The sequence below is a fragment of the Ensifer sp. Root127 genome (assembly GCF_001425225.1).
Lineage (GTDB): Bacteria > Pseudomonadota > Alphaproteobacteria > Rhizobiales > Rhizobiaceae > Ensifer > Ensifer canadensis.
Genome location: NZ_LMDX01000018.1, coordinates 57,672 through 169,876 on the forward strand (window position 1 = coordinate 57,672; position 112,205 = coordinate 169,876).

Annotated in this window: 103 protein-coding genes and 8 pseudogenes (1 of these 111 only partly in view); 33 read left to right on the forward strand and 78 right to left on the reverse strand. The window is 57.5% G+C overall.

Annotated features, from left to right (window positions below; translation table 11 throughout):
- The 9 genes from ASD03_RS19880 to ASD03_RS19920 all read right to left on the reverse strand — a co-directional run.
- Positions 1-891, reverse strand: the 5' portion of a protein-coding gene (locus ASD03_RS19880; RefSeq protein ID WP_057215479.1) for an ROK family protein. 90 nt of this gene lie to the left of the window's left edge; the window shows 891 of its 981 coding nt (coding positions 1-891); the start codon lies at positions 889-891; its stop codon lies beyond the left edge, outside the window.
- 14 nt (positions 892-905) lie between these two features.
- Complete coding sequence (locus ASD03_RS19885) at positions 906-1,607, reverse strand: ribulose-phosphate 3-epimerase (protein WP_057215482.1); 702 nt, start codon at positions 1,605-1,607, stop codon at positions 906-908.
- A complete protein-coding gene (locus tag ASD03_RS19890) occupies positions 1,600-2,421 on the reverse strand; it encodes an alpha/beta hydrolase (protein WP_057215485.1) in 822 nt (273 codons plus the stop codon). Before ASD03_RS19890 ends, ASD03_RS19885 begins: the two co-directional genes overlap by 8 nt.
- The gene (locus tag ASD03_RS19895; RefSeq protein WP_057215488.1) at positions 2,421-3,254 is read right to left on the reverse strand and encodes a sugar phosphate isomerase/epimerase; all 834 of its coding nucleotides are present in this window, start codon (positions 3,252-3,254) and stop codon (positions 2,421-2,423) included. The genes ASD03_RS19890 and ASD03_RS19895 overlap by 1 nt, the downstream gene beginning before the upstream one ends.
- Positions 3,254-4,330: a Gfo/Idh/MocA family oxidoreductase gene (locus tag ASD03_RS39130; RefSeq protein WP_057215491.1), complete on the reverse strand. Its 1,077-nt coding sequence runs from the start codon at positions 4,328-4,330 to the stop codon at positions 3,254-3,256. The genes ASD03_RS19895 and ASD03_RS39130 overlap by 1 nt, the downstream gene beginning before the upstream one ends.
- A gap of 24 nt (positions 4,331-4,354) precedes the next feature.
- Positions 4,355-5,446, reverse strand: coding sequence for a sn-glycerol-3-phosphate ABC transporter ATP-binding protein UgpC (gene ugpC, locus ASD03_RS39135; RefSeq protein ID WP_057215494.1), 1,092 nt, complete (start codon positions 5,444-5,446; stop codon positions 4,355-4,357).
- Positions 5,447-5,451: 5 nt separating this feature from the next.
- Positions 5,452-6,333, reverse strand: a complete 882-nt coding sequence (locus ASD03_RS19910) for a carbohydrate ABC transporter permease (RefSeq protein WP_057215758.1) — start codon at positions 6,331-6,333, stop codon at positions 5,452-5,454.
- A 13-nt stretch (positions 6,334-6,346) separates the two neighbouring features.
- On the reverse strand, positions 6,347-7,228 hold the full coding sequence (locus ASD03_RS19915) for a sugar ABC transporter permease (protein ID WP_057215497.1): 882 nt from the start codon (positions 7,226-7,228) through the stop codon (positions 6,347-6,349).
- A 98-nt stretch (positions 7,229-7,326) separates the two neighbouring features.
- Positions 7,327-8,580: an ABC transporter substrate-binding protein gene (locus ASD03_RS19920; RefSeq protein WP_057215500.1), complete on the reverse strand. Its 1,254-nt coding sequence runs from the start codon at positions 8,578-8,580 to the stop codon at positions 7,327-7,329.
- A 291-nt stretch (positions 8,581-8,871) separates the two neighbouring features.
- On the opposite strand from ASD03_RS19920, the gene ASD03_RS19925 reads away from it, so the two are divergent.
- On the forward strand, positions 8,872-10,074 hold the full coding sequence (locus tag ASD03_RS19925) for an ROK family transcriptional regulator (RefSeq protein ID WP_057215503.1): 1,203 nt from the start codon (positions 8,872-8,874) through the stop codon (positions 10,072-10,074).
- Between the two features lie 6 nt (positions 10,075-10,080).
- Here the strand turns inward: ASD03_RS19925 and ASD03_RS19930 are convergent, their stop codons facing one another.
- From ASD03_RS19930 to ASD03_RS19960, 7 genes are all read right to left on the reverse strand, one after another.
- On the reverse strand, positions 10,081-10,740 hold the full coding sequence (locus ASD03_RS19930; RefSeq protein ID WP_057215506.1) for an HAD-IA family hydrolase: 660 nt from the start codon (positions 10,738-10,740) through the stop codon (positions 10,081-10,083).
- A 40-nt stretch (positions 10,741-10,780) separates the two neighbouring features.
- Positions 10,781-11,215, reverse strand: coding sequence for an RbsD/FucU domain-containing protein (locus tag ASD03_RS19935; protein ID WP_057215509.1), 435 nt, complete (start codon positions 11,213-11,215; stop codon positions 10,781-10,783).
- Between the two features lie 82 nt (positions 11,216-11,297).
- A complete protein-coding gene (locus ASD03_RS19940; protein WP_162250523.1) occupies positions 11,298-12,455 on the reverse strand; it encodes an ROK family transcriptional regulator in 1,158 nt (385 codons plus the stop codon).
- 140 nt (positions 12,456-12,595) lie between these two features.
- A complete protein-coding gene (locus ASD03_RS19945) occupies positions 12,596-13,366 on the reverse strand; it encodes a glucose 1-dehydrogenase (RefSeq protein ID WP_057215515.1) in 771 nt (256 codons plus the stop codon).
- Positions 13,367-13,399: 33 nt separating this feature from the next.
- Complete coding sequence (locus ASD03_RS19950; protein WP_057215518.1) at positions 13,400-14,161, reverse strand: ATP-binding cassette domain-containing protein; 762 nt, start codon at positions 14,159-14,161, stop codon at positions 13,400-13,402.
- On the reverse strand, positions 14,158-15,303 hold the full coding sequence (locus tag ASD03_RS19955; RefSeq protein WP_057215521.1) for a hypothetical protein: 1,146 nt from the start codon (positions 15,301-15,303) through the stop codon (positions 14,158-14,160). Before ASD03_RS19955 ends, ASD03_RS19950 begins: the two co-directional genes overlap by 4 nt.
- A 117-nt stretch (positions 15,304-15,420) precedes the next feature.
- Positions 15,421-16,458, reverse strand: a complete 1,038-nt coding sequence (locus tag ASD03_RS19960) for a substrate-binding domain-containing protein (RefSeq protein WP_057215523.1) — start codon at positions 16,456-16,458, stop codon at positions 15,421-15,423.
- A gap of 152 nt (positions 16,459-16,610) precedes the next feature.
- On the opposite strand from ASD03_RS19960, the pseudogene ASD03_RS19965 reads away from it, so the two are divergent.
- Positions 16,611-17,135, forward strand: a pseudogene (locus tag ASD03_RS19965) (IS630 family transposase); the annotation flags it as partial.
- A 1,016-nt stretch (positions 17,136-18,151) separates the two neighbouring features.
- Here the strand turns inward: ASD03_RS19965 and ASD03_RS19970 are convergent.
- Together ASD03_RS19970 and ASD03_RS19975 are read right to left on the reverse strand one after the other, a co-directional pair.
- Positions 18,152-18,694: a transposase gene (locus tag ASD03_RS19970; RefSeq protein ID WP_057215529.1), complete on the reverse strand. Its 543-nt coding sequence runs from the start codon at positions 18,692-18,694 to the stop codon at positions 18,152-18,154.
- 145 nt (positions 18,695-18,839) lie between these two features.
- Positions 18,840-19,133 (reverse strand): hypothetical protein, encoded by a 294-nt coding sequence (locus ASD03_RS19975; protein WP_057215532.1) that lies wholly within the window; start codon positions 19,131-19,133, stop codon positions 18,840-18,842.
- 225 nt (positions 19,134-19,358) lie between these two features.
- Between ASD03_RS19975 and ASD03_RS19980 the strand changes: the two genes are divergently transcribed.
- Positions 19,359-20,834: a transcriptional regulator gene (locus tag ASD03_RS19980; protein ID WP_057215535.1), complete on the forward strand. Its 1,476-nt coding sequence runs from the start codon at positions 19,359-19,361 to the stop codon at positions 20,832-20,834.
- A gap of 208 nt (positions 20,835-21,042) precedes the next feature.
- Here the strand turns inward: ASD03_RS19980 and ASD03_RS19985 are convergent.
- Positions 21,043-22,340: pseudogene (locus ASD03_RS19985) on the reverse strand (DNA-binding protein); the annotation flags it as partial.
- Between ASD03_RS19985 and ASD03_RS19990 the strand changes: the two are divergent.
- Positions 22,301-22,648 carry a hypothetical protein gene (locus ASD03_RS19990; RefSeq protein WP_057215541.1) on the forward strand — a complete coding sequence of 116 codons (348 nt, stop codon included), beginning with the start codon at positions 22,301-22,303 and terminating at the stop codon, positions 22,646-22,648. The pseudogene ASD03_RS19985 and the gene ASD03_RS19990 sit on opposite strands and share 40 nt — an antisense overlap.
- Before the next feature lie 1,485 nt (positions 22,649-24,133).
- On the opposite strand, the gene ASD03_RS20000 is transcribed toward ASD03_RS19990, so the two are convergent.
- The 12 genes and pseudogenes from ASD03_RS20000 to ASD03_RS20055 form a co-directional block, all read right to left on the reverse strand.
- A complete protein-coding gene (locus ASD03_RS20000; protein WP_057215547.1) occupies positions 24,134-24,853 on the reverse strand; it encodes an alpha/beta fold hydrolase in 720 nt (239 codons plus the stop codon).
- Between the two features lie 17 nt (positions 24,854-24,870).
- Positions 24,871-25,305: a 4Fe-4S dicluster domain-containing protein gene (locus ASD03_RS40655; RefSeq protein WP_244494669.1), complete on the reverse strand. Its 435-nt coding sequence runs from the start codon at positions 25,303-25,305 to the stop codon at positions 24,871-24,873.
- A gap of 284 nt (positions 25,306-25,589) precedes the next feature.
- A pseudogene (locus tag ASD03_RS20010) lies at positions 25,590-26,612 on the reverse strand (NAD(P)/FAD-dependent oxidoreductase); the annotation flags it as partial.
- 122 nt (positions 26,613-26,734) lie between these two features.
- Positions 26,735-27,775 carry a biotin-dependent carboxyltransferase family protein gene (locus ASD03_RS20015; RefSeq protein WP_082557356.1) on the reverse strand — a complete coding sequence of 347 codons (1,041 nt, stop codon included), beginning with the start codon at positions 27,773-27,775 and terminating at the stop codon, positions 26,735-26,737.
- A complete protein-coding gene (locus ASD03_RS20020) occupies positions 27,772-28,536 on the reverse strand; it encodes an allophanate hydrolase subunit 1 (protein ID WP_082557357.1) in 765 nt (254 codons plus the stop codon). Before ASD03_RS20020 ends, ASD03_RS20015 begins: the two co-directional genes overlap by 4 nt.
- A 99-nt stretch (positions 28,537-28,635) precedes the next feature.
- Complete coding sequence (locus ASD03_RS20025) at positions 28,636-29,418, reverse strand: 5-oxoprolinase subunit PxpA (RefSeq protein WP_057215553.1); 783 nt, start codon at positions 29,416-29,418, stop codon at positions 28,636-28,638.
- 3 nt (positions 29,419-29,421) lie between these two features.
- Positions 29,422-29,868 carry a VOC family protein gene (locus ASD03_RS20030; RefSeq protein WP_057215557.1) on the reverse strand — a complete coding sequence of 149 codons (447 nt, stop codon included), beginning with the start codon at positions 29,866-29,868 and terminating at the stop codon, positions 29,422-29,424.
- Between the two features lie 3 nt (positions 29,869-29,871).
- Positions 29,872-30,645 (reverse strand): SDR family oxidoreductase, encoded by a 774-nt coding sequence (locus tag ASD03_RS20035; protein WP_057215560.1) that lies wholly within the window; start codon positions 30,643-30,645, stop codon positions 29,872-29,874.
- 27 nt (positions 30,646-30,672) lie between these two features.
- Positions 30,673-31,845 carry an FAD-binding oxidoreductase gene (locus ASD03_RS20040; RefSeq protein WP_057215563.1) on the reverse strand — a complete coding sequence of 391 codons (1,173 nt, stop codon included), beginning with the start codon at positions 31,843-31,845 and terminating at the stop codon, positions 30,673-30,675.
- Between the two features lie 8 nt (positions 31,846-31,853).
- On the reverse strand, positions 31,854-33,332 hold the full coding sequence (locus ASD03_RS20045) for an aldehyde dehydrogenase (protein ID WP_057215764.1): 1,479 nt from the start codon (positions 33,330-33,332) through the stop codon (positions 31,854-31,856).
- Between the two features lie 7 nt (positions 33,333-33,339).
- A complete protein-coding gene (locus tag ASD03_RS20050; RefSeq protein WP_057215767.1) occupies positions 33,340-33,927 on the reverse strand; it encodes a thiamine pyrophosphate-dependent enzyme in 588 nt (195 codons plus the stop codon).
- A gap of 5 nt (positions 33,928-33,932) precedes the next feature.
- Positions 33,933-34,475 (reverse strand): thiamine pyrophosphate-binding protein, encoded by a 543-nt coding sequence (locus ASD03_RS20055; RefSeq protein ID WP_057215769.1) that lies wholly within the window; start codon positions 34,473-34,475, stop codon positions 33,933-33,935.
- 117 nt (positions 34,476-34,592) lie between these two features.
- On the opposite strand from ASD03_RS20055, the gene ASD03_RS20060 reads away from it, so the two are divergent.
- The 6 genes from ASD03_RS20060 (at position 34,593) to ASD03_RS20085 (ending at position 40,348) form a co-directional block, all read left to right on the forward strand.
- The gene (locus tag ASD03_RS20060) at positions 34,593-35,522 is read left to right on the forward strand and encodes a LysR substrate-binding domain-containing protein (protein WP_057215567.1); all 930 of its coding nucleotides are present in this window, start codon (positions 34,593-34,595) and stop codon (positions 35,520-35,522) included.
- A gap of 116 nt (positions 35,523-35,638) precedes the next feature.
- Positions 35,639-36,799 (forward strand): acyl-CoA dehydrogenase family protein, encoded by a 1,161-nt coding sequence (locus ASD03_RS20065; RefSeq protein ID WP_057215570.1) that lies wholly within the window; start codon positions 35,639-35,641, stop codon positions 36,797-36,799.
- Positions 36,800-36,811: 12 nt separating this feature from the next.
- Positions 36,812-37,552 (forward strand): NAD(P)H-dependent oxidoreductase, encoded by a 741-nt coding sequence (locus tag ASD03_RS20070; protein ID WP_057215573.1) that lies wholly within the window; start codon positions 36,812-36,814, stop codon positions 37,550-37,552.
- Entirely contained in the window at positions 37,545-38,675 is a 1,131-nt protein-coding gene (locus ASD03_RS20075) for a CaiB/BaiF CoA-transferase family protein (protein WP_057215576.1), read from the forward strand. The genes ASD03_RS20070 and ASD03_RS20075 overlap by 8 nt, the downstream gene beginning before the upstream one ends.
- Positions 38,676-38,687: 12 nt before the next feature.
- Entirely contained in the window at positions 38,688-39,533 is an 846-nt protein-coding gene (locus tag ASD03_RS20080) for a MaoC family dehydratase N-terminal domain-containing protein (protein WP_057215579.1), read from the forward strand.
- Complete coding sequence (locus ASD03_RS20085; RefSeq protein WP_057215582.1) at positions 39,527-40,348, forward strand: CoA ester lyase; 822 nt, start codon at positions 39,527-39,529, stop codon at positions 40,346-40,348. Before ASD03_RS20080 ends, ASD03_RS20085 begins: the two co-directional genes overlap by 7 nt.
- A 66-nt stretch (positions 40,349-40,414) precedes the next feature.
- On the opposite strand, the gene ASD03_RS39140 is transcribed toward ASD03_RS20085, so the two are convergent.
- Positions 40,415-40,579, reverse strand: a complete 165-nt coding sequence (locus ASD03_RS39140) for a hypothetical protein (RefSeq protein ID WP_156408014.1) — start codon at positions 40,577-40,579, stop codon at positions 40,415-40,417.
- 237 nt (positions 40,580-40,816) lie between these two features.
- Positions 40,817-41,731: a DMT family transporter gene (locus ASD03_RS20090; protein WP_057215585.1), complete on the reverse strand. Its 915-nt coding sequence runs from the start codon at positions 41,729-41,731 to the stop codon at positions 40,817-40,819.
- A 132-nt stretch (positions 41,732-41,863) separates the two neighbouring features.
- Between ASD03_RS20090 and ASD03_RS20095 the strand changes: the two genes are divergently transcribed.
- Entirely contained in the window at positions 41,864-42,301 is a 438-nt protein-coding gene (locus ASD03_RS20095; RefSeq protein ID WP_057215588.1) for an Lrp/AsnC family transcriptional regulator, read from the forward strand.
- A gap of 99 nt (positions 42,302-42,400) precedes the next feature.
- On the opposite strand, the gene ASD03_RS39145 is transcribed toward ASD03_RS20095, so the two are convergent.
- The 3 genes from ASD03_RS39145 to ASD03_RS20105 all read right to left on the reverse strand — a co-directional run bounded on the left by ASD03_RS39145 (position 42,401) and on the right by ASD03_RS20105 (position 45,908).
- A complete protein-coding gene (locus tag ASD03_RS39145; protein ID WP_156408015.1) occupies positions 42,401-42,583 on the reverse strand; it encodes a hypothetical protein in 183 nt (60 codons plus the stop codon).
- Between the two features lie 195 nt (positions 42,584-42,778).
- The gene (locus ASD03_RS20100) at positions 42,779-44,404 is read right to left on the reverse strand and encodes a choline dehydrogenase (protein WP_057215591.1); all 1,626 of its coding nucleotides are present in this window, start codon (positions 44,402-44,404) and stop codon (positions 42,779-42,781) included.
- A 61-nt stretch (positions 44,405-44,465) separates the two neighbouring features.
- A complete protein-coding gene (locus ASD03_RS20105) occupies positions 44,466-45,908 on the reverse strand; it encodes an NAD-dependent succinate-semialdehyde dehydrogenase (protein WP_156408016.1) in 1,443 nt (480 codons plus the stop codon).
- 42 nt (positions 45,909-45,950) lie between these two features.
- Between ASD03_RS20105 and ASD03_RS20110 the strand changes: the two genes are divergently transcribed.
- The gene (locus ASD03_RS20110; protein ID WP_348523275.1) at positions 45,951-47,393 is read left to right on the forward strand and encodes an FAD-binding oxidoreductase; all 1,443 of its coding nucleotides are present in this window, start codon (positions 45,951-45,953) and stop codon (positions 47,391-47,393) included.
- A gap of 117 nt (positions 47,394-47,510) precedes the next feature.
- Positions 47,511-48,674, forward strand: a complete 1,164-nt coding sequence (locus ASD03_RS20115) for an FAD-dependent oxidoreductase (protein WP_057215597.1) — start codon at positions 47,511-47,513, stop codon at positions 48,672-48,674.
- 45 nt (positions 48,675-48,719) lie between these two features.
- Here ASD03_RS20115 and ASD03_RS20120 read toward each other — a convergent pair whose 3' ends face one another.
- Complete coding sequence (locus tag ASD03_RS20120; protein WP_057215600.1) at positions 48,720-49,373, reverse strand: GntR family transcriptional regulator; 654 nt, start codon at positions 49,371-49,373, stop codon at positions 48,720-48,722.
- Between the two features lie 63 nt (positions 49,374-49,436).
- Positions 49,437-50,405, reverse strand: a complete 969-nt coding sequence (locus tag ASD03_RS39150) for a LysR family transcriptional regulator (protein ID WP_162250524.1) — start codon at positions 50,403-50,405, stop codon at positions 49,437-49,439.
- Positions 50,406-50,835: 430 nt separating this feature from the next.
- Here ASD03_RS39150 and ASD03_RS20125 point away from each other — a divergent pair, with 430 nt between their 5' ends.
- The 7 genes from ASD03_RS20125 to ASD03_RS20150 all read left to right on the forward strand — a co-directional run bounded on the left by ASD03_RS20125 (position 50,836) and on the right by ASD03_RS20150 (position 56,167).
- Positions 50,836-51,039 carry a tautomerase family protein gene (locus tag ASD03_RS20125; protein WP_057215603.1) on the forward strand — a complete coding sequence of 68 codons (204 nt, stop codon included), beginning with the start codon at positions 50,836-50,838 and terminating at the stop codon, positions 51,037-51,039.
- A gap of 441 nt (positions 51,040-51,480) precedes the next feature.
- Positions 51,481-51,621: a YHYH domain-containing protein gene (locus tag ASD03_RS37965; protein WP_156408018.1), complete on the forward strand. Its 141-nt coding sequence runs from the start codon at positions 51,481-51,483 to the stop codon at positions 51,619-51,621.
- A 468-nt stretch (positions 51,622-52,089) separates the two neighbouring features.
- Positions 52,090-53,361 carry a hypothetical protein gene (locus ASD03_RS20130; protein ID WP_057215606.1) on the forward strand — a complete coding sequence of 424 codons (1,272 nt, stop codon included), beginning with the start codon at positions 52,090-52,092 and terminating at the stop codon, positions 53,359-53,361.
- Between the two features lie 35 nt (positions 53,362-53,396).
- Positions 53,397-54,194 (forward strand): hypothetical protein, encoded by a 798-nt coding sequence (locus tag ASD03_RS20135; protein ID WP_156408019.1) that lies wholly within the window; start codon positions 53,397-53,399, stop codon positions 54,192-54,194.
- A complete protein-coding gene (locus ASD03_RS20140; protein ID WP_057215614.1) occupies positions 54,178-54,648 on the forward strand; it encodes a hypothetical protein in 471 nt (156 codons plus the stop codon). Before ASD03_RS20135 ends, ASD03_RS20140 begins: the two co-directional genes overlap by 17 nt.
- An 86-nt stretch (positions 54,649-54,734) precedes the next feature.
- Positions 54,735-55,826, forward strand: a complete 1,092-nt coding sequence (locus ASD03_RS20145; RefSeq protein WP_057215618.1) for an IS5 family transposase — start codon at positions 54,735-54,737, stop codon at positions 55,824-55,826.
- Positions 55,823-56,167, forward strand: coding sequence for a hypothetical protein (locus tag ASD03_RS20150; protein ID WP_057215623.1), 345 nt, complete (start codon positions 55,823-55,825; stop codon positions 56,165-56,167). Before ASD03_RS20145 ends, ASD03_RS20150 begins: the two co-directional genes overlap by 4 nt.
- Positions 56,168-56,579: 412 nt before the next feature.
- Here the strand turns inward: ASD03_RS20150 and ASD03_RS40015 are convergent, their stop codons facing one another.
- The 3 genes from ASD03_RS40015 to ASD03_RS20165 form a co-directional block, all read right to left on the reverse strand.
- Positions 56,580-56,891: a hypothetical protein gene (locus ASD03_RS40015; RefSeq protein ID WP_200957337.1), complete on the reverse strand. Its 312-nt coding sequence runs from the start codon at positions 56,889-56,891 to the stop codon at positions 56,580-56,582.
- A 126-nt stretch (positions 56,892-57,017) separates the two neighbouring features.
- Positions 57,018-58,058: a 4-hydroxythreonine-4-phosphate dehydrogenase PdxA gene (gene pdxA / locus ASD03_RS20160; protein ID WP_057215629.1), complete on the reverse strand. Its 1,041-nt coding sequence runs from the start codon at positions 58,056-58,058 to the stop codon at positions 57,018-57,020.
- Positions 58,045-59,235 carry a four-carbon acid sugar kinase family protein gene (locus ASD03_RS20165; protein WP_057215632.1) on the reverse strand — a complete coding sequence of 397 codons (1,191 nt, stop codon included), beginning with the start codon at positions 59,233-59,235 and terminating at the stop codon, positions 58,045-58,047. The genes pdxA and ASD03_RS20165 overlap by 14 nt, the downstream gene beginning before the upstream one ends.
- Positions 59,236-59,299: 64 nt before the next feature.
- Here ASD03_RS20165 and ASD03_RS20170 point away from each other — a divergent pair, with 64 nt between their 5' ends.
- A complete protein-coding gene (locus ASD03_RS20170; protein WP_057215635.1) occupies positions 59,300-60,181 on the forward strand; it encodes a LysR substrate-binding domain-containing protein in 882 nt (293 codons plus the stop codon).
- Between the two features lie 249 nt (positions 60,182-60,430).
- On the opposite strand, the gene ASD03_RS20175 is transcribed toward ASD03_RS20170, so the two are convergent.
- From ASD03_RS20175 to ASD03_RS20225, 10 genes are all read right to left on the reverse strand, one after another.
- Positions 60,431-62,659: an EAL domain-containing protein gene (locus ASD03_RS20175; RefSeq protein ID WP_057215637.1), complete on the reverse strand. Its 2,229-nt coding sequence runs from the start codon at positions 62,657-62,659 to the stop codon at positions 60,431-60,433.
- Between the two features lie 641 nt (positions 62,660-63,300).
- The gene (locus tag ASD03_RS20180; RefSeq protein ID WP_057215641.1) at positions 63,301-64,023 is read right to left on the reverse strand and encodes an amino acid ABC transporter ATP-binding protein; all 723 of its coding nucleotides are present in this window, start codon (positions 64,021-64,023) and stop codon (positions 63,301-63,303) included.
- On the reverse strand, positions 64,016-64,663 hold the full coding sequence (locus ASD03_RS20185) for an amino acid ABC transporter permease (protein ID WP_057215644.1): 648 nt from the start codon (positions 64,661-64,663) through the stop codon (positions 64,016-64,018). The genes ASD03_RS20180 and ASD03_RS20185 overlap by 8 nt, the downstream gene beginning before the upstream one ends.
- 9 nt (positions 64,664-64,672) lie before the next feature.
- Entirely contained in the window at positions 64,673-65,344 is a 672-nt protein-coding gene (locus ASD03_RS20190) for an amino acid ABC transporter permease (protein ID WP_057215646.1), read from the reverse strand.
- Positions 65,345-65,570: 226 nt separating this feature from the next.
- Positions 65,571-66,374: a transporter substrate-binding domain-containing protein gene (locus ASD03_RS20195; RefSeq protein ID WP_156408027.1), complete on the reverse strand. Its 804-nt coding sequence runs from the start codon at positions 66,372-66,374 to the stop codon at positions 65,571-65,573.
- A gap of 122 nt (positions 66,375-66,496) precedes the next feature.
- A complete protein-coding gene (locus ASD03_RS20200; RefSeq protein ID WP_057215652.1) occupies positions 66,497-68,041 on the reverse strand; it encodes an FGGY family carbohydrate kinase in 1,545 nt (514 codons plus the stop codon).
- A 379-nt stretch (positions 68,042-68,420) separates the two neighbouring features.
- Entirely contained in the window at positions 68,421-69,113 is a 693-nt protein-coding gene (locus tag ASD03_RS20210; protein WP_057215655.1) for a hypothetical protein, read from the reverse strand.
- A 68-nt stretch (positions 69,114-69,181) separates the two neighbouring features.
- A complete protein-coding gene (locus tag ASD03_RS37970; RefSeq protein ID WP_082557358.1) occupies positions 69,182-70,540 on the reverse strand; it encodes an FAD-dependent oxidoreductase in 1,359 nt (452 codons plus the stop codon).
- A complete protein-coding gene (locus ASD03_RS20220; RefSeq protein ID WP_057215661.1) occupies positions 70,452-71,375 on the reverse strand; it encodes a dihydrodipicolinate synthase family protein in 924 nt (307 codons plus the stop codon). The genes ASD03_RS37970 and ASD03_RS20220 overlap by 89 nt, the downstream gene beginning before the upstream one ends.
- 60 nt (positions 71,376-71,435) lie before the next feature.
- Complete coding sequence (locus ASD03_RS20225) at positions 71,436-72,440, reverse strand: proline racemase family protein (protein ID WP_057215664.1); 1,005 nt, start codon at positions 72,438-72,440, stop codon at positions 71,436-71,438.
- A gap of 602 nt (positions 72,441-73,042) precedes the next feature.
- Here ASD03_RS20225 and ASD03_RS20230 point away from each other — a divergent pair.
- Positions 73,043-73,720, forward strand: a complete 678-nt coding sequence (locus ASD03_RS20230; RefSeq protein WP_200957339.1) for a GntR family transcriptional regulator — start codon at positions 73,043-73,045, stop codon at positions 73,718-73,720.
- A gap of 26 nt (positions 73,721-73,746) precedes the next feature.
- On the opposite strand, the gene ASD03_RS20235 is transcribed toward ASD03_RS20230, so the two are convergent.
- Positions 73,747-74,640, reverse strand: coding sequence for a LysR family transcriptional regulator (locus tag ASD03_RS20235; RefSeq protein WP_057215670.1), 894 nt, complete (start codon positions 74,638-74,640; stop codon positions 73,747-73,749).
- Positions 74,641-74,849: 209 nt separating this feature from the next.
- Between ASD03_RS20235 and ASD03_RS20240 the strand changes: the two genes are divergently transcribed.
- Positions 74,850-75,989 (forward strand): epoxide hydrolase family protein, encoded by a 1,140-nt coding sequence (locus ASD03_RS20240; RefSeq protein WP_057215673.1) that lies wholly within the window; start codon positions 74,850-74,852, stop codon positions 75,987-75,989.
- A 682-nt stretch (positions 75,990-76,671) separates the two neighbouring features.
- Positions 76,672-77,082, forward strand: a complete 411-nt coding sequence (locus ASD03_RS39160; protein ID WP_156408021.1) for a hypothetical protein — start codon at positions 76,672-76,674, stop codon at positions 77,080-77,082.
- A 523-nt stretch (positions 77,083-77,605) separates the two neighbouring features.
- Here ASD03_RS39160 and ASD03_RS20255 read toward each other — a convergent pair.
- The 3 genes from ASD03_RS20255 to ASD03_RS20265 are packed head-to-tail and all read right to left on the reverse strand — an operon-like array spanning position 77,606 to position 80,080.
- On the reverse strand, positions 77,606-78,394 hold the full coding sequence (locus tag ASD03_RS20255; protein ID WP_244494665.1) for an SDR family oxidoreductase: 789 nt from the start codon (positions 78,392-78,394) through the stop codon (positions 77,606-77,608).
- Between the two features lie 2 nt (positions 78,395-78,396).
- Positions 78,397-79,611 carry an aminotransferase class V-fold PLP-dependent enzyme gene (locus ASD03_RS20260; protein WP_063997096.1) on the reverse strand — a complete coding sequence of 405 codons (1,215 nt, stop codon included), beginning with the start codon at positions 79,609-79,611 and terminating at the stop codon, positions 78,397-78,399.
- A 7-nt stretch (positions 79,612-79,618) separates the two neighbouring features.
- Positions 79,619-80,080, reverse strand: a complete 462-nt coding sequence (locus tag ASD03_RS20265) for a RidA family protein (RefSeq protein WP_057215688.1) — start codon at positions 80,078-80,080, stop codon at positions 79,619-79,621.
- Between the two features lie 96 nt (positions 80,081-80,176).
- Here ASD03_RS20265 and ASD03_RS20270 point away from each other — a divergent pair, with 96 nt between their 5' ends.
- Positions 80,177-81,031: a LysR family transcriptional regulator gene (locus tag ASD03_RS20270; RefSeq protein ID WP_057215690.1), complete on the forward strand. Its 855-nt coding sequence runs from the start codon at positions 80,177-80,179 to the stop codon at positions 81,029-81,031.
- Positions 81,032-81,319: 288 nt separating this feature from the next.
- Positions 81,320-81,623: pseudogene (locus tag ASD03_RS37975) on the forward strand (flagellar hook-basal body complex protein); the annotation flags it as partial.
- Positions 81,624-81,694: 71 nt separating this feature from the next.
- Here ASD03_RS37975 and ASD03_RS20280 read toward each other — a convergent pair.
- The 16 genes and pseudogenes from ASD03_RS20280 to ASD03_RS20345 all read right to left on the reverse strand — a co-directional run bounded on the left by ASD03_RS20280 (position 81,695) and on the right by ASD03_RS20345 (position 98,380).
- Positions 81,695-82,905, reverse strand: a protein-coding gene (locus tag ASD03_RS20280; RefSeq protein ID WP_156408022.1) for an IS3 family transposase whose coding sequence is annotated in 2 segments (ribosomal slippage) — positions 81,695-81,981 and positions 81,981-82,905 — 1,212 coding nt in all. Because the reading frame shifts where the segments join, the coding sequence is not laid out codon by codon here.
- A gap of 379 nt (positions 82,906-83,284) precedes the next feature.
- Positions 83,285-85,816 carry a HAMP domain-containing methyl-accepting chemotaxis protein gene (locus ASD03_RS20285; RefSeq protein ID WP_057215696.1) on the reverse strand — a complete coding sequence of 844 codons (2,532 nt, stop codon included), beginning with the start codon at positions 85,814-85,816 and terminating at the stop codon, positions 83,285-83,287.
- 239 nt (positions 85,817-86,055) lie between these two features.
- Positions 86,056-86,499, reverse strand: a 444-nt coding sequence (locus tag ASD03_RS39165) for an amino acid ABC transporter ATP-binding protein (RefSeq protein ID WP_156408028.1), incomplete at its 5' end; no start/stop codon positions are given.
- 1 nt (position 86,500) lies between these two features.
- Positions 86,501-86,929 (reverse strand): annotated as a pseudogene (locus ASD03_RS39170) (ATP-binding cassette domain-containing protein); the annotation flags it as partial.
- Between the two features lie 16 nt (positions 86,930-86,945).
- Positions 86,946-88,103 (reverse strand): amino acid ABC transporter permease, encoded by a 1,158-nt coding sequence (locus ASD03_RS20295; RefSeq protein ID WP_057215699.1) that lies wholly within the window; start codon positions 88,101-88,103, stop codon positions 86,946-86,948.
- A 4-nt stretch (positions 88,104-88,107) separates the two neighbouring features.
- Positions 88,108-89,301 (reverse strand): amino acid ABC transporter permease, encoded by a 1,194-nt coding sequence (locus ASD03_RS20300; RefSeq protein WP_057215702.1) that lies wholly within the window; start codon positions 89,299-89,301, stop codon positions 88,108-88,110.
- 97 nt (positions 89,302-89,398) lie between these two features.
- Entirely contained in the window at positions 89,399-90,418 is a 1,020-nt protein-coding gene (locus tag ASD03_RS20305) for an amino acid ABC transporter substrate-binding protein (RefSeq protein WP_057215705.1), read from the reverse strand.
- Between the two features lie 313 nt (positions 90,419-90,731).
- Complete coding sequence (locus tag ASD03_RS20310; RefSeq protein WP_057215708.1) at positions 90,732-91,352, reverse strand: hypothetical protein; 621 nt, start codon at positions 91,350-91,352, stop codon at positions 90,732-90,734.
- A 134-nt stretch (positions 91,353-91,486) separates the two neighbouring features.
- Positions 91,487-92,590, reverse strand: a complete 1,104-nt coding sequence (locus ASD03_RS20315) for a branched-chain amino acid ABC transporter substrate-binding protein (protein WP_057215711.1) — start codon at positions 92,588-92,590, stop codon at positions 91,487-91,489.
- A 115-nt stretch (positions 92,591-92,705) separates the two neighbouring features.
- A complete protein-coding gene (locus ASD03_RS20320; RefSeq protein WP_057215714.1) occupies positions 92,706-93,050 on the reverse strand; it encodes a DUF6867 family protein in 345 nt (114 codons plus the stop codon).
- A gap of 24 nt (positions 93,051-93,074) precedes the next feature.
- Positions 93,075-93,171: pseudogene (locus tag ASD03_RS39175) on the reverse strand (ABC transporter ATP-binding protein); the annotation flags it as partial.
- Between the two features lie 3 nt (positions 93,172-93,174).
- Positions 93,175-93,900, reverse strand: coding sequence for an ABC transporter ATP-binding protein (locus tag ASD03_RS20325; RefSeq protein ID WP_057215717.1), 726 nt, complete (start codon positions 93,898-93,900; stop codon positions 93,175-93,177).
- A pseudogene (locus ASD03_RS20330) lies at positions 93,897-94,866 on the reverse strand (ABC transporter ATP-binding protein). Before ASD03_RS20330 ends, ASD03_RS20325 begins: the two are co-directional and overlap by 4 nt.
- Complete coding sequence (gene livM / locus ASD03_RS20335) at positions 94,866-96,251, reverse strand: high-affinity branched-chain amino acid ABC transporter permease LivM (protein ID WP_057215720.1); 1,386 nt, start codon at positions 96,249-96,251, stop codon at positions 94,866-94,868. Before livM ends, ASD03_RS20330 begins: the two are co-directional and overlap by 1 nt.
- Before the next feature lie 4 nt (positions 96,252-96,255).
- Positions 96,256-97,158, reverse strand: a complete 903-nt coding sequence (locus ASD03_RS20340) for a branched-chain amino acid ABC transporter permease (RefSeq protein ID WP_057215723.1) — start codon at positions 97,156-97,158, stop codon at positions 96,256-96,258.
- 325 nt (positions 97,159-97,483) lie between these two features.
- Positions 97,484-98,380 (reverse strand): branched-chain amino acid ABC transporter permease, encoded by an 897-nt coding sequence (locus ASD03_RS20345; protein ID WP_057215786.1) that lies wholly within the window; start codon positions 98,378-98,380, stop codon positions 97,484-97,486.
- 301 nt (positions 98,381-98,681) lie between these two features.
- Here ASD03_RS20345 and ASD03_RS20350 point away from each other — a divergent pair, with 301 nt between their 5' ends.
- Positions 98,682-99,188: a hypothetical protein gene (locus ASD03_RS20350; protein WP_057215726.1), complete on the forward strand. Its 507-nt coding sequence runs from the start codon at positions 98,682-98,684 to the stop codon at positions 99,186-99,188.
- A gap of 88 nt (positions 99,189-99,276) precedes the next feature.
- Positions 99,277-99,594 carry a hypothetical protein gene (locus ASD03_RS20355; RefSeq protein WP_057215729.1) on the forward strand — a complete coding sequence of 106 codons (318 nt, stop codon included), beginning with the start codon at positions 99,277-99,279 and terminating at the stop codon, positions 99,592-99,594.
- 246 nt (positions 99,595-99,840) lie between these two features.
- Here ASD03_RS20355 and ASD03_RS20360 read toward each other — a convergent pair whose 3' ends face one another.
- Positions 99,841-100,176 carry an SDR family oxidoreductase gene (locus ASD03_RS20360; RefSeq protein ID WP_244494666.1) on the reverse strand — a complete coding sequence of 112 codons (336 nt, stop codon included), beginning with the start codon at positions 100,174-100,176 and terminating at the stop codon, positions 99,841-99,843.
- Between the two features lie 179 nt (positions 100,177-100,355).
- Here ASD03_RS20360 and ASD03_RS20365 point away from each other — a divergent pair, with 179 nt between their 5' ends.
- A complete protein-coding gene (locus tag ASD03_RS20365; protein ID WP_244494667.1) occupies positions 100,356-101,411 on the forward strand; it encodes a LacI family DNA-binding transcriptional regulator in 1,056 nt (351 codons plus the stop codon).
- A 131-nt stretch (positions 101,412-101,542) separates the two neighbouring features.
- On the opposite strand, the gene ASD03_RS20370 is transcribed toward ASD03_RS20365, so the two are convergent.
- The 4 genes from ASD03_RS20370 to proC all read right to left on the reverse strand — a co-directional run bounded on the left by ASD03_RS20370 (position 101,543) and on the right by proC (position 105,561).
- On the reverse strand, positions 101,543-101,845 hold the full coding sequence (locus ASD03_RS20370; protein ID WP_057215738.1) for a DNA-binding transcriptional regulator: 303 nt from the start codon (positions 101,843-101,845) through the stop codon (positions 101,543-101,545).
- Positions 101,817-102,212, reverse strand: coding sequence for a type II toxin-antitoxin system RelE/ParE family toxin (locus tag ASD03_RS20375; RefSeq protein WP_063997098.1), 396 nt, complete (start codon positions 102,210-102,212; stop codon positions 101,817-101,819). The genes ASD03_RS20370 and ASD03_RS20375 overlap by 29 nt, the downstream gene beginning before the upstream one ends.
- A 288-nt stretch (positions 102,213-102,500) precedes the next feature.
- Positions 102,501-104,405: a HAMP domain-containing methyl-accepting chemotaxis protein gene (locus ASD03_RS20380; protein ID WP_057215741.1), complete on the reverse strand. Its 1,905-nt coding sequence runs from the start codon at positions 104,403-104,405 to the stop codon at positions 102,501-102,503.
- A 331-nt stretch (positions 104,406-104,736) separates the two neighbouring features.
- Positions 104,737-105,561 (reverse strand): pyrroline-5-carboxylate reductase, encoded by an 825-nt coding sequence (gene proC / locus ASD03_RS20385; RefSeq protein WP_057215743.1) that lies wholly within the window; start codon positions 105,559-105,561, stop codon positions 104,737-104,739.
- 555 nt (positions 105,562-106,116) lie between these two features.
- Between proC and ASD03_RS20390 the strand changes: the two genes are divergently transcribed.
- The 3 genes from ASD03_RS20390 to ASD03_RS20400 all read left to right on the forward strand — a co-directional run bounded on the left by ASD03_RS20390 (position 106,117) and on the right by ASD03_RS20400 (position 110,293).
- Positions 106,117-107,244 (forward strand): hypothetical protein, encoded by a 1,128-nt coding sequence (locus tag ASD03_RS20390; RefSeq protein WP_057215745.1) that lies wholly within the window; start codon positions 106,117-106,119, stop codon positions 107,242-107,244.
- A gap of 179 nt (positions 107,245-107,423) precedes the next feature.
- Positions 107,424-108,458 (forward strand): caspase family protein, encoded by a 1,035-nt coding sequence (locus tag ASD03_RS20395; protein ID WP_162250526.1) that lies wholly within the window; start codon positions 107,424-107,426, stop codon positions 108,456-108,458.
- Positions 108,455-110,293, forward strand: a complete 1,839-nt coding sequence (locus ASD03_RS20400) for a pYEATS domain-containing protein (RefSeq protein ID WP_057215751.1) — start codon at positions 108,455-108,457, stop codon at positions 110,291-110,293. The genes ASD03_RS20395 and ASD03_RS20400 overlap by 4 nt, the downstream gene beginning before the upstream one ends.
- Before the next feature lie 803 nt (positions 110,294-111,096).
- Here ASD03_RS20400 and ASD03_RS20405 read toward each other — a convergent pair.
- Entirely contained in the window at positions 111,097-111,891 is a 795-nt protein-coding gene (locus ASD03_RS20405) for an SDR family oxidoreductase (protein WP_057215755.1), read from the reverse strand.
- Here ASD03_RS20405 and ASD03_RS20410 point away from each other — a divergent pair.
- Positions 111,890-112,108: pseudogene (locus ASD03_RS20410) on the forward strand (helix-turn-helix domain-containing protein); the annotation flags it as partial. The gene ASD03_RS20405 and the pseudogene ASD03_RS20410 overlap by 2 nt on opposite strands.
- Here the strand turns inward: ASD03_RS20410 and ASD03_RS40155 are convergent.
- Positions 112,019-112,205 (reverse strand): hypothetical protein (locus ASD03_RS40155; protein ID WP_210177770.1); only part of this gene is annotated, 187 nt, incomplete at its 5' end. The pseudogene ASD03_RS20410 and the gene ASD03_RS40155 sit on opposite strands and share 90 nt — an antisense overlap.

Genomic DNA, 112,205 nt, shown 5'->3' on the forward strand with positions numbered 1-112,205 from the left:
TCCAAGCGCAGCACGAACGACGCTCACGTCCTTGAAGGCCGGCATCGCCCAGCGGGCGACGTATTCCTGAATGCCAGGGCGGAGACGGTCGAACTCATGGGAGAGACCTCCTCCCATGATCACCACGTCCGGACTAAAAATGTGGATCAGACTTACAAAGCCGCGTCCGAGGATTTCGGCCTCCTCGTCGATTAGAAGGTTGGCGAGGAAGTCCCCTCCTCTTCCAGCCGCGAACACATCTCGGCTGTGGATCGCGGTTCCATTTTTGCCGAGTCTAGTCTCGTGGCTATCTGCCGCACGGGCGCGAGCCCGCTTGGTGAACGCGGTTCCGGAGCCGTAGGCCTCGAAGCACCCCTTGTTGCCGCAGGGGCAAATCTCACCATTCGGCATGACCGACATGTGGCCCACGTGGGCGGCCATGCCCTTCCTGCCGCGAAGCACTCGTCCATCAGCGATGATCCCGCCGCCAATGCCCGTGCTGACGGTGACATACACCAGGTTTGCCAGGCCCCGCCCAGCCCCAAACTGCCATTCGCCGATTGCGGCTGCGATCCCGTCATTCTCCAGGCAGACCGGAGACGCGAACTGGCGCTGAAGTTCGGCCTTCAGGGGAAAATCCGCAAATCCGGAAAGCGTTGGGATATTCCTGGCAACGCCACTCACAGTGTCGATTGGACCGGGCGTGGAGACGCCGATGCCTACGACCGTGGCCGGCTTGGATGTTGCCAATAGGCGCTCGACCAGTGCACGGATTTGGGAAAGGACCCGTAGAGGACCGGCGTGGGCCTCGGTCGGCTCCTCCATGCGCGCGACGATATTGCCCCGCTCATCGACGAGAGCTGCGCGGACCTGCGTTCCTCCCAAATCTATCCCAATGGCGATCTGATGCATTTCCAAACCGTGCGTTAGAGTGCGTGTAGCCAACCCATTCGCTCTTCGAGCGACGGGGCGTTGAAAGCCAGGGAGCCAAGCACAACCGTCTCCGCGCCGGCCTGGCGAAGCAGCGGCACTGTGTGTTCGCGAATGCCCCCGTCGGCGGCCAGGACGACGCGGTGCGTCGCACCGCAATCGGCAATGATCTTGCCAGCTTGTTGCAAGCGCGGTCCGGCCCTCTCGTCCAGTCCTTGGCCTTTGACGCCAATCGCGGTCCCGAGGAGCGTGATGAAACTTAGCCGGGATGCGAACCTCGCCACCCGCTCAACGGGCGTTTCCACCTTGATCACCATGCCTGCGGCAACGTTACGCCGATCCAGCAGGTCGAGCGCGGCATCCGCCACGGCTTCGTTTTCGACATGGATGCTGATGAGATCGCTGCCGGCATCGGCGAACTGCTCGACTTGGGAGAGAAGGATGCTGTCTGCGACCATCAGGTGGACATGGATCGGGCGTGCGGAAACTCTGCGCACGCCTGCGACAAGATCGGGAAAGAACAACATGGCCGGCGCGAAATGGCCGTCGGCGACGTCGATGTGCAGAATGTCGGCGAAAGGCTCGCCGCGAGCAAGGTCGTCGGCCAGACGCGTCAGGTCTGCCGACCATACTGAAAATTCTGCTATCAGCCGGTTCTGCGGAAGGTTGGCGATCCAATTCTTTTCAGGTCTAGTCATGTCTCAGGCTCTCTAGGAAACTGGCCAGTGCGAGGCGAAAATCGGAGACGTATTTCTCCCGGCTCTCGACTTTCGGTGTGATTTCTACGAGGCGCGCTCCAGGTATCATTTGGGCGAGAGCGCGCCCATGCCCGAGCGGATGGATAAGGTCCCTCTCATGGCCGATCACCAGCGCTGGCATGTCGAGAGCGCGGACTTCTTCCTCGGTCACGCCCGGTCCGTCCGCCGAGATCGCCGACAGAAGCGCCGCGGTCACTTCGATGGGAGCACGCGTAAAGAACCCCTCTAGCGACGCCAGATTATCCGGCGCCTCGGCGGCGAGGCTGCGACCGTGGGCGCTGGCCAGAAAGGCCGCCCTCGCCTCTTGCGGCAGCATCGTCTTCAATAGTCGACCAACCTTGGCGTTGGGCGCCATGTTCGCTGGCGCCGCTTCGATCACCCAGGCTGGTCGGGCGATGACCAGCCCCTTGACGAGATCCGGCCGCTTGACGGCAAGGCGCAGCGAGATCGCCGCTCCCATCGAAATACCGCCGACCACCACCGGATCAGGGAAGTGCTGCTCGATGTAGGTAGCAAGGTCGTCGGCGAACGTGGCGATCGACAGGCTGTCGAGAGGACCCGCCTGCGAGCGGCCGTGCCCGCGGGCCTCGACCGTGATGCGGCGCAAGCCAGGTTTCGCCGGGAATGCTTCATCCGTTTGGCCCGCGTCGCCGCACAGACCATGTTGGAATATGACAGCCTGTCCTTCGCCAGCCGTATCGACGTTCAAAACGGTTCCGTCAGCGGTCTTGAACGGAGAGATGGCCTTGCTCATCAGCCTGCTCCGTCCTGAAGGTGTTGCGTCAAGAAAGATGCAACTCCTGCTGCTTCGCTGGCCGACAGACCGTGGGTGACGAGGCTGCCGTTGAAGCCGATGGCCCTCAGGCATCCCAGATAGTGGGCGTAGTCGAGAACACCTTTTCCTGCGGTGGCGAAAGTCCCGTCTGGATTGCGGTCCTTGGCATGTGCCATGACGATGCGATCGGCCAGGCGGTCGACTGCGTGCGAGACGACCTTACGTTGTTCATCGAGGCTCGCCACTTCGAAAAGATTGGCGGGATCGAGCACGACCTTGATACGTGAGCTTTTCACCTCGTCGATCAGCGACCGCGCCTTTTCCGCTGAATTCACGACGTTGGCCAGTTCCGGTTCTATCCCGAGATAGACGTCGTACCGTTCGGCGATGTCAACAGCCGTCTCCATAGCCGCGAGAAGGTCGCGCCACGCCTCGGCCGTGTCGTTGTCGGGATGCTCCTTCCACTGGTCGATCGGGTCACGCGTACCGGTGCAAAGCGTGATGAGACGTGTCGACATCCTCGCGCAATGGCGTGCAAGCACCTCGAGCCTCTCATGGCCCGCCGCGCGCAAAGCTCGGTCCGGGTGGATCATGTTGTAGGTGCCGGACACCGCCACCACCTCCACGCCGCAGGCCTTGGCGGCCTCAGCCACCGCCTGGGCCTGACCGTCGGAAATCTCGTCTGGCAATGAAGGAAGGCCGGAGCAGGCCATGTTATACTGCGCGCCCGCATAGCCTGCGGCTGCGACAGACTGGAGCACTACACGGGGATCAGTGCCTTCGAACGTCTTTGCGAAAATACCAAGCTTCATCACACACCACCTGAAACGTCCGCCAGCGCGACGCGCTTCCCGGTCTCGGCCGACCGAGCGATCGCGACCATCGCCTGAACGGAGGCGACGCCGTCGTCGATGTTCGCCCCTTCGAGAATCGCGCCGTCCAGAACGCTGCGCGCGAAGCCTTCGACCTGACGACGATAGAAATGGCCGTCCGCGCCCAGCACACGATGGGTGGCGCCGTCCGCCTCGCGGAATATGTCGACTTCACTCGATTTGTAGTACCAGGGATTGTAGGTCTTACCGAGGATGCTGCCGTTCTTGCCGTAGATCTGGAAACCTTCATGCCAGTCCATACGCACTTGGACGGTCAAATCGAGATGGCCGAGCGTGCCGGAGGCGAATTCGACGTCCACGAACCAGCACCAGATACCCGAGCGCTCCGAGAGGCGCGCATTTACGGCAACGATGTCGCCGGCGAAGTATCGGGCCGTATCAATCAGATGGCAGCCGTGCGCCAGCATGTAGTATCGGCGAAGATCCGCCTTGGGGTTTGTGGACGGACGCTTGGCATTCGAACTGGTCACAATCAGCGGCTGGACGGCATCTGTCATCGGATAGCGGTGGGTGTTGTCACAATACCAGGCCTTCAGCGCGATCATGTCGCCCATCTCGTCACGGATGAACGACTTGGCCGCCTGGAGCCCTGCGTCGAAGCGCTTCATATGACCAACCTGGAGGACCTTGCCGGACCTTTGGACGGCTGATTTCAGATCGAGGCATTCCTCGACGGTCACGCCGACGGGCTTCTCGCACAGCACGTGCTTGCCCGCTTCCAGCGCGCGTATCGAGGCGGGAACATGGAACGCGTCGGCAGTTGCGATAATGACGGCGTCGAGTTCCGGATCGGCGAGCATCAGATCATAGTCGTTGTAGGATTTCTGAGCCCCATGGGTGATGACCATCCGCTCGCGCAGATCGTCCGCAACGTCGCAGATCGCATAGAGGTCGGCGTTGGCGGCTTTTGTACATGCCTCGAAGTGGGCGGCCTGGGCGATCTGCCCGGCTCCCAGTACTCCCACGCGAAGACGTCTTTCCTGTTTTGCTGGCATTGGTTTGTCCCTGAAACTGAGTTTTTAATGGGCGATGCCGGTATCGGCGTCGAAGACAACTGCCTTCGAAAGATCAAGCGCGAAGGCCCGCTTTTCACCGGCGCGGATCGGTGTGCCCGTCGGCAGGCGCGCCATGATCTCGCGCTCACCTGCACGAAGAGCGACAAACACGTCCGGGCCGGTCGGCTCTATTACGTCGACATGCAGCGTAAGCGTCGGGTTGGCAGACGCTCCCTCCGTCGCGAGCGAAATCCATTCCGGCCGCAAGCCGAGAAGTACGTCGCTGCCAGTCGCCAATCGCGCCGTCACTGAAGCAGGCAACGGCAGGGAAACGTCCGCTTCCTTCAGGCTCAGCCGCAGGCCCGACGCCCCTTCAACCACGGTTGCGGGTAGAAGGTTCATCGGCGGCGATCCCATGAACGTAGCGACGAAGACATTGGCGGGTCGGTCATAGATGTCTTCGGGCGTGCCGAATTGCTGCAGCACGCCGTCCTTCATCACGGCGATGCGCGTAGCCATCGTCATCGCCTCGATCTGATCGTGCGTAACGTAGACAATGGTGGCGCCGAGCCGTTGATGGAGCCTCTTGATCTCGGTGCGCATCTCGACACGGAGCTTGGCGTCGAGGTTGGAAAGTGGCTCGTCGAAGAGAAAGATCTTCGGCTCGCGCACCAATGCGCGTCCCATAGCCACGCGCTGACGCTGGCCACCGGAAAGTTGGCCGGGGCGGCGCTCGAGCAGATGGCTTATCTGGAGCAGGTCCGCAACCCTCCCGACGCGCTCGACGCGCTCGGCTTTCGGCATCTTGCTCATTTCCAGCGAGAAGCCGATGTTCTGTTCGACAGTCATCGCCGGATAGAGCGCGTAGGATTGAAACACCATCGCGATGTCACGTTCCTTCGGCTCCAGACCGTCCACTGGCCTGCCATCGATCGTGATGGTCCCGGACGTGTGTTCCTCCAACCCGGCGATGATCGAGAGCAGGGTGGACTTTCCACATCCCGAGGGTCCGACGAGGACCAGGAACTCTCCGTCGTCGATTGAGATCTTTATGTCCTTCAGAACGGCTAGGCTTCCGAAGCTTTTGGTCACATGGTTGATGGCGAGATTGGCCATGGGCATTATCCTTTGACTGCGCCGGCCATCAGGCCACGAAGGAAGTAGCGGCCCGCGGCCACATAGATGATGATGGTCGGCAGGGCTGCGATCATCGCGGCCGCCATGTCCTCGTTGTAAGCCTTGGTCCCGGTCGAGGTGTTGACGAGATTGTTGACGGCGACGGTCACCGGTTGGTTGGAGCCGGCGGCAAAGGAGACGCCGAAGAGGAAGTCATTCCAAACTCCGGTAAACTGCCAGATGATCGACACCATGACGATTGGCCACGAAATCGGCAGCAGGATGCGAAAGAAGATCGCCCAAAAACCCGCGCCGTCGACCCGAGCCGCCTTGAAGATTTCGGCCGGCACGGTCACGAAGTAGTTGCGGAAGAACATGGTGGTGAAGCAAACGCCATACACGACGTGCACCAGCACAAGCCCCTGAATGGTGCCCGCGAGACCGAGCATGCCGAGCAGCCCGGCCATCGGGATAAGCACGATCTGAAACGGAATGAAGCAGCCGAACAGGATCAGTCCGAAAAGCACGTTGTCTCCTCGGAACCGCCAAGTGGAAAAGACGTAGCCATTCAACGCGCCGAGACCGACCGATATCAGTGTCGCCGGGACGGCGATCAGGAACGAGTTGCCGAAGTAGCCCTTAAGACCGCCGCAGGCGACACTGATACATGCCGAACTCCATACGGACACCCATGCTTCGATCGTGGGGGCCTGCGGTACGGAAAGAAGGGTGCCGCTGCGGATTTCGTCCATGCTCTTCAGCGAAGTCATGACCATCGAGGCCAGCGGCGCGAGAAATAAAGCGGCGAGCACGACCAGGCAGCCATAGACGAAGATGCGGCCGAACATCTTAGTGGGGTTCAGCGATCGCGGGCGCACGAGAGCCATCGCAAAGTTGCTGTCAGGCACGGCGGTCATCGCGCAGCTCCGAATAGAGATAGGGGACAATGATGGCGGCAAGGCTCGTCAGCATGACGGTCGCACTGGCCGCGCCCACGCCAAGTTCGTTGCGGGTGAAGGTCATCGAGTACATGAATGTCGAGGGTAGTTCCGTCGACACGCCTGGCCCGCCCTTGGTAAGAGCCACGACGAGGTCGTAGCTCTTGATGGCAAGATGGGCTTCGATGACGAACGCGGTCAGGAAAACGGGCCGAAGAGCCGGAATGACGATGCGCGTGTATACCTTGTGAATGGGGGCGCCATCGACGCGCGCCGCGCGCAGTATCTCCGTGTCGACCCCGCGAAGACCTGCCAGGAACAGCGCCATGACGAAACCGGTGACCTGCCACACGCCCGCTATGACAATCGTGTAGATGGCCCAGTCCGGATCCACCAACCATTGGAAAGTGAATGACTGCCAGCCAAGGCTGCGCATCATATGCTCAAGCCCTAGACCGGGATTGAGAAGCCATTGCCAGATCACCCCGGTGACCACGAAAGACAGCGCCATCGGATAGAGGAAGATCGCGCGGAACACGCCTTCCAACCGAATTTTCTGATCAATTAGGATGGCAATGTAGAGGCCGAGACAGGTCGCGACCACGACGTAGAGGCCGCCGAAGATCGCCATGTTTTCAATCGCGGTGATCCAGCGCGGATTGTCGAAGAGCCGTTCGTACTGCCGCCAGCCTACAAAATCGAACTTGGCGAACATCTTCGATCCGGTGAAGGAAAGAAGCGCGGTATAGGCGATGAAGCCATAAACGCAGATCGAGATCGCCGCCAACGACGGCGAAAGGACGAATACCGGCAGCGTGGCCTTTATACGTTTGGAAAGAGTCATTGTTTTGTGCCCGATGTCAGCGGCACCAGCCGCCTAGACGACTGGTGCCGCGCAAGAGTTGGTCGCCGTTATGGTGCGACCAACTCCTGGGAGGATCTTTATCTGGCGGCGTTAATCGCAGTCACAAGCGCCGCGACAGCGTCCTTAGACGACATGTCGGAGTTGAAGTGCTGCGTGACGACGTCGAACATGGCGCGCTGAATGCCTGCCGGCTCAGCATGGCCGTGTGCGAGCGAGCCCAGAAGCGTCCCGGATGAAACGGCGCTCTTGAGATCGGCCATGGACTTCTGTGCGCAGGCGTCGAACTTGTCGCCTGAGACGTCTGTTCGAGCCGGGATCGACCCCTTCACCAAATTGAACGCCTCCTGGAAACTCGGGGACATCACGCTCGCCGCGAGCTTGTTCTGGGCTGCAAGCTTGCTGTCCCCCACCGGGAACATGGTGAAGAAGTCGGTGTTGAACAGGAACGACCCTTCAGTGCCGGGCGCCGTGACGCAGAGGATATCAACGCCCGGCGTGAGGTTGGCCTTGACGATTTCGCCCTTGGCCCAATCGCCCATGAGCTGCATGGCCGCCTCGCCCTTGAGAACCATCGCGGTGGCGAGGTTCCAATCCCGGCCGGAGAAGTTCGGATCGACATAGCCGCGGATCTTGCGCATCTGGTCAAAGACTTTGACCATGGTGTCCGACTGCAGCGCAGCGTCATCCAATTCGAGGATGGCCTTCTTGTAGAACTCCGGACCGCCGATCCCGAGAACGACGTCGTCGAAGACCGTCGTGTCCTGCCACGGCTGCCCTCCGTGGGCGAGGGGAACGATGCCCTTTTCCTTTAGCTTGTCCGCGACCGCGTTGAATTCGTCCCAGGTCTTCGGCGGCTCCAGACCGTTGTCCTTGAAGACCTTCGCGTTGATCCAGAGCCAGTTCGGACGGTGGATGTTGACCGGCACGGCCTGCCACTTGCCGTCGTGCACGGCGAAGTTCTTGATCTCGTCGGGCACGACCTTGTCCCAGCCTTCCTGGTCGGCGACAGCAGTCAGATCGCCGAGGAGCCCCTCCTCCGACCATTCGTTAACCGCCATGCCGAGCAACTGCGCCGCTGTCGGCGGATTGCCGGAAGTCACCCGCGCCTTCAGGGCCGTGTTGGCCGCCTCGCCGCCGCCGCCCGCGACAGGCATGTCCTGCCAGCCTACGCCTTGCTTCTGAAGGTCATCCTTCAAGACGCCGACGGCGGCGGCTTCGCCGCCGGAGGTCCACCAGTGCAACACCTCGACGCTGTCCTGCGCGAAGGCGAAGCCGGACACCGAAGCGCTGAGCACCGCGGCGACGGCCAGTGATTTGAAGGTTGATTTCATTTAGTTCCTCCCGTGGAGCGGCCCCATGCCGCCTTGCAAACAGACGGTTTCTCCTCTCCGTTTGTTTGGATTGAAAACAAACATATTGACGCGACCGTGTCAACTTGGTTCGATGGGCCGCGAACAAAAAAGTGAACGGAAACGGCCCCGCCACGGTCGAGTTGGTCGACAAAGTTGAAAGCCGCAAAATCGGCGACAGTCGCGGCTGAAATGACTATATGCTTTCGGGGAAAAGCGATCCCACGCGGATTCGCCTCCAGTCTCGCGGGCCCAACCTAGTCGGAGCAGTCCATGTCCATGCCGAGCGCCGTCAGGCACATCAACGAAGTCAGGGTGCTCGATGTCGTCTTTCGGCAAGGCAAGGTCAGCCGCGCCAACATCGCCCGTGAGCTTGGACTTACGCGGTCGACCGCCAGCAGCATTGTGGCGAGCCTCACCGAAGAAGGATTGCTTGTCGAAGACAATTCGGAAGACGACAAGAGCGCGGGCACCGGACGCCCTGGCACGTTCGTTCGGCTCAACTCCAACTACGGCGTTTTTATCGGCGCGGACATCGGCGTCGGTCGTCTTACGGTCGTGGCGCTCGACATGGAGGCACGGGTCGTCGCTCAGTCTCAATCGACCTTCGACCTAGCTGACGCCGATCCCGAACGCATCATTCAGCAATTGGTCAGGACCGTAAAATCGCTCACCAAGAGCTTGTCGCAGACGCATAAGGTCCGAGGTCTGTGTCTGACGGCGCCCGGCGTCATTGATCGGACTGGAACGATCCTACGCGCACCGATCCTTGGATGGCGGCAGGAACCGATTCTCGACAAACTGGAGGAAATGCTTCCCGAAGATCTGCTGCTTGCCGCGGAAAACGATGCCAATGCCTTCGCAATGGCGGAGATGTACCGCTCGAAGGACGAGAGCACAGACACGGAAATTTACATCTTCCTCGACGCCGGCGTCGGCGGCGCGATCGTCAACTCAGGGCAATTGTTGCACGGGCAGGACGGTTATGCCGGGGAGCTTGGCCACATCATCCTTGGAGACGAAGGCTTCGTCGAGCTTGCGACCATCTCCGGATCCTTCGAGAGCTTCATCGGCCGCGAGGCGGTTCTCGCCCGCTACCGCTTTCATGGAGGATCCGCCAGCGACATCGACGCGTTCGCAAGCGCAGCTCGGCGGAAGGAGCGCGCGGCACTGTCGACGCTGACGGATTGGTCGTTTTACCTTGGCCGTGGTGTTGCGACGCTGACAAGCATTTTCAACCCGGCACGAATTGTGCTCGGCGGCCCCGTCGCGATGCTCTATGACTTGTGCCGCGACGAGGTCATGGACAATGTTCGCCAGAATCTGCTCGACGAGCACCCGATCCCGGAGATCCGCTTGTCCAAGCTGGGCCCGGAGGGACCCGCGATTGGAGGCGCCTCGATGCTGCACAAACGAATGCTTTCGGTCGACGAAGAGTTAATCTATCGCCGTAACCGCACATCGTCGGGTCGCTGAGAGCCATTAGATGCGGGTCAAGCCGAGTCCTCCGCGGAGGATTTCGGGGCGGACGTGCTGATAATTTCCAATTTGGTTGTGGGCGCTTTCAAAAGCGTGTTTGTGGGTCTCGGTCACAACCATAACCTTGCAACCGGCTGTAACTGCGGCGGCGATTCCGGCCTCCGCATCTTCGAAAACCAGACAGCGCGCAGGATTCACAGCCAGCCGCTCGGCCGCGAGGATGAAACAGTCCGGCGCAGGCTTTCCCCTCTGGACGTCCTCAGCCGTCACCAAGATGGCCGGCGCCGGCAATCCCGCCGCCTCCAGCCTTGTTCTTGCCAGGGCCAATGGAGCAGATGTCACGACGGCCCACTTGCGTGGAGGCAGACTGTTGAGGAAGAGTGGCGCCCCCGGAATGGGCATCACCCCTGCGACCTCGGCGATTTCGGCCAGCGTGATGGCCGACGCCTCGGCCTCCGCGTCGACGTGAGGCAGCCCGAGAGACGCGATCGTCTCCGACGCCCTCCTCCCATGAATGGTTGGAAGGTAGACGTCAGGATCAAGTCCGAACTTTCCGAACCAGGCCCCCCACACGCGCTCCGCCGCGGCTATCGAATTGAGGATGGTGCCGTCCATATCGAAAAGGAAGGCCTCGAATGTGTCATCGAAAGAAAGGTCAGCCATGGTTCACGTTCGGATCAGGTTTTCTTCAGGCTCTCACTCCTCATTCCGGAGCGATAACCCCCTTGCGCAGGATGACGCCGCCGTAGAAGCGTCGTTCCCCGGTGACGACGACCGTATGGGCCGCCCGCACGCGATCCTTGAAGTTATCCGGCTCGACCGCGGTCAACTCGATCGCCCTTCCTTCGCTCTTTTCGAGAACGGCGGCGTAGTCCTTGAATACCGGCAGTATTTTTGCCGGGTCGTTTTCTGCGATCATGCGCCAGGCCACATGCGGCTCCTGCTCTTCGAGAGGAAACACTCCCATGATGGCCTCGAGGACGCGTGGGCCATCGACGCCATCGAGGCGGATGAGGCGGTCGTCTCCCCCGTCACATGGAAAGTTGGCGTCGACGATCGCGACGTCATGTCGATGCCCCATTGCCCTCAGGGAGTAGAGCAGTTCGGGCGACAGAATGGGGTCGATGCGCTTCAGCATTGGTTCTTCCTCCTCAGAGTTTATTTGCTTTTGCTTTATACAAATACAAATATGCTGTCAAACGACTTTGTGCGTCAGACATCTAAATTGCGGGCAGTTCCGGAAGGTCGAAAAGGCTTTCGCGCAAAAGCGCTGCAGCGCCGATGGCCGCACCGTCGCCACCGAATTTCGCAACGGAAATGGGCGGAACCTCGAACCCGTGAACGAGGTTTCCAGCCACCAATGCCTCCACTCTAGAGGCGACCCTGGGGTATAGCACAGCAAGCGGACCGCCGAGGACGATCGTCTTGGGGTCGAGAATGTGGATGAGGTTGAGGAAACCGGTGGCAAGCGCCGCCCCCCACTCGTCGAGCGCGTTGTCGAACTCCGGCGAGCTTCCGAGCGACGCCAGACGCGCCAACCCCTCAGGGATCGGATTCGCCTGGTCGATGAAGGGCAAGAACTTCTGGTAACCGGCGAGGATTTCGAAGGTGTGCGTCGCCGCCATCTGCGGCCGAGCGCCCATAACCATGTGCCCGACTTCCCCACCAAGTCCATGCGCACCTTCAATGACCCGGCCTTGCCGTAGGTGCGCACTGCCAATGCCCTGGGCAAGCAGCAGTAGGAGCGCATCGCTCAGATCGCCCTCCCCCGCATCCGTGGCCACAGCGCTCGCGAGGGCGACAGCGTCATTGCAGATGTGGATCTTGTGCAGGGGATGCATGGATTCGGCCATTGCTGCCACGACGTCGACGTCCCGCCAATCGAGCCAGGGCGCCGAGATAATCTTGCCCTCCCGGACAATGCCGGGCACGGAGATGCAAACGCCCCTAACTCGTGAGGCGCGCACCTTCGAATTTTCTATGAGTTCTTTCGGCAAGGTCGCGAGCAGCGCGATCACCCGGTCGGGATCTTGGTAGCGGTCCGCGATAGATACGATCCTTTTGGCCACGACACGCATCGAGAAGTCGACGAGAACGGCGTTTATTTCAGCCGAAGATATGTCCAGTCCGATGAAATATGCACCCGTCGGATTAAGGGATACGAGGGCGCCTGGACGCCCCGCACCGCTTGCCTCTGCGCTCTCGTTGAGATCGATGACGAGCTTCTCGGCAAGGAGTTGCTTGATCGAGTTGCCGACGGTAGCACGCGTCACGTTCAATTCACGCGCGATGTCGGCGCGCGACAGGGACACGTCCCGGCGCAGGACGCGCAGGCAACGGACCGCGTTCATGTGTCGTAGCACACTGTTCGTCGTCAACGTTCCTCCCAGGGACACCATGTGTCAGTCAGGAGCCATCGTAGGATGTCGGCAGCTCATTCGAATCGCTGCCGACGACATGTTCTGACGAACTATCAGATGCCCGAACGCAAGCAAAGGTTACCCTCCAAGCGATGACGTCACGCGATTGACCATCCGCCGTCGACAAGCAGATTTGCGCCCGTCACCAACGAAGCCGCAGGCGAGGCGAGATAGACCACCGCCCCAACGACGTCGTCGGTATCACCGATGCGGCCAAGTGGAATATGGCCCACCGTCCGACTGTGGAAATCCGGATCCGCAAGCACTGGCCGCGTCGAGTCCGTCCAAATGAAGGTGGGCGCGACCGTATTGACGGTGATCCCGTACTGGGCCCATTCGGCCGCGAGGCAGCGGCTCAGATGGTTGATCGCGGCCTTGCTCATGCAATAGATCGCCTCGCCGCGTAGTGTGACCGTACCCGCCTGCGAACTGATGTTGACGATGCGCCCGCTTTTCTTTTCGATCATATGGCGTGCGACGGCCTGGGTCACCAGGAAGGTGCCCTTGATGTTGACGTTAAGGATCTGATCGACGTCCTTCTCTTCGACGAGCTCCGCCAGGTTGCCAGGCGCCACGCCGACGTTGTTGACCAGGATATCGATCGTCCCGAAGGCGGCCAACGCGGTGTCGACTGCCTGTGCGATCTGCCGGCTGTCGGAGATATCCATTGCGACCGCGAGGGCACGGCGGCCCGTGCTCTCAAGTTCCGCCACGAGATCCGCAACCGCCTCGACGTTGCGAACGCCGATGACTACATCGGCCCCAGCGGCTGCGCATGCGAGCGCACAGGCTCGTCCGATGCCACGCGCCGCGCCGGTTACCAGCGCGACCTTGCCATCGAGGCTGAAGTTTGGTGCTTTGATTGTCATTTCGAAATTCCACTTGCTTTCAATTGTCGCTGACTATGCGGTGGCGGCTGCGAACCTCGCTGGCTTGCGGCCCAAGATAATCATTTCAAGCGCGTCGTCCTGCGTAAGATCCTTCGTTGGGTATGAACCGACGACCCGCCCTGACTTCATCACCGTGATTCGGTCAGAGAGCTGAAAAACGTCGTGCATGTCATGGCTTATCAGGAAGATCCCGAGTCCCTGCCGCTTCAGTTCGTGAATGAGCAGGCCAACATTCTTGGTTTCCTCGGGCCCTAAGGCTGCAGTGGGTTCATCCATGATCAGGATGCGGGCATTGAAATGCAAGGCCCGCGCGATCGCAACCGCCTGCCGCTGCCCGCCAGACATCGAACGGACCGAAGCGTTGAGCGATGGGATTCTCAAGCGCATGCGCTCGATCGTCTGCCGCGCGCCGTGTTCCATCGCTTCCGTGTCGAGAAACCCGAAGCGATCAGTCTGCTCCCGTCCAAGGAAGAGGTTGGAGACGGCGTCAAGGTTGTCGGCGAGCGCCAGCGTTTGATGGATCGTCTCGATCCCCAGTTCCTGTGCGTCATACGGCGAGCGGATGTCGACCGGCTTTCCGTCGATCAGGATTTCGCCGCTGTCCGCCGGAAAGACCCCCGAGAGCATCTTGATGAACGTGGACTTCCCCGCGCCGTTGTGGCCGAGCAGCGCCACGACCTCGCCAGGCATCAGCGCGACGCTGACGTTCTCTACCGCGTGAACGCCTCCAAATGCCTTGTTGACGTTGCGGGCTTCGAGCAAAGGCGTCGTCATGATGGCCTCCTTTCGCGCCACATCGTATCGATCCAGACGGCCAACACGAGGACCCCCGCCAGGACCATGCTTTGCGTGGGGCTAGGGATGCCCAGGAGGACCATGGCACTCTGCAGGCTCTGCATGATGAGAGCCCCGACGCATCCCCCCAGGATAGTCCCCGCGCCGCCGGCAAGCGAGGTTCCGCCGATGACGGCCGCAGCGATGACGTAGAGTTCCATCATTGTGCCGGCGCCGCTTGCCGCCGCATTGAGCCTCGCGGTCAGAACGATGGATGCAAGGCCCGAAAGCAGTCCCATAAGAGCGAAGACCTTGAGGACGACGCGCTGCGTGTTGATGCCGGTCAGGCGCGCACTCTGCGGATCTCCTCCGACAGCAAACACGTGCCTCCCGAACCTGTGCCGTCTGGCTATGAGGGTCATCGCCGCCGTCACGGCGATCAGGATCAGAACGGGAAACGCCAGCCCCATCGGTTCTTCCGTGCCCGGTCTGTTGTAGCTGTTCATAATCGCGACGAAACCGAAGGCGCATGCACACCAGACCGCGGCAGAGAAGTAGTCGGATACCTGGAGGGGCTTCTGAATACCGAGCCGCCGCTTGCGACGGTGCTTGCGCACCAGGCTTCCCACGACAATTCCCGTGGCTACGAAGGCGAAGGCCCAACTCATCGTTCCTCCGAGAACGCCATTCTGACCACCGCCCAGTATTTGAAAAGCGTCGCTGAGGGGGGCGATGGTCGTCCCATCGTTCAGTTCATAGGCCGCGTTCCGGAGGAAGAGCAGCCCTCCGAGGGTCACGACAAAGGAAGGTATGCGCGCGTAGGCCACCAGGGCGCCCTGGATGAGGCCGATGAGCACGCCTCCGCCCAGCATGACCAGACTGGCGAGCCACCAAGCATTGGCGCTGTCGGGAAGCCATAAGTTTTGAACGAGACCGCCGAGAACGCCAAGAAAGCCGACTTGAGAACCGACCGACAGATCGATATGGCGGGTCACAATCACCAGGATCATGCCGGACGCCATGATGGCGACGACCGACACCTGAAGCGACAGGTTGAACAGGTTGCGCGGCGACAGAAAAACTCCGCCGGTGAGAATGTTGGCACAAAGCCAGATCAAGGCGAGTACGCCGACCATCGCCATCAGGCGCGTATCGGCGTGCCCTCCCCCGATCGCGCGTAGCAAGCGGGGGAGGATCTTGCTTGAACTGGACACGGGCTGGGACACCGTTGTCATTGCAAAACTCCTAGATGTCGCGGCCTATTCGCACGCCTTCGGCGGATTTTCGGTCACGCCATTGCAAAGCGCGTCCTTCGAAATCCAGCCGGACTGCACGACGAGGTCGAGGTTGTCTCGCGTGATGGCGATCGGATCGAGGATGATGGCGGGTTGCGACGCGCCGGAGTCGGTGGTGCCGGGCGACACGCCGGTGACCGAGTCGATCTTGGCGCCCTTGATGATCTCGACAGCCGCCTTCGCTGCCACGGTTCCGAGCGCATTGGCGTCTTTCCAGACCGTCATGGTTTGCTGCCCCTTGGCGATCCGGTTCAGCACGTTCTTGTCGCCGTCCTGTCCGGAGATGGCGACCTTTCCGAGAAGATTTTGGCTTGCCAGCGCCGCGGCGACGCCGTTGGCGATGCTGTCGTTCATGGCGAGGACGGCGTCGACCTTGTTGTCATTGGCCGTCAGCACCTGTTCCATGAGGGCCTGCGCGACGTCGGGCTTCCACTGCTCCACGTTCTGCTGTGCGACGAACTTTATATCACCATTGTCGACTGCGCCCTGCACGGCCTGCATCTGGCCGCTCTTGAAGACCTGCATGATCGTCTGCGCCGGATCGCCGTCCATGGCGACCCAGTTTCCTTTGGGCACGGCCTTGAGGAGTGCTTCGCCCATCACGCGGCCGACGGCGACGTTGTCGAAGCTGGTGTAGAGCACGTCGCCCGTGTCGATTGGCGCGTCGTACGCTATGACGGTGATGTTTTCACGCTTCGCCGACTCGATGACGGGGATGATCGCCTTCGCATCCTGAGCGACGATAATCAGCACCTTCACGCCGCGGGCGATGAGACTTTCGACATCGGCCGCCTGCTTCTGCGGATCGCCCTGCGCGTCGATGCCGACATATTCGACGTCAGCACCGTCGAAAACCGACTTCATGGCGGCCTCGTCGATTTTCCAGCGCTCGTCCTGGAAATACCGCCAGCTCACGCCCACGGCGTCCTTGGCCGACGCCACGCCGCTCATCAGCGCGGCGGCTGCGACGGCGCCACCAAGCAACTTCGATAGCTTCGACATCTCGTTCCTCCCTTTTTGGTGAATATCCGTGCGCCCATCTCCCTTGCGGCACGCTCTAGCCTGACCTCCTGCCCTGCTATTTGTATTTGTTTAAAGCAGATACATATTAGAGTCAACAAAGCTTTTTCCCATGGGCGTGAGGCCACGCCAGAGGCAGAGTGATCGAAATCTGGTTCCAGGACGAGGCGCGGATCGGCCAGAAGAACAAGATCACCCGCCGCTGGGCGAGGCGTGGTTCCAGGCCGTTTGCCCCACACGACCAGCGCACGCGTTCCGCCTACATCTTCGGCGCGATCTCCCCGAGACTCGGCAAGGCGGCAGCCCTGGTCATGCCTTGGTGTGATACCCACGCCATGAACCAGCATCTGATCGAGATATCCCGCCATGTCGCCGACAATGCCCATGCTGTCCTCATCATGGACCAGGCGGGCTGGCATATGTCGGCAAATCTTATTGTGCCCGGCAACATCACGATCCTGCCATTGCCGCCGCGCTCGCCCGAACTCAACCCAGTTGAGAACATCTGGCAGTTCATGCGCGATAACTGGTTGTCCAACCGCGTCTTCAAATCCTACGAGGATATCGTCGACCACTGCTGCCACGCATGGCGAACCCTGCAAAACCAACCTTGGAAGATCATGTCCATCGGACGAAGAAAATGGACGGATGAGTTCTGATCAAAGAGGGTTGGTACTATGGATGACAAGGCCGTTTCCGCGCGTGATTTTGACACGGGCCGGAAGGAAAGCGGACTTTCCATGTGCATGGTGGGCCGACACAGTCTGGGTATACACTTCGGCCAGCAGATTGTTTTGGCCAATCGGAGGATGTGCTGTGTGCAGGGCTCAGCGACATCCAGGACTCCGCCGCTTCCGCTCTCCCGAATCAGCGCAATCGTGGTCCGGTCGGCATTCGACTTTCGCGATACACGGAAGAACGGATTGGCTGGACCGGTCACCTGCGCCTACCAAGCGGGAAGTCAGCGCATTGGCTTCAAGCATACCTCGTGCGTGTAAGCATTTCTTTGAGTAGGACATTCTCAGCGCGGAGTTTCTCGGCCAACAATGCTTTCAGTTGCTTGTTTTCGGCTTCAAGTTGGTTAAGTCCATCCTCCCCATCAACCAAGACGAGCGAATTGGGGGCCTGGCAACCAAAGCTTCTCCCGTCGTACGACACCGAACCCCTTTGGTTAAGGGACCGATGGTCAGAGAGCAGCGCTTCTTTGTTGACCGGCGGTCCCACCTGACGAGCTAAGGATTCCGCTGGTGGCACAGGTTCGTCAACCGTCACAATGGGGGCCTTGCTTGGTTTCGCGGCAACTTCTGCGTCGGGCAATTGCGTAGGCGAGGCAGCTATGAACGCTGGTCGATCGCCGCCCACAGCAGGTATAAGATCAGTATGAGTATTTTTGGAATTCCCGCTGACCGCTCCGCCACAAAGTGCATCAAAGGGAGGCACCAGACACGCCTCCACTTCAGCCTCTCGTGCAAACGCTTTTAGGTCCGTATCGCCCCAATGGATTTTGTTTTTGTGCTCGCTGTCTTTCGAGATGCTTTGAACTCGACGACGAATGTTTTTTTGGTTGATCTCATATGGAGCGCAAAACCTCGACGGTGATTGGCGTTGGTCAGACTAGGGCTGGGAGTGTCAAACCCCGTACTTGCAGAGTGCGGGTTTAACAACGAGGTATCTGCTAGACAAGCCCCAGCCGCTTGCGCAATTCGACGTTCTCTGCGCGCAATCTCTCGGCCAACATCTTTCGCAGTCGAGTATTCTCGGCTTCGAGCTGGACGAGGTCTGCTAAATCATCAGCTTGGTGCCGAACATTTGGACTTGCGTTAAGTTCGGTGGCACCCGTATTTTCCGCTTTTACGTCCCCTTCGGGTTCCGCCGAACCCTGAACGTCAACCCCGCGCCCTGCAGCCTTTTTCCAATTGTAGTAGGTTTGCTCTGCAATACCGACTTTCTGCGCAGCCTGTTTAATCGTGCTTTTGCCATCAAGAACCAGACGTTCAATGCGTTTGAGCTTCTCGGCCTTGTCTTCCTCTGAGAATTTTGCGGCTGCGGGCCTGGGTTTAACCCTAACATCAGCTGTGACTTTTGCGTTACCCTTCATCGTCTGAGACGCGTTAGCCACGGGCTTAGAGTGGGGCGTAGGCTGCGCATCCGGCTTCGGGCTGACTTCTCCAACCGGATCCGAACCTGCCACGATATCAGCTTTGTTCTCTTCGACCATATTCTTCCCTATCTGCGCGCGCACTCGGTTCTTAATCAACAATGGTTATTGTCATACAAATCCCCTCCTAACACAACCGCCCCGAATGCGGTCCGCTCTGGTGCAGACGGACGCATCTCCGCAGAGAGCCAGCCGTTCGCCGGGGTCAGGCACCTCCAGCAACGACCGCGCCAAATTTCATTGATCGGGCATAGCCCGCGATTGCCGCATACGGATCGAGAATGGTGTCATTGAAGCCGTGATACATGATCACTTTGCACCCGTAGGCGAAGAATGGCGCCAATGCTTTGGGATTGACGACGCCGCGCGACCAGGTCGGCTCGACGGTCCGCGCAACTTCGGCATGAACTTGCCCATCGGGCGCTGAGACGCTCGGATCGAGCACGGAAAGGCCCGGCCTTTTGAGGCCGATCGAAGTAACGGCCCCATTGGCGAGCATCTATTGCGTGGTGCCGCTCGGGAGCGACCCCCACGGTGCCCGCCTTCAGCCCGTCTGTAAGGTAAACCGCGAGACCGGTCGCACGCGATCCAGGCGCTGATCCCGTTGAAATTTTTCGGCTGGATAGAGCAGGATTGACCCGGACTCGCCTCTCGCTCTATCGAGCTTGATTGGATCAAGCTTTTTCTATAAGATCAGTGAAAATAACTGACATAGGATAAATCAATGGATGTGGAATTTGAGCTGACGGCCGAGCACGTCCGTTCGGGGCGCGCGCTGCTCCAATGGTCGCAAGGAGATTTGGCGAACAACGCGGAAGTCGCGGTGTCGACGATCGCCGATTTCGAAAAGGGGCTGCGCGTCCCGATCGCGAATAATCTTACTGCGATCAGAGAGGTTCTGGAGGAGGGAGGGGTTCGTTTCACGCCGGGAGGCTCGTTCTTGAGCGTTGCGCTCTTCCTCATGAGCGAGGGCAATTCCGGTGAACTGGTGTTGCAGTTCACCGACAAAGGCGCGGCTGCGGTGCAGGACGTCCTTTCAGTTTTTGGAGAGGTCGTAGAGGGAGCCGTGTCGATAGCGGCGGTTCAGGCCGCGACGCCTGCGCTGAAGAAGGCGCTTGATGATCTTGTCGCGACGCACGCGAGCACGACACCGCCGATCCACAGGCTGAAGAAATTTGTCTCGGTGCTTATCGACGGCGAGCATTTCCTCGTTCTTCCGGGGCGACCGGCGTCGACCACAGAAAAACTCGCTTGCGAGGAGCTTTTGCACCGGTTGAATCATCCTGACGAAACGGTCGATACCGATGGGGTCCGTGCCCTGTTCGGCTCACTTCTAAATCGGTACGACATGTCGTCGCCACGGACGGATCGCCATACCGTCATCAGGAGTCGAACCCGCAGTGAACGACAGTGCCGGTTCTGCGGGATGTCTAAATTGGAGGGGGCGACCTTCGATAAGGCTGCCCATGCCATCCCGACCGCCCTGGGCAACGATTTCCTCAAGCTCGCGGACGAATGCGACGAGTGCAACGGCTATTTCGGCGAGGTGACCGAGCCGTCTTTGATTGCTTTTCTCGATTTGCAGCGCGCCTTTCTTGGCATTCAGGGGCGCGGGAAGAACGAGGGACGACCCGAACTGAACTTCGCCGAAGGCAAGATTTTTCACGACGGAAAGCGGTTCAACATCCATTCGAAGCACATGTCTCATGACGCGGGTACCGACATCATCTCTGTCGGTCTTGGCAAAGGCAGTCCGATCGTCCTTGCCGATGTTTATCGTGCGTTGGTCAAGATAGTGCTGGCCGTCATAGATGAGGAGGAGCTCGAGCATCTGAGCAGAACGATCGAGTGGATGCGGTATGGCAAGCACGCTGATCAGGTGCTACCGGCTGTTGCTGCGGCTGTCGTCGAACTGCCGCCGAATCCATCGGCGCAAATAATCGTCTACCGGCGCAAAGCCGAGCGGTCGCGTTTGCCGCATATCATCGGCGAGTTTCGCCTTGGCCCATACCTCTACGTTTTTGCGGTTCCGCTTTCTGACCGCGATTCTTGGGACCTTAACGGCTTCTTCGACGACCCGGAGTTTCGAGAAACGTTCAAGCACTATGCGAGTGTGACAAGATGGACCCAGCAGGACTTGAACAGTCGGAACAAGGCCTGGCTTTCGCCTCAGATCAAGCTGGTGCCAAGGTCGAAGTAGTGGCCGGTTGCCTATCGTAGCTGGGTTCAGAGCGTGATTTCGGATGTACGGAGCGGTGGAGGCCGCTCCGCAACCACATTATTCCGCGGCGTCAAGTCGATCTCCGTTGATCTCCTCGTCATCGCCCGAGAGGAAGCCAGGAAGCGCTGCAGCAGCGTCTCCACTGTCGGTTTGCGTCTGGGTTAGATGTTTTGGCCTCCGTGACATGGCGTAGAGGGCCAGGCAGCCACCTCACGTCGGCCAGTAGACGTTCGGCCTCGTTTGGCCATGTCGGTCTTCTTCAGGTGGTCGATGAGCTGCGCGGCCTGCTCGCCGGCGCCTTCGCGAACGGCTGGGAGAATGCGGGGCTTGGTGACGCGGCCGAGATAGTTGCCGACCGTAGGACGCCAACCGACCTCGACCATGTCGAGGCCGTGCTGGGAAAGTCCGCTGCCACCATAGGGGTTCGGTTTCTCGTAGAGCGCGTTGACACCGTAGCTGACGCAATGAACAAGCAACGCCATGCGGCTGGTGTCGTCGAGAACAGCCAGCCAATCCCACAGCGCGTCATCACCGGCCGGGATGTCGCTCGCCCAGCCCTCGTGCCGTTCATGCACTGAGCGGGCCGATGGGCTGTCCTTCAACGTCTTGTCCTGTACGGGGAAGAACACGTGATTGATGGAGGCCTCCATCGCGCCCTTGAACATGCGGTGCTGGAAGGTATCGGAAACCAGCTTGTGCAGAAGCGCCGTCATCGCGACATGCGGATTGTTGACGACCGCGTCGCGCAGCGCGAGCGTGCGATGGGCCGTCAGCTCAGTGACTAGTCGATCGGGCAACGGCTTGATCGTTTCGTCTTCCTCGTCTTCCGGCTCGATCTGCTGGCCGCCGATCATGATGACGGCCCGCTGCACTGTCGGCGCGGTCGGATCCTGCGGCTCATCGTCGGCGACAGTGGCGCCCTCGCTCGATTGCGGGGCCTCGTCCTCGGCGCGCACATAGCCGCGGTCGATGTCGAGGCTGCCGTCATGGGCGATGCTGACGAACGCTCCCGCGCGGGCGATGTCGTCGGCCTCGAAGCGCACCGGCCGGGTCTCGAAGGCGGCAAGCGCCGTCTCGATCTCGCCGAGGCGTTGATCGACCTCATCCGGCAGCTCGTCGGCGCTTTCATATTCGGCCTCCAGCTTCTGATATTCGGCGTTGAGCGCATCGATAGTGGCCTGTTCCTCGGCCGAGAGGTCGAGCGGTTCGCCCTGTAGCTCGCGAAGGCCCCGCGTGGCGTCATGGGGGAAGCTGACGCCGACCTCGATCCACTTCCAGCCTTCGGCCGCGATCGTCTCGGCCGTGGCCTTCAACTTCTCGGCGACCAGACGGTCGAGCAGCGCCGGGTCCTGCAGCCAGCCCCCATCGTCGGACTGGAAGAGATCGCGCATGGTGACGCCGCCGGCCGCCTCATAGGGCTCGACGCCGACGAACACGGCCCGCACTTGCAGATCGACAAGGAGAGGGGGATCGCAGTCGTCGAATATTCGGCGCGCGCCGAACTCTTCGCCAATGACTGTCCGGCGCCTCTGAAGGCGAAGCTCCCGGACCTCATCCTTGACGAGCCCGTGGCGCCGTTGGTGACTCCCGTGCATGTCACGGATGCTCGGTTCGGCCAGGTCAAAAAGGTCTACGTCCACACCAGCGTGGATCAGGTCATCAGCCCCACCTTCCAGGCCAAGATGGTCGACAGCACGCCAGTGCGGAATTCGGTCACGCTCCTGACGGGTCACCTCCCCTTCTTCACCGATCCCGACGGCCTCGCCAAGGCGATCGAGCGCGCGGCCGAATAAAAACAAATAAACCACATCGGCCGCCATCGCGGCAGGCGGGCGACGTTCGCCCCGACATTCTTCCTCTGGAAGAATGTCGGGGCCTGCCTGCCCTGCCATACCCGACAATCGGACCTATCAGACCCTTCGCCCACAACACGCGCGATGACGCGGGGGGATGGTTGATGACAAAGCCGCTTTATCTGGAATCCTCTCCCAGAGTCATAACGCCAAGTCTATTTACATGGCCCAGGCTTCGCCGATCATTTTCTTGGCAACCCGATGTTAACCCCAGCTTGGCAGATTGGCCCAGTTGCCTCCGCCTCTTTGCACCACACCGAGGTGGCAACACGAAACCGCAACTCATTAGCTGCGGTTTCGTCCATCTTTCGCCAGACCTGCAGACTGCCGAGATGATGCCGACTGAATTGCGCATGCGAGCTCTAAAAGGGCTATCCCGATTTGCTGTGGCGCAGCGTGGTGCGCTCTTCGTCCGTAATTTATCCTCACCCAAGAGAAGACCGCCATGCTCTTGACCGGCGGCATATGGGCGGTCAAGAGAAATAGCAAATTCTCTCGGGCGATGAGAATATGGGGATCATCAGCGGCCTCTCATCTATAGCCATATGTTACGATCATCACCTACGTGGCGTTGAAGAGCTGCGGCAATAGTGAACATATTCCAGCAGGCGCGGGAGCAAAAGAGGGAAGCGAACGCGATGTCTGGCAAGAAGCTTAGCCGCGATGGGGCGATACAATTGGAAACGCACTACGAGGAGCTTTCAATATCCAGCCTCCAGGCGGAGGAAGTCACGGTCACCTCAATCAAATAACACCTTCAGTGAAGATTGGCGGGCTCGCAGGCGGCGTGACCACGAGTTGTGCGGGGTGTGGAACAAGAGTAAATGCGAACAATCAGACGAAGCCAGATTGTACCTCGTGAACTAAGGGGGGCCGCAGCGACACGACGGCACAATTCGCTGCTTGCGTACCTGCAGCTGGATGCTGCCATCAGATCGCAGAAACGCGCCCCTCTCATGGGGTTCAAAGACGATGACATCCTCAAGCAACTCGTCGCAGCCTTCTCGCAAAAGTGTGCTTTCTGCGAAGGTTACGCTGAGCGACACCATGTGCATCGGTTTTGCCCTGTCGCCAATGCCGAACCGCGCTATGGCGGTGACGCTCATATATATTACTACTGGCTGGGTGAGGCAATACGCCGTCTCATCCTGATCGCCGCGCAAACGCCGATTTGGTGCGCGAGTTGCGATTGGCTCAATTGGCGAGAACGTCTCAGTTGCTTGATCCGCTCGCCCACCTCAACGTCGACATGCGTTATAACTTTCGCCCGTTTGGACGATGTTCGCTCCGGCTTTCGCATTGAGTCCGTGGTACATATGACAAGATGCAAACAAATTCACTGAACGGCGGCGAGCAGGTCGGCCCCGGCCCTCACACCAGGGCCCTCCCTCGACTTTGGCGCCCTCAAAGATAGCGTCCTCGGTATTACCGTTTACTGGGTAGAACGTCGTCAGTCAGCCAGGCGCGCAACACGGACGTTGTTTCTGTAGCCGCCTCGAGTGGAGGAAGATGTCCGCAATCTTCAAAGACGTGGAACCGCGCCTGGGCAATACTCGCATGGATTTTCTGCGCTTCTTTTGGTGGTGTCACCAAGTCTTGGGCGCCAACTGCCACGAGGGTTGGGACACATATCTCGGGAAGCAGCGAGCGGAAATCCGACCGCTCAAGAATGGCTGATTGCTGCCTGATATAGGCCTCGCCCCCGACACGTTGCGCCATAGCCTTTACCTCCACTCCGACAGGCCCATCAACATGCCTATTGTGAATAAGGCGCGGCAAAAGCCGATTGGTGACGCCGGAGAACCGTCCAGAATTCAAACTGGCGATTCCCGCTCGTCGTTCCGCGGCCTTTTTGGATGTGTCAGGTGAAGCGGAGGTGTCGATCAACGCCACAGCCGCAATACGCCTCGGCATAGTTCTCAGCAATTCGAAGGCAACATAGCCGCCCATCGACAGAGCGATAATCACAAAAGTCTCTGGCATGCCTGCTGCCAGCCGATCGGCCATCCCAGCAATGCTGTTATCCTTCGTAAGGTCAGCGATGACCGGTGCGACAATGTCGCCGAGTTCCTGCGCCTGGTGAGCCCAGATTTTGTCGTCGCATAGCAACCCCGGAACAAAGACCGTAGTCAGACGCGATTCCATATTGCCTCCAGAGTTCATCACATATTGGGATAGACCGGCCCCTCGCCGCCCTGCGGCGGCACCCAGTTGATGTTCCGGTTCGGGTCCTTGATGTCACAGGTCTTGCAGTGCACGCAGTTCTGCGCGTTGATGACGAAGACCGGCTGGCCGTCCTTCTCCACCCACTCATAGACCCCGGCGGGACAGTAGCGCGTCGACGGACCGGCAAAGACGTCGAGCTCCGAGGTGCGCTGCAGCTCCGGGTTCTTCACCTGCAGATGGATCGGCTGGTCTTCCTCATGGTTGGTGTTCGACAGGAACACCGAGGACAGCCGGTCGAAGGTCAAAACACCGTCGGGCTTCGGGTAGTCGATCTTCTGGTGCTGAGCCGCCGGCTCCAGCGATTGCGCATCGGTCTTGCCGTGTTTCAGCGTGCCGAAGAAAGAGAAGCCGAACAGCTGGTTGGTCCACATGTCGAGACCGCCGAGCGCCACGCCGATCGCCGTGCCGAACTTCGACCACAGCGGCTTGACGTTCCTGACCCGCTTCAGGTCCTGGCCGATGGCGCTGTCGCGCCAGCCACGCTCGATTTCGATCGGCTCATCATTGGCGCGACCGCTGGCGATCGCCGCCGCCAGCTTCTCGGCCGCCAGAATGCCCGACAGCACCGCATTGTGGCTGCCCTTGATGCGCGGCACGTTGACGAAACCGGCCGAACAGCCGATCAGCGCGCCGCCGGGGAACGACAGTTTCGGTNAGCCGCCAGAATGCCCGACAGCACCGCATTGTGGCTGCCCTTGATGCGCGGCACGTTGACGAAACCGGCCGAACAGCCGATCAGCGCGCCGCCGGGGAACGACAGTTTCGGTACCGACTGGTAGCCACCCTCGGTGATCGCCCGGGCGCCATAGGACAGCCGCTTGCCGCCCTCGAAGGTGCCGCGGATCGCCGGATGGGTCTTGAACCGCTGGAACTCCTCGAACGGGAAGAGATAGGGGTTCTTGTAGTTGAGGTGCACGACGAAGCCGACGGCAACCAGGTTGTCTTCGAGGTGGTAGAGGAACGAGCCGCCGCCGGTCTTCATGCCGAGCGGCCAGCCGAACGAGTGCTGCACCAGGCCGGGCCTGTGGTTCTCCGGCTTGACCTGCCACAGTTCCTTCAGGCCGATGCCGAATTTCTGGACGTCGCGGTCTTTCGACAGATCGAATTTCGAAATCAGCTGCTTGGCAAGCGAGCCGCGCACGCCCTCGCCGATCAGCGTGTATTTGCCCAAGAGTTCCATGCCACGGGCGAAGTTCGGACCCGGCTCGCCATTGCGCTCGATGCCCATGTCGCCGGTGGCAACGCCGATGACGGCACCGTCGGCGTTATAGAGCACCTCGGTGGCGGCAAAGCCCGGGTAGATCTCGACGCCGAGCGCTTCGGCGTGGCTTGCCAGCCAGCGGCAGACGTTGCCGAGCGAGACGATGTAGTTGCCGTGATTGTTCATCAACGGCGGCATTGCGAAGTTCGGCAGGCGGATCGATCCGGCCGGACCGAGCAACAGGAAATGATCGTCCTTGACTTCGGTCTTGAACGGATGATCGGCCTCGTCGCGCCAGCCCGGCAACAGCCGGTCGATGCCGATCGGATCGACGACGGCGCCCGACAGGATATGCGCGCCGACTTCGGCGCCCTTTTCCAAAACCACCACCGAGAGCTCGGGATTGACCTGCTTCAACCGGATCGCCGCCGCCAGACCCGCAGGCCCCGCACCGACGATCACCACGTCGAACTCCATGCTCTCGCGCTCGGGTAAATTGCTACTCAATTTGGCATATCCTTTTTGCGATCCACAGCTCAGCGAGCGGCCTACCACTTGCAGCCTCGCGGGTCCGACAGCGCTGCGGGCCCCAAGATCAATTAATTCGCTAGTTCGGCGAGCCCATCCGCAGCAGCGATTGGATCGACTATGCCGTCGATGAGGTTCTCGTTCATCAACCTATGCTCCAGCGTGCCGCGTGGGGTCGCGATCGCCGCGAGATATCGCGCTGAATTTGAAGCCCGCGACCGAACGTGCTCAATGGCCTGCTCCGGTGTGACAGCGCGAAATGTCACCGCATTTCGAGGCCGAAGCTGCACGAAGGCGTCGATGTCAGTATCGACGACTGTTGCTATCTTAGGATAGCCGCCGGTTGTCTGATGGTCAGCCAGAAGGACTGTGGCGATCCCGTCACCAGCGACCTGAACGGAACCTCGAACAATCGCCTCGGACGGCATGTCGAGCGGCGCGTGCGGAGTCAATGCGACACCCTGCAAACGAACACCCATACGGTCGTAAGCATCGGTCAATTGAAACTGGGTCGACAGGAATCTCGAGACGGTCTCTTCTGAGAAGAAGCGGTCTTGAGGACCCAGCACCACGTGCAACTCGGATCTAGGTCGTGCTGTGACCGGACACGGTATCGATCCCATGCGGTCGTCGCGCAGTTCTGTCCCGCTGATCGTCAGTGTTTGCCCAGTCGCCAGACGGCCGCCGCCAAAACCAGAAAGTCCATGGGTGGATTGGCTACCCAACCAAGTTTTGGTTAGCAGGTCGCCAGCGAACGCTAGGTAGCTCCAACTACCCCAATGCCCAGGACGGATTGCCAGACGTTCTCCGGCGCGTAATGTGGCAATACTCCAGGATCCAATTCTCCGGTCGGCATGCTCGATGATGAAGCCGCCCCCCGCAACCGAAAAGGTCACCGCGCCCGAGACACAATCCAGGACCAATCCTCCGAGCGAAATTTCGATGGCGGTGTGACCGATTGGATTACCTAGCGCGACATTTGCTGCTGCAAACGAGGCACGGTCCATTGGCCCTGATGAAGGCACACCGAAGCGCATAAAGCCTCGACGCCCGCCATCTTGATAGGAGACATGTGGTCCTGCAAATCGAACATTGAGCGTAGCGTCCGTCATGTGCCACTACCCATATCGAAATCAGCTCGTGAGATGCGACGGAAACGCACGCGGTCACCCACCTCAAAGAGAAATGGATGTTTCTCAGATGCTCGATCGAGGATTTTTGTCGGTGATCGGCCAATAATCCACCAGCCCGTGGGCATCTCCAGTGTCGTCACCAAACACTGCGGGCCCGCGATTAGTACACTTCCTGCAGAAACCCCTCGCACCGCGGCCTGTTTCCGAGGCAGCTGCACCTGTCGTGGAACTCCCGCAAGGTAAGCGTAGCCCGGTGCAAAGCCGTACATAAAAACCTTGTATTCACCAGCCAGATGCGCGTTGACAACCTCGTCCGGTGAAAGTCCGCAGGCTCTCGCAACGTATAGGAGATCGGGCGCGAGCTCGGGATCGTAACAGACGTGGACTTCACGAAGAGTCTCCGGTTGATCAAAAATACCGGGGTGAGCAATGAGGTTGGACACTGCTGTTTTCACTTGGCCATGATCTGTAACGAGGGGATCAAAACGGACAAGCAGGCTTGCATAGGCCGGCACCGCCTCGATGAACCCACCGAAGGGGGCATTCCTTAAGACCGCGTCAAGCCTGATAACCTGCCCATGAATGTGCTCGTCAATGAGGGCGCCAAACTCAACGAGCAGCGCATGTGCACCTACGGGTCGGTAAACCGGCTCTGATGGGATTGAGGGGGCAATTGCGCTCACTTCAGTCGAGGCCTTCGACGAGAACGAAAACGCGATCCACCTCTTCGGGCCCGGCATCTCCGGACATCGGGGTCTTTAAAAACTGGCATATCTTTTCGAAAGCTTCAAACTCGAACGTCAGGACGACGACCGTGGGTTTTCGGGAACTTTTCGGCATCATTGCTCCTCCCTAAATGGTCGCATAAAGGATTGAAGCCGGACGCCTGCTCCCTTCAGCTCTTGCCGAATATGATGCGCCATCGCGACAGCTCCGCCACTGTCGCCGTGTACGCAGATTGAATGCGCTAGGAGCGGGAGAGCGCCCCCATCTACTGTAGGCATCATCCCTGTAGATAGAAATTCGACAAGCCGCTTCGCTGCCGCTGCGGCATCGTAGATCATCGCCCCCTCCCGGCTCCGGGGAACAAGCCGCCCTGTGGAAAGATAACCGCGATCGGCAAAGATCTCGCTGAAGACTGAAAGTCCCGCCTCACGACCGGCATTCTCGAGCTCGGATCCTGAAATCGCAAGGATCGCAAGTTCGGCCGAAACGGCCCGGGTGGCGCGCACGATGGCGTTTGCAATAGCGCGGTCATCGGCAGCCCAGTTGCCCAGCGCACCATGTGGCTTTACATATTGGATGCGGCTCCCCGCCAAAGCTGCGGCACCCATGAGCGCACCCACCTGGGTTGCCACAAGTTGCTCCACCTCTCTCGTCGATAGTGGAATGAGACGACGACCGAAGCCCTCGCGGTCAGCAAAGCCCGGATGCGCTCCAGCCACGACACTTTGAGTGCGGCAGAGTTCTAGCGTTTCCACCATCGTGGCAGGATCACCGGCATGGCCTCCACAAGCGATATTTGCGCTCGTGACCACACCGAGAACCGCCTCGTCGTCACCCATGCGCCACGGTCCGAATCCCTCGCCTAGATCGGAATTGAGATCGATCGTCGTCTGCATGTATCAACGTGCTTTCGGCGTTGCACGCGTGAGAAGGACGACGCCCCCTTCTTCGGCGCTGTCGTAGTAGTTAAAGCCGGTTCCGTTCTCCCGCCTTCCCCGCATCAAAACAGAGAGGCCAACATCCTTGGCATCAGCCTCAGCTCGATTTGCTTCCGGCACCTCAAATCCGATATGAAACACGCCCTCGCCCTTCGTATCAAGGAACTGACGCTGGGGGCTGGGTCGATTGTCGGGCTGGCAGAGTTGAAGCTGGATATTTGGCAAGTTGCATACGCGGTACTTAAGGCTGAAAAAACCTTCACGGTCCGGCACTTGCAGATCCGTGTACTCCTTCAGCGGTGGATACTCCTGCCAAGGTCCGATACCGATTGACTCGTACCAGGCTTGCGATCTGTCAATATCGGCAACGACCAGGCAAATATGATGCAGTTTGTCGAAGTTTCCCATAGCTCAGCGTTTCTCCGGCATGACATAGTTCAAAACACGGCGGCCCCCGTCGGGGTAGATTGTCTCACCCGTGATGTATGAAGCGTCATCGCTGGCGAGAAATGCGACAACCGAGGCGATCTCTTCAGCCTTGCCATAACGACCTAGCGGCGTGCGGGCGAGAATGGCGCGGTCAGTGGCGCTTGATACAAAATCGCCACGCACCATTTCAGTATCTATTGTGCCGGGCCCCACTCCGACAACGCGAATCCCATGGGGAGCGAAGGCCACTGCAGCCGTCCCCGTTACCTGGTTCATGCCAGCCTTGCTGATCGCGTAAATAGCCACATTCGGATTGGCGAGCCCTGAATTAATCGAGGACATATTGATGATGACACCGCCATGTCCTTGCGCAATCATCTGACGAGCTGCTGCCTGAGTGCCCCAAAAGGCGCCTTCAAGATTGATGCCCAGAACCTTGTCGTAGTCGGCTTTCGTCACGGAGAGAAAATCCTGAACAGGCGCGATACCCGCGTTGTTCACCATTATGTCAATGCGGCCGAACCTCCTTACAGCAGCGGTAACGAGTGTCTCGACCTCTTCCTTCTTGCTGACGTCGGTCACAAGGGCAAGGATTCTGTCCGGTTGGCCTAGCGCCAAAGCTGTTTCCTCAAGGCGCGTTTGGTTCACGTCACCAATCACTACATTTGCGCCTTCCAGAAGCAGCCGCTCGGCCGTTGCACGGCCTATCCCTTGCGCTCCACCCGTTACGACCGCGATTTTTCCGGCAAGTTTCATACTGGTACTCCTTTATGCCAGTCTCGACTAATAGACGACCGTTTCGTGAAGCGGTGTGCCAGTTCTCACGCGCCCGAACCCCAGGGGACTGAGATCGATTTCCACGTACTGGCCGCGCGTAATCAGTTCAGCGACGCCTCGGCCTGTTGCGGGCGCGTGCATGACCCCATGCCCGGAAAAACCGGTCGCAAAGATAAGGTTTGGAATTTCGTCATGCGGCCCAATAATCCCGTTGTGGTCAAGTGTATTGACCTCGTAATGGCCGGCCCAGGCGCGTTCAACCCGCAATTGTTCCAGAGCTGGGACACGATGCGCCAGCGCTGGCCATAGCATCTCTTCTAGGAGTTCGTGAGCGGGTTCATAATCGCCCGTGGCATCTGGATCATTGTGCTCCGGCGGCGCTATCCCGCAGATGAATCCTTCTCCCTCCGGCCGGATCCATGCTCCCGAGGTGTCGAAGAGCATCGGAAACCCGTCCCGCGTCAAAGGCGCCTTGATGTTGAACACAGTCCGCTTTCGAGCAGAGACAGGAAGCGCAATTCCTATACCGCGAACAACAGACGCCGAAGCGGCCCCCGCCGCATTCACGCACCAGTCAGTAGGGATCTGGGTGCCATCAGATAGCTTGACACCAACCACGCGACCGCCAGACAGCACGACATGCTCGGCGCGCCCTTTTATATAGCTGACACCACGTTCTCGCGCTGCAGTCCGGATCAAAGAGAGGAGAGACCAAGCGTCAAACCATCCTTCGTCACGCCAAGCGGTTGTCGCCACGCCAAGGTCTTCAACATTGAGCCACGGAAAATGTTGCGCCAACTCCTCGGCCGTCAGCGCCGTAACGTCCGCCCCCTCTTGCCGCTGCATCTGTGCTGCGGCTCGTCGAACCTCGACCGCTTCCGGTCCTCCCAGAATGAGATAACCTCGCTCTACGAAACCAATGTCGGCGCGCTCGCCGAAACGGTCTTTGATCGTACGAAAGAAATGTGCTCCGAACACACTCATGCGGATGTTAACCGGCGTACCGAACTGCGTGCGTATCGCAGCGGCCGACAGGGCGGTCGAAGACTGTTGGTAGGTCGGATCACTCTCAACAACGCTAATCTTGCCCGAAAAGCCTAGCTCCCTTAGGAAGTAGGCGATCGAGCTACCGACAATCGCACCACCGATTATGACGACAGACTGAGAAGTGTGCGCCACGCCCCCTCCTATCTAATCACGAAGGGATTAGGGGTGCTTCCCACGGTATCGATCCAGACGGCCTTGGTCTGGAGGTAGGCATTAATTGCATCCTGACCGCTCTCGCGCCCGACGCCGCTGCGCTTATATCCCCCAAACGGGGCCATATAGCTAACGGCCCGATAGGTATTTATCCAGACCGTGCCTGCTTCCATCGCTGCGGCTCCGCGAAGGGCCCGCCCCATGTCCGTCGTCCATAATCCGGCCGCCAACCCATAGGGACTGTCATTTGCGATGGCGAAAGCCTCTTCCTCATCATCGAACGGGATAACTGAGAGTACGGGACCGAACACTTCCTCGCGCGCAATGCGCATTTCATTCGTGACCCCTGTGAAGATACTCGGTTGAACAAACCAGCCTTCGCCTGCTTGCTCTGTGGTAGGTTTTCCACCACCCAGCACGCACTGTGCTCCTTCTCCACGGGCAATTTCAAGATACATAAGAACCTTCTCGCGCTGAGCTTGCGTGGTTATCGGACCGACTTGTGTCTCCGCATTGGCTGGATCCCCGATTCGGGCGGTGGCTGCGAGCTTCACTACGCCTTCGATGACTTGGTCGTGGACGCGTCGATGGACAAGTAGGCGAGAGCCGGCAATGCAGGTCTGTCCACTCGCAGCAAATATGCCGGAAATCGCACCATTGATAGCGCGCTCGATATGAGCGTCATCAAATATAATGTTGGCCGACTTACCGCCAAGTTCCAACGTGACCGTTTTGAGACCTTCCGCAGCCGCCCGATATACCGCCAAGCCACCTGGCTCTCCACCTGTGAAAGCGATTTTTGCGACATCAGGATGCGAGACCAGCGGCACACCAACGTCGAGCGGCATGCCTGTCACAGTATTTACCACACCAGCGGGGAAGCCCGCTTCTGCGAAAAGCTTGACAAACGCTAGCGTCGACGCGGACGTATGCTCGGAGGGTTTGATGACCACCGTGTTTCCCGCAGCCAGCAGTGGCGCGAGTTTCCAAGTGAGTAACATCAGGGGGGAATTCCACGGAGCGATCGCCGCGACCACACCAAGAGGCTCGTGCCGCGTGAAGGCAAACATTCCCGGCTTATCGATCGGGAGCACGGCGCCTTCGATTTTGTCAGCCAGCCCGCCAAAGTACCGAAACCATTCTGGAATGTAGCGGAGCTGCGCCGTCGTCTCGGCGATCAACTTGCCGTTGTCGCGCGTCTCGATAGCTGCAAGCCGCTCCGCGCTGGCTGCGATTAGGTCAGCGAGACGAACAAGAAGCTTGCCTCGTGCGCTCGGGGTAAGGCCACTCCAATCACCGGAGCGGAAGGCTGATTTCGCTGCAGCGACGGCGGCGTCAACTTCCAATGCACCATCGCGCGGTATAAGGGCCCATGGCTTGCCGGTATAGGGATCAAAGGACTCAAAGGTGGCCGTGGCGGGCCGTAGTCGCCCGGCAACGGTATTTTGAAAACCGAGTAGCACGATCAAAACCTCAGCAAGTTGCAAAGCCCAGCTGAGCACGGAAACGGTTCTTGACGTGAGTGGCGTCACGCGGAGGTAAGGACCGCGGGAGGTTCTCCGCAGCGATCTTGAGGACAAAAAGTCTTGGTCCGTTAGCGGGAGTGTTGAGCTTCGAAGTCAAATCGTCAACCTCTTCGAGGGACCTCAGTTCGGCGGTCTCAGCAAACCCGACGGCAGTAGCCACCTTGTCGAAAGCAATGCCTTTGCCCGTATGGCTCGATTGCATGCCAGTCTCACCAAAGTGCTGGTTATCAAGCACGATAACATCCAGGTTTTTGGGTCTCGCTACAGAAATCGTCGCCAAAGATCCGAAGGCCATTAGCTGTTCGCCGTCGCCTGTGATAACCATTACGCGCTTATCAGGCTGCGCCTGCGCCAACCCTAGACCCACCAATGCAGCTCCACCCATGGCCCCCCAAAGGTAGTAATTGTCTTCGCGGTCGCCGGCGGCATGCACGTCGTAACTCGGCGAACCAAGTCCAGTGACCACCAATGCGCCGTTCCGCGTGTCGAGAAGCTTCCTTACCGCTATGCGGCGGTCCATCGTCGAAAGTCTCATATCGGTTACCACTTCTTCTTTCCGAGCAGACGCTGGCCAATCAAAACGGCAATCTGCTGATCAGCCTGGTATGCCATGGTTGCAGCCTGTTCCACGGTCTCAATCAGGTCTACGCCGGTCTCTGCACGAAGGACAGTAACGCCGACCGCCTCAAGAGCCGCCTGCGTCGCCTTCCCCATTGGAACCTGCCATGGATTGAATTCGTCCCACTCGCCACGCATCGTCACCAGAAGGAGGAGCGGAAAGCGGGCCTGCACGGGAAGAGATAGCATGTTGATACAATTCCCAACGCCTGAGGACTGCATCAGGATCACGCTGCGCATTCCTCCGAGCCAAGCGCCAGCCGCAATGGCGACGCCCTCTTCTTCCGTTGTCAGCACATTGCTGACAACGTGGGGATCTTCATTGAATAATTTGATCAGGGTGGAATGACCGGCATCCGGTACATAAGACATATGTCTGACATTGGCAGCCTTGAGCGTCTCGTAAAGCTCAATCGGCCATTCATTTGCCAGATCCCTGACCCTCGCCCCCTTTTGAGCGGGCATGATTTCAACGGCAGCCAAGGTCGCCTCCCTGTAATTTGTCGGTAGCCCTGTATGCCTTAACGGAAATGTTTCGACATCGACCCTTTTGCACGATCAGATATAGCGATATTGTATAGCATGGATATTTCTCAACTCCGCACCCTGATTCACGTCGCCGAGCTTGGAAGTCTATCTAAGGCTTCTGACAGGCTGCACATCGCACAACCAGCGCTCAGTCGGCAGATAAGACTACTGGAGCAAGAGTTAGGTGCCCGCCTTTTCGATCGACACGGTCGCGGCATGATCGCCACAGAGCAGGGCCAAGACGTTCTACGTCACGCACTACGGGTCATGGCAGAACTGGAAGAAATCCGCGCGGTCGTTGCGGACGAGGACGCACCCCTGCGCGGTCATGTGTCGATCGGCATGCCGCCTACCGTGTCAGACATCCTTTCCGAGCCGTTGGTCTCGGCATTCAAGGAAACGCATCCCGACGCAACCCTCAGGATCGTCAGTGCGTATTCCGGTTATCTGCTCGATTGGCTGCATCGGGGAGAAGTTGATGCCGCTATTCTCTACGACCCTAAGAGCGCTCGAACTCTCCGCACCCACCCATTACTTGAGGAGACGCTCTTTCTCATCGGACCTTCGAATTTGGGGCTCTCGCAATCGAGTCCCATTGCTTTCTCGCAGCTTGAAAATTATCGCCTACTCTTGCCCAGCTCCGGTCACGGTCTTCGCGCGATTTTGGGACGCCTGGCGGAAGAATGCAGTATCGTTCTGAATGTGAAAGTGGAAGCCGACAGCTACTCGACGCTCAAATCTCTCGTACGAAGTGGGCATGGCGTGACCGTTCTTCCATTGGCGCCTATCCATGAAGAACTGTCTAACGGCTCCTTATGTGCCGCGCCCCTGGTAGACCCCGTCCCTGTTCGCAGGCTCATCATGTCTTATCCGACGGATCGGCCTACCCCTCGCCTAGCCCGCTTTGCCGGCCAAGTCATAGCTACGACAATTGAAACCTTGGTGCAGCGTGGCATTTGGCCCGGCCGGGTTGTCATGGCCTAAGACGAGACAATAATTCAGTTCATATAAAATTCCGGCATAGCTGATCTCGCCAGTCTATCGTTGTGGTTATCGCAGCAAACACGTTAGCTAGCGCGTATCACTGCGAGGAGTATACAATGACACCGGCCGTTGAGGACTACGCGGACATACGCGAAGCGGTTACCAAGCTCTGCCGCCGATTTCCCGGCGACTACTGGCGATCTCAGGATCGCACGATGACCTATCCTAAGGAATTCGTGGACGCCTTGACCGAGGCAGGTTGGCTTTCAATCCTGATCCCGGAGGAGTATGGCGGGGCGGGCCTTCCTCTATCGGCCGCCGCAGCTGTTTTGGAAGAAATTCAACGGGCTGGCTGCAATGGAGGCGCCTGCCACGCGCAGATGTACACCATGGGGACACTGTTGCGTCATGGCTCCGCAGAGCAAAAGGAAAAGTACCTTCCGGCTCTCGCTTCCGGCGAATTGCGTCTTCAGGCGTTTGGGGTAACGGAGCCGACAAGTGGGACCGATACCGGCGCACTTAAGACGACTGCGCGTCTGGACGGCGACCACTTCACTGTGAAGGGCCAGAAGATCTGGACGAGCCGGGCGGAATATTCCGACTTGATGCTACTCCTCGCGCGGACTAGCCCACTGAAGGAAGGGATGAAAAAGACCGACGGCCTATCAGTCCTGCTCATCGACATGCGCCAAGCCATTGGCAATGGCCTCACGATCCGTCCCATACGCACGATGATGAACCATGCCACAACTGAGGTGTTCTTCGATGACCTCAAGGTTCCTGCGGAGAACCTGATCGGCGACGAAGGGAAGGGGTTTCGTTATATCCTTTCCGGTATGAATGCCGAGCGCATCCTGATCGCCTCCGAATGTGTCGGAGACGCCAAATGGTTTATCGAAACGGCAAGCAACTATGCCCGCGAGCGGCAGGTTTTCGGCCGGCCGATTGGCCAAAACCAGGGAGTTCAATTTCCCATTGCCCGGGCCTACGCCAACATGCGCGCTGCCGAACTTATGGTACGGGAAGCGCTAAACCTCTACGAGGCGGGGAAGAACCCGGGAGCAGAAGCGAATATGGCTAAGATGCTCGCCGCCGACGCTTCAAACGAGGCCGCTAATGCCTGCATCCAGACCCACGGCGGCTTCGGTTTCGCCGAGGAATACGATGTTGAACGGAAGTTCCGCGAAACGCGTCTCTATCAGGTGGCACCGATTTCGACCAACCTAATCCTCTCGTTCCTGGCTGAGCACGTACTCGGCCTGCCTCGCTCATACTAGGAGAATGCAGTCTTGAACGTCCTAATTGTCTACGCTCACCCGGAACCCAAATCCTTCAATGGTGCGATGAAGGACCTCGCCATAGAGACGCTAACTGCTGCCGGACATGATGTCGTAGTGAGCGATCTTTATGCGATGGGATTCAATCCCGTTGCGGGCCCTGACGACTTTGTTGGGGAAGCGAGCAATCCAGAGTTCTTCAGCTTGGCAACCGAACAAACGAAAGCCTGCGAAGATGGAACGATCGCCCCTGACATCGCCGCCGAAATGGAAAAGCTGAAGCGCGCTGATCTGGTGATTTTTCAGTTCCCCGTCTGGTGGTTCGGCTTGCCCGCAATCTTAAAAGGCTGGGCCGACCGGGTATTCGCGCGCGGTTTCGCCTATATGCCTGGTAAGAAATATGACACTGGCATGTTTAACGGTAAGCGTGCGATGGTTGTCACCACGACCGGAACCTCGGCTGACACATACGCCCCCGATGGCATCGACGGCGATATCCTGACTGTACTTTGGCCGGTTCATAATGGACTTCTGCGCTACAGCGGTTTCGAGGTACTTAAACCGTTTGTCGCCTATATGCCGGGACGCGTCGGCGCCGACGGCCGCAAAACGTATCTGGACTCCTATAAGAAGCGGCTAGGTGAGCTCGAAGCAACGCCGCGCCTGTTCTTCCATCCCAGGGAAGACTATGGCACGGACGAGCGCCTAAAGCCCGGCGTTCTCGCCCGCTCCGGTGTGCAACGCAATGTCTGAGCTGATCGGACCGCTCGCGGGCTTGCTCGTCATTTCGATCGAGCAGGCCGTTGCCGCCCCACTTTGCACGGTGCGGCTCGCCGACGCCGGTGCGCGGGTTGTAAAGATCGAGCGCCCCGAAGGGGAAACAGCAAGACATTATGACTCTACTGTGGAGGGCATGTCCGCCTATTTCGTGTGGCTGAACCGCGGAAAGGAAAGCGCTACGCTTGATCTAAAATCGGCAAGTGACTTGGAGTTGCTCCACCGCATGGTCGCAAAGGCAGATGTGCTCGTGCAGAACCTTGCGCCCGGTGCTATTGGGCGGCTGGGCCTTTCAGCTGAGGCAATTTCCCAGCGTTTCCCGCGCCTCATCGCCGTCAATATCGTTGGGTACGGCCATGATACCGATTATGCTGCCATGCGGGCCTATGACATGCTGGTGCAGGCGGAAAGTGGCCTGTGTTCCGTTACAGGAACGCCTGACACGCCGTGCAAGATCGGGGTGTCAGCGGCAGATATTGCGACAGGAATGAACGCTCACGCAGCGATCCTTGAGGCCCTGCTCGCCCGCGAGAGAACGGGCCGCGGACAGGTGATTGAGATCGCCATGTTCGACGGAATGGCGGATTGGATGGCGGTGCCGCTACTTCACTACGAATATGGTGGTCGGGACACTCAACGTTATGGCCTCGCCCACGCGTCCATATACCCTTACAAGCCCTATCTTTGCCGCGATGGCGGCTCGATCGTTGTATCGATACAGCAAAATAGCGAATGGCACCGGTTCTGCGAGGTGGTTCTGCAGCGGCCGGACCTCAAGGATGATTCCCGCTTCGCAACCAACGCTCTTCGTGTAGCTAACCGCCACGCCCTGGACGTCGAGATCGAACCGGTCTTTGCGTCAATCGATAGCGACGAGGCTATCGGAAGGCTGGAGTTGGCGCAGAATGCGTGGGGCCGCGTTAACGTAGTTGGAGATCTACCGCATCATGGAGCTTTGCGTCGAATAGACGTTCTGCTCCCCAATGGAAAACGGGTACGCGTTCCCAAGCCGGTGCTCCGTTCCGCAGGCTTTGCGAATCCTCCGAAAGTGCCAAGCCTGGGTGCAGATACAGATCACATCCGAACCGAATTCGCTTGAGGGGAAATTTTCATGCAACCGCAGGATCACGCCGAGTTGAGGACTTGGTTGGGCCGGTCGATAGAAGCGGAAGACGTCATGACCTCGCGTCTGATAACGGGCTTCCGCGCAACCCTATCGCATCACGTGGCGGCAACCGCCCCGGAAGAGACGCCACTTGGCCTACACTGGTGCCTTGCCCCGGAAATGGCTGAAGCTCAGGAGCTAGGACCGGATGGACATCCTGCCAAAGGTGTCTTCTTACCCCCGATTCCGCTCCCCCGCCGAATGTGGGCAGCAAGCGAACTCACCTTTCATGGGCCGATCGCACCCGAAGAGCGAATACGGCGACGTTCAACCATCACCAAGGTTGAGGAAAAGCAAGGCCGGTCCGGCCGGCTCATTTTCGTGACCGTACATCACGAGCTTAGTACCGGAGCAATGCTTGTTGTCGAGGAGGATCAGACGATTGTATATCGCGAGGCGACAGCTCAGAGTGTTTCCACCACTCCGGAGACTCTCGCCCCTTCCCGCGCTCCACATGAGCGATCCGTCGAGGTGGATCCGGTCCTTCTCTTTCGCTATTCAGCATTGACGTTCAATGGACATCGTATTCACTACGACGGGAACTATGCCACAGAGGTGGAACACTACCCTGGCTTAGTTATCCATGGGCCGCTTCAGGCGACCCTTCTTCTGAATTTCGCGGCGAAGATCGGCGCGCGACCTCCCCGCCAGTTCGCCTTCAGGGGTATCCACCCGGCGGTCGGTCCTCAAGCGCTGAAGCTCAGAGGTACACCCGTCGGAGAAAATAACTTGGCACTGGAAGTAGAAAGCGCCAACGGCCAGATCACCATGAAGGCGACGGCACAATGGTAGATTTTCGTCCACCCATCGCACCGATTTTTGTACCAGCATCACGGCCCGATCGGTTCGGCAAGGCCAGTCAGAGCGGCGCTGATGCCGTGATTGTCGATCTTGAAGACGCGGTCATGCCTGCGCACAAGGAGGCCGCCAGAGGGAATCTCGTCTTACATTCTGCAGCACTGCCATCAGATGTCATCATACGGATCAACGCGGCTGGAACCCCTTGGCATGACGACGATTTGTCGGCAGTCGCGCGCTTGCCGAATATACGGATCATGCTGCCGAAAGCCGAGCGGCGCCAGGATGTCGAGAATGTGGTTCGGCGCGTAGGGCAGAATGTCGCGATATTCGTGCTCATAGAGACAGCGGCGGGACTTGCCCAGCTCCAAGATTTATTGAGTGCAGACAGGGTACTGATGGCGGCTTTCGGCTCAATCGATTTTTCGCTTGACGTGGGTAGTACTCACGAGAGGCTGCCATTGCTGGCCGCCCGTAGCGAGCTTGTTTGGCGCTCGCGAGCGGCCCAGCTTCATGCCCCGCTGGATGGGGTTACTGCGGACTTGAAAAATTCAGAAGCAACGAGCGACGACGCAAGCCACGCCGCGGCCCTAGGCTTCGGCGGAAAGCTAGCTATTCACCCGGCCCAGATCGAACCCATCAAAGCTGCCTTCCGCCCTGACGCGGAAACGATTGCATGGGCTCGCAATGTCATCTCCAAAACCGCTTCATCGGATGCGGCGTCGCAAGTGGATGGAGAGATGGTGGATCGGCCGGTTATCGAGCGCGCACGGTTGGTCCTCAATCGAGCTAACAGCGGCCGCGAATAATGAAGTCCCGGACCCCGGTGGCTCCCGGTGTTTGCTTTGTCTAGAGGGATGAACGGTATCAAAGGCTCAGGTTTGTCCGCTGAACTTAGCATACGCTAGAGGTGTACACGTGCTGGCGCGGTCGATGACATTCGGCTCGATCGAGATCGCCACCAGTGTCTCGGTCAACGCCATGATCGCGCGGGCGGAAAGCTCGATCGCCGCTTCCCTGCTCGGACGTCCCTTGTTCATGGTGGTGCAGCGCTGGGGGCCACGGAAACGGCACTTTTCGGCTTTGCCTCCGCAGGGCCGACAAAGCGCGCCGCTAAATGAGCGTGCCGCTATAGCTCCGAACGCGTAACTTGCTGCCGCGCGGGCCTTTGCGGCACCACGCGGCACAGTCTCTCCTATTCGACACCGGCCGCAAGAAGATGCCCTGCCGTCTCGGCAGCGCGTCGTTTCGCTAAAGGCGAAGGAATAGCTGGTTGATCATGCGGCTTCCCCGTCGCCGCTCCGCTTAGCAGGCGAAGGTAGGCGAAGTTTCCAGCCGAGATTCATGCCCGCTGCGGCAAGCAGAATGGCGATCGAGCCGAAGATCTGGATGGGCTGTAGCGCATGGCCGAAGGCCACCCGATCCACGACGATGGCAGCGATCGGGTAGATGAAGGACAGGGCGCCGGTCATGTGCGTCGGCAACCGCTGGATCGCGCCGTAGAGCAGCACATACATGATGCCGGTATGCATGACGCCTAGGGCGATCAGCATCGACCATTGTACGCCGCTAGAAGGCGCAGGAGCGGCAAGAGCCATCGGCGCCAGCATCAGCGTGCCGGTCACCACCTGGATTAGCGCGATCAGATGCGGCGGCGTTCCCTTGAGCAACTTGGTGAGCAGCGCCGCGATCGCGTAGAAGAAGGCGGCACCGATCGCAAGCGCGATGCCGATCAGATAGTCTTCCGGTGCAAAGCCGCCGCCGGGCTTGGCCGAGATGATCGCCAGCATGCCGGCAAAGGAGATGGAGAGCCAGAAGACCTTGGTCGCGGTGATCTTTTCGCCGAGAAACAGGGCGCCGAGCCCGAGCAGCATGAATGGCTGGGTGTTGTAGACCATGGTCGCGATCGAGATCGACGCATGCGAATAGGCCGCAAACAGCAACAGCCAGTTGACGACGATGGCGATGCCGCCGGCAATCGACAGCAGCACGACCCGACGGGTAAAATGGCGCCGGTCGAGCAGGCCGAGCATGGCCGCGATCGCGACCAGCGTCACCGCACCGAAAGCGCATCGCCAGAAAACCACGCTCGTCACCGGCTGGCCCGACATCAGCACGAACCAACCGATCGTGCCCGATATCAGCATGGCCGCCGTCATCTCGGCACTGCCTCTTTTAATTTCTGCGCTCATGTAATCCTCTCCTAGATTGAAGTCGCAAGAATAATTGGCTTACAAGGCGGTAGATATGGAAGATCGCAGGCGTTTCAGCTATTATGCCTAATCATCCAAGATAATTTCAATCTTTTGCTTATGAGGTTGCCGATGCTCGACGAACTCGATCGCCGAATTCTGGATATCCTTGCAGTGAATGCCCGCGTGTCACTGAAGGAACTGGCGCAGGAGGTGGGTCTATCGTCGCCAAGTACCGCCGAGCGTGTGCGCAAACTGGAGGAACGCGGCGTCCTCGACGGTTTCACCATCGCCCTCAATCCGGTGAAGCTTGGTTATCCCCTGCAGGCGATCATCCGTGTGCGGCCACTGCCGGGCATGCTGCATATCGTCGAGAAATTGATCCAGGAGACGCCGCAGATCGTCGAATGCGACAAGGTCACCGGCGAAGATTGCTTCATCGCCAAGCTGTTCGTGCGCGACATGGGGGAACTGGACACGCTGCTCGATAGCATCGCCGAAAAAGCGCAGACCAACACGTCGATCGTCAAGTCGACGTCGGTCAAGCGGCGCTTGCCGCCGCTTGTCTGATCCAACGTTTCGAAATTACGCAGTTCCGGAAAACCGTTTCACGCTTTCACCCGAACTGGCCTAGCCGTCATAACGCGGAACGCTTCATCAAGGTCCCCGCTAGGACACCACGCCTCGCCACGTCGGTGGCATGTGATCATGCTCCGCTTGATAGGCTTGAAGCATTTCAAATGTTTTTTCAACTCCAGTAGTGCTGTTCGGATCGATCTTATTTTCAGCACACCATCGTTCATGGCGGCGTCGAATGACCTCCATATCAGAGGTCGTAAAAAACTTTTGCATAAGCTCCCCCTTCGCACGCAGACGTACAACGGAGAAGATATCACGCCGCTCTAACGGAGTACCCGGCAGAAGGTTGGGGTTCGGTCAAGTGGGATGCCGCTTCACTCTCAGCCCTCAACCAGTTCCGACAAAAGCCAGGCTCACCTTCCACCAACGAAAGCCACACCTGGATGCGGTGGGGATGCTTCGGAGTGGTCATGGGGTGCGGAAATATGCCGCTTTAGACGGAGCCAACGCTGGTTTTTCAAGTATCCGATCCGCGATTTTCTCGGCCATCATCATTATCGCTGCGCTTAAATTGCCGGTGACGATCCGCGGCATGATGGAAGCATCCACGACCCGAATGCGCTTCACCGCTTTGACCCGAGCATCGCTGTCAACAACAGCCTCGTTGTCGACGCCCATTCGGCAGGTCCCTGAAGGGTGATAGGATGATCCGAGATTAGCCTTTATAAAACGCTCAAGATCGGCGTCGCTTTGAGCCTCGAGTCCCGGCGCTAATTCTTTCCCGCGATACTTGTCCCACCCCGATTGACTCACGAGTGTCCGGGCCAGTCGGATCCCGTCGATGAGATCCTTCAGGTCCCGTTTAGAAGCGAGGTGATTGAAGACGATCGATGGCGCATCCGACGGCTTTGCGGAGCGTAGTGTCACGCAGCCGCGACTTTCCGGTCGGGAGAGATCCATCCAAAACTGGAACCCGGGAATGGCAACTAATTTCCCGTCTTTGACATATCGCGTCAGGGGGAGAAACTCGAACTGCATATTCGGAAACCGGACGTCATCTCTTGTCCGGAGAAAGGCTCCTGTCTCGAAGAAATTACTCGCTCCGAGACCTTTTTTTGTCAGCAGCCACTGAGCACCAAGCTTTGCGCGCCCGTACAAGCTCAGTTCCGAAACAAGTGAGTCTTCGTAGCTGGTGGCATATTGAAGGTTCACGCCCGGGTGGTTTTCAAGATTCCGTCCGACTTCGCGAGCCTCCGCCTTGAGCGCAATACCGTGCCGACTCAGATTATCTGGATCACCCACACCAGAGAGCATAAGCAACTGTGGTGAATTGAACGCGCCGGCACAGAGGATGACTTCCCGCTCGGAATGGATAAGCCGGGTGTCACCTTGTTCGGCAATCTCGATGCCTACCGCTGCACCGTCTTCTATGACAATGCGATTGACCCTTGCCTTCGACATCACGCGCAGATTTGGACGGCGCAAGGCCGGTTGGAGATAACCCTTGGCAGTAGACCACCTGCGCCCCTGATGGATGAAAGACTGCGCGACGTGCAAGCCCTCTTGGCGATAGCCGTTATGATCGGGGGTGATGGCGAAACCCGCCTGTTCACCGCCACGTAGAAAGGCATCGTACAGCTTGTGATTGGCTTGACAGCGGCTGATATGCATTGGTCCGTCGCCTCCGCGCCAGTCGTCAGCACCATCCGCAAACGTTTCTAGTTTCCGAAAGTAAGGAAGGCAATGCGCATAACTCCAATCCGACAGCCCTGCTTCGGCCCAATCATCGAAGTCCATCGGGTTGCCGCGATTGTAAATCATGGCGTTGATTGATGAGGATCCCCCGATGATCTTCCCGCGTTTTTCGTCAATCGTGCGGCCGTTCAGGTTTGGCTCGGGCCCGGAGCGGTAGCCCCATCCTATTTTTGTATTTTGATATACGAACGGAAGCGCTGCGGGCATCGACAACATCACGCCCCTGTCAGAGCCGCCAGCTTCCACCAAAAGCACGGTCGTAAGCGGGTTTTCACTTAAACGATCTGCCAGGATGCATCCCGCCGATCCAGCTCCCACGATGACGTAATCATATCTCACGTTCGCTCTCTTTGCTTGCCACTTCAGTGCGGCACGGTGGGCGTCAAACCAGGATTGGGCGCTATACCCGCTTTTCCGTAATCATCTTAGTGCGCAAATAGGCCTCCAGTCCTTCGGCACCGCTTTCGGCTCCATAGCCCGACTGGTTCACTCCGCCGAACGGCGTCTCCGCTTCATGCACCGACGTGTGATTAATGCCGACCACGCCTGCCTCAAGTGCCTCTCCCATGTTGGAAGCTGTGGCGAGGTTTGTCGTAAAGACATAGGCCGCCAAGCCGAACGGTAGCGAATTCGCGCGTTCGACCACCTCATCGAACTGCCGGAAACTCGTGATCTGAGCCAAGGGGCCGAAAGGCTCCTCGGTCATAACGCGCGCCTGGTCTGCCACGTCCCGCAGGACCGTAGCAGCGAAGAAGTTACCCTTGCGATCAAGACGTTCGCCGCCAAGGGCTACCTTAGCACCTTTCGAGACCGCATCCGCAACATACTCGTCCATGAGGTCGAGACGGCGGCTAGTAATAAGCGGGCCCATGGCAGTGCCGGCATCAAGACCATTTCCGACAATGATCTGTTGGCTGCGCGTGACGAAACCGGCGATGAATTTTTCGTATATGCTTTCGTGAATGTAAAACCTCGTGGGCGAGGTGCAAACCTGACCGGCGTTACGGTATTTGGCGGTGACAAGAGCGTCTAGTGCATTCTCGAGATTGGCATCGTTGAAGACGATCACGGGCGCGTGCCCTCCGAGCTCCATTGTGCAGCGCTTAAGCGAGTCCGATGCTAGGCGCTGTAGAAGTTTGCCGACAGGTGTCGATCCCGTCAGAGAAACTTTTCGAGGGATGGAAGAGCCGATCAAATGTTCCGAAATCGGAGCTGGTGGTCCGAAAACCACATTCAGCGTGCCGGGGGGAACACCCGCCTCCTGAAAACAACGAGCAACTGCGACGGCGGTCCCGGGAGTTTCATCGCTCGGTTTAACAATAATACTACATCCCGCCGCGAGGGCCGCCGCAATTTTCAGGGTGACATTGCCAGCGGGAAAGTTCCAGGCCGCAAAGCCAAGGGCAGGCCCCACCGGCTCCCTAAGCACCAGCTGTCGCACATCACCTGATCGTGCTGGAATAATTCGACCATAAGCGCGCTTTCCTTCTTCTGCGTACCAGCGCGTAGCCTCGGCACAGAACTGAACTTCGCCACAGGCCTCTGCCAGAGATTTTCCGTTCTCCAGAGTGAGTGTCGTTGCTATCTCGCCTATTCGCGCCTCGAGAAGGTCGGCGGCTTTGCTTAGAACCTCCCATCGGTGTACTGCGGCGGTCGTCTTCCACGACTTGAATGCCTTATCCGCGGATTGAAGAGCTCGATCGAGGTCTTCGACGTTGGCATGGGGCACTCGCGCAATTTCGTCTCCATTGGCCGGGTTAAAGAGCGCACCCGTGACACCCGCGCCACCCTGCACCCACTCACCGTCGATGAGCATTTCCAGTTTCTCAGCGTACATATCCATCCCGCCCTTTTCGTCGCATCCTAGTCATTGGCCATTGTATAAATGATCTTCGCACTGTATGCAATTCTCACAGATTGGATAAATTACGAGCTGGAAAGCCGGGCAATGAGTGCAGGAAACGACTCTTTCGAAGTAGCTATCATCGGCGCAGGTGTGGTCGGCCTCTCAGTCGCGTACTACCTTAGCAAAAGATACGGCTGCAGCAGGATCGTTCTCATCGATCCGCGGGACCCCATGAGCTTGACGTCTGCGCAATCGGGAGAGAACTACCGAAATTGGTGGCCCCACCCGGTAATGACAGATTTCACAAACGACAGCATCAATCTGATGGAGGAAATCGCCTCCGCCACTGGCAATCGAATCGCTATGTTGCGTCGCGGTTATACCTTGATCACGCGAGACACGAACCCGACTGAGCTGATCCGTGACCTATATCGAGGCTATGGAGCCAAAGCAGGCGAATCGATCAGAATTCACGAAGGTGCAGGCGCACATTCGAGTTACAGGCCTCCGCTGTCGGCGAAGTGGGAGGATGCCCCTGAGGGTGTTGACGTGCTGCGACACACGTCTCTGATCCAAAATGCTTTCCCGACCTATGCGCCCGACGTTTCCACGGTCGTCCACGTCCGCCGCGCCGGCTCTATAAGCGGCCAGCAACTTGGCCAGTTCATGCTCGAATATGTCAGAGAAAACCGAGGGCAACTGATCCGCGGCGAACTCAGGGAAATTAGCAAAGTCGCCCCATTGTCGCTTGTTGTGGCAACAGAAGGTGGATCAAAGATCATCACCGCTGACAAGGTTGTGAACGCCGCCGGTCCCTTCCTACGGGATGTCGCCGCAATGACATGCGAAACGCTTAACGCCTCCTGCATCTATCAGCAGAAGATCGCGTTTGAAGATCGGGAGCGGGTTGTACCGCGCGATCTGCCATTCACCATCGATCTCGATGGGCAAAAGCTTCCTTGGACGGAGGAAGAAAGGGAAATACTCACGGGAGATCCAATAACTGCGGGACTGACGGAATTCATGCAAGGCGGCATCCACTGCCGCCCGGATGGAGGCGAGAACGGCAAATGGATCAAACTCGGCTGGGCTTTCAATAAGAAGCCCACCGATCCCCATGGCCCCGAGCCTATTGACGGCCAGTTTCCTGACATCGTGTTACGTGCAGCCAGCCGCCTGCAGCCAGGCCTGGCGAAATATGTCGGCAAGTTGCCGCGCGGCGCTCATCATTACGGCGGTTACTACACGGCAACTCCGGAAAACTGGCCACTCATTGGACCGATGCAGACTCCAGGAGTTTTCGTGGCGGGGGCTCTCTCGGGATTCGGCACAATGGCTGCGTGCATCACCGGTTCTCTTTGCGCGGACTGGATCGCGGGTAAACCCGTTGCGTCATATGCCCAGATGCTCGCTCCCTCTCGCTATCAGGACCCGGCCCTAATGGCGGAATTGCAGTCCCAACAAAGCCGCGGCCATCTCTAACAGCTTCGCTGGCGCCTGCGCATAAAGCTGTTTGAACAGGATTGATTTACACGGGTTCAGCGAACGAGCCAGGCTGGTTGACGTGCCTTCTGAACCCAGAGCCACTTGGGAGCTAAGATGAAGAGAGATATCGTTGTCATCGGCGGAGGAGCTATCGGCTCAGCTGTTGCTTACTACCTAAAGAGCGCCGATCCGGCTTTAGAAGTGACAGTGGTTGAGCGCGATCCAACCTATAGTCTGGCTTCGACGCCACGAGCATCCGGCGGGGTTCGCAGGCTGTTTTCAGTTCCCGAGAATATCTCTCTTTCGAACTACAGCATTCCGTTCTTCGATAATTTTGCTGAGACGATGGCTGTCGACGGGGCGCCTGCGGACATCGGTCTCAAAAAGAACGGCTATCTCTTCATCGTACCGCCATCTAGCCTCGACATGCTCAAACAGAACTATGAAACCGAGTTGAGTATGGGCTGCAACGTTGTCTGGCTGTCACCCGACGAAATTAAGCACAAGTTTCCATCGATGAACGTCTCCGATTTAGGGGCAGCGGTTCATTCTCCCGATGATGGCTGGCTGGACCCGCACAGCGTACTCATGGGCTTTCGGAAGAAGGCCCGATCACTTGGCGCATGCTTTATCGCCGACGACGTTGTCGGCCTGGATCGTACACGAACCTCCGTGACGGCGGTGAGGCTCAAATCCGGGTTGACAATCGAGGCTGACGCCTTCGTTAACGCCGCGGGAGCATGGGCGAAGGACATCTGCGCCATGCTCCATTTCAAAATCCCGATCGAGCCCCTCCGCCGCTACGAACATTATTTTGAATCAGAGGATGCAATCGAACCGCTCCCTTACCTGAAGGACCCGGAACGGCTCGCGTTCAGACCTGAAGGTAAGGGCTATTCCGGTGGCGTTCCGACACTGGAAGAGCCGCGGGGGTATAACTTCAATGTGGATTACGACTACTTTGAGAATGTGGTCTGGCCCGCTCTTGCCCACCGCTTTCCACAGTTCGAAAAGACGAAATGCAAGAATACGCTAGCGGGTCTTTATGACCAAAACGATTTCGATGGGAACGTGATTATCGGCCCCGGAGCCGACGGGCTCGAAAACTTCCACATGCTGGCAGGCTTCTCTGGACATGGACTCATGCATGCACCGGGATGCGGTCTTGCGATCACCGAACTGTTGCTCAAAGGACGATACGAAACCATTGATTTGACGCGTTTTGGCTGGCGGAGGATCCTGGATGGGAGACCACTTCCCGAGCGGGGTATCATCTAAGCTTGACAAGGCGGCGCTGTCTTCGGCGCCGCCTTGGATTTCGCATTAGCGATGACGGGTGGCAGCACGGAGCGACCTTTGGGTACCGTCGATGTGCTTTTCCAACAAAGCTAGGGCTTCGGCAACTTCACCTTCTTTGCATAACCTGAGCAAATCGGCATGATCCTGCTGCGGCCTTGCTTTGCCTGTAGACAGCGAAACTTGTTGCCTCGTGAAACGGTTCACATGACCGTAATTGGATTCGATCATGCTGAGCAGTCGTGGGCGATTGCAAGGCGAGTAAATCGACCAGTGGAACCGCCAGTTCATCTCCCCCCATGTCGCTGGATCGGGGGCTGCGTCATAGGCCTTCAGTATCTCTTCGGCGAGCTCGAAATCTTCGACTGCCATATTTGGGATAGCCAGCTTCAGAGCGCGACATTCGAGCGCGATTCTGATATCGAGCATTTCAAGCACGTCATCAATCGATAAGCCTCTAACTACTGCGCCCTTGTTCGCTTGCAGCTCTATGAGCCCCTCGCTCTCCAGCTGCCGTAGCGCCTCCCGGACGGGTATCCGCGAGGTTCCGAATTGCTCCGCTAGCTCATCTTGGCGTAGTTGTTGCCCCTCCTGATATTTTCCTGCAAGTATTGCTTCCCTTAAGCCGTCACGGACGAGTTCGGGCGCAGACTTGCGCGCTTCGCGTGCCTCAAGGGCCATCTTCCATCTCCTGGCATCTAACTGTATTAAATGACAGCGTTCTGTATAAACATGTCAACTAGGTCAATTCCCTTTGGCTGCCCAGCATGGTCGTGGAAGGTCTGATTGGGCGGTGACACTCAATGCCGTCTGCCGCGCGCCGGACGATTGTTTTGGGGTAAACGTCCCGTCGAACTCTTGTCGCAATGCCCCTACAACCACAGCACCGACTTCGTCTAAGTCATCAAGGGCCACCAGGCGAATTTCTAGCTCCTGAAGTTGAGGAAACCTGTGTTGCTCATCGAGTACTACCATCTCGTCGGCCATAAACGAACGAAACATTGGCGCAACAGCGACGTCAGCAATGACGGCGGCCCGCCGTACATTCGGCGAAGCGCTCGCATAGGCTATTCGAAATCTTCTACCAACCCTCTCAAGTTCAGCGAGTGCATCTACATGCCAACCCACGCTGTCGGGTGGAACCGCAATGGGTAGGGGGTCACGCTCGAAAGCGCGGCCAAAAAGCCCTCCCGCCCAAACCGGACGATCAACTCCTATTACGGTCCCGCGACCATTTCCGTTCCCGGAAGATACGACTACGGAAATTTCGAGTTCACCGCGATCAAAGCGACCGAGAAGGTTCAAAACAGAGTCGCTCACAACCTCTATTGCGATGCCGGGGTGACGAGAAGCGACCCTCCGGACTATCCGTGATGTTCGATACTCATCAACATCCCATGGAATTCCGACTTTGATCGAACGGCAAAAATGCGGTTCGCGCATCACAGCTACGGTCTCGTTGGATAGATCTAAAAGCTGACGGGCGTAAACAAGAAGCCTCCGGCCGGCCGTCGTTAAAGTGAGAGATCGGCTTGTTCGGTCGATCAAAGTCGTCCTGAGCAGACTCTCCAGCTTCTTTATCTGCACCGAAACGGCAGTGGGAGAGCGTCCAACAACGCACGCGCCAGCTACGAAGCTGTGCTCGTCAACGACGGACACAAACGTTCGAAGGTTTTCGACCGGCAGAACAGTAGGATACTTGGGTGCGCTCACGACTATACCCCAAGAAAGCCAAATACGGTTTCGGCGAGGCCCGCGGTCATCGCATAGGTGAAACGTGGGCGCGCGTGCGGGCTGCCCCCGTATGCATGGATAATGAACTGCGTCATCATTGCCTCCAACGGCGAGAACAAGAAAATCGAAAACTTGCACGACACTTAAACTGCATATAAACGCAATATATCTTATATAATAAACCGTCGTCAGGATCCAATCCACAGAGCGCGTGTCACGCGGCGGTCCGAGGGTAAACGAAGCGGCGTATTGTTCGCCCGCCTCAGTCGGATTGGCGCCATCTCGGATCGAACTTGGGGAAGTGTCCCGATCAATCCCGCGCCGTGAAAAGCCTCTGACGAGGCCAAACTTGAGACAGGCTCGAGATTGGCTCCACGCAACCGAAGTGAGCACAGGAAGATAGATACAGATGCCTTGGATTAGAGTTGACCTTTCGGACGGAAGAACCCAAGAACAAAAAAGGAAAGCGGCTGCCGCCATCACGGACGCGATGGTAGAATTCTGCAACTGCACGCCGGAGTCCGTCAGCATCGTCTTTCAGGACGTTTCTGCCGAAAATTGGGCTATTGGCGGCCAACTGCTTTCCGAAAAGCTGCGAGCTCCGAGTAAGTAAGTGCGGAGCGTCGCCACTGCCATCGGAGACAATTCTGAAACATTACTGTCTGGATCAAATGGCAGTCTTGAATGGGACTGCCTCCGGTTCCTACCTCAACCACCCGTATGCTTTCACTGCGAAGGCGACCGTTGTTAGGTTGCCGAATGCGCGGCCTTGCATCCCGCCGACCGTTAAAACTTGCACCTTGGGGTTAAGGCCAGTGCCTAACTTTCATTTAGTCCGGCATACGCGCCGTTCTCGCAACGCACTGACGCACACCCCAGCTTCACCACCGTAGCGCTCGACGCCGGTTAGAAAGAGTGGTAAGCGTCCGCTAACGACGACACCATCGTCGCGACCATCATACGCCTGCGCACTAAACTTATAGTCGACGGCTCATTAACTCGACAACGCGCGAGTGAATGCGTAAAAAAGTATTCCCTAACACAGGAGCACATCTTGAAGACGAACATTATCCTCACGATTTCATTCTTAGCGGCGATCGTCAGCGGCATTACACAGGCCTACGCACACGGGGGCGGCCTGGATGAGAACGGTTGTCACCATGATCGCAAGCGTGGGGGATACCATTGTCACTGATCCCGGCCGTTGACTCTGCAACGCCTAAAGCAGGGTCAATTTCGGCGGGGCACGCGGCAGCTTTGAACGGCATTGACAGTGAAACTAGATGAGAAGTCGAGATTGGCTCTAAAAGCCTAGTGCGCGCCGGTCAGGACATCGAAAGCCACGACTACAACACTGGGATTGCCGTGATGTAGATGCAATTAACGTTCGGCGGACTGGATCGTGGTCGTGGAGGTCTACGGCTGCCCGCCGGACGATACAGCACGTCAGAGATGGATGATTGACCGCACGACCACATTGGGCCGTCGGCGGACCGCATGTCAAACCAACGGCCACAGAGCCGTGTCGAGGCTACATCGATCATATCCGTTAAACATTTCCCTTGTCCTCCGGAGCCCCAGGATACATGCTTTAACTCCATCCCCGGTTACCTGCTACGTTCGGGCTTGCTTGCCGATAGAACTATTGCTGAAGTAGGTTTGAATGGATCCAAATAAATGGAAGTTGGCGATAGCCGGGTTTCTCAGGCAAGACGTACCGTCTACTGTGGATTATCTCGGGGTGGCGCGAAAGCTAATTGAATGGAACGGCTTGGTCTCCAAGGCACCCCTCGGCATTCTTACGGCGTTCGACTCGGTCGCAGAACCAACGATCGCCAAGAGCAAGGAATTGTGGATAGCCGCCCTTACCGCGGGTAGCCTACCGGCTGTTGATTTTGGGGAAACTGATCGCGCCATCGCTACCCGACTCGTCGCACTAACCCGCGCATTGGACGAGATCCTATTGGTGGAAGCTAAGAGCGCTCGCTTCGCGGGAAACCCGGATGAGTGGATAGTCGACGACTTCTATGTAATCCCTCGCAAGACGCTACCACCCTGGCGCAAGCCAAAGCTTAAAGATGGCTACGGAAGGAGGGGTGTCCTACGACATCGGATCTTGCCACGCACCTGGTCCGGTCTTCGAGTCCTCCCCACATTCATGGAAACGATGGCCGACCACGACGCTAGGCCGCCGGTCGGCTTTGGAGCAGCTTTCTTCAGCGGATTTTCGCTCAAGCTCGGCAGTAGTTCGGATGGTACGTTTTTTGCGGAAGAAGCCTATCACGACGACGCAAGAGGCAATGTCGAGCATCAGCTCGATGCAAGTGGCCGTGACGGATGCTTCAACATTGTGTGGCCCGAGCTGACCGTCCCGGGGACATTGCGCGACCACATCGTGTCAACCCTTAAGGCAAACATTTTGAAGGCTTCCCCGGCGTCCTATCCCGATATCGTCGTCGCGGGCAGTTGGCACGAGGACATCGGGGGTGCGCGGCGGAACGTTGCGCGGATTTATAACGGATTCGGCTCAGAGAAAGTAAGGCACGAAAAGGTCGTTCGGTTCTACCACGAAGAGGTAGGTGACGAAGATATCGAGAGCGGTGGTAACATTCCTGTTCTTGTGACTGATAACCACGTCGTTGCTTTTGGGATTTGTAAAGACTTTTGCGGCCAGTCCACGCTGCCTCCTTACCTCGGACTAAACGTAGACTGCGTCTTGGTTCCTTCGATGGGAGATGATCGCGTGGCGGCCGCTCACAGAACCGCAGCAGAAATGTTGCGGAACGGAAACGGTGCTCGCGCATTTGTCGTTCAGCAGATGTTTAAGGCGCAGAATGATGTTGTCGCTTTCGTGTTGCCGCCCAATGCTATTCAAGGTGAGCCTCTTATTTCATTGAAAAGTGGGGAAATCTGGAGGGCATTTAGTGGACTGTAAAGATTTCAGGGCATATGACGATAAAATGTAATGAAATGAAAGATCACAAAGTGGACGAACGCACTCTCGATCTAATCGCCCTGACTGATGTTTCGGTTCAGGACGCCCACGCGCTCATAGCCGAGGCATTGAAGGATGATAGCAAGCGCACAGCTCAAAAGATCTGTTCGGTCATGAGAGAGTGGGTTTGGAATGCGCTGAATGAGCGTCGCCGGGATGCTGAGTTGAAGCAGTGGTATAAGTTGCTTCAACGGACATCTTCATACTTGGAGGACCGTCACGCGCTTGAGGCCGAACGCCTGAAGTTGCTGTACGAACTTGTTTACGAATCCATCTCGGCGTCTCAAATAATGAGGCCCGTCGATATCGTAAAAAGAAGTCACGTACAAGAAATCTTGGTCATGTTGCTGGAAGAACGTGACCAAACTCTCGGGCGCGTAGCGATTTCCACACAACTTAAAATCAAGGACGCGAACCTGAGCAGAGTCCTAAAGCTCATGTTAGCCAGCGGACTTGTCGAGCGGCTCAGACTTGGTCGGACCGCAGATTTTAAGTTGACCACCGAGGGCTGCGTCCAAGCACGAAAATTAAGCGGGAACGACGAAGCCCGCCGTGCCGAAGAGAGAGATGAGCGCGAGCACAACAACCATCTCCCACCCGTCGTCATCCTGGGCGGCCACGGGTGGTTCGATCCTGACCACGTTGCGGTAAGTGCTAAAGGGTTGGCCAAAAAGTCCCTCAAATCAATGGCTTCGTCGTCAAAGTCATTCGTCCTGCCCCGGATTACCGAGAAGAGTTTGATCGGAGGCGCAGAATATGAATTCGAAGACTGAACAAAGAAGAACTTCGCCGGACGATAGCCCCGAGAGTGATGGCGTCAAAATTCCACATCTGAAGGTCGCCGGCGATATACTCAGTAAGGTTCAGGTCATCGAAGCGGTTTCGAGCTCCTTGTTGGTAGGATTGGCCGAACTGGATGAGGCGAAGGCGAAGGTCCTGGTCCCCTTTGTTGCGCTACGCCTGTTTGGCTCGTCGTATCATGAAGATAGTGAAAGCCAAGTCCTTCATGATTCGGTCCTCACGCTCGAGAACACCGCGTTTTTCATAGCAGAACTGGCCAACGGGCTGAAACAAGCTGTCGATGAATTGGGCGAGCTATCGGGCGGCAAGATGCGGCCCGAGCCCCAGCGGCTTCTCGCGATGAAGCGACTGATCGAGGATATGAACAAAACGCTCGGAGCGATAGACACCGGATTGGACGCCTTGGTGGCTACTATCGACCGGTGAACGCGGTCTAGCAGGCTGTTGAAAAAGGAGCTGGCCTGAAGGCTTTAGCCATGATTCATTGGCTTCGTGAGTTTCGGAGTTGATGGATGCGCGGCGGCGATGTGAGGACGGGTGAACTCTTCAGCTATGTTGATCTGGAGGATCGTGTTCGTCGTGATCATCCGCTGCGGGCAATCCGGCAGATCGTGAACGAGGCGCTGGTTTTGCTGGAACGGGAGTTTGCCGCGCTCTATTCGCCGATCGGGCGGCCATCGATCGCGCCTGAGAAGCTTCTGCGCGCCATGCTTCTGCAGGCCTTCTATTCGATCCGCTCTGAGCGGCTTTTGATGGAGCGGCTGGAATACGACCTTCTGTTCCGCTGGTTCGTTGGCATTGGCATTGACGATCCAGCTTGGGACCATTCGGTGTTTTCGAAGAACCGCGACCGGCTGCTGGAGGGCGACATTGCTGCGAAGTTCCTCGGTGTGATCCTGGCGCAGCCCAAGGTGAAGCGGCTGCTGTCAACTGACCACTTCTCTGTCGATGGCACGCTGATCGAAGCCTGGGCGTCGATCAAGAGCTTCAAGCCGAAGGACGGCTCGGGCGAGCCACCGTCGGATGCCGGCGGCCGGAATGTGGAAGCAGACTTTCATGGCGAAAGGCGTTCCAACGAGACGCATGCTTCAACGACTGACCCAGACGCAAGACTTTATAAGAAGGGCAAAGGCAAGGAGGCCAAGCTGTGCTTCATGGGGCATGGGCTGATGGAGAACCGCCATGGCCTGCTGGTCGATGCCTATCTGACAGAGGCCAGCGGCTATGCCGAACGGGTCGCGGCGCTGCACATGATCGAACCCTTCTCCGGCCGGCCACGAGCGATCACGCTGGGTGCCGACAAGGCCTATGACACAAAGGACTTCGTCAAAGATTTGCGGTCGATGAAGGTGACGCCCCATGTGGCGCAGAACCTCAATGGTCGCCGCTCGGCCATCGACGAGCGCACGACGCGCCATTCCGGCTATCGGGTCAGCTTGCGCATCCGCAAGCGCATCGAGGAGGCGTTCGGCTGGATCAAGACCGTCGCCGGACAGGACAAGACCAAGTTCCGTGGCCGCGACCGCGTCGGATGGGCTTTCACCTTCGCGGCCGCCGCTTACAATCTGGTACGGCTACCGAAACTGATGGCGGTGCTGTCATGAGCGCGGCGTCGAATTGCCACCTGATTGGCCGCTGGCGGATCGTTGAGGCCGATCTGTGGGATCGGGACTATCTCGACCTGATCGAGCCCGCCACAATCACCATCGGGGCCAACGGTCATGGCGAAATCGCCTTCGGTGCGATGCAAGCAGGCCTCGATCTCGCCTACAGCACGTCCATGGTCTCCTTCACATGGGCCGGATGCGACGAAATGGACGAGGTCTCAGGTGACGGTCATGCCGAATTGCTCGACAGCGGCTCGATCGAGATCACTTTCGCTTATCACAACGGCGACGAGGCCATACTCAATGCCAAACGGGAGACTTCTTCAACGGCCTGCTAGACATGGCAAGGCAGCGGTTAGTTGGATACGTGCCTCGGTTCGTCCCACTTATCGGATCAATCCCGGCCGGATCGCCTCTGCGACCCCGACGGTTACAACTCTGAAGTTTGCCTGTTAGCTATCTCTTCACTGGTCAAACCGTTGCTCGCGTATTGTAAAGATAGTAGTTCCCCGGCCGTAAGCCTGCTGGACCGCTTCGCGGCCCAGCAATGGGTCGTCATTGCAGCGTGAAGTGGCTGCGTTGAAGGAAACGAAGGCCGTGCGGATTATTCGTTCCAGGATTACCAACGAAAAACGAATTCGACCATGATTCCTCGCTTGGGTTGTGTCCGATTTCGCCGGCGCTTGACACGTTCTGGCTCCCAGGGCCTCCTAGCTAGAGGCTTTGGCTCGATCATGCTTCCTTGCAGGCCTACTCCCTCCCATACGGCCCGGTCGGCCCGAAGGCTTTGCCACGGCCCGACAAACGGCTCCGATGGTACATCGCTGCTGATCGGTAAGCGTGAAGGTCGAGACCGGCGACGCCCTGATTACAGGCTACCGTGACTGCGATTTCCACGATCTCGGCCTGCGATCCTTCGAGAATGCTCGGGTGGCCGACGATGCGGCCCGGAAACGAATAATATCGGATAGGCGTTCCTTCCAGCAGCGGCAGGACATCTTCTGCGTGGGTACCGCCGAGCAGATAATCGACGCCGAGGTCGATCGCCGCCTTGACCGGCAAGGCCAATCCCGTACGTCGAACGGCAAACCGACATCCTTGAAGCCGATATGGCGGATGCCGGCACGGAGCGCAGATTCCGCATGCGCTATGCGCTGCCGCATCCGGCACGGTGCGATCGTTGCGGGGTCAACATGAAAGATGAAATCGAAGTCTTTCATAGGTGTTGACTTTCAGGTTCGGTAGAGCGGCCTTCAGCCGTTCGGCATAATCGAAGGCGCTCTCAAGGCTGGAGGGGTCGGCAATGCCGCGCCCCGCGATGTCAAAGGCGGTGCCATGATCCGGGCTGGTTCTCACGAACGGCAGGCCGAGTGTGACGTTCACACCCTTGTCCAGTCCCATGTATTTGACGGGGATGAGCCCCTGGTCGTGATATTGCGCGACCACGATGTCGAAGCGGCCCTTGCGCGCCTGCATAAACACCGTGTCGCCTGGCCACGGCCCGGACACGTCGATACCCTCGGCGCGGGCCGCTTCGATTGCGGGACGAATGATTCGGACTTCCTCGTCGCCGAAGAGACCGCCCTCGCCAGCATGCGGGTTTAGGCCCGCGACAGCAACGCGCGGATGGGCAATACCGAGTGAACGCGCGCCATCATGGGCTAGTCGGATCGCGTCCATCTGCGCGGCGAAGTCTCCCCTGCGGATCGCTTCGGCCAGCGAGCAGTGGATGGTGACAAGGACCGTTCGGATGTCCTCGTTCGCCAGCATCATGGCGACCCTGGCAGCGCCGCCATGGTCGGCGAGGATTTCCGTATGGCCGGGATAATGCAGCCCGGCGGCAGCGAGCGCCTCCTTGTGGATCGGCGCGGTGACAATGCCGCCCACGCCGACGTCCCGCGCTAGTCGGATCGCCGTGACGATGGCGTCGAACGCCGCCTGTCCGCTGACCGCCGAGACCTGGCCGACGGGCGGAAGATCCGAAAGTCGCGAGGAGGCCAGCACATTGAGGGTGCCATCGGCAAACACGGCGTCGTCGGTGGAGGAAACCCGGCGAACCCACATGTCCGCACCGAGGGCGGAAACGGCATGCTCCATCACCAGCGGATCGCCGATGACGATCCAGCGCCGTTTGTCTGGGCGGCGCAGACACATTTTGGCGACGATCTCGGGACCGATGCCGGAGGGATCGCCCATGGTCACGGCGAGAGGCGCGTCATTGGCAGTCATCAAGCAGAGCCTTTCGTGAAAACGGTTTGGCTAGCAGGTCGCGGGCGGCATCAAGAAGTGTCGAGGGCGAGCCGAAACCGCCCGCCTTCATACCGATAATGATCGGCGTTCCACCCACCTGCTCGCCGCGACCGACCGGAAAGCCGGGCTCCAGTTCGCGGATGAGAACGAAACTGGTGATGCCAAGTCGGTCGAGGATCCCTGCCATGGTCTCGCCGCCGGTGGCGATCAAAACGTCATAGTCATGGCGCGCAAGCGCGGCCGCCGCCTGTGCGGCCAGGTCCGCCAACACGAGTCCGGCATCCTTCTGCCGTTGCAGCGGTGTGCGAAGGCAAAGAATGGAGGCATCACCGGGAGCGTTGGTCATATCGGTGACGACGGGAACGCCTTGCGCCCGCAAAGCGTCACATTGGGCGTGGGAGACGGGATTGGCGCTTCCGGCGACGATCAGTACGCGCTTTCCCGTTACGACCGACTCTAGCCGTCTGGCTGATCCAGCGCCGACCAGCGTTGCGAGCGCGATAGCAAGCCCGGGCGAGCCGACCCAAAGGACGTTTTCGGGATCAGGAATGCGAGCCAATTGCCGGTTCAGTGTCTGCTGGCAGTCGGCATCGAGGATCACGATGGGCGCGCTCGCAGTTTGCCGCGCTGCTGAGTCAGGAGGGTCGTGGGGGAGAATGACTGGCCGGCCCAATGACGAGTCAATCAACTCGGCAATCCGTGACGTGCGCGCTGGATGGACCGGGTCACGGCCGTAGTCGCTGTCGCTGACGGGAATACCGTTGACCGACTGGATGCCCCCGATGGTCAGCCGCCCGGCCTCGGGAAAGGCCGGGGCGACGACAAGTCGACTTCGGCCGCTCGCCCGGAAGGCGGCGGCGATTTCCTCGCGGATATAGCCGCGCAGAGTCGAGTCGACCGTCTTGAACAGAAAGGCGGCATCCACGAGCGCTGAAACAGCTGCGGTTGTCGCTTGTGCCGCCTCCGCGATGGGCGAGGCACGGCTGTTCGTGTCGATCGAAACGACGGCCATTTTCCGCAGGCCGTTGGCATCGCGGACGATCAGCGGGGCATGGCCTTTCGCCAAAAAGGGCGCCGCTCCATCGGTGGAGCTTGTCAGATCGTCGGCCACGATTCCAACGTGGATGGATGTGTTCTGCTTCATGTTGGGTGACATTATCAGAACAGTGAAAATGGATTATCCATTTAATCTGACGAGAAATGGTGATAAGAAATCACCAATGAAGCGATCTGACATACCTTCTCTCGATGATCTGCGCGCCTTCGAGACGGTGGCCCGTCTCGGTTCGGTGCGCGCGGCGGCTGGCGAACTCGCGCTAACGCACGGCGCGGTAAGCCGCCGTGTCACCAAGCTCGCCGTCGATCTCGACCTGCGCCTGCTCGAAGCGGACGGGCGCGGCGTGCGCCTGACGTCGGACGGCGAGAAGCTGGCGGACGCGACCGGCAAGGCGTTCGGCGTCATCACCGATGTCCTCACTGAAATCAGGACGGCATCGACGCCGGCCCCGATCATCCTGTCGTGCGAACGCTCGCTTGCGATGCGCTGGCTGATCCCGCGTCTGTCGGGGTTTCAGGACAAGTATCCGGAGCTTGAGGTGCATCTGTCGACCGGCGGCGGGGCGCTGGATTTCGCGCGGGATCGCGTGACGCTCGCGATCCGGCGTCTCGACTTCCCGGTGGACCCGGAATGGACCATCATTAAGCTGATGCCAGAGCGCGTCGGCCCGGTGATGTTGCCGTCCCTGCGGGAGCGGTTCGAGTGCGGGGACTATGTGGCGCTCGGATCACGGACGCGGACGAACGCCTGGCAGGCGTGGCTGGACGCACACCCGGATGCACCGCGACCACGAACCACGCGACTTCTCGACCACCATTTCCTGATGGCGGAAGCCGCTCTGGGCGGCCTTGGCGTTGGGCTTGCACCACAAGTGATCGCAGCGGACGACGTCGCGAACAGCCGGCTGGAAGCCCCACTCGACTTCGACCCCGACGGGACGGACTACGGCCTGATCTATCCGAAAGCGATGTCTATTTCCAACGATCTCAGAGCCTTCCTGGACTGGCTGACCGCGCAGTCGGAGATTCCACTAAACGGATTATAGGCCTCGATGCTGAGCCCTCCGAACAGACCTGCGCAAGGCTTCGTCTGATGGACGGATGATCTTCGGAACCCAGGCTGGTTTAAAAATCGAAGGAAGAGCCTGATTAGCCGCAAGTAGCGCAACCGTGGCAACCGTAATTTCCGCCTGTCGCTGGACGCGCGTAAGTGCGTGTACCAGATGTACGGGGTCGGTATTCGGAGGGTCAAGGCTATCGGTAAGAGCCCCTTGCGCCTAGATACTCTGGGACCTTTAGATCGACTCTCCCATGAATGACTCGTTACGCTTCTGTATTTGGATGAGCTCTGCCGCCGATGCTGCCCGTCCCGGCCGGCTGATGAGATAGCCTTGCACCTCATGGCAGCCGAAAGCTCTCGCCTGTTCGAGTTGATCTATGGTCTCGATACCCTCCGCAGTCGTGGTTATACCGAGCTCGGCGGCGAGCCCGGTGATCGCGCGCACGATCGAAACTGCAAGTCCTCCCGAGGATATATTTCGCATAAAGCTTTGGTCGATCTTGATCTTGTCGAATGGGAATTTTTGGAGATAGCTCAGCGAAGAGTAGCCTGTGCCGAAGTCATCCAGAGAAATCCTCACTCCCAAGTCTCGCAATCGGTGCAGCGATGCCAAATTTTCCGCGGTATCCTGAACCATCGCGCTTTCAGTAATTTCAAGCTCTAGCCTGTACGGTGGCAAACCGGCTTCTTCGAGAGCCGAGATCACATCCGTGACCACAGTTGGCTGGTTGAGTTGCAATGGCGAAAGGTTTACCGCAATTCGAAATTCGGACGGCCACTGTGCGGCCTCCTGGCAAGCGGTCTTCAGTACCCAACTGCCGATGGCGGCGATCAGTCCTGTTTCCTCAGCAAGCGGAATGAATTCCGCCGGTGACACGAAGCCCTTATCAGCACGATCCCATCGAACTAGCGCTTCGAAGCCACAGATGCAGTTGTCTTTCAGTCGCATAAGCGGCTGGTAATAGACCTCAAACTCATTATTGGAGACTGCATGCCGTAGATCGAGCTCAAGGCTGCGCCGTTCCTGTATCCGGGCGTCCATTTCTTCTTCGAAAAAACGAAATATGCCACGCCCACCGCTTTTTGCACGGTAGAGTGCAAGGTCAGCACTGTTCAGGAGATGGTTGAGATTGGTTTCGGCCGGAGCAGCAAGTGCGATACCGATACTAGCGCCGACCGGGATTTGGTAGCCGTTGATTTCGTACGGCTCCCGCAACGTTTCAATTAAGCGCTCAGCAAGTCTGCTTGCAGCGACGGGCTGGTTGCCGTCGCTTTGGAAAATCGCAAACTCGTCACCTCCCATCCTTCCTATAAACTCTCCTGGACCAAGCATCTTACTGAGACGCTTCCCCACCTCAATGAGTAACCGGTCGCCGACAGGATGTCCCTTTGTATCATTGACTACCTTGAAATGATCAAGGTCGAAGCACAGGACGGCATGTTCGGAATGGGGGTCCGCCAATCTCTCCTCTGCCTGCTCTATAAATGCATTGCGGTTAAACAAACCGGTTAGAACATCGTGACGTGCCAGATGACGCACCCTTGCTTCTGCGAGGTTGCGCTGCCTTGTCTGCTCGTGGAGAAAGCACACGGCTCTTGCGACGGTGCCCAGTTCATCGCGGCGGTCGAGATGAGGAACATCACATGGACCGTCATTCAACGCCACTTGATTGATGTAGCGGGACAGGTCTCGTAGCGGTTTTAGCAAGCGCATCCCAAGGACCGCAGAAATAGACAGCAGCAGCAGGCCGCCAAAGATAATTCCGAACGTCAACTTCCAGGCCAGGTTTCTGGCACCCTCGGAAATCGTTCCTATCGGTGACGCGACCTCGATGATTCCTCCGACATCACCCACCTTCCAATCTCTCTTTGGTGAAAGCGGATCTCCATTGTGGCAGGCGACGCAAGGGGCCCCCATTCTGTCGGCAACAGCTACGCGCAGCAGTTCACCGCCACTCGCCGAGGCATCACGTTCAACGAACCGCCCGCCGGGATCTCTTTCGAGGTATGCCCAGGCTTTCAACTGGAACTGGTCAAGCGAAGGTGCAGCTCGCGCTGGCCAAGGGTACGGGCTAACAATGTCGAAGCGCATGGTAGGCCCATCGAACGCCCGTGCTACTTTCAGCAGAAAGGTGGTCGGTTCCGGAATTGAGCCCGCGTGTTGGTGGAAGGAGGGCGATGCGACCACTCCATTCCCTTTGATGTTCGAGATCACGCTCTCCGAATAGACCTCACGCAATATCTTGAATTTTTCCGCGGCAGACGCGTTTTTATCGACAGCATGATTCAGAGCATCGTCGATGATCGCTGAGGGAGCGTACAATGCTACGCCGATGACGAGGGCCGAAACAGCGATGAATGTTGGTATGAGGAGCCTCCACAGCAGCGAATGGAGGGCGAGCCTAAATGGTGCGTGTCCACCAGAAGGCACACCAAAAGTCTGATCGATGTTGGTACCGGTCATTAATGACAAACTCTCGCAGTGGAGCAACGGCAAGCAACTCGCAGCGGCCTGCAGCCACGTTTAACAGCGGCGACAGCCGCAGTTCATGGATCGAAACAAAAAACGTTGAGTATTCCACCAAGCACTGAGGACGGCTCGCAACCTGGCGCCAACGTTGCGATACCGTTGAGCTTCTTATCTCGATGAAAAGACATGAAGAACCAAGTGCATTGCAGGTCGTTGAGGCAATAAATAGGGTTGAAAAGTTAACGACCTTTTACCCCATTGGAGTCGAGCAAGGCTTCGCAAACCCGATGCCGGAATGCGATCGTTGGTTGATGTACCAAATGATGATTGGCCCTTGGCGCAGGCGATTGAGCGATGTCCAGGTTTAAGAGCATCATGGATCCAGGCGAGAATCCGGGCGCGGCATCCACTTTGTCTATCCCTCGTGATCCATTCCACGCGCCAACCCTGTTCGGCTTGGGAATTTGAGCCGGAGCTTCTGTGCTTCGAACGGCGGGGAGTCTAACCTGCCGGAATTTAGCACTCGGTCAAGGCGCACGGCGACACCTGTGCCCGCGAGACAGCGGTGTGCCTCGAACAAGGAGCATCCCGCACCAGCCTCGAAACGGCGCTGGTGCGGGATGCAATTCACCTTATCAAAGGACGGAGCCGAGAAACTGGGCAGTTTCGACCCTCTGAGGATTTCCGATTACCTGGTCTGGCGTGCCCATCTCGTGAATGACGCCCTGGTGAAAAAACGCCACCCGATCTGACACTTCGCGTGCGAATTTGATCTCGTGCGTAACAAGGATCATGGTCATACCTTCCTCGGCAAGGAGCCTCATCGTGTCGAGCACTTCGCCGACGAGCTGAGGATCAAGCGCGGAGGTCGCCTCGTCAAAGAGCATGTAGTCGGGTGACATCGCCAGCGCACGAGCAATCGCCATTCGCTGTTGCTGCCCCCCGGACAATCTGCTCGGATACGCGCTGTGCTTGTCTTCCAAACCAACATGCTTCAGTTGGGTCACAGCGATCGCTTTGGCCTCGGCCTTAGATAACTTAAGAACACGCCTTGGGGCCAACATTACATTCTCAAGTACCGTCAGATGGGGGAACGCGTTCCATTGCTGGAAGACGATCCCGATACGGCGGCGCAACTTATCAAGGTTTGTTTCGGCCGACTGAACAGGTATTCCGTCGACACGGATGCTCCCCCGCTGAATCTTTTCCAGCCCGTTGATACACATGAGGAGCGTCGACTTCCCAGAGCCAGATCCGCCAATGATGGACACTACCTCCCCTTTGTTGACGTTCATCGTGACGCCTTTTACCACCGCGAGGTCTGCAAAGGACTTATGGACGTTTTCGATCTCAATCATTTTGTAACCTTCTCTCTGCTCGATTTCCGACCTGCGAAACGACCCAGCTCACAACATAGTAAAAGAGGCCAGCCACGAAGAAGACCAGAAGAGGCTCGTTGATCCGGGTGTTGATTTGTTGCGCGGTCCTGAGGAGTTCAATGATGCCGATCCAGGTAACCAGCGCAGAATCCTTCATTAGTCCGAGTGCGATATTGAGCCACCCGGGAAAGGCTACCCGCGCAGCAAGAGGAAACGTGATATAGAGAGTTTCCTGAAACGCTGTCATGCCGAGCGATCGCCCCGCCAGCCGAACGCTTTTCGGCACCGCAAGCACGCCCCCCCTCACCACTTCTGTGCACAATGCTGCGGCGTATATACCGAGAACCACGTAGCCGACGGTAAAGGTGCTAATCTTCAACCCAACAATGCTTTTGGCTGAGTTGAGAAGGACGAACTGAATAAGAAGAGGCACGCTACGGAATACATCCAGCACAAACGCCAGCGGCAGCGTCGCCCATGGAAAGCTTGCTCTTGAGAACCCAAACAACGTTCCTAGAACGGTGCCGATCAACATCGCAAGGCCAGTGAGCTGGATCGTGACCCAAGCGCCCTGCGAGAGGAAGATCAAGTCATTTAATGTCAAATCTGTTGAGAACATCGCCGCCTCCTAGTACCTAAAGAGCTTCCATCCCGCGATGCGGGCGACACCAAAGGTCAGTTTTGCAAGGATGTAGTAGATCAACGCAGCAACTGCGAAATACTCGAATGTTCGGAAACTCAAATCAGTCAGCGACTTGGTTACGCCCATCAAATCGTTATTGAGGCCAACCACAACGCCCAAAGATGTCATCAAAAGTGCCCAGATCATTTGATTGGTGATTGGATAAAACACGATCCGGAGCAACTGTGGTATCACGATGAGGGTGTAGGCTTGATAGGCTGTCATGCCCAGAGAGCGAGCGGCTCGGGTTTGATTATCCGGCACGGCGTTCAAGCCCCCGCGGAAATTCTCCGTCAGATAACCGGCGTTATTGAATGTCACCCCGGCAAGCAGCGCGGCCCACGAACTAACATTAATCCCGCACGCACCAAGCCCGAAATAGAGGAAGTAAATCTGCAGTAGCGAAGGGGTGTTGCGCGCAATAGACACCCATGTACCTGCGATGGCTTTGAGCGGGCGTGATTGAGAGCGCCGCATGGCCAGCAATGTCAGAGCAATCACTATGCCGACGGCCATAGACAAGAGCGCCGTGTAAAAGCTAACCCAGGCGCCGTCCAGCATGGTCGGAAGGTGATTGTATACCTGTCGCCACTGGAACCTGTATTTGAAGTCAAACATAGCTATTCTCCACCGCTGTCAGCGCGATGACACTGCGGTTAAATTCCCATTGGTTTCAGCCAGGGCTCCGCCACACCTCGTTTTCGATCGTGCGCGCGATGTTCATCGCCAAACATCGGGGCCCTTACTACAACGCCATGTTACAGTTACGCACCGGAGTGCACGGACCGGCTGGATCTAGGTCGACATACCCATAGTGCGAATGTCGACCTAGAACGCGGTCAGATCACCGGTAAACGTTATCAATCGTCAGCTGCGGCGGCTCACCGTCGAAGTATTTTTCATACAACTCGGCGTATCGCCCGGTACGAACCTGGTGGTTCACAAACAGGTTCAGATAGTTGAGGAAGCCGTATTCCTCACGGGCGGCACCCAGGGCAACGTAGTCGATTGGGTAAGGAACCTTGGGACCCATCGCGAGGTTCGGGTAGTTGCCACTTGCGAGGGTTGCTGCCACCACCGTGGAGGTATCGATGGAGCCATCAATATGGCCTTGGTCCACCGCCTGGATGGTGTCGTTTTGTGTTTGATACCCGCGGAAGGCACCGGAACCCCATGCATTAACGTCCTTCTCCGCTTGGACCGCCTGGAAAGTGCCACTGATGGCGCCCAGATTCTTACCTTTCATATCCTCCCACGTCTTGATGCCCGAATCTTTCTTCGTGAGGAGTACCATTTCAAAGGCGAAGTAGGGCACGGAAAACCCGATCGTCTTGGCGCGTTCCAAGGTATCGGAAGTGCCGCCGACAATGACGTCAGCCCGGTCCGACATCAACGCTGGAACACGGTCCGGAAAAGGCGTTTCAACGATTTCTGCTGTCACTCCAAGGGATTTTGCGAGATCATTGCAGTAATCAACGTCGAATCCGATCGGGTTGTTGTCCGCATCTCTCGATCCCATAGGCGGGAAGTCGAGCACGACCGCGCACCGCAACGTCCCGCTGCTGATGATATCGTCGAGTTTATCGGCACTGGCCGGATTTGCTCCCAAGGCGATCAACGCCATACTAGTCGAAACGAGAAATTTCATTGACATCAGTTTTTCCTCCACTGTTGCTGTACCACCATATGCGCAGGCAGCGTCTACTCTGCGCGACATGATCTCCGTGTATGTGTGGCCTGGAGTTTCCAAGCCACCATTAAACCCGTTGCTTAGTTCGCTACGCTTGAAGCAAGGTGTTGATAGGTAGGAACAAGTGCTTCGTATGCTGCCGTGTACGCCGCGTACCGGTCCTCATAAAGAGCTTTATGCTCGGGATTGGGTTCATAGAGTTGCTTCTCGACAACCAAATGCTCCGTCGCCTCAGATACGTCGCTCCAGGCCCCGATACCAATGCCCCCGAGGATCGCTGCTCCAAGAGCGCCCGCATCGCTGTGTTTCATGGTCACGACGGGCCGGCCCAAAACGTCGGCCTCGATCTGCTTCCAGATCGGACTCCGTGCGCCGCCTCCCAACGCCCGCACTTTCTCGATTTTGGGTCCCAGCGGCTCGATTGCATCAACGTTTCGCCGTACGATAAAGGCTACGGATTCGAAGATCGCTCGAAGTACGTGGCCCCGGCCGTGCTGCAGTGTCAAACCAATTAGTGCACCACTCGCAGAACTATTATTTTCAGGGGCCATGGCGCCTTGTAGATGCGGCAACAGCAGCAGACCGTCGGCGCCTGGCTTAACCGTAGCCGCCAACTCGCCCAGTAGGGCGTAGGAGTCCCCGCCCGATTGTGCCGCTGACTGGAGTTGTGGCTCGCAAAACTGATCGCGGAACCAGCGGAGAACAATTCCGCCGCTTGTAAATGTATGCATCATGTAGGTGTTCGGGACACCGTGATAGTGACAGGGGATGGCACGATTGGGATCAAAAGTCATCTTCGGCACGGTCGCGCAAAGAGCAACCGCTGCTCCGGTATTTTCACTGAACTGCCCAGCGGTGACATTCCCTGCACCGATTGCCCCGCATGCTTGGTCAAGGGCACCCGCGCAGATCTTCACCGTCGTAGGCAGGCCCAGATCTTCCGCGGCAGCCCGGCGGATGGTGCCCACCAGGCTCCCCGGCTCGACCACCGTCGGCAACTGTTCCTTGCCTACATTGATCGCGTCCAGCATCTCCGGCCACCACTCCTTGGTGGATGGGTTCCAGTAGCAGGTGGAGGTAACCAGTGACCCTTCGCTGATGTACTCTCCCGTCAGCTTCCAAATGAGCCAGTCTTCGATCAGTAGAAACTTGTGCGTTCTCTCCCTCACCTCTGGCTCATGACGAGTGAGCCAGAGGAGTTTGGCGGCGGGCCAGGTTGCCAGCATTGTGGGCTGCCCGGTTTGCACGTAGATATCGTCGCCAAACCGGCCTTGCAGGAAGCGCGCTTCATCTTCCGCCCGGTTGTCAAGCCAGACGATTGCATTCCTGATGGCGGTGCCGTCCTCGTCGACGGGCACAAGGGTCTCTCCCTGGGCCGATATCCCCACACTGACAACATCGCGTGCATTCACTTGGGGATCGCGCCAAAGTGTCTCTAGTGCCTTCCGCAGTGCGGTCCAATATGTCTCTACATTGATTTCAACCCATTTCTGCCGCGGGGTCAAAAGTGAGTATTCGACGCTCGTTTCCGCCGCGAGATTGCCAGCGAAATCGAAAAGTGCACATTTCAGCGCGGTACTGCCCAGATCTATACCGAGGAGAAGTTGGTTGGCCTGATCAGCCATTATCCGATCCTCCAACGGGGCGTTCGCCTGGCGCTCCGGCCCATACGATCGTTACGGTCTCGGATCCCACGTTGTGGATAGTGTGAGGGAGTGCAGGAGGAATGACCAATGAGTCTCCCGCAAATAGCTCGTAGCAGCGCTTCCCGTCGTTAATGACGGCGTGGCCAGTTGCACAGTAGAACACCTCCCAGGAATTTGGGTGGCCTGTATCCAAACCACCTATCTGACCTGGCGCGAGCGTAGATGAGCCAAACCACATCGTATCCGTTCGCAAGTAATCGCGGCAGAGCTCCGGGCCGTCGGTGAAGACACGCGCGTCTTTGGAACGTACTATTGTCGCCTGATCCGTTCTCATTTTCTCCTCCATCCGCCGAGACCGTTAAATGGCTGTCGCACGCGTTTCCGCGGCTTGGGCTGCTGCGGCCAGAATTGTGTTGATCTGCACGGTGAGAGCGGGATCGTTATTGAAGACACCGTCCAAAGCTGCCTTTCCGACGGTAAAGCCCCATGCGCCAGCGTCGGCAACATCCGCGATGCGTGTCGTGGTGTCTATGGAGCCGGCGCAGATGACTGGCTTGCTTACCTTGGCTGCAACTTCACGCAGCAGCTTCAGTCCGTCGATTTCCTGGTGGCGGAACGCAAGCAGATTGATGCCGTCAACCGCTTCCCCCATGGCTTCAGCCTCACGCACCATGCGATCGGCGTTGCCGCCAAGGCGCGCGGGGTGCCCGATGATTTCGCCGACGTAGGGGAAATATCGGATATTCGCTCCTGCAATCATGTCGCTGACCTGGCGCCATTGCGTGCCGCCGATCAGGTAGTCTACTCCCAGGTCAAGACCGGCGCGTGCTGAACGCAACTCATCTTCTTCGGTAAGGGAAACGACCTCCAGATGCACAGACCGGCCCGCTTGTTGGATCGCCTTGGTGAGCGCCAGCATCTGTTCAAAGGGGAGACCTACATCCTTGAATCCGATATGCCGCGCATCAGTTAGCAGCACCTGCTCAAGAAGCTCCCTAGCGTCCGGTACTGTAACGTCATTGCGGGTAAGCATGAGGATGAACTCGGCCATCGTCTTTCCTTCAGTTTTTGGCGCTAGCGCCCTTGGGTATCTATGACAAACAGGCACCGTCGGAGAACTCACTGTCTCAGCCGGTACTGCTCCGCGTTAATTTCCGTCGGACGTCCCTTGATTAAATCGAGCAAAAGCCGGGCAGAGCCGCTAGCCTGGGTCCATCCGAGGTGTCCGTGTCCGGTGTTGAGATACAATCCAGCGATTGGGGTAGCGCCGATCGCTGGAACATCGGCGGGCATCATCGGCCGGTATCCGATCTCATACCGTGCCCGCGCCCAGTCGCACGTTTCGGGAAACAGTCGCTCGATCGTCGTGCGAATAGCCGAATAGTCGTCGCTCGTCGGCGTTCGCGACTCTGCCCCGATCTCGGCGGTCGAAGTGACGCGCAACAGGTCTCCCATGCGCGAGTAGGCGACATGAGAGCGATCGTCGACGCCCCCGATCCGCGGCACTCTGTGCGAAGCCAGGATTGGTACCGTTACCGAATATCCACGGGCAGGAACGATCGGTAAGTGGAACAGCCTATTGGTTAGCTTTGGAGAAGCATGTCCTGCCGCGAGCACTACCAGATCAGCATCAAGCCTTCCCCGCTGCGTAATGGCGCCTTTGATGGTCCTCCCTCGCACGTCGAGCTTTACGACCGGGTTGTCGAGTGAGAAAGCCACACCTCGCTCTTCGATGTACTTCGCCAGTTGCCGTGTGAAGGAACCGCAGTCCGCACTTCCGCAGGATGACGAATAGATGGCCCCAGCAATTTTGCCCGCCGCATGCGAGTACCCAGCGTCAAGTGCGACTAACTCGTGTGGCTTCAGTTGCTGATAGGTTTCGCCTAAGTCTTCGAGTACAGTATGCGCTCTGCGCCCTGCCGCGAGGGCCTCAAGATTGTCAAATAGAAACACCATTCCTGACTGTTTGTGGTGGACATCAATCGGAAGGTCGCGAAGCGTTTTTCTGAGTTCAGCGTAGCTGTATCGGCTGAGAGCTAGTGATGCAGCACTGTGCCGACGCCACTGCTCTGGCCGGCACGCTGACAAGAACCTCGCGCCCCATCCAGCAAGTCTCGGCAGCGCAGCGGGATGGATACGCAACGGTCCTTTTCGAGGGAATGCGATCGCGTGGGCGATCTGCTTGGGCGCGCCTGGATTGGGCCAGATCGTTGAGTCACCCGGCACGAGGAGACCGGCATTGACGTTGCTGGCACCAGCACCCGGTGCAGACGCAGAGTCCACAACGGTGACGTCGTATCCTTCCGAGTGCAGGCAGAATGCGGTGGTTACCCCCACGACACCCGCCCCAATGACCAAGGCGCGCACAGCGATTACTCCATCCGTTTCATTACTTGAGCAAACCGCAGACCCGCAGGAGATCTTCGATTTTCTTGAGCGTTTCCGGGCTTTCGATCGGCATGAGGGGCGCTCGCACATGGCCGCCGGGCTGATCGAGCATGCGCATGGCTGCCTTCAACTGAGAGCTCGGCGAACCGAAATGACCATTGAAGCCCGCATTGACCAAACCGCTCGTCAGACGCCACCATTTGTCGGCGTAACTACGAGCATCGTCCCAGCGTCCCTCTTTGAAAGCTTTGAAGAAGGGGACAGCAAAAGGAGCGCCCATGCCGCCGCCGTCGATATAGCCATCGCCACCGAGTTCGCGCATGACCGCTATACCGCGGCGATTGATCAGGCTAGCGAAGATGACAACCTTATCGGCCAGCGCCTCGATGTAATCGACAACTACAGGCCAGTTCCCAGTGCTGTTCTTTATCGCGACGACCTTATCAAGGTCAGCGATCTTCTTTGCGGTCTCGAGCTCAATCTCGACGGCAGTGCCCCGGGGCCAGTTGTAGACCATCAGCGGCAAATCGATGCCAGCATCGATCTCACGGTAGAAATTGAGAATCTCGGCTTGAGTTGGGTGCGCGTACGGCGGAGGGGTAGACATTACACCGTCCGCGCCGCAATCTCGCGCTGCCTGGGCGTGCTCAATCACCTCCTTAGCGGTGAAGGCCGTGCAACCGATAACCACAGGGATCCGGCCAGCCACGGCTTCGCACGCCACCCTGGCGACCTCGCGGCGCTCTTCGGGGGACTGCGACCACCACTCACCCGAACTGCCGTTGATCAGCACACCGCCGACGCCCGCGTCGACATAGTGATTCATCAAGTCACGCATGAGCGCCGGATCAAAAGATCCATCGGCAGCAAAAGTTGTCGGTGCAGCGGGCCAATAACCTGACCAGCTTACGCTCGTTCTATCCATTTCTGACTCCAATTTTCTTACAAGTTTGATGGTCGCATCGAGCAACCGCCTACACTCCGGCTACATCACAAACCCGGAAGTGAACGGATCGCTCGGATCGAGCATGTAGTTTGCAGTGCCAGTTACCCAGGCTCTGCCAGTAACTTCGGGTACGATTGCGGTATGGCCGGCAATTTCCTCGACCCGAAGAATTCGTCCCGTGAATTGGGAACCGATAATCGATTGGTTCAAGAACGGTTCGCCGACACCTAGAAGACCGCGGGCGTAAAGACTGACCATACGGGCGGATGTACCAGTGCCGCATGGTGAACGGTCGAAGTAGCCAGGCAAGGTGAAAACGGCATTACGTGCGATTGCCGGCGGCGCCTCCCACGGCACAACGAACTGAACATGATGTAGACGCCGGATCGATTGGTTCTGGGGATGAACCGGCGGGTTGGTTTCATTTATCGCCGACGAGATTTGGCGCCCCGCCTCCATCAACTGTTCCTTGAAACTCAAGCTAACGTCTAGGCCGATCGAATGCGCATCAACAACGGGGTAGAAGTTCCCGCCGTACACCATGTCGTAGGAGACCTCACCAAAGCTTTTTGTGGTGACCGTCTGGTTCTGCCCCAGCAACAATGCCGGAACATTCTCGAGGGTAACGGAAGTTGCCTTGCCGTCGCTGACCGCTACACGCGCAATAACCAATCCGGCCGGCGTATCGAGGCGAATCGTTGTCACAGGCTCGACGCAGGGAACCATTCCGGTCTCAACGAGGACTGTCGCGACACCCATGGTTCCATGCCCGCACATAGGGAGGAAGCCAGTGGCCTCGATGTATAGCACTCCCCAATCGGCATCGGGCCGTGTCGGGGGCTGCAAAACTGCCCCGGACATCGCGGAATGCCCCCGCGGCTCATTCATCAGGAGTCCACGCAGCCACTCAAGGTTCTCTTTGGCCCAATCGCGACGATCCGACATCGTTGCTCCGGGGATGGGCGCCACGCCGCCAGTGACGACACGCGTTGGCATTCCCTCCGTGTGAGAATCGATAGCAGAAATGTTGATGATGCTTCTCATAACCCCACCTGTGCAATGTTACATGTTACCTATACGCCGCCGTTTGATACTGTCAAGGCGCTTTAGCGGTCAGATCGCGTGTTTTTCTTGTCAAACACAAGCATGTGATATTGCATAAAACTAGGGGTTGGCATGGACCAGTCACTTCATATGCAACCACCACCGCTAGGTGTTATTCGAGAGGGCCGGCCGGGGGGGGGCGCTGGTAGTAGCTTAAAATTCCCCACCCACACGAACGATCTTCCAGATCTGACCGCCGCGGCGAAACACCAGCTCTCTCCAACCAGGTTGTCGAAGGCTAGGTGTTACTATGTCATATTGCATGAACCGGTAAGATTTCGGAGTAGGTTCATTTAAACCAGCGTCGAAAACCGGAATTAATCGAGCCCTAGGCAATCAAATGTGATATTGTACAAAGCTTCGGTCGCCTTGCAATTCTAATGAGCTTGGGGCATGGATGCGAGTTGAGTGTACTAGAGACCAGGATGAGGCCGACTCGACGTTGAGACTTCCGCCTGGGATGTGACGGCACGAGGCAGCTCGCGCAAGCGACCGGCTTTCGGAGCGATTTGTGCAATTAGTCTTCATTGGGTGGGTGTACCTTGGATCTGAATCTTTCAACGCTTGAGACGCCCAACCGGCGAAGTCAAATCACGCAAACTTTGCGTGCCGCAGTCTTGGCGGGAGAGATGAAAGTCGGCGAGATTTATTCCGCCCCGATGCTCGCGACGCAGTTTGGCGTTTCCGCAACACCCGTTCGCGAAGCGATGATCGATCTCGCGAAAGAGGGGATCGTCGAGGTCGTGCGCAATAAGGGTTTCCGAGTCGCACAGCCATCAATCCAAGAATTGCAACAGATGATGGAGGTCCGCCTGCTTTTGGAGGTGCCGACCATTCGTGGAATTGCCGCGCGCGGATTAACGGCCGATCAACGCTCGGCCGCACAGCATCTTGCGGAAGCATCGCTAGAGTCAGCGCAGCGAAATGACCTTATCGCCCATGTTGCCGCCGATATTCGCTTCCATCTCTATCTGTTGTCACTCTCCGGAAATGAAGAACTCGTCGACATTATTCGAGTACTTCGTTCGCGCTCGCGGCCTTACGGCCTGCAATCTGAGAAGAAGCGCGCGTTTTTGCTAGAAAGCGCCCAGGAGCATCTTACGTTGGTCAGGCTCATCATCAACAAGCAGCCTGTCCAGGCGTCCGAATTGATCGACTCACACATCCGGCGGGCGGGCCAGGAATGGTCCGACCCCAATAGTGAGATCGACCTCGGATGAAGTGACCTGCCCTCTGCCGTCGACCACTACGACCGGAAGCGGACCGTTTCTATGAACGCCGTTAGAGCACGTGGTGTTTGGCGGCGATTGGTATAATACAGGTGATACCCAGGGAACGGGGGACAGAAGCTTTCGAGTACTCGTACCAGGCGGCCTTCCGCAATGTATCCTGCGACCTGATCTTCGAAACAATAAGCCAGTCCTTGACCGGCAAGAGCTAGCCCGAGCTTTAGATCGACGTCGTTCACAATCAGCGGACCGTCAACTCGAACCTGAAATGCGCTATCCCCTTCTCCCAGTTCCCAGGCGTACAATCCGCCTCCTGTCGCTAGGCGATAGTTGATGCAGGAATGATTGTTTAGGTCGATGAGGGTTTCCGGCTTCTGACGGCTCTCAAAATAAGACGGCGCGGCCACTATTGCCGCCCGAATGTCCGGACCTACCCGAACGGCGATCATATCCCTCGCTATTTGCCTGCCGAACCGAATGCCTGCGTCAAAACGCTCCGACACAATGTCGGTCAACCCGTCGTCTACCACAATCTCAATCCGGATATCGGGATAGCCCGAGAGAAATTTGGGAAGCAGCGGTTTAATAATTGTATCAGCTGCATGCCGCGAAGCAGTAACTCGAATCGAGCCAGAAGGAGACTCGCGTGACGCCCGCAAGTCAGCCAAGCTGGCGCTGATGTCCTCAAAGGCCGGCCTGAGCGTCGCCAGAAGCCTCTCGCCAGCCTCCGTCGTAGAAACGCTGCGTGTCGTACGAGAGAGAAGTCGAACGCCTAGACGCTCCTCGAGAAGGCGCATGGCATGGCTCAACCCGGAGGCTGAGATTCCAAGCTTGGACGCCGCCCGGCTAAAACTTCGTTGCTCCGCGATCAAGAGGAATGCGGCCAAGTCGTTGAATTCGTCGCGCTTCATTACTGAGCCACCCTCACAAGTGCATGCACATTATAACCACTAATATTTGTCAGCAAGTTCGTTATCTTTCGCGCATCGCTGAGTGAGCGAAAAATGGGGCATGGAGCTTCCGGCCCACATTGCCGTACGGCGAAGCGGCAGCACGTCCCTGTCCGTCATAGCTGAACGAGTGCGAGCAATAGACAGAATACATATCTCCGAGGCACAACATGACAGCTTTCAAGATAAACATTCCGCAAAGTGACATAGATGACTTGAACCGCCGGCTTAGCGGGGTTCGCTGGCCAGCGGCTCCAACCGAGGACCCCTGGATCCTGGGGACCGACCAAGCGTTCTTGGAGCGTTTGCTGAACTACTGGAGCTCCTCATACAGCTGGCGAGAGCAGGAGAAATGGCTCAACAGTTTCCCGCAATTTAAGTGCGCTATTAACGGCCATGACGTCCATTTCGTCCACGTGAAGGGTGAAGGTACTAATGCTAAGCCGTTGCTTCTCACCCATGGCTGGCCCGGCTCCTTCATCGAGTTCCTTCGCGCCGTTCCCTACCTTACAACGCCCTCGAAGTTTGGCGGTGATCCACGCGACGCTTTCGACGTAATCATTCCCTCCCTTCCTGGATTTGGCTTCTCTGCGTGCCCAACCGTGACCGGCGTCGGTCCAAAATACGTAGCCTCGCTTTGGAAGCAGTTAATGGACTCGCTGGGTTATGAGCGCTTCTTTGTCCAAGGCGGTGATCTTGGGGCAAGTGTTTCCACCTGGATGTCATTCCTTTACCCCGACAGCATCCTTGCAATGCACTTGAACTTCATACCCGGGACCTACCGTCCGTTCCTTGGGTCAGCAGCGGATCCAATCAGCCCGCAGGAGGACAACTTCCTAAAAGTGGTCGCGGATTGGGCGAGCCGGGAAGGGGCGTATGGTGCCCTGCACAAAACAAAGCCTGAAACCTTGGCATTTGCGCTCAGCGATTCTCCCGTTGGACTAGCGAGCTGGATCTCCGAGAAATTTCACGCATGGAGTGACTGCGGCGGCAATATCGAGCAATCATTCTCGCTCGACGACCTCATAACGAACATCTCGATTTACTGGTTTACAAATACGATCGCCTCTTCAATGCGAATATATGTGGAAGGCGCGCGAGTGCCGTTGAATTTCGCGGAAGGCGACAGGGTAGACGTTTGCACAGGCGTTTCGGTGTTCCCGAAAGAGATCCCCATGCCTCCTCGCAGCTGGGTCGAAAGGGTGTATCGAGTGGAATATTGGAAAATGATGGACAGGGGCGGCCATTTTGCTGCGATGGAACATCCAAAACTATTCGCTGAGGAGATGAAGTCCTTCTTTGGGAGATAGTGCAGACCGCACTGTGCGCGCGGCGCGAACAGTGTGCTGATCGCGAAGCCTCGCAGCCTCGGCTGCGGGGCGATCGATATCACCGCTACGTTGACTCGGTCCAAGGTCATGGCTCCACAGCGTTGCGTCAGCAGCCCTTGGGTGACAGGCACCGACCGTCAGACATCCTCAATCATTCACCGCGGTTAGCTTAGCATTGCACTGAGATGCCACTCGCCGCGCAAACACTCTCCCCGGTCTCGCTATTTCAAAAGTGTCGAAATAGAGGCCATCATGAAGCATCGAGTCCGCCCCGTTCGGCTCGTCGTCTCCCTGGTCTCACGGCCTCGCTGGCTGCGTTTCGTCCCAGGAAGGCTTCACAATGCGGAAGCAACCACAAGCGCGCAGGATGTTATCGTTGCCGGCGCTCGCGACACTGGGAGGCCCCTATTCGCTCAGTGACTTAGAGATTAGCAACCAGTTCCCAGCCGGTAGCGGCAACACCTTTGTCTGCATCAAAAGGCAATGTTAAGAACGGATTTAGTGGCTATACCGGCCGTAAGGGCTGGTTAGTGACCTTCAATTCCGCGGGGCAGATCTTTAGTGTGACACTAGGCCATCCCTACTGCGACCCACAGCTCCAATATGGCCATTACACCCGAAATCCGCGCACTCAGCACTCATGAGCCTCTAGGAGATCGTGATGGAGCATACCACCGTCGCAACCACGCACTTTGTTTTCATCATGACACCAACAGCACATACCATGGACATCACCGACGACACGGCGGCCCGGGCCATTACCACGACGGTGGACCGCCAATCGTCACTGAGCCGAGTCCCTATGGGCGAGTCCCTCGAGCCCATCAGGGCGGCGAGCCCGGTAGGCTTCACGTTGATCTGCGTACCGGCCGACATGAGCGCATCAGGTGAGATCAAAGGCAAACTGCCGAGCGAGCAGTTTACCAAAGAGCGCCAGATTTCCGGAATTATGTTCCCGCCACGGCGAACTCACGCGAATGCGTCGTCATCATCCGCAAGGCGCAAGACGGCTACGGCGTCACGGTATAAATGTCGAACGTTGCGCAACATGCTTCGACCACGCTGGCGATAGCCGCACCCGATAAGATTATGTCATAAGGTTTCGAATTTCTGCCCTAACTTTGCTGGCGACCGACACTGGGTATCCGATATAGTCGAACGTACCGCCCGCGCGGCTGTTTTGTCCGCATATGACTATAATGTCTGTGCCGATGCTACGTCTAAGATGGGTACCCACCCACCCCACTAAACCGCCTCTATCGACTTCCTCTGGGAAGTGAAGCTGCAATACCTGAAACAGTTTACCTTGCAGTTCCTCAGCAGGAACCAGTTGGCTCCATCGCGTTTCGTCGCGAACGATTGCCAAAGCGTCTTTCCGTACGAACTCCGCAAAGTCACAGTCCTCAAACTCTACGAATCTGAATGTATTCGTGAATACCTCGAGATCTGCTAGCTTCATAACCTCTCGAAGCCGCTTGTCCATCTGGTGGTAAGTCTCCAGCAAAAAGCCTGTCATTTCCGAAGTGCTCGCAGTACGATGCTGATCATTCGTTCTAGCCGCTGGGGGTGTACGCCACTGTTTGGGGCAGCGGGGCTCAAAGGATTGCCCGGCTTAGTCCGCCATCGATGGGTAGGGCAATTCCAGTAATATAGGAGGCCCCTTCACCCGCAAGGAAAGCTGCGGCCGCTCCGAATTCCGCCACGGTACCATAGCGTTTCACAGGGATCTCCGCCTGGCTTTCGGCCTCGATCAGAGAACGTTCAACCCCGCGATCTTTGGCATCCAACGCGTCGAGCTCTATAGTCCTTTGGGTCGTGAAACGGCCTGGCAGGAGGAGATTGACGGTCACGCCTTCCGCCGCGACTTCGCTCGCCAGCGTCTTGGCCCAGCCCGCGAGCGCCGCACGAAGTGCGTTGGACGCCGTTAATCCGCCAATTGGTTCACGTACACTCGTCGATGAAACCACCAGGATACGTCCAAAAAGCCTTGACCTCATCCCCGGCAAGAAATGTGTGGCGATTTTGATCTGGTTGCTGACCATCGATCGGAACTGGTCGTGCCATATCGTGGGCTCAAACACCGAGGCAAGAAATGGCGGAGGCCCGCCGCCGTTCAGAAGAATGATATCCACCTGCCCTAGACGGGCGTCCACATCCTTCAAAAGCTCTTCAACATCCGCTTCCCGGGAAAGGTCATACTGGAACGTGTGCGCGATCCCTCGATTTGTACGGATCCGCATCTCTGCGGAGTGCAGAGCGCTGCTATCCCGGCCGACCAAGCCAACCTCGATACCATCCTTAGCGAATGCTTCTGCCACTCCGTAACCCAGGCCTTTGCCACCACCCAAAACAAGCGCCTTGCGGCCACCATTTACCTGCTTCATCGTCAAATCCATAAATTTCGTGCCATTGGAGGGTTGTGGTCGTTCCCGGCAAGTTCGGCCACCGCTTGAACAAGCTTTGTGATAGTATCGTCGTCGGTTTCGAGATGAACAGACGCTCTCAGCAACTCTGGTATTCCCCTGCGCACCAGATCGATGGGCGTATACGCAGGGCCGTTGTACCCAACCATAAGGCCGCGCGAGGCCAGTTCGCTTTGCGCCTGATCACAGCTCAAGCCATCAATCGAGAAAGTTACGGCCGCCGCCTTCAGACGGCCGACATCGTGAACCCTCACGCCAGGGAGCGCAGCCAACCTATCGCGGAGGCAGCTGGCAGTTCTGTCAAGGCTTGCTCTTGTCCGTATCAAATCTCCGCTGAGAGCCTGCTCAATTGCTCTTATCAGCCCCAATCGCAAGGCTACGGAGAACTCAGCCGTTTCCAGAACTCGCGCGCTCTTTCGGACGGTCACATGCCCATGTGCCCAACTACCCGCGTGATCATCAAGGCGCACAGGTTGCAGATCTGAGGCCAATCGGGTCGCTAAATACGCAATCGCGGTCCCACGTGGACCCCGCAGATATTTCCGCCCGCAGGCGATGAGTGCATCACATTGGAGCTCGGTCACGTCGATTGGTAACTGTCCAAGAGCCTGACTCGCGTCGATCACATAGACAGCATTCGTGCCAGCCAATGCCGCGCCTAATTCAGTTGCCGGGTTTACAAGGGGCCCGCTAGCTCCAATCCAGGTTAGCGCAACCAGCCTGACACGGTCATCTAAGATCCGCTTCAGTGCCTCCACATCAACAGCGGTGGTCGCATCGCATGGCGCAACCTCGATAGTCGCTCCGGCTGAATCAGCGCGACGCTTCAATGCAATCAGATTTCCGACCCACTCTTGCGAGCTAACCAGTACCCGATCGCCCGCCTTAAGGGGAATTGCTGCAATCAGATCTCCATAGAGCTGACCGTGCCCGGTTCCAAAAGCAACCTCCCCGGGCTCACAGCCAAGAAGCCTACTTGCGAGCTCATACCCATAGTCGAGACGTGCGGCCATTCGTTTTTCCGCCTCCATTGGGCCAAAACGTACCTCCTTGCCGAGATGATCTATCACTTCAGCAACACACTCTGCGCTCGATTGCCCTGCTCCGGCATGATTGAAGTGGACCAAATTCGCTGGCCTGGTGGCTGAGGCGGCGTTCCCGCTGACGGCATCAGACATCCCAACGTCACCGTACGTGTACGATTGCATCAACTTCGACCGGCACGTTTGCGGGCAACCCGCTCATACCGAGCGCGCAACGTGCGTGTTCGCCGCGATCTCCCAAGACAGCATTCATGACCTCAGATGCGCCGTTGCCCACTTGGGAAAAATCGGCGAATCCAGCCACGGCGTTCACATAGACGGTTAGCTTAGAAAGCCTGACGACGCGATCGAGGTCGCCGTCCAGTGCGTGTGAAAGCCAAAACAGGATGTTAGCAGCACATGTCTGGGCGCTCTTTTTCGCCCTCGCAAGGTCTATTTCCGCGCCTACCTGACCCACGTCAGCAATCTGGTCCCCGACCTCGGGTATCTGGCCAGATATATAAATGACGTCGCCGACACGCACCGCTGGTGCAAAGGGCATATCGGGTCTCGTTAGAGTAGGCCAACTAACACCGAGCGCTTCAAGCCGTTCCTTGTAAGCCAAGCAATTTCTCCTCTTCGCTTTGGATTTTCGCAAGCTTGCCTTCCCCAGCCCCCCATGCATAGTGTTATATTAGTTACCCCCTCATTAGGATTGCTTATGGAAAACGACCTTGACATTCGCTTGCTCCGCGCGTTCGTGACGGTTTCCGAAGCCGGGACTGTGAGTCGGGCAGCTGATCGGTTGGCCCGCACTCAAGCTGCCGTAAGCATGCAGCTCCAACGACTTGAGGCAGAGGTTGGGTCACAGTTGCTCCGGCGGTCCTCCCGTGGGGTCACCCTGACCGAAACTGGCGAGGTTCTGCTCGCCTATGCCCGGAAAACCATCGCGTTGGGCGAAGACGTGCGCCGTCAGATTGCGGGCAGAAAGCTCGCCGGACGGGTGCGGCTTGGAATCGTAGAGGATTTGGCTGTAACGCGGCTGCCATCTGCAATTGCAGATTTTCGCGGGCGTCACCCATCTGTTGACATCGAGTTGACTTCCGCCAGTAGCGCAGACCTAGCGAAGTCGATAACGAATGGTCGGTGCGATATTGTCATGGCCGATCCTGCGCGATTTGAAGGTGCTCCGTCTATCTATCTGTCACGCCCGCTCGTGTGGTCCGCCAGCCGTATGATGGAAGTCGATGAGGGCCCTGAACTACCCTTGATCATGTTTGAAGGTTCTTGTTCGTGGCAAGATCGCATGCTTGCGTCCTTTGCCGAGGCGGGCCTCCATTGGCGGGTGGGTGGTCGCGTTTCAACTTTCGCAGCCCTGATTTCGGCCTTACGCGCAGGACTGGGAATAGGGCTTCTGCTTCCGGAAGGCTTGCCTTCGGACTGTGAAAACGTCCGAGGCCGGTTTGACCTGCCGCAAGCACCGACGGCCGACTTTGGCGTGTTCGTTAGTCAGAATCCTCCCCTTATAGTCGATGAGCTCGCCAAGTTCTTACGCGCGTTCGTCACAAGCGGTTGAACCTACAGGCCGGCGTCTTTTTGACAGAGGAACTCACCCCTGGCCGCTCGGCGCCCGCTGCCCTAGCCTCGAATGGCTATTCATGCCAGTGAGGGCATTTGGAAGGCATTTTGCCCACATCCTGTCTCTGCCGCCGGACTGTAGTCGGATCGGCGGCCTTAATTCTTCGCGTGGAGTCTTCTCAATCGCTCGCCCGATGAGTGGATGAGACGAATCTCCCCGTGATTGCCGCCGCATACCAGTTGCGAGAACCGCATCAGCATGCTGCCCAAGAAGCCCGTTCTTGATTCGATGTTGCTGCCTTCGGGCGGCGGCAACTACAATTCCGGCGGCGTCGAGACCCAGGTGCGCTACAGCATCTCGCAGCAGGGCGGCACGAGCTACACGACGTCCAGCAGCGACCTCATGATCAACGGCGGCGGCGGCTTCATCGTCCAGGGCAACGGCGGTGAGAACCCTGACCCGTGCCGGCTCTTTCGTTCCCGACAAGGACGGCAACCTCGTCAACACCGCCGGCTTCACGCTGATGGGCTACGAATACAAGGCTGGCGCCGACCCGACGGTCGTTGTCAACGGCTTCGACGGCCTAACCGAGTCCGGCTCAATGATAATAGTTTGGTTGCTTCCGGCTTGGAGTGCTCCCCGTTTCAGCGGACAGATCGGCTAGTTTGATTTAGCCCTGATGAACTGCCGAGGGGAAGCCATCTTGAGGGCGGAATGGGGATGGATTTCGTTGTAGTCCTCGATCCATCCGTCGATAAGTCGGAGCGCCGTTGCGGCGTCCGGTAGGGCCGAGATGCGGATGTAATCCCGTTTCAGAGTTTTCACGAATGCCCCGGACATGCCGTTCGACTGGGGGCTTGCGACAGGGGTGAAGCAGGGTGTCAGATTGAGCGCCTGGGCAAACAGCCTGGTCTCCCTTGCCGTATAAGCCGAGCCATTGTCCGAGAATGCTCGATAGCATGCGGGGCTCGGGTTGCTGCGAACCGCTTCTCGACTGCCTCCAGCATCATGTCGCGCACGTCCGAGCCGGAGATGCCTGCATTGGCAACAGCCGTCCATGCGATGATCTCGCGGTCGAAAGCGTCGATGATGAAGGCGAGACGGATGACCTCGCCGTTCCAGCAGGTGAACTCCAGACCGTCGGAGCACCACCGCAGATTGGAGCGCATGACCATGACCTTGCCGTCATGGATGCGGCCCTTGCGAACGGCCGTATGCTTCTCCAGCAACATGGCGTGGTTACCCATGATGCGGTGAACCCGCTTGGCGTTGACGACAGGCTTATCGGCGGCTCGCCTTTCGCGATTGAGGAGCGCGGCGATCCGCCGATAGCCAAAGGTTGGCCTCTGATCCACCAGCCTGCGAATGGCGGGCAGAAGCTCTGCATCCTCCGCCTTCCGATAGGGCCCGCGCGGCTTTGATCTGCCTTTCAACCACTCCACGAGGTTGGAACGGGAGACGCCCAGCGTGCCTGCGACGGCTTTCATCGGGAACCGTCCCGGCAACAAGATCGGCCGCGATATCCGTTTTTTTGAGTCTGCTTTCGAAAGTGCTTCGCGGAGTATCTCGACCTCCATCGTCTTGCGGCCGAGCACGCGCTCCAGCTCGCGGACGCGGTCTTCAAGCTTCTTCACTTCCGAATTGCCGACAACCGGCTCGTCTGAATCCACGGCGGCAGCAACTCCCTCACTCAAGAGCCTGCGCCACCGGTAAAGCAGATTGGGCGCAACGCCATGGGGGCGAGCGGTCGAAGATACCGTCTCGCCTGGTTCGAAACTCTGCTCAATGATTGTCAGCTTCTGCTCGGTTGTCCACCGCCTGCGGCGGACATCACCCGTCAGCAATTCAACATGTCGATACTCGTTAGACATAAGCCTGTCCTCAAGCCTGTGCTTGAGCCTTTCTGCTTATGCCGACTGTCCGGTCGAAAGGGGGTGCAGTTCACGGCTCGACTAAGGGTGCCATGCCTTTCAACCGGTTCACCGCCGCCGCCATCGAACTGGTCGAACCCCTGCGTCAGATAGATTATTCCCTTCTAATCGCGGCGTCGGAAAACTCTGCAAGCGCGGCGACCTCTGGCGACGATGACGGGCCAGCGAATAGGTGATCCGCGCAATCCTTTGCTTTTCGAGCCACGAAGACACATTAGAACACGAACCTATCTTCGATCTCTAGACGACGTGTCTTGTACTAAACGTATGAAAACGACCGGGCTGTAAAAGCCCGATCGTTTTGATAACCGGCGAGATATCAAGCTGCACATGACGTCCGATCGCCGCGTACCTCCGCCGTTTCAAGCCGAAATTGTTCGACCAATGTCATTAGCACATCGGCCTCGTTTGCCAGAGCTCGGCTTGCGGCCGTCGTCTCCTCAACCATGGTGGCATTCTGTTGAGTCATCTGATCCATCGCGTTCACAGAGCCGTTGACTTCATTGAGGGCTGTAGCCTGGTCACGGCTGGCGGTAGCAATCATGTCAACCTGCCGGCTGACCGCCACAATTTGCTGACTGATAGACGCTAGGACGGCGCCTGTCTCCTTCACCAGGCGGGAGCCAGAACTCACCTCCTGCGTCGATTTGTTTATCAGGATTTTGATTTCAGAAGCTGCCTCCGCTGAACGCTGCGCCAGTCCGCGTACTTCCTGCGCGACCACAGCAAAGCCCTTGCCAGCCTCACCGGCGCGCGCAGCCTCAATACCAGCATTAAGTGCGAGAAGGTTTGTCTGGAAAGCAATATCGTCAATCACCTCAATGATCTGTTCAATCTGTCGAGATGCATCCTCGATCAGGTTCATAGCGCCAATGGCATTGGTGACGACCGTCGCAGAGTTATCGGCGCTCTTCTTGGTCTCACTCACACGCTGGTTAGCCTCGTGTGCCCGTTCCGCCGATGAATGAACCGTCGCCGTTATCTGATCCAGTGCCGCCGCTGTCTCCTCTAGCGACGCTGCTTGAGCCTCAGTCCGGCTCGAAAGGGCTTCGGCCGAGCAAAACATATTGTTTCCATTCCGCTGAATTACCAAGGCATTTTGCCGAATCTGGATCAATGTATCCTGGAGTCGGACAAGTGAGCCGTTAAAATCAACCCGCAACTGCTCAAGCCTACCCTGAAACGGTTTGTCGATCTGCTGAGACAGGTCTCCTTTGGCAAGACGCCCCAGTCCTGCAGCTAATTGGTTCACGGCAAAGTCGATCTGCGCGTCGAGCTCGCGCCTTTCGGCGTCGTTCCGAGCACGCTCCGCATCCGCGTGCAAGCGCTGTTCCATGCTTTCCGTCTCTATGCGCACCTTGGAAATTGCGTTCTCTTTGAACACGCCGAGTGCTCGAGCCATGTCACCAATCTCGTCTCGGCGAGCATCGCCGTCGATCTTTGTATCGAGCACACCCTCCGCAAGTCGCCGCATTGCAGTCGTTATCTGACCGATAGGACCTTTCAATGTCAGCACCAGCGCGCCACCCGCCAGCATCGCAACAACGCTTCCTGCGATGGCAGCGAACAACGATACCTGATCAGCCCGCTCGCGCTCCACTGAAGCATCTGCCTTCTGGCTTTCAGCAAACGCGGTTAATTGTTTCCAAATAGTGTCGATTTCGGCGGCGGCCGCCCCAAATTCGGATTGACGCATTTCGCTTGAGTTCACGAGTACATGGCTGTCCGAGACTAAACTGTTTAAGAGCGGCTCGATGGCCCCAAATACAGCCATGGAGAAACGAAGATCACGGGCGGTTGTAGCAAGGGTTTCAAGGTCCTGGCGCAGGGCCGCTACGCGTTGCAACATTCGATCGCGACCTATGTTATCAGGTTTTTCAAGGAAGCTTGCGGCAGCGATACGTACCCCGTACATGGATTCTACCAGCTTTCGAGTGCCGGCAAGAACTGCCTCGGCCTTCACCAGCGGCTTATCGAGCCGCCCGAAGGTGACGGTTGCTGCACGCATCTTGACCGTCGCGACGCCGTTCAACTGAATGCTGAGCGGACGCAAACGAGCGATCATCAGATCTATATCGCGCGCGGTATTTTCGGTTAGTGTACCCTTTCCTGCGGTTGTCACTATATCTGTAAGAGCGCTCTTGAGGGACTCTACCAACGCAACCTGTCCTGCTGGTACCGCGGTGGTAATTTTACTCGGGACTAGCTGCAACTCGCCCTGAGAAGCCACAATAGTCTTGAATTTGTCCTCCGGAGTTGCGGCCTTGCCGATAGCGGCCCCGAAAGCGATGAGTGTCTCACTCGAAGTAGTCAGCCTGTCGGCCTCACGCAGGAGGGACTTTGCTGCATCCTCATCGCGACGAACGCTACGCTCCATCTTGGTCGCCTCACTTAGGATTTTCTCCTGTTCAAATATCAGGCGATCAAGACCCGCAGACATCGAGCCTCGCAAAGCACGTTCTTCACCGTGGAGCCTCCAAAGGTCTTCAACGCGCTTACCAATCTCTGCGCTACCATTGAGCGCCTGCTGCAATTTAACTCGGCCCTCGCCGTCGCTCACTTGCGCAATGGTATCGGATAGAACGGCCCGCTGAGCTTCTAATCGTGCATGGACATTCTGACGGGTCTCATCGGAGGCATCTTGCAGGAAGTTGTTCATGCGGGCGTACACATCCCTGAAACCACTCAGAGATTGAAGGACACTATTCGAGATTTCCATTCTGCCCTGCAATAACCGCGACGCGTAAAGACCGGTGATGCCGACGGCACAGATGCTGGCCACGAAAGGCAACATGAAAACGATGACTTTTGTTTGAATTCTGAAGCGGGCGAGAACTTTGTCGATGAACACGAGGTATCCTCCTTTTTGCGCGTTTGTTTCTGTTCGCGTAGTGTGGGGTTATGCCCCAATGCTTTGCTCTCGCTGGGTCCGTAGGTCGCAAAGAAAAAACGAATGACGCCGCCAGGTGCCACAAACAACCTGCGTCATGCGGGTTTGCTGTGTACCTGAAGCGACGTCATTCGCTCTGGGAGAACACTTAATTGGGGTAGAAGTGCCCGAGCGCAACCGCGTGCGATCGAGTTCGCCTGTTAGTGCAGAATCTGACTGAGGAAGAGCTTGGTGCGCTCATGCTGCGGATTGTCGAAGAACTCGGCAGGTGAATTCTGTTCGACAATCTCCCCCTGGTCCATGAAGATCACGCGGTTGGCGACCTGGCGGGCAAAGCCCATTTCGTGGGTCACGCACAACATGGTCATGCCTTCTTCGGCAAGGCCGACCATGGTGTCGAGCACTTCCTTGACCATTTCCGGATCGAGCGCCGAGGTCGGCTCATCGAACAGCAGGATTTTTGGCTTCATGCACAGTGAGCGGGCAATGGCCACTCGCTGCTGCTGACCACCCGAAAGCTGGCCCGGATATTTGTGCGCCTGCTCGGGGATCTTGACGCGCTTCAGGAAGTGCATCGCGATTTCTTCGGCCTGCTTCTTCGGCATCTTGCGAACCCAGATCGGTGCAAGCGTGCAGTTTTCCAGNGATCTTGACGCGCTTCAGGAAGTGCATCGCGATTTCTTCGGCCTGCTTCTTCGGCATCTTGCGAACCCAGATCGGTGCAAGCGTGCAGTTTTCCAGGATCGTCAGATGTGGGAACAGGTTGAAGTGCTGGAACACCATGCCGACTTCGCGGCGCACTTCATCGATTTTCTTCAGGTCGTTGGTGAGTTCGATGCCGTCAACGACGATCTTGCCCTTCTGGTGCTCTTCCAGCCGGTTGATGCAGCGGATCATCGTCGATTTGCCTGAGCCCGACGGGCCGGCAATAACGATGCGCTCGCCCTTCATGACCTTCAGGTTGATGTCACGGAGAACGTGAAAGTCTCCGTACCATTTATTTACTTTCGTCATTTCGACGGCGATCTTCTTGGCCGCGGCCGACTGTCTCGATTTCGTTGTCACGACTGGCATGACATTCCCCTCTTCTTTATCTCTGGCTGCTTTTATCCAGCAAGCGCTCTATGAAACTCGAATAACGGGACATTCCGAAACAAAAGAGCCAGAAAGCAAAACCGGCGAAAATTAGCCCGGAGATCGGCGTGACTGCCGAGGCCCAGTTTGCATCCGAGAAGTTCATTCGGACGATGCCCAGCAAGTCGAACATGCCGATGATCGAGACCAGCGACGTATCCTTGAACAGTCCGATGAAGGTGTTGACGATGCCGGGGATCACCAGCTTCAGCGCTTGTGGCAGCACGATGAGGTTCATCTTCTGCCAGTTGCCGAGGCCAAGCGAATCGGCGCCTTCGTACTGCCCCGTCGGGATCGCTTGCAGACCGCCGCGGACCACCTCTGCCATGTAGGCGGAGGCGAACAATGAGACGCCGATCAGTGCGCGCAGGAACTTGTCGAAGGTCACACCCTCTGGCAGGAACAGCGGCAGCATAACGCTGGCCATGAACAGAACGGTGATAAGGGGGATGCCGCGCACGACTTCGATGAAGAACGTGCAGAGCATCTTGATCACCGGCATGGTCGATCGCCGGCCGAGCGCAAGCAGGATGCCGAGTGGCAACGAGACCGCGATGCCGACGAAGGACAGCACCAACGTCACCATGAGGCCGCCCCACAGCGGCGTCTCGACGAAGGGCAGTCCGAACCACCCGCCCGGCAGAAGGATGAGCGCCAGGATCGGGAGCACGACCAGAAGCAGGATCGCGTTGATGCTCTTGTAGGGAACCTTCGGGATCAGCATCGGCGTCAGGAACAGGACGAAGAGGATGCCGACAAGGGCAGGTCGCCAGCGCTCCTCGATCGGGTAGCGCCCGAAGAGGAACTGGTCGAACTTGGCATTGACGAATGCCCAGCAGGCACCGCTCCAGCCCTCCGGCTGCGCCCCCCCCTGTGCGACGGTAGCACAGACCTCCCGCCCACCGCCCGTCCAGGCGGCGTCGATGACGAGCCACTGTATTGCCGGCGGCACGAGCCAGGCAAGTACAAGCAGACTTACGACCGTAAGGACCGTGTCCTTAGGAGTGGCAATGATGTGCTGGCGGGACCAGTGCAAAACCCCTCCCGCTTTTGTCGGTGGCGGCTCAGCTTCAATCAATGAGGCGCGGACAAATCTAGCCTGATGCAGAGTCATGCACTTATCTTTCCGCCAATGCCATGCGGGCATTGAACCAATTCATCAGCAAGGACATCGTCAGGCTCAAAGTCAGATAGACGATGATCCAGATAGACACGACTTCGATCGCCTGACCGGTTTGATTTAGGATCGTTCCGCCGACGGCAACCAGATCGGCATAGCCAACAGCGATCGCCAGCGATGAGTTCTTGGTCAGGTTGAGATACTGGCTGGTCAACGGCGGAATGATGATCCGCATTGCCTGCGGCACCACCACCAGCCGGGTCGTGAGGCCTGGCCGGATCCCCAGCGCGTGAGCTGCCTCTGTCTGTCCCTTAGAAACGCCCCGGATCCCGGCACGAACAATTTCCGCAACATAGCTGGCTGTATAGAAGGATAGCGCCAGGTAGAGTGACAGAAACTCCGGCCCCACCGTAGAGCCACCCGTCAGGCTAAACCGGCCCCCTATGGGATAGTCGAAAGTGACTGTTGGGCCTATGAAGAGAAACGTCAAAGCCGGAAGACCGATGAAGGTAATCAACACCGGCCAAAGAGGAAGCCGTCTCCCAGTCGCGTTCTGACGCTTTCGAGAATAGTAAGCCAGCAGAAGGGCAGCAAGCGCTCCAATCGCAATTGCGATCAGTGTTGCCGACGTGCCTTCGCCGAAAACAGGGCTAGGAAAGGTTAGGCCACGATTGTTGAGAAACATACCAAGCGGCAACTCCATGGAATTGCGCGGCTGCGGGAGTAGCGCTAGGACGCCACTGTACCAGAAGAAGATGACCAACAACGGTGGAATGTTGCGAAAGACCTCAACATAAGCGAGCGACAACTTGGCGATAATCCAGTTCGGCGAGAGGCGTCCCACGCCCACGACGAAGCCGACAAACGTGGCTGTGAGGATCCCCCCTACCGCTACTACGACGGTATTGATGAAACCAATCAGAAGCGCCCGCCCGTAGGTGGAGTCACTGGTGTAGGCCACGAGGTATTGACCTATGTCGAAACCTGCACGCCCATTTAGGAACCCAAATCCAGATGCGATGTTCGCACGCTTGAGATTTTCAAGCGTGTTGTCTGCGATCCACAGTAGGAGCATCGCGAGCACGATCACCGTTATAACTTGGTATAGCACGCCCCGAACTTTGGGGTCGTAAATCAAAGACGCGCCAGGTGATTGTTTCTCGCGCGCGGGATCCTCGGCTATGCTAGCCATTCAATGCTCCATCTCCCCTGGCGGCCCAAGGGTCATGTTCTTCTTTTGGCGGGAAGAGAAAGCGGCCGAACCGCCTTCTCCCGAGCCGATCGGTATTTCAGCGAACCGGAGGACCGTATTGCAGTCCGCCCTTGCTCCACAGAGCATTGATCCCACGCTCGATCTTGAGCGGGCTAGCCTGCCCAACGTTTCGCTCGAACACTTCGCCGTAGTTTCCAACAGCCTTGATGACGTTGACGGCCCAATCATTAGTAAGTCCAAGATCGGTACCGATCTTGGTGTCAGATTCCACACCGAGGAACCGCCTGATATCGGGGTTGTCGGAGGCTTTCATCTCTTCAAGGTTTGCCTGCGTGATCCCGAATTCTTCAGCATTCAAGAGCGCATAGTGAACCCAGCTGACGATATCGAACCATTGATCGTCGCCCTGGCGGACCACCGGTCCGAGAGGCTCCTTGGAGATGATTTCCGGCAAGATCATGTGATCGTCCGGCGCTGAAAGCGTCAGACGTACGCCGTAGAGGCCGGATTGGTCAGTCGTGAGTACATCGCATCGACCGGAATTGTACGCTGCAACGACTTCGTCGTTTTTTTCGAAAACTACCGGATTGTACTGAAGATTGTTCGACTTGAAGTAATCTGCGAGGTTAAGTTCGGTCGTCGTTCCCGCATGTACGCAGACAGCTGCGCCCGCGAGTTCAAGTGCTGACTTCACGTTCAGGCTTTTGCGGATCATCAGACCCTGGCCGTCGTAGTAGTTGACGGGACGGAAGTTAAAACCAAGCGCCGTGTCGCGATTGATTGACCAGGTCGAGTTGCGCGCTAGAACATCAATTTCACCCGACTGAAGCGCGGGAAATCGGTCCTTGGTAGTGGTGGGCGTGAACTTCGCCTTCGTTGCGTCACCGAAGACAGCTGCAGCGATACCCTTGCAGTAATCGACATCAAGGCCGCTCCAGTTGCCGGAAGCGTCGGGAGCGGAAAAGCCCATCAGACCTTCATGCACTCCACATTGAACGAAACCCTTGGCTTTTACCGTGTCGAGGGTGCCTGCAGTAGCTGTAGCGCCGACTCCCATGGTGGCGCCCAATAGAGCTGCCAGAAACATTTGCTTCACTTCAAAGATCTCCTCTTATTGCCTTCATTTGTTTGCACCTCGCAGCCTTCACAAGCGAGGCGCACTTGTCCGCACACACCCGTTTGCCGAGGGAGTGGCGACTTCGTGGAGCCGTACTGCTGTTAACGGCCAGATTCTTCCGTTCTCAGATGACCTCAATCGACGACCTAAATTGAATGCATAGCTGTGGTCGCCGCGTTGGCAGGCGGGAGATAGATTGTGATCCGTCCCACTTCCTACTGGTTCCTTCACTCCCAATGGGATTGATGATTGTCTCTAAGCATATTTTACCCGTGGAGATGGTCTGAAATTCCTAGGCCGACGCGAATATGTCCGAAGCCCACTGCCGCGAAATGACGTGTCCAGCAGCATTGTTCTCGGAGACTGGGAGGCCGACCCAATGGGGGAACACGCCATCGAATCCGAGTTCGATCGCGTAAGGCAGAGTTGAGGCCTGCCTAAAACGTGGGTTTACTGCGAGAGCCTCATCGAATTGCGCGAGCGGGGCTCCTCCGGTCTCCTCCGACCAGAAAGTAATTGGCCCAAAAGAGCGCCAGGCGTTCACTTTTCCGAGTTCGAGAAATGATGCATCGCTCGTGAAAAGTGGAGCTGCCAGAAGGGCAGATACTCTCCTTACGAACGTTCCTACATCAATAATTTCTCTCTTGCTAAATGCATCAACGAGTTCCTGTGCAATCTCGTGTTGATGCGTCTTGCGCAATCCGGAAATTCGAACCCCAACAAACGCTTCGCCTCGCGGCGTTTCATAGAAGGCTTCGATCGCTAGATCTGATCCGCCGGAAAGCAACCATTTCATCACCCCCACAATGTCGGGGGAGCCTGGAGTGACATGCAACGACGTCTCCCACTCACCTCTGAATGCAAGTTGGATGCGGGATATCGTGCCATCTAAATTTAGTAACGTGTGTTTCATCTGCACTTCCAGTTTGCCCCCTCAGTCTCGACCTGCCGACCACCGAGCCCTGCCTGCATGACGTCGGGTGAATGCAAGTCCGGCGACTACTCGCCGGGCTCTTATTTGATTAAATCATCGGCGCCGAAGCAAAGTCACTCGTTTTGGAAGTAGCTGTACTTGCCGTCATCGCCCTTCTGCCAGGTGTACATGACGTAGTCCGGACGGGTGATGTCGCCCTTTTCGTCATAGCCGAGTTCGCCGATTGCGGTCTTGAACGGGCCCTTGGCCTTGATCGCTTCGGCAACGGCCTGCGGATCGGTTGTACCAGCTGCCTTTGCAGCTTCGGCGACAACCTGCAAAGCAGCGTAGGAGTAGAGCGTGTAGGCTTCAGGTTCGAAGCCGCCAGCGCGGAGCTTTTCAACAAGTTCCTTGGCGGCCGGGTTTCTCCGCGGATCCGGAGCGAACGTCATCAGCGTGCCGTCAACGGCGTCGCCGGCGATCGAGGCCAGTTCGTTCGAAACGATGCCGTCGCCCGACATCAGGGTCGCCTTGAGGCCCTGGTCCTTCATCTGGCGCATGATCAGGCCAGCTTCGGTGTGCAGACCGCCGTAGTAGACGATCGAGACGCCGGCTTCCTTCATCTTGAAGTCCTTGTCGCCAGCGTTGATGCCTTCATAAAGCGCTTCGTTGATGTTGCCTTCGTTCAGCGCCCGCTTGGTTTCATCGGCAAGGCCCTGACCATAAGGGGTCTTGTCGTGAATGACGGCGATCTTGGCGTCCTTGTGGTTGGCGGCAAGGAAGGCGCCGGCAACGGCACCCTGCTGGTCGTCACGACCGCAGGTGCGGAAGGTGTTCCAGAGGCCGCGCTCGGTGAACTGCGGGTTGGTGGAGGCAGGCGTTACCTGCAGGATGCCGTTTTCGGCATAGACCTCCGAAGCCGGGATGGACACGCCCGAATTGAAGTGGCCGATAACAAACGTCACACCGTCAGCAACGAACTTGTTGGCGACCGAAACGCCCTGCTTGGCGTCGGAAACGTCGTCGCCGAGAACAATTTCGATTTTCTCCCCGTTGATACCGCCGGCAGCATTGATGTCGGCAGCGGCCTGTTCGGCACCTTTCTGCAACTGTGCGCCGAATGCGGCGTTCGGGCCGGTCAGCGGGCCAGCGATTCCAACGAGAATATCAGCCCATGCGTTGCCGCTGAAAGCGACCATTGCCGTCAGCGCAACGGCTGACAGAAGAGACTTTTTCATCTTGTTACTCCCAATTATTCGAGCGGGTCTCGTTACCAACCTGCGCAACGCCCACCATAATTTGCGCCGGTGTTTCTTTCGCACCTGCCGCGGCGGCCGGCGCGCGCTGTTCCCTTTATTTGGCTTTCCAGGAGAAAGGCGAAGCCTTCTCATAGAGCCAATAGTAGTTATTGGTCATTTGCTTGGTCCGGAAATATCGGAACCCAGCTACCGCTACTAAAAGAAGAACAAGCGTGTCTGCGAAATAATACTGCAGACTGAACATCGTGCCTTCGAACAGGGCGTGGTGCACGAAGCGGATACCAAGCCCCAGCAGCGCCACGTAGACGAAGAGGCGCGGAAGCTCCTCCCAGCCCTCGGCGACGCTCTTTCCCGTTCTCCAGGCGGTCCAGCCGCCCAGAACACAGGTAATGAAAAGAAACTGCCAGATCGACACTTCTTCGTAGAGAATACCCTGCATGTCACAAACTCCAGATGCGACGCATCAATGGCGGCCGCCTTCGAGATAGGCCGCGCGGACTTCCGGATTGGCGAGCAGTTCCTTGCCCGAGCCGCTCATCGTCACGCGGCCGTTGACCATGNCATCAATGGCGGCCGCCTTCGAGATAGGCCGCGCGGACTTCCGGATTGGCGAGCAGTTCCTTGCCCGAGCCGCTCATCGTCACGCGGCCGTTGACCATGACGTAGCCGCGGTCGGAAAGCTTCAAGGCGCCGAAAGCATTCTGCTCGACGAGGAACACGGTCAGCCCCTCTTCCTTGTTCAGCTTCTTGATGGCTTCGAAGATGCCCTTGACGATCAGCGGCGCCAGGCCGAGTGACGGCTCGTCCAGTAGAAGAAGCTTCGGCCGCGCCATCAGCGCGCGGGCGATCGACAGCATCTGCTGCTCGCCGCCCGAAAGCGTACCGCCGCGTTGAGCCTGCCGTTCTTTCAACCGCGGGAACAGCGTGAACACCTTCTGGAGGTCCTCGTCGAAGTATTTGAGGTTATCAAGGCTTGCGCCCATCTGCAGGTTCTCGAACACGGTCATGCGCGGGAAGATGCGACGGCCTTCCGGCGACTGCGCGATGCGAAGATGCGCGATTTGGTGCATCGGCAGGCGCGTGATGTTCTGACCATCAAAGCTGATGGCGCCGGTACGCGCTTGCGGGCTGCCGCAGATCGTCATCATCAGCGTCGACTTGCCGGCCCCGTTGGCGCCGATCAGGCTAACTATTTCGCCTCGGTTGACTTCAAGAGTGACCCCTTTCAGCGCCTGGATATTGCCGTAGTAGGTTTCGACGGCGTTCACATGCAACAGGGGTGCCGTCATTTTCCGATCTCCCCATGCATGTCCTTGACACCTTTGGTGTGTTCTATTTGCTCGATCACCTCTTCAACCTCTTCATCCTCGACACCCAGATAGGCCGCAATGACCCTCGGATCGTTCTTCACGAAATCCGGGTTGCCGTCGGAAATCTTCTGGCCGTACTCCAAAACGACCACGTGGTCGGAAATCTCCATGACCACCGACATGTCGTGCTCGATAAGCAGGATCGAGGTGCCGGTTTCGCCGCGGATACCCTGCAGCAGCTCGTTGAGCGCCAGCGACTCGCGCGGGTTTAGGCCGGCTGCCGGTTCGTCGAGGCACAAGAGCTCCGGCCCGGTGCACATGGCGCGAGCGATTTCGAGCCGCCGCTGGGCGCCATAAGGCAGATCGCCGGCCGGATCATCGGCGCGATCGACCAGCGACGCCTTCTCCAGCCAATGCCGCGCAAATTCGATCGATTCCTTCGAGGCCTGCTTGTAGGCGGGAAAGCCGAGCAGTCCGAGGAAGGTATAGCCCGACGCCTGCATCAGCTTGTTGTGCTGCGCGACCAGCAAGTTCTCCAGCACCGTCAGACCGGAGAACATCCGGATGTTCTGGAAGGTGCGCGCGACCTTGGCGTGCTTGGTGATCTCGAAATCCGGCAGGCGCTCCAGCAGATATTCCTTACCGGAAGGTGCGCGCGACCTTGGCGTGCTTGGTGATCTCGAAATCCGGCAGGCGCTCCAGCAGATATTCCTTACCGGACTTCTGCTTCATGGTGATCATGCCCATCGTCGGCTTGTAGAAGCCGGTGATGCAGTTGAACACCGTGGTCTTGCCGGCCCCGTTCGGGCCGATCAGGGCGGTGATGTCACCGCGATATGCCTCGAAGGAGAAGTCGTTGATGGCCATGAGACCGCCGAAGCGCATCGACAGGTGCTCAACCGAGAGAATGGGGTCTTTTGTCATTGTCGTTGTCTCGAGGGCCATCAACCATGCCCTTCCTTGGTGAAGCTGCCGGAGATCGCCTTGCGTTCGCGCAGGAACGCCGTCGGTTCACGCGAGCCGACGAAACCACGCGGTTTCCACACCATGACCACGACCATCGCCAGACCGAAGATCAGCATGCGGTAGAGTTCCGGCGTGAAGTCCGGCCCGAAGATCGCCTTCAGGAAGGAAAGCTCGCGCAGGATTTCCGTACCGCCGATCATCACGGCGGCCGCAATCGCGATGCCTGTCAGCGAGCCCATGCCGCCAAGAACCACGATCGCCAGAATGACGGCGGATTCGAGGAAGACGAAGGATTCCGGCGAGACGAAGCCCTGGCGGACGGCGAAGAATGCGCCGGCGAAACCGCCGAACATGGCACCGGTGGCAAACGCCGTCAGCTTGGTCGTGACCGTGTTGATGCCGAGCGAGCGGCAGGCGATCTCGTCCTCACGCAGCGCTTCCCAGGCACGGCCGATCGGCATCCGGCGAAGGCGGATGGTGACATAGGCCGTCAGAAGGGCGAGCCCCAGGATCAGATAGAACAGGAAGATCTTGTAATAGGCCGACGACATGGGAAGCCCCATCAACGCGGCAAAACCATCCTTGGAAGCGTCGAACTTGATGCCGAACAGCGTCGCCTTGGCGATGCCCGAGACGCCGAACGTGCCCTTGGTCACTTCCGTCCAGTTTATGAGGACAAGCCGTATGATTTCGCCGAAGGCGAGCGTCACGATCGCCAGGTAGTCACCCCTTAGCCGCAAGACCGGGAAACCGAGGATCATGCCCCAGAAGGCGGCAAGGATACCGGCAACCGGCAGCAGAACCCAGAAGGAGAGCCCGAAATAAGTCGACAGCAGCGCGTAGGAATAGGCACCCACCGCGTAGAAGGCGACATAGCCAAGGTCGAGCAGGCCTGCGAGACCGACGACGATGTTGAGGCCCCAGGCGAGCATCACGTAGATCAGGATCTGGACGCCGAAATTGTCGACCCATTTCAGCGACCCCTGCGCACCGACGAGCGCGACGATCACAGGCGGATAGAGAACCAGCGCAATGATCGCGATCTTCGAGAAGTTGCGCGTGAAGAAGCTCTCTTCCTTGACGACGTCCTCGGCTTCCGCCTTGGCGGCCTTGCGGCGCGCCATTGCCGGCTGGACATAGGCGACCATCAGGAACCGGCCGACGGCGGCGACGATCACGAAGATCGCAAGCAGGCCCCAGCGCTGAGCCAGGATTAGTTCATTAAGAATATTCAGGTCAGTCTTGAGCCCCACGAACAAGACGAAGAGGCCGAGAGAGATCAGGCCCGCGAAGACAGCCTCGCGCAGGGCCCGCGCCGTCAGATCACTTCCGGCGCTAGCAGATGTAGAAGCAATGTTTGCCATTGATTTATACCTTCTCGACTTCCGGTCGTCCGAGTATGCCAGACGGCTTGAAGATCAGGACAATTGCGAGAATGGAGAACGTCGCAACATCCTTGTAGTCGATGGTGAAATAAGCGGACCAAAGGGACTCGATGAGGCCGATCAGCAGCCCGCCGAGAACAGCGCCCGGCAACGAGCCGATGCCGCCAAGAACGGCCGCAGTAAAGGCCTTGACCCCCGGAGCAAATCCATCGGTAAAGACGACCACACCATAATACATCAAGTACATGGTGCCGGCGACAGCCGCGAGCGCTGCGCCCATGATGAAGGTCACCGAGATGGTACGGTCGACGTCAACGCCGAGGAGTGCCGCCATCTTGCGGTCCTGTTCGGTTGCACGCTGGGCGCGCCCGAGCGGCGTCTTGTTGACGATGTACCAGAACACGGACAACAGGATCGACGTAATGATGATGATGATGATCTGCTTCAGCGAAATCGTGATGCCGAACACCTCGTAGACCGAGGAAACGAGCGGCGGGATCGGCTTGTTGCGCGGTCCCTGCGTGACCTGGATGAAGTTCGACAGGGCGATCGACATGCCGATCGCGGTAATCAGCGGCGCAAGGCGGAAAGACCCACGCAGCGGACGGTAAGCCACCCGCTCGATCGTCCAGTTCCACAGCGACGCCGCGAGCATAGCCACGACCATCATAAGCAAAAGCGCAAGTACAACCGGCACGCCTGCTATAAATGAGGTGAGAAGCAGAAAGACAATCAAAGCGGCAAAACCGCCGAGCATGAAGATATCGCCGTGGGCGAAGTTGATCATGCCAATGATTCCGTAGACCATGGTATAACCAATTGCGATCATACCATAAATAGACCCAAGAGTCAGCCCGTTGACGAACTGCTGGACAAAATATTCCATGCGTCCTCCCAGCAATACCAGCTCTATAGATTGGTATTACTTATTACGATCTTTTTTTTCAGCGTAAATTCCAGGCCGCATAGATATATCGATTCCAGAAAAAGGAAAGTCACATTTTCTAGAATCTTCTATTTTTTTCGACTCTACATTTAACGCTTATTACCACGTCAATACGATTACCATCATATTGTATTATTTATGTAAGCCCGAACAGAATATAAACTCTGCTTATACCGCTTGGGCAACGAATTATCCCCTTGGCGAGCTCGCCAGAATCTGCGCCGCCCACAACATTTGATGGCCGACTCCAGATGCCGCCCATCCGTCACGGCACGTATCTCTCCCGCCGCATCACGATCAGAACGGTGACGAGAAAACCAAAAATCGCAAAATCGCGCCACAGTATTGGGCCATAGGCACTCCACAGCGTCTCGAGCACACCAATACAAGCCGCGCCCATAGCAGCCACTAAAGGAGCGGCTTGACCGCCGATGGCAGCGATGAAAAGCACTTTCACACCAAAGGTAAGGCCGGTACTGAAGTCCATGTTCCCGTAATATGAGGCAGCCAGGATACCGCAGATCGCAGCAATCAATGACGAAACTCCATAAGCCATTATGTAAACTACTGCGGGGTTTACACCACAGAGGGCCGCTGCATCCCGATCCTCGGAAACGGCCCTCCAAAACCTCCCAAAAGTGGAGCGCGACAATACCCAGTGGCCGCCCGCGACAAGGGCGACCATTAGGGCCGCGTTGACCACCTGAATGGTTGTCAGGGTGACGGGAAACTGCGGATCAGACCAGAACAAAATCGCTTCGCTTAGAAATGGGGGCAGCCAAATGCTTCGCGTCTCGGATGCAAGGCGCGCGCCTTCCATCAACAGCAGTAAGCTGCCAAGTGATGCCACCACTACCGTGTTCGCCGAGGAAAACGCTAAAGGACGCATCACATAGCGCCCAGCGACAAGCCCTGCCCCTAAGCCCAGGACCACCGCTGCACCGGCCCCAACTGCAATTGCAGCAGGCAACACCAACCAAAGCCTGCTCCAACCAAAATCTGCGAATAGAACGAACATCTGTCCGGCGAATGCAAACAGCGCACCGTAGGTCAAATCCGCGCGCTTCGTGACAGCAAATGCAATGGCGTAGCCGAACGCTAACGCAGCATAGAGGGCCGCGATGGGTACGGCATTCGCGATCTGTTGGAGGAAATACGCCATAGCGAGCTCCATGAGGGTTTGGAGATTTATAACTGGTAAAACGCGTTTTGCTAGTTATAATTTCGCATGACCTCCATCGGACCTCAAATTTTGCTGTGCAACGAAGATTTGGCTTCCGCGGCGGAGTTCGAAATCGCGGGAGGCGTTCCAAGACCCTGCCTCCTCATTTCGAAGTCGGCTGCGACCGCACCTATCGGACACCCCGCGCTTGTTAATGGGGTGCTTAACAACCCGAGCTGGAAGGGTATCTGCCAATGGCTGCCTTCATCACGTCAGCCGCAAATGAAAGGATGTACTCATCATGCTGAAATACCTGGCACTGACAGTTGTCTCGGCCGCGCTACTTAGCGGGTGCCAACGTGAGACCGGCCCAGATCCCTTGAAACTGACTGGCAAGATGTTTGTTTTCAACTATCGATTGGGGTACGCGACCTACATGGTCACGCTCAGCAAAAAGGAGCAGGTCCCCGAGGGCACGAGGGTAATCGCACAGTTCGAGAATCCCGCAGGGGGCGAGCCACTAACGCTAACGCGGGAACTCTTTCCCAAGCTCGAAAAAGTCGTGCTGGAAAGCCCGGACGTAATCTGCATAAAAAAAGGAAGGCCATATGCCGTCACAATCGCGGTGACGAGCCCGCAAGGTGAAGTCCTTCAAAAACTAGAAACAAATGTTGTCTCCGACCTCGACCAAGACATCATGCCGGCCAAGGCACTCGTAGATGGGCCGGGCTACGAAATGAACCCCGAGGTCTTTAAGGGCGGCAAAGCGCCGGCCCGATTCGAAACGGCGGTCTGCGCAGTTTCATGACCGGATCCAACCCACCGACTCGAACTTTCCCAGAGATTTACTACGCGAATCATCGAGCGTCGGTTTAAACCCAGTTGAGGATAATGTTATGACGTCAAATCCTGCAATAGCCCGCATCTGGCGGGGTAGTACGCTGCCCGCAGACGCGGATGAGTATGCGGAATATCTGTATCAGAACGGTGTTTGTAAGCTGCAAGCCATGGGGGCGCAAAGCGTACGAATGTTGCGTGAGAATCGACAAGGAGAGACTGAATTTATGGTCGTCTCGTTCTGGGATACTACTGAAATGATGACCGCATGGGCTGGGTCAGATCCGCGAAAAATACGACACTTGGAACGGGACGCAGAATTCCTTATTGAATTGCCGCATTGCGTCCAAATTCTAGATGTTGTTGCCCCGAGCTGAAACGACCTGCGACCTCGCCGAGTCTGGACAGATTCGAACAAGGTCGCGGGTTGCGAAAGCGTATAAGTGAAAGGCGCTCGCCGCGTTCGGTAGCACGACGAGTTGATGCCGACGACCGATGTAAAGGCGCTTCTGCATGAGCGCTGGGAGGTTCTCGGCTCGCCATTGTGGCCAGTGAAAGACAATGATCAGGTGTAGTCTCGCGGCCCACCTGATCTGTCGCGCACTTGGAGGGTATATCCGCGGTCAATCGTCAGGCTTGCGCCGGTCATGTAGGCGGCCTCGTCCTTTGGCGAGATAGGACACCAAGCCAGCGATCTCCTTGAGGCCGGCAACACGCTTAAGCGGGCTCTTCTCCGAGAGAGCATCGATAGCGCCGCTATTGATGTCGGTGTTGGTTGGGCCGGGCTGAACATTGTTCACAGTGATGCGACGAGGTGCGAGATCGAGAACGATCCCCTTCACCATCGCCGCGACCGCTCCCTTGGTGAACCGGTAGACGCCCGATCCCGGGAAGCCTGTGCGAAGGCAAAGTTCGAGCGGCTCGCCCGACGAATGGCGACGGCACAATGGAGAATGCATCAAAGACGCCTGGAGCAGCCAAGATCGCAGCAATGATTTGGCCGACGGCCATCCACAATGGGCCTCCCGCGCCCCAACTGGCATGCTGAGCAGCGAGGTCGGAAACGTCCGATTGCGGCCAGCGCACTTTTTTCTTATTAAGACTTTGACGAAGAGGTACGAATAAGGGGTGTTGACCGTTGAGACGCAAAGTCACGATGCAACATGTTGCAGAGCTCGCGGGAGTGCATCCATCGACAGTGTCGCGCGCACTCAATCCCGCGACACGCGATATGGTTCACCCAGATCTCGTCAACAAGGTGGTCGACGCAGCAAAGAAGCTAGCTTATCGGACGGATTTCAACGCGAAAACACTACGGACAGGACGCTCGAAGCTGATTGGTGCGCTCGTGCCGGACATCTCCAGCTCGCTCTTCGCAGCGATTATTAGCGGGATCAATCATCGGCTCGGCGGCGCCGGTTATTCTGTTGTTATCGCCGAAGTTGGCGACGACACGTCCCGGCTTCTCGAGCTTGCCCATGGACTGGCAGATCACCGCGTCGACGGATTGATTCTCGGCAATGTCTTTGTCGAAGACCCTTTGGTGGACTTTTGCATCGATCACGCAATTCCTGCGGTGCTGGTGAATCGAGCGGAAAGTGGCTCGCGATTGTCTGCGGTCATTTCCGACGACCTGACGGCCATGCAGTTAGCTGTTGATCATCTGCATAGTCTCGGTCACCGGCAGATCGCGCATATCGCCGGCCCTCAAGAGCAATCCACTGGGGTGCTGCGCCGGCGTGGATTCAAGTTCGCTCTAACGGGGTTCGAGTTAGCAGATTCTCTCATAGAGGTTGCCGTGGATTATAGCCGCGAGGGCGGAGCTGCAGCGATGCTGCGCCTACTGGACAGACATCCGGAAATCACTGCAGTCGCGGCCGCCAACGATCTACTGGCGCTGGGAGCGTACGATGCTATGGCGTCCCGCGGTCTAAAGTGCCCCGACGACATTTCCCTAGTGGGCCACAACGATATTCCTCACATGGATGCAGTCCACCCACCTATGACAACGGTACGCATTAGCCATAAGGAGATGGGCCTCCTAGCAGCGGACCTTTTACTACAGGCAATCAACGAGCCAGGCGCTGCTCGCCGCAACATTGTTCTTCCTCCTCAGTTGATAATTCGGCAATCCACAAGTGCGTTTAGGCAAGGCAGGACCAATCGCTCAGCGGGTGCGACAGCCCGGACTTGAACTCGTTGATTGCGAGATGGTCGCGCCCCCTCAACTAACAGCAGTGTGGGCAAGCAGGGACCTCGCGGTCAGCTGAAAGACTCTTTCTAAATCGTACTGTCAGTGGCATGACTCGCTGAAGGCAGCAGTCCTTATTGGAGGACTTCAAGGCCTTTGCGCTCGACGATATCCAGTATCTTGACCGCGGTGCTATTCGGCTTCTTCGTGCCCTGCTCCCACGCGGCAACAGTTAGCTTGCTCACGTTGATGAACTTGGCGAACACAGCCTGGCTGACTTTGTTTTCACTTCTGATCTTTCTGATCTCCTCCGGAGAAAAATCTCGGAGAGGTGGCAGGCAAAGAGCATCGAACTCTCGCATTGTCACACCGTCTACGACACCCGCCTCTTGCAAACGAACCGCAGACTTATGGACGTTCTTTAGAATCCTGCTCATGACACGTAATCTCCAGTATCTTTTTCTCTTTAATCATCTCGGAAAGCTTGTCGGGATCAATCTGCATATAGACATCACATAGTTTCCGGAGAGCCTCCTTCTCCTTCTTTGTGATATTATCAGTCTCATTCTTCGCAAAACCGTGAACGAAGATAAGCCTATCCGACTGACGATATCCAACTATGGTTCTGTAGCTTCCTTGTTTTCCGTGGCCGGGCGCAGCAACACGCTTTTTGATAAGAAACCCGCCTAGCCGAGCATCGACCAAGCCTGCCTCAATCTCTTTCGCCGCCCCACACAACATGTCATTCGTCACGTTGTACTCAGCCGCCCAGTCGTCAAACTCCAAGTCTTTCAAAAGCCTCACTGACAATTTGTATATCACTCCGTAATATAGTTATCAAGATGGATGTCAGAAGAATTTTCAGCGTCTGGCGACGTGCTACATCACATGATGAACGTTGCAGGGCTAAACGGGTGTGTCCCTGGGAAAGTCCCGAACTCTCCGCGCGACTTCCAAGTTTCTAAGACGCCTCAGCACCTGGAAAGCGGCCACGCCGCTCGGCAGCGGCGATATTGGCGGCCGCGGTCTCTGTAGGCACGGGGCAGCTGCGCATCCCAGCTGCCCACCACGGATTGCTCCCACCGCAGGCCTTTAGAACTCCTTCCACGAGGGAGCGGCATTCCCACCGAAGGCACGAGCGACCCTTCCGCCTAACTCCCTGGCAGGAGAGGTGACTGGCTTGCTTACCTGACTCGCAGGGCGTGGTGTTGCCACCGTATTGAGCTTGAACCGAGCGACCAGATCGCGAAGCTTGCCAGCTTCCTGCGCCAAACTCGACGCTGCGGCCGTGGATTCTTCCACCATTGCTGCATTTTGTTGCGTGCTCTGGTCCATCGAATTCACAGCGGTGTTGATCTCGGCAAGCCCGGTGGACTGCTCCTTGGCCGAACCGTCGATGGCATACATATGTTTGCTGACTTGATCGATAAAGCCTCCAATGACAGCCAATGCGCCTCCTGTTTCACGCACCAGCTTTACTCCGCTTTCAACCTCGGCCGTAGAATTCTGGATCAGCCCCTTGATCTCCTTGGCAGCCTGAGCCGAACGCTGGGCAAGTTCGCGTACCTCCTGCGCAACCACTGCAAAGCCCTTTCCGGCCTCCCCGGCCCGAGCCGCTTCCACGCCGGCATTTAGGGCCAGCAGGTTTGTCTGGAAGGCGATCTCATCGATGACCCCGATGATGTTCGAGATTTCACGCGACCTGTCCTCAATCCGACGCATGGCTTCTTCGGCGTCGGAAACCACTTTAGAGGAGTCGGTCGCGCTTTGGTTTGCTTGCACTGCAAGTGTTCTAGCGTCTTCAGTGAGTTCCGTTGACGAACGTACGTTCTCAACGATCTGCTCGAGTGCGGCTGCAGTCTCCTCTATCGCGGCAGCCTGCTTCTCTGTTCGCTTCGCGAGATCCTGTGCGCCACTGGCGATTTCGCGTGTTCCATTGTCCATCGTGCCAATGCTCTCGACAATCGCAGACAATGCGGCGTTGAGTTGGCGGACAGATTGATTGAAGTCGTTACGTAGGGGCTCGAACGACGGTGCGAATGGAGCATTTAGTTGGAACGACAGGTCCCCGGCGGCGAGTTGCTTCAGACCGCCAGCCAAATTATCGGAAGCGAACCGCAGTTGCTCCGCTTCTTCCTCCGTGCGTCGCTGCACTTCGGCGCGCTCGGCCTCCTGACTATTGCGAGAGCGCGTCGCTTCCTCCTCGAGACGAGCATTGGCTATTGCATTCTGCCGGAATACTTCCACGGCCTCGGCCATTGCTCCGATTTCGTCCTGGCGGCCGGCGAACGGGATCTCCGATCGGGAATCCCCCGATGCAAGGGTTCGCATGGCCGAAGTGATGCGCGAAATGGGTCCCGCGATCCCCGAAATGGCTAGCCAGCCGACCGCAAGGCCGAACGCAAGCGATATCCCAGACAGGACGTAAATCAGCACCTTTGACTGCTCAAGCTGGCCCTTTACGGCAGCACTGGAGCTCGCGGCCCCACGGTTGTTGATGCCCACAATCTGCTCGATCGACAAATCGATGGATTCGAAGCGAGGGGCCATTTCCTGCGTAAGGGTTTGCTTAGCGGAAGCGTCGAGACCGTCCCTCGCAGCCTCTAGTAGTTTATCCCCTGCATCGATCAGCTCATCGGTGACGGACTCAATTTTGCGCAGTTCCGCTTCTTCCTGCGCCTCGCTGACGAGCGCAGCATAGTCGTCAAGTGCTTTCCGATAGCGAGCCTTTTCCGCTTGTATCCGCGTCTCGGCGGCCTGCTGCTCATCTTTGTCGCCCGCCATAATACGGGCGTTGTATGCCACCCGCAGGTCGGTAAGTGCCGCCTCCATGCTCTTTGAACGCTCGACGCTGGGCATCCAGTTGTCGGTGACTTCCCGGCTACTGGCCTCGATTGCCGACATCGAACTGATGGAGCCCCCGGCCATAACAACGGACAAAAGCACCAGACCGCTAACGGATCCAACTAGGGACATTTTCACGCTTGGTCGTCTCACGGAATAACCTCTTGAATGATGCGAATTGGATCCGAGACTTCGCGCCCCATCACCGCGCTGATTTCCTGCCCAACATTAACTACCCTCTTGCATTCGCCGGATCGGTAGTCGTTGCGGGCCTGCACATTGGATTGAACTTCAGCGGGGCTCATCCCCGACGGCAAGGCACATACGAACAGGCTTGGGACCGCGGTTCGTACAATCGATTGCAGCGTCTTTTTAAGTGGGAGTAGTAAATGAATTCTTTCATTTGCTACAATCGATTGCAGATATTGGCGTGCTGCCCTGACCACCCCGCTGGTTACTTTGTATTGAAGTGGGGCACCTAACTTCAGCCGTTCGCCGACGCGTGCCCGAGCTCGATCGAGCGCTCCTTGGCTTCATGGACTGCCTTCCCCAACAGCGGGCGTAGTCCCATATCTCTGTCCATCAAAATCTCCAGAGCCGCGGCGGTAGTTCCGTTAGGACTGGTCACCTGCTCCCGAAGAATAGAGGGTGTTTCGTTGGCCTCCAGGGCGAGTTTTGCCGCCCCAAACACCGTTTGTTGCGCCAAAAGCAGCGCGAGGCTTTCATCAAGTCCTGCTTCAACTCCAGCAGCGGAAAGTGCCTCGATAAAATGGAAAACATAAGCCGGGCCTGACCCCGAAACTGCTGTGACAGCATCCATCAGAGCTTCGTCATGCACGAAGGCAACGCGACCAACTGCGGAGAGTAGCTGCTCGGCCGTTTGGCGGTGCATGGGGATATCGGCTTCCGGGCTCGGACAACAAACGATCATGCCTTCACCAATTGCGGCAGGTGTATTCGGCATCGATCGAATGACCGCGACCGGTTTCTCGCCACGAGACATGATGGCCTTGATATTCACGCCAGCTGCTACGGATATAATTAGGCCGTTTGCCGCGAGTTTGGGAAGGTACCGTGCGACCGCTTCACCGACGATCTGGGGTTTAGTTGCGATCACCAGGATGTCGATCTCCTTGTCGGCGGGCAGATCGTCGGTTGGAGAGCAGGCGACTACACCGAGTTCCTCCGCCCTCTTCCGCAGAGCTTCATTCGACTCGACCACAGTAAACCGATGGTTGCCCAAGGTGACCCAACTGCGGAGCATAGCGAACCCCATATTCCCGGCACCAACAAGCAATACATGCGTCATTACAAACGTACTCCTATTAAGACTTGGCCGAACGAATGCGATCGGCCACAGTTGTCGATCATGAGAAACCTGCTCGCCATCGTCCTTGGCGGCGGCGCGCGACTACACTCGACTACATTGCGGCGGTCAAGATCCAAGAAGAGGCCGTCCACTCCTTCGAGCGTGATGCGGCGTCATAAGCCACCGTGATGAGTAGCGCACTCACACTACATCAGATGGGCTGATGAAAGATTTCGAGTGCGCCGCCGTAAACCGTCGACAACCTGCCAACATCAACTACTAAAAGGAGTTTGATTTTCGGTGAGCAGACGCTTCCGCCAGGACAAAGGCAACGCTCTGACCTGACGTTATAGGTAAACTCCGAGGCCAAACGCCCAAGGCCAGCATCATAAATCACTACTCTCTAAATTATGCAACTTGAAACTGCAGACGGATATGCGGTAAGGTGTAGCTTATAAATCAGCGGTGGTTTTTGGACGATACAACTTCAAAAGTACTATTTTATGGAAAATTGACGAATATTTCTTTGAGATAAGCTAAATTGGGAGGATAGCCGTGAATAATATTGTGTTTGTTCATGGTGTTGCCACGCGTAGCGGCGAAGCGTTGGACAAGGAAACCGAGAATAGAAACGCCCTGTTGAAGGCAACTGTTTTTGGTGAAGATGCAAAGATCACTTCGCCATGTTGGGGAGATCTCATCCCGGAACTGCGATTTGACGGCGCTTCTTTTCGTAAGAGCGGGGTACTTTCGCTAGGGTTCAGCGACCAGCCGGCCGCCCCGCACGACGGCTCGACGATCTTGCCCGCAATAGCCAAGCAGGTTTCCGCCAGTTCGGCCTTAGACCTTCTCCTCTCGGAACGCATCAAAAAGGCGAAGGTCGACGGAGAAGCGTTAAGTGTGGAGGAGGTAAAGCTCTTCGCTGCGATCGTGGATTTGGTCGACGCTGACGATCGTAAATCAACGGACGACCCTTCGGCGCTTGCCCCCCTCTTCAACGCGGAGTCTGACCAGCATTTTGTGAACGAGGTCTATAAGCTCTGCAATTCTCCGCGAAGTCTTTCGTTAGTTGGCACCCTCAAGAATGCAGCAATGTCCATCGTTGACCGAGCGGCTAACCTAGCATCCAGAGGCGTACACTCAGCCGTTGTCGACCCGATAAATCCAACGGTGGCTAGGTTTTTAGGTGATGTCTTTGCCTATCTAAAGCAAGGACCAGTGCGCGATAAGGTAAGAGCGACGGTCAGCCAAGCCATTTCGGTAGCATGGAACGAACGCAAGGGCGGTAAAGTCATCTTAATCGGTCACAGCCTCGGAGGCGTAATTCTCTACGATTTGCTCTCGGACTTGAAAGCGGGCGGCTTGCCTAATGGTTTCCGTGCAGCCGCGCTTGTAACGGTGGGTTCACAGCCTGGTCTATTCCAAGAACTTGGGTTGTTCGAATTTGGTGGAAGCCTTCCAGCGAAGACTCCAATCGAAGGACCAGAGGGGACATCATTTTGGTTGAACGCGTTCGACCCAATCGATGTCTTTGGCTTCAGATCTAACCCCATGTTCTCATCTGCAGAAGACTTCAGCTTTAACTCAATCACCGGCCTTGGTTCAGCACACTCCGCCTATTTCGCGCGACCACAGTTTTACGCGCGCCTCCGTTTCAGGCTGACCGAGGCGGGAGTGTTATAATGGTCGATAGCCCTCCCGAGACAATTCCAGCAGTCTGGAGACGTGATGTAGAAGGCCCAGGTATGCGAGCGTTCATCTTGGGCGTAGGCGGTTACCCCAATGCGAAACCCAATAGGGGAGTCGACCAAGCGCTTAGAGGTGTGGCCGATGTCGCGTGTGCAGCATCAGCTGCCAGGCTCATGGCTGATTGGCTCTACGTGAATAGGGATGCACTTACTCCCAAGCTTGCTTCTATTCACCTGTTGGTCACAGATCCGGAAGAGGATTACGACCGCATTCCCTACATACTCCAGCACTTGGTTCCTGAAAAACCGGTGCATCGTGCGACCAAGGAGACAGTTGAACTCGCCGGCAGGGACTGGGTAGCGAGCTTCGGAGAAGGCGATTCTGCTTTCTGTTTCATCAGTGGGCATGGCGCTGTGCGTGCTGGGGATGCTGTCGTTTTCCTGTCAGATTTGAATACCGACGATACCGATCCATGGGGCGCTCATTTCAATATTACGGAAGTTGCTACTGCTTTTAAGGCAAAAAGCATACTCAACGCAGCCTACTTTTTTGTCGATGCTTGCCAAGAATTCTCCAGTGAATTTGTGCTCAGCAATTCTCATGGCGCTCGCTTTATCCGCCCTCTTCACCCTTTCAAGCTACACGAGGCGCGAGAAAAGGTTCTGCTAATCAGCGCAGCTGCAGAGGGGCTGCGCGCCTTTGAAGGAGATTGGCCTCAAGATAGGAGGCAGCAGGCGGCTAAAACAATTACCATCGGGCGCTTTACTCAGGTGTTAATCGATGCCCTGGATGGGGCATCGGCGCGCTTCGACAACGGAAAGTGGATCATAGACACCGGCAGATGGAAACTACAATCCGATCTGAGGTTCTTGTATGGGCGCCGTCAAAGTTGGTCCGAGCGCTTCGAACCTGTCACACTTATCGATCAGAACAATTTCTTCCCGCTTGTGATTTCTCCGAATCCGCGAATACCCATCTTCGTTCTGACGGATCCCGAGCGCCTTATGGCTAGCTACCGTCTCCACGTCCACGACGACAAGCGCGCTCGTCTGCTGAGTTGTCCGCTCGGTCGTTCGACCACGTGGATGTTCGAGATCAGCCCGAGTACGCGGCCTCATTACCTAATCGCCGAGAATGACATGTGGCGACACGAAACGGAGTTTGCTCCGACCGGGCCGATATTCAATCAGAGGATATCAGTTTCATGACGAGCACGCTGAACGTCATTGCTCCCGCGGATATGTCGATCGGCCGTATAAGAATATTTGGTCGAGGCGCACAAGTAGGGGCATGGCTCGCCACGCCTGCAACAACGTCATGCCAGTTCAAGCTGAGACCTGGCGCGTATACCGCCACTATCGAGCCACTGGGACAGATCACGCGGAGTTTTTCGTTTCTGGTCGAAGGCGATCATGTTGTAAGAGAAGTCCAAGTTCCAAGCCTTCGTCAGCTGGCTGCATCTGGGGAACTGTTCTTGCGCACATCGCTGACCCAAGCAGCGACATCTGCCGTCGAGCAAGAGGATGAGCAAGAACAGGACAACCTCGAAGTCAAATCGGTCGCGCACCCCAAGCGGTGGCTTTCGGTGGCAATATCCCAGGACACTCTTCCCGGGCGCGTCGGGGGCTGGCGTCCATACTGGGGTAAACCCGAACCTCAGTTGACTGTCTCGGCGGGATTGGCTGAGATACTGATTGAAAGCCCTGCGAGCGTGCTGGATGCGGCTCATTCTCGCCTTCGATTGGAATGCGCGGTGAGCGGTTTGCGCAACGAGCGTCTCATGATCCCCCTCTTCAAAGGCGGCACCAAGGTCGTTCTGCGCAGCAGTCCTACTGCATCGGACATAGGCGTTTTGGTATTCCCGGTTGAGTTGCGACGACGCGCTTTAGTCCAGGCCCTTTATGCCGGTACCGTAGATGAGGCAAAGCAGATCGTAACCGAATTGTTAGGGTCGGAAGGGGAGACACCCACGGAACCGAGCACTGAAGAAACAGATCCTTGGCTGGAGATTGTGATCGCCTTGTTGAACCTGCGGTTTCCCGAACTTCAGAGATTTACGTCAAGGGAGAAAATCGACGACCTGGTGTCGAGCTTCGAGTGGATACCCGACGTCCACGCGCTTTCGGCTCGCCGATATATTGATACTGCCTCTCCAGATGAAAGGAATCATGAGATTGCAGGGCTGAAGGCCGTCCAGTCAATGGCAAGGTGCCGCCGGCTAGGCATTCCTTACTTCACCTACACCGCGCAACTAGTCGGCGATATGTTGAACGCGCTGTCCAAAGCCGAAATGGGTACGGTCTCGGAAAAGGCCGCACTAGAGCTCAAGAAGTGGCAACTTCGTATTCCAACTCAAAAGACCGCAGGGGCGATTTTCTCGTGGCTGGTAACGGGAAGTAAATTGCAGCTCGCGATCGGCAGCATTGATGAACGTTTTAGTCGTGTCATTTTCCGTGGTCGGCTCGACCCCGGAAGAATCGGGATGCAAAGTCCCTTGGGTAAGAACCAAAGAGGCGACTCGCTTGCCCCACGGCAGGAGATCGTGATGCCGTCCTATTCCGACGACGGTGTTCTTCTTGCGCCAACTGAGTCGCTGGGGGACATTACCCTTTTGTCCGGGGAATTGCTTTCTAGAGTGAAAAGTTATCATGCAGATCCTGCGGCCTTGTCTCTTCCGATACTGAGAGCAAATGACCCTCATAAGGGCCGGTGGGGCGGCCTGGCGAGTAAAAACGGATACGCACTTTCCGCAGAGTTCATTACACTAACGCCTGAGCATCGGTCATGGGTGACGGTAGTGCTGACGGTGGACGCAGCCCCTGACTTTATTGAAGGCAGCTACGATCTGCCTGTCGAGTTCTTTCTTCATCCAACCTTTAACCCCGACAGAGTTCGAACAACCTTCAGTGGCCATAGAGCTCGGCTTGAGCTTGGATGCTATGGTGGGTTCACTGTAGGGGCATGGATTCCATCGGCGGAGATTGAGCTTGAGTTGGATTTGGGCGAAATTGAGGACGCGCCATACATTATCAAGCACTTCTAGGCGCTGCGCTTTTGGTTCTGACTGGAGCCGGTTGGGTAGACCTGAAGCTCGCTAGGATGGTCGCCTGCGCGCCGGCTATTCGGCGCTCCTTCAGGCTCCAGCGGCATATTGCCCACCCCAGCCTTCCGAACAGCCCTCACGCCGATCCGAGCTAACAAGGTAGCGAGACGGTATGACGTCGGCACGAAGTATCCGCTAACCCCCTTACGCACCAAGATCCAGCCGTCGCCTTCAAGACCAACCCGCAGCCGCTGCTTGGCATCACCACCGCGGATCACGGACTAGTGAACATGCTGGCCGATCCCCCACGCTCAACTCAACGCTCGATGATCTCTTTCGATAATACGGGAAGGCCGCCCTCACAGTTCGTCAATCCGCTCCACCACTGCGCCCATTGACAGCAGACGCGCTGCTTTAGCTTTGATAGAGTTCAGCATTCCATCCGGGAGCAACCCTCGCCATTTCGGCGACCGGACTCTCACATCGCTCGTTTAGACAAAGGGGGGCTCGGAGCCTGCGCCGTTCGCCGTCGACGGGCTCCGAATTGTCTCGACCGCCGCACTACATGTTCAAGTTTTTCAAGCATGGCTCGGACAGTGTTGTCAGCAGCAACAGCCGAGGCTTCGAAATAGCGTTCGATATCGGAGCTCACCAAGCATCGTTGGGGTACGGCCAGAGGCAACCAGATGCTCTCTCCGGAGGTCACCGCAAAATAGATCTCACCAGAGGTAACATGCTGGCTGATCTGCCTAGTCGCACTCCGCCTGATCGACCGTGCTCCGTTTGGACCCAGTCCCGCCTCGTCAAGCCGTCGGAACCGTTCCTCCATCTATGGTATACTCTGTGCCTGTGATCGAGCTGGCACGCGGGGATACGAGGAAGGTAATGAGGTTGGCAACCTCCCGAGGTTTTGCAGGCCGCCCAAGCGGAATGCCGCCAAGCGCCTTCATGATGATTTGCTTGCCGCCCTCGAGATCCGTTTCAGCGTCGGCTGCAAGGCGCTCCGCCAAAGCAACGGCCGCTTCTGTCTCGATCCAGCCCGGCGAGACTCGGACCACGCGAATGCCTCTGGGGGTCACTTCCTTGGAAAGGCTCTTGCTGTAGGTCGAAAGTGCCGCCTTGGCGGCTGCGTAACCCGTCGTGGAATTAGGCAACGGCAATTCGTGCTGGATCGACGTGACGTGAATGATGACGCCGGAGCCTTGCTCTATCATCGATGGCAACAGCGCGCGGTCGAGGCGCACCGCCGACATGAGGTTGAGATTCAGTTCCTTGTACCATTCATCGTCGGTAAGGGCCGCAAAACCGCCCGGAGGCGCGGACGAGCCGCCAAGCACGTTGATGATGATGTCAACCCCTCCCAACCGGTCGAGGACGCCGTCGGCAACAGTGGCACAACCTTCGGCGGTCGTGATGTCGGCGGCGATGTAGTGAACCCCATCCGGGGAACTGTCAGGCAGGGCTCGCGCGGTCGCAACGATTTTCACCGCGGCGGCCTCCAATGCCCGGACCACGGCGGCGCCGGTGCCCTTCGTACCGGCCGTGACGAGTGCGCGACGGCCAGCAAGCTCAAGATGATGAAGGTATCCTGTAAAAATGACAAGTACGCACCAGAAAGTAAGGTACTCACCTGAGCGTAAGGTTGATGCCTACACCCGCGAAACAGCGGCAGAAGGCGTCGAGCATGCTTTGAAGCTGCTTGAGGGCCGATGGAAGCTGGTGATCCTATTTCATCTGTTCGGCGGGCGTGTGATGCGCTTCTCCGACCTTGAGCGCGCAATCCCGTTGATCTCGCAGAAGATGCTCATCCAGCGTAAGCGCGATTTTCCATGCGCATTGACGGCTGTGGCACCGCTGAATCGCCCTCGCATCGGTAGCGATATCCGGCTCTATTAGGCCGCAGAGGTTTTGG

What these genes read in the sequence shown, in the direction of transcription:
- ASD03_RS20270 (WP_057215690.1), top strand. Translation starts at nt 80,177, where the DNA reads ATGGAAAACGACCTTGACATTCGCTTGCTCCGCGCGTTCGTGACGGTT.
- ASD03_RS20085 (WP_057215582.1), top strand. Translation starts at nt 39,527, where the DNA reads ATGGTAGATTTTCGTCCACCCATCGCACCGATTTTTGTACCAGCATCA.
- ASD03_RS20150 (WP_057215623.1), top strand. Translation starts at nt 55,823, where the DNA reads ATGAGCGCGGCGTCGAATTGCCACCTGATTGGCCGCTGGCGGATCGTT.
- ASD03_RS20235 (WP_057215670.1), bottom strand. Translation starts at nt 74,640, where the DNA reads ATGAAGCGCGACGAATTCAACGACTTGGCCGCATTCCTCTTGATCGCG.
- ASD03_RS20135 (WP_156408019.1), top strand. Translation starts at nt 53,397, where the DNA reads ATGAAAGATCACAAAGTGGACGAACGCACTCTCGATCTAATCGCCCTG.
- ASD03_RS39145 (WP_156408015.1), bottom strand. Translation starts at nt 42,583, where the DNA reads ATGCAAAAGTTTTTTACGACCTCTGATATGGAGGTCATTCGACGCCGC.
- ASD03_RS20200 (WP_057215652.1), bottom strand. Translation starts at nt 68,041, where the DNA reads ATGGCTGATCAGGCCAACCAACTTCTCCTCGGTATAGATCTGGGCAGT.
- ASD03_RS39160 (WP_156408021.1), top strand. Translation starts at nt 76,672, where the DNA reads ATGGAGCATACCACCGTCGCAACCACGCACTTTGTTTTCATCATGACA.
- ASD03_RS20295 (WP_057215699.1), bottom strand. Translation starts at nt 88,103, where the DNA reads ATGACTCTGCATCAGGCTAGATTTGTCCGCGCCTCATTGATTGAAGCT.
- ASD03_RS20025 (WP_057215553.1), bottom strand. Translation starts at nt 29,418, where the DNA reads ATGCAGACGACGATCGATCTCAATTCCGATCTAGGCGAGGGATTCGGA.
- ASD03_RS39140 (WP_156408014.1), bottom strand. Translation starts at nt 40,579, where the DNA reads ATGAACAAGGGACGTCCGAGCAGGGAAGCGGCGATCGAGCTTTCCGCC.
- ASD03_RS20170 (WP_057215635.1), top strand. Translation starts at nt 59,300, where the DNA reads ATGAAGCGATCTGACATACCTTCTCTCGATGATCTGCGCGCCTTCGAG.
- ugpC (WP_057215494.1), bottom strand. Translation starts at nt 5,446, where the DNA reads ATGGCCAATCTCGCCATCAACCATGTGACCAAAAGCTTCGGAAGCCTA.
- ASD03_RS20125 (WP_057215603.1), top strand. Translation starts at nt 50,836, where the DNA reads ATGCCTTGGATTAGAGTTGACCTTTCGGACGGAAGAACCCAAGAACAA.
- ASD03_RS19970 (WP_057215529.1), bottom strand. Translation starts at nt 18,694, where the DNA reads ATGGTCGAAGAGAACAAAGCTGATATCGTGGCAGGTTCGGATCCGGTT.
- ASD03_RS20075 (WP_057215576.1), top strand. Translation starts at nt 37,545, where the DNA reads ATGTCTGAGCTGATCGGACCGCTCGCGGGCTTGCTCGTCATTTCGATC.
- ASD03_RS19945 (WP_057215515.1), bottom strand. Translation starts at nt 13,366, where the DNA reads ATGACAATCAAAGCACCAAACTTCAGCCTCGATGGCAAGGTCGCGCTG.
- ASD03_RS19935 (WP_057215509.1), bottom strand. Translation starts at nt 11,215, where the DNA reads ATGCTGAAGCGCATCGACCCCATTCTGTCGCCCGAACTGCTCTACTCC.
- ASD03_RS20030 (WP_057215557.1), bottom strand. Translation starts at nt 29,868, where the DNA reads ATGGGAAACTTCGACAAACTGCATCATATTTGCCTGGTCGTTGCCGAT.
- ASD03_RS20015 (WP_082557356.1), bottom strand. Translation starts at nt 27,775, where the DNA reads ATGACGGACGCTACGCTCAATGTTCGATTTGCAGGACCACATGTCTCC.
- ASD03_RS19910 (WP_057215758.1), bottom strand. Translation starts at nt 6,333, where the DNA reads ATGGCTCTCGTGCGCCCGCGATCGCTGAACCCCACTAAGATGTTCGGC.
- ASD03_RS19915 (WP_057215497.1), bottom strand. Translation starts at nt 7,228, where the DNA reads ATGACTCTTTCCAAACGTATAAAGGCCACGCTGCCGGTATTCGTCCTT.
- ASD03_RS39130 (WP_057215491.1), bottom strand. Translation starts at nt 4,330, where the DNA reads ATGCCAGCAAAACAGGAAAGACGTCTTCGCGTGGGAGTACTGGGAGCC.
- ASD03_RS20090 (WP_057215585.1), bottom strand. Translation starts at nt 41,731, where the DNA reads ATGAGCGCAGAAATTAAAAGAGGCAGTGCCGAGATGACGGCGGCCATG.
- ASD03_RS20145 (WP_057215618.1), top strand. Translation starts at nt 54,735, where the DNA reads ATGCGCGGCGGCGATGTGAGGACGGGTGAACTCTTCAGCTATGTTGAT.
- ASD03_RS20035 (WP_057215560.1), bottom strand. Translation starts at nt 30,645, where the DNA reads ATGAAACTTGCCGGAAAAATCGCGGTCGTAACGGGTGGAGCGCAAGGG.
- ASD03_RS20110 (WP_348523275.1), top strand. Translation starts at nt 45,951, where the DNA reads ATGATCTTCGCACTGTATGCAATTCTCACAGATTGGATAAATTACGAG.
- ASD03_RS19950 (WP_057215518.1), bottom strand. Translation starts at nt 14,161, where the DNA reads ATGACGACGCCTTTGCTCGAAGCCCGCAACGTCAACAAGGCATTTGGA.
- ASD03_RS20345 (WP_057215786.1), bottom strand. Translation starts at nt 98,380, where the DNA reads ATGGCGTATTTCCTCCAACAGATCGCGAATGCCGTACCCATCGCGGCC.
- ASD03_RS20120 (WP_057215600.1), bottom strand. Translation starts at nt 49,373, where the DNA reads ATGGCCCTTGAGGCACGCGAAGCGCGCAAGTCTGCGCCCGAACTCGTC.
- ASD03_RS19960 (WP_057215523.1), bottom strand. Translation starts at nt 16,458, where the DNA reads ATGTCGAAGCTATCGAAGTTGCTTGGTGGCGCCGTCGCAGCCGCCGCG.
- ASD03_RS20310 (WP_057215708.1), bottom strand. Translation starts at nt 91,352, where the DNA reads ATGAAACACACGTTACTAAATTTAGATGGCACGATATCCCGCATCCAA.
- ASD03_RS20165 (WP_057215632.1), bottom strand. Translation starts at nt 59,235, where the DNA reads ATGTCACCCAACATGAAGCAGAACACATCCATCCACGTTGGAATCGTG.
- ASD03_RS20195 (WP_156408027.1), bottom strand. Translation starts at nt 66,374, where the DNA reads ATGAAATTTCTCGTTTCGACTAGTATGGCGTTGATCGCCTTGGGAGCA.
- ASD03_RS20050 (WP_057215767.1), bottom strand. Translation starts at nt 33,927, where the DNA reads ATGAGACTTTCGACGATGGACCGCCGCATAGCGGTAAGGAAGCTTCTC.
- ASD03_RS20055 (WP_057215769.1), bottom strand. Translation starts at nt 34,475, where the DNA reads ATGCCCGCTCAAAAGGGGGCGAGGGTCAGGGATCTGGCAAATGAATGG.
- ASD03_RS20370 (WP_057215738.1), bottom strand. Translation starts at nt 101,845, where the DNA reads ATGAGCAGGATTCTAAAGAACGTCCATAAGTCTGCGGTTCGTTTGCAA.
- ASD03_RS20130 (WP_057215606.1), top strand. Translation starts at nt 52,090, where the DNA reads ATGGATCCAAATAAATGGAAGTTGGCGATAGCCGGGTTTCTCAGGCAA.
- ASD03_RS20220 (WP_057215661.1), bottom strand. Translation starts at nt 71,375, where the DNA reads ATGGATAGAACGAGCGTAAGCTGGTCAGGTTATTGGCCCGCTGCACCG.
- ASD03_RS20020 (WP_082557357.1), bottom strand. Translation starts at nt 28,536, where the DNA reads ATGCCGGGCCCGAAGAGGTGGATCGCGTTTTCGTTCTCGTCGAAGGCC.
- ASD03_RS20340 (WP_057215723.1), bottom strand. Translation starts at nt 97,158, where the DNA reads ATGGAATATTTTGTCCAGCAGTTCGTCAACGGGCTGACTCTTGGGTCT.
- ASD03_RS20225 (WP_057215664.1), bottom strand. Translation starts at nt 72,440, where the DNA reads ATGAGAAGCATCATCAACATTTCTGCTATCGATTCTCACACGGAGGGA.
- ASD03_RS20000 (WP_057215547.1), bottom strand. Translation starts at nt 24,853, where the DNA reads ATGGAATCGCGTCTGACTACGGTCTTTGTTCCGGGGTTGCTATGCGAC.
- ASD03_RS19930 (WP_057215506.1), bottom strand. Translation starts at nt 10,740, where the DNA reads ATGGCTGACCTTTCTTTCGATGACACATTCGAGGCCTTCCTTTTCGAT.
- ASD03_RS20400 (WP_057215751.1), top strand. Translation starts at nt 108,455, where the DNA reads ATGACGAGCACGCTGAACGTCATTGCTCCCGCGGATATGTCGATCGGC.
- ASD03_RS19920 (WP_057215500.1), bottom strand. Translation starts at nt 8,580, where the DNA reads ATGAAATCAACCTTCAAATCACTGGCCGTCGCCGCGGTGCTCAGCGCT.
- ASD03_RS20255 (WP_244494665.1), bottom strand. Translation starts at nt 78,394, where the DNA reads ATGAAGCAGGTAAATGGTGGCCGCAAGGCGCTTGTTTTGGGTGGTGGC.
- ASD03_RS20260 (WP_063997096.1), bottom strand. Translation starts at nt 79,611, where the DNA reads ATGTCTGATGCCGTCAGCGGGAACGCCGCCTCAGCCACCAGGCCAGCG.
- ASD03_RS20095 (WP_057215588.1), top strand. Translation starts at nt 41,864, where the DNA reads ATGCTCGACGAACTCGATCGCCGAATTCTGGATATCCTTGCAGTGAAT.
- ASD03_RS20395 (WP_162250526.1), top strand. Translation starts at nt 107,424, where the DNA reads ATGGCTGATTGGCTCTACGTGAATAGGGATGCACTTACTCCCAAGCTT.
- ASD03_RS20175 (WP_057215637.1), bottom strand. Translation starts at nt 62,659, where the DNA reads ATGACCGGTACCAACATCGATCAGACTTTTGGTGTGCCTTCTGGTGGA.
- ASD03_RS19890 (WP_057215485.1), bottom strand. Translation starts at nt 2,421, where the DNA reads ATGAGCAAGGCCATCTCTCCGTTCAAGACCGCTGACGGAACCGTTTTG.
- livM (WP_057215720.1), bottom strand. Translation starts at nt 96,251, where the DNA reads ATGGCAAACATTGCTTCTACATCTGCTAGCGCCGGAAGTGATCTGACG.
- ASD03_RS20300 (WP_057215702.1), bottom strand. Translation starts at nt 89,301, where the DNA reads ATGGCTAGCATAGCCGAGGATCCCGCGCGCGAGAAACAATCACCTGGC.
- pdxA (WP_057215629.1), bottom strand. Translation starts at nt 58,058, where the DNA reads ATGACTGCCAATGACGCGCCTCTCGCCGTGACCATGGGCGATCCCTCC.
- ASD03_RS20320 (WP_057215714.1), bottom strand. Translation starts at nt 93,050, where the DNA reads ATGCAGGGTATTCTCTACGAAGAAGTGTCGATCTGGCAGTTTCTTTTC.
- ASD03_RS20210 (WP_057215655.1), bottom strand. Translation starts at nt 69,113, where the DNA reads ATGGCCGAGTTCATCCTCATGCTTACCCGCAATGACGTTACAGTACCG.
- ASD03_RS20190 (WP_057215646.1), bottom strand. Translation starts at nt 65,344, where the DNA reads ATGTTTGACTTCAAATACAGGTTCCAGTGGCGACAGGTATACAATCAC.
- proC (WP_057215743.1), bottom strand. Translation starts at nt 105,561, where the DNA reads ATGACGCATGTATTGCTTGTTGGTGCCGGGAATATGGGGTTCGCTATG.
- ASD03_RS20315 (WP_057215711.1), bottom strand. Translation starts at nt 92,590, where the DNA reads ATGAAAAAGTCTCTTCTGTCAGCCGTTGCGCTGACGGCAATGGTCGCT.
- ASD03_RS19885 (WP_057215482.1), bottom strand. Translation starts at nt 1,607, where the DNA reads ATGACTAGACCTGAAAAGAATTGGATCGCCAACCTTCCGCAGAACCGG.
- ASD03_RS19980 (WP_057215535.1), top strand. Translation starts at nt 19,359, where the DNA reads ATGGATGTGGAATTTGAGCTGACGGCCGAGCACGTCCGTTCGGGGCGC.
- ASD03_RS20065 (WP_057215570.1), top strand. Translation starts at nt 35,639, where the DNA reads ATGACACCGGCCGTTGAGGACTACGCGGACATACGCGAAGCGGTTACC.
- ASD03_RS20140 (WP_057215614.1), top strand. Translation starts at nt 54,178, where the DNA reads ATGAATTCGAAGACTGAACAAAGAAGAACTTCGCCGGACGATAGCCCC.
- ASD03_RS20185 (WP_057215644.1), bottom strand. Translation starts at nt 64,663, where the DNA reads ATGTTCTCAACAGATTTGACATTAAATGACTTGATCTTCCTCTCGCAG.
- ASD03_RS20105 (WP_156408016.1), bottom strand. Translation starts at nt 45,908, where the DNA reads ATGGATATGTACGCTGAGAAACTGGAAATGCTCATCGACGGTGAGTGG.
- ASD03_RS19925 (WP_057215503.1), top strand. Translation starts at nt 8,872, where the DNA reads ATGTCCATGCCGAGCGCCGTCAGGCACATCAACGAAGTCAGGGTGCTC.
- ASD03_RS20350 (WP_057215726.1), top strand. Translation starts at nt 98,682, where the DNA reads ATGCTGAAATACCTGGCACTGACAGTTGTCTCGGCCGCGCTACTTAGC.
- ASD03_RS20360 (WP_244494666.1), bottom strand. Translation starts at nt 100,176, where the DNA reads ATGCATTCTCCATTGTGCCGTCGCCATTCGTCGGGCGAGCCGCTCGAA.
- ASD03_RS20080 (WP_057215579.1), top strand. Translation starts at nt 38,688, where the DNA reads ATGCAACCGCAGGATCACGCCGAGTTGAGGACTTGGTTGGGCCGGTCG.
- ASD03_RS19955 (WP_057215521.1), bottom strand. Translation starts at nt 15,303, where the DNA reads ATGGCGATGGTCGGCGTACTCGCCTTGATCTGGCTTTGTGCCAACATT.
- ASD03_RS20115 (WP_057215597.1), top strand. Translation starts at nt 47,511, where the DNA reads ATGAAGAGAGATATCGTTGTCATCGGCGGAGGAGCTATCGGCTCAGCT.
- ASD03_RS20325 (WP_057215717.1), bottom strand. Translation starts at nt 93,900, where the DNA reads ATGACGGCACCCCTGTTGCATGTGAACGCCGTCGAAACCTACTACGGC.
- ASD03_RS37970 (WP_082557358.1), bottom strand. Translation starts at nt 70,540, where the DNA reads ATGTGCGAGCGCCCCTCATGCCGATCGAAAGCCCGGAAACGCTCAAGA.
- ASD03_RS20355 (WP_057215729.1), top strand. Translation starts at nt 99,277, where the DNA reads ATGACGTCAAATCCTGCAATAGCCCGCATCTGGCGGGGTAGTACGCTG.
- ASD03_RS40655 (WP_244494669.1), bottom strand. Translation starts at nt 25,305, where the DNA reads ATGTGGACCAACCAGCTGTTCGGCTTCTCTTTCTTCGGCACGCTGAAA.
- ASD03_RS19895 (WP_057215488.1), bottom strand. Translation starts at nt 3,254, where the DNA reads ATGAAGCTTGGTATTTTCGCAAAGACGTTCGAAGGCACTGATCCCCGT.
- ASD03_RS20180 (WP_057215641.1), bottom strand. Translation starts at nt 64,023, where the DNA reads ATGATTGAGATCGAAAACGTCCATAAGTCCTTTGCAGACCTCGCGGTG.
- ASD03_RS20060 (WP_057215567.1), top strand. Translation starts at nt 34,593, where the DNA reads ATGGATATTTCTCAACTCCGCACCCTGATTCACGTCGCCGAGCTTGGA.
- ASD03_RS19975 (WP_057215532.1), bottom strand. Translation starts at nt 19,133, where the DNA reads ATGCTCGCCAATGGGGCCGTTACTTCGATCGGCCTCAAAAGGCCGGGC.
- ASD03_RS20240 (WP_057215673.1), top strand. Translation starts at nt 74,850, where the DNA reads ATGACAGCTTTCAAGATAAACATTCCGCAAAGTGACATAGATGACTTG.